Origin of the sequence: Lentzea sp. NBRC 105346, assembly GCF_030269605.1 — a bacterium.
GTDB lineage: Bacteria > Actinomycetota > Actinomycetes > Mycobacteriales > Pseudonocardiaceae > Lentzea.
Genome location: NZ_BSTQ01000003.1, coordinates 230,687 through 345,146 on the forward strand (window position 1 = coordinate 230,687; position 114,460 = coordinate 345,146).

At 68.9% G+C, this 114,460-nt stretch carries 101 protein-coding genes, 1 tRNA gene, 2 pseudogenes and 2 riboswitches (2 of these 106 cut by a window edge); of the genes and pseudogenes, 34 read left to right on the forward strand and 70 right to left on the reverse strand.

Going from position 1 to position 114,460, the window contains the following annotated elements; genetic code table 11:
* Positions 1-379: the end of an NACHT domain-containing protein gene (locus tag QSK35_RS08540; RefSeq protein WP_285743978.1), read on the forward strand. It extends 1,658 nt beyond the left edge of the window; 379 of the gene's 2,037 nt are visible here — the last part of the coding sequence; the start codon falls outside the window, past its left edge; its stop codon occupies positions 377-379.
* A gap of 747 nt (positions 380-1,126) precedes the next feature.
* Positions 1,127-1,375: pseudogene (locus QSK35_RS42820) on the forward strand (hypothetical protein); the annotation flags it as partial.
* Positions 1,376-1,637: 262 nt separating this feature from the next.
* Here the strand turns inward: QSK35_RS42820 and QSK35_RS08550 are convergent.
* Genes QSK35_RS08550 through QSK35_RS08560 form a run of 3 tightly spaced genes read right to left on the reverse strand, consistent with a single transcriptional unit; the run spans position 1,638 to position 6,563 of the window.
* On the reverse strand, positions 1,638-2,867 hold the full coding sequence (locus QSK35_RS08550; RefSeq protein ID WP_285743980.1) for a protein NO VEIN domain-containing protein: 1,230 nt from the start codon (positions 2,865-2,867) through the stop codon (positions 1,638-1,640).
* On the reverse strand, positions 2,867-4,684 hold the full coding sequence (gene recQ / locus QSK35_RS08555; RefSeq protein WP_285743982.1) for a DNA helicase RecQ: 1,818 nt from the start codon (positions 4,682-4,684) through the stop codon (positions 2,867-2,869). The genes QSK35_RS08550 and recQ overlap by 1 nt, the downstream gene beginning before the upstream one ends.
* 31 nt (positions 4,685-4,715) lie before the next feature.
* Positions 4,716-6,563, reverse strand: coding sequence for a Xaa-Pro dipeptidyl-peptidase (locus QSK35_RS08560; RefSeq protein ID WP_285743984.1), 1,848 nt, complete (start codon positions 6,561-6,563; stop codon positions 4,716-4,718).
* Positions 6,564-6,651: 88 nt separating this feature from the next.
* On the opposite strand from QSK35_RS08560, the gene QSK35_RS08565 reads away from it, so the two are divergent.
* Entirely contained in the window at positions 6,652-7,587 is a 936-nt protein-coding gene (locus QSK35_RS08565) for a maleylacetate reductase (protein ID WP_285743986.1), read from the forward strand.
* Here the strand turns inward: QSK35_RS08565 and QSK35_RS08570 are convergent.
* Positions 7,577-8,758, reverse strand: a complete 1,182-nt coding sequence (locus tag QSK35_RS08570) for a cytochrome P450 family protein (RefSeq protein WP_285743988.1) — start codon at positions 8,756-8,758, stop codon at positions 7,577-7,579. The two genes, QSK35_RS08565 and QSK35_RS08570, sit on opposite strands and share 11 nt — an antisense overlap.
* A gap of 111 nt (positions 8,759-8,869) precedes the next feature.
* On the opposite strand from QSK35_RS08570, the gene QSK35_RS08575 reads away from it, so the two are divergent.
* Genes QSK35_RS08575 through QSK35_RS08590 form a run of 4 tightly spaced genes read left to right on the forward strand, consistent with a single transcriptional unit; the run spans position 8,870 to position 13,713 of the window.
* On the forward strand, positions 8,870-10,162 hold the full coding sequence (locus QSK35_RS08575; protein ID WP_285743990.1) for an alpha/beta hydrolase: 1,293 nt from the start codon (positions 8,870-8,872) through the stop codon (positions 10,160-10,162).
* A 29-nt stretch (positions 10,163-10,191) separates the two neighbouring features.
* Complete coding sequence (locus QSK35_RS08580; RefSeq protein WP_285743992.1) at positions 10,192-12,609, forward strand: bifunctional lysylphosphatidylglycerol flippase/synthetase MprF; 2,418 nt, start codon at positions 10,192-10,194, stop codon at positions 12,607-12,609.
* Positions 12,610-12,642: 33 nt separating this feature from the next.
* Positions 12,643-12,927, forward strand: a complete 285-nt coding sequence (locus QSK35_RS08585; protein ID WP_285743994.1) for a hypothetical protein — start codon at positions 12,643-12,645, stop codon at positions 12,925-12,927.
* Positions 12,928-12,960: 33 nt separating this feature from the next.
* A complete protein-coding gene (locus QSK35_RS08590) occupies positions 12,961-13,713 on the forward strand; it encodes a polyketide synthase dehydratase domain-containing protein (protein WP_285743996.1) in 753 nt (250 codons plus the stop codon).
* A gap of 21 nt (positions 13,714-13,734) precedes the next feature.
* Here the strand turns inward: QSK35_RS08590 and QSK35_RS08595 are convergent.
* Positions 13,735-14,454 (reverse strand): annotated as a pseudogene (locus tag QSK35_RS08595) (helix-turn-helix domain-containing protein); the annotation flags it as partial.
* 69 nt (positions 14,455-14,523) lie between these two features.
* Between QSK35_RS08595 and QSK35_RS08600 the strand changes: the two are divergent.
* Entirely contained in the window at positions 14,524-15,243 is a 720-nt protein-coding gene (locus QSK35_RS08600) for a phytanoyl-CoA dioxygenase family protein (RefSeq protein WP_285743999.1), read from the forward strand.
* A 139-nt stretch (positions 15,244-15,382) separates the two neighbouring features.
* On the opposite strand, the gene QSK35_RS08605 is transcribed toward QSK35_RS08600, so the two are convergent.
* From QSK35_RS08605 to QSK35_RS08615, 3 genes are all read right to left on the reverse strand, one after another.
* Positions 15,383-16,303, reverse strand: a complete 921-nt coding sequence (locus QSK35_RS08605; protein WP_285744000.1) for a hypothetical protein — start codon at positions 16,301-16,303, stop codon at positions 15,383-15,385.
* 138 nt (positions 16,304-16,441) lie between these two features.
* On the reverse strand, positions 16,442-19,189 hold the full coding sequence (locus tag QSK35_RS08610) for a helix-turn-helix transcriptional regulator (protein ID WP_285744002.1): 2,748 nt from the start codon (positions 19,187-19,189) through the stop codon (positions 16,442-16,444).
* Entirely contained in the window at positions 19,186-19,815 is a 630-nt protein-coding gene (locus QSK35_RS08615; protein ID WP_285744004.1) for an MBL fold metallo-hydrolase, read from the reverse strand. Before QSK35_RS08615 ends, QSK35_RS08610 begins: the two co-directional genes overlap by 4 nt.
* Positions 19,816-19,890: 75 nt before the next feature.
* Between QSK35_RS08615 and QSK35_RS08620 the strand changes: the two genes are divergently transcribed.
* A complete protein-coding gene (locus QSK35_RS08620; protein ID WP_285744006.1) occupies positions 19,891-20,340 on the forward strand; it encodes a hypothetical protein in 450 nt (149 codons plus the stop codon).
* A gap of 86 nt (positions 20,341-20,426) precedes the next feature.
* The gene (locus QSK35_RS08625) at positions 20,427-22,346 is read left to right on the forward strand and encodes a DUF8189 domain-containing protein (protein WP_285744008.1); all 1,920 of its coding nucleotides are present in this window, start codon (positions 20,427-20,429) and stop codon (positions 22,344-22,346) included.
* Between the two features lie 45 nt (positions 22,347-22,391).
* Here QSK35_RS08625 and QSK35_RS08630 read toward each other — a convergent pair whose 3' ends face one another.
* Both QSK35_RS08630 and QSK35_RS08635 read right to left on the reverse strand, forming a co-directional pair.
* On the reverse strand, positions 22,392-23,000 hold the full coding sequence (locus QSK35_RS08630; protein ID WP_285744010.1) for a LysE family translocator: 609 nt from the start codon (positions 22,998-23,000) through the stop codon (positions 22,392-22,394).
* Positions 23,001-23,092: 92 nt separating this feature from the next.
* Complete coding sequence (locus QSK35_RS08635) at positions 23,093-23,899, reverse strand: SGNH/GDSL hydrolase family protein (protein WP_285744012.1); 807 nt, start codon at positions 23,897-23,899, stop codon at positions 23,093-23,095.
* Positions 23,900-24,010: 111 nt separating this feature from the next.
* Between QSK35_RS08635 and mtnA the strand changes: the two genes are divergently transcribed.
* Both mtnA and QSK35_RS08645 read left to right on the forward strand, forming a co-directional pair.
* Positions 24,011-24,952, forward strand: a complete 942-nt coding sequence (gene mtnA / locus QSK35_RS08640) for an S-methyl-5-thioribose-1-phosphate isomerase (RefSeq protein ID WP_285744014.1) — start codon at positions 24,011-24,013, stop codon at positions 24,950-24,952.
* Positions 24,933-26,849 carry a bifunctional aldolase/short-chain dehydrogenase gene (locus tag QSK35_RS08645; protein WP_285744016.1) on the forward strand — a complete coding sequence of 639 codons (1,917 nt, stop codon included), beginning with the start codon at positions 24,933-24,935 and terminating at the stop codon, positions 26,847-26,849. The genes mtnA and QSK35_RS08645 overlap by 20 nt, the downstream gene beginning before the upstream one ends.
* A gap of 47 nt (positions 26,850-26,896) precedes the next feature.
* On the opposite strand, the gene argJ is transcribed toward QSK35_RS08645, so the two are convergent.
* The 3 genes from argJ to QSK35_RS08660 form a co-directional block, all read right to left on the reverse strand.
* On the reverse strand, positions 26,897-28,042 hold the full coding sequence (gene argJ / locus QSK35_RS08650; RefSeq protein ID WP_285744018.1) for a bifunctional glutamate N-acetyltransferase/amino-acid acetyltransferase ArgJ: 1,146 nt from the start codon (positions 28,040-28,042) through the stop codon (positions 26,897-26,899).
* A gap of 193 nt (positions 28,043-28,235) precedes the next feature.
* Entirely contained in the window at positions 28,236-29,234 is a 999-nt protein-coding gene (locus tag QSK35_RS08655; RefSeq protein ID WP_285744020.1) for a methyltransferase, read from the reverse strand.
* Complete coding sequence (locus tag QSK35_RS08660; protein WP_285744022.1) at positions 29,234-30,382, reverse strand: acyl-CoA dehydrogenase family protein; 1,149 nt, start codon at positions 30,380-30,382, stop codon at positions 29,234-29,236. Before QSK35_RS08660 ends, QSK35_RS08655 begins: the two co-directional genes overlap by 1 nt.
* A 118-nt stretch (positions 30,383-30,500) precedes the next feature.
* Between QSK35_RS08660 and QSK35_RS08665 the strand changes: the two genes are divergently transcribed.
* Entirely contained in the window at positions 30,501-30,782 is a 282-nt protein-coding gene (locus QSK35_RS08665) for a helix-turn-helix domain-containing protein (protein WP_285744024.1), read from the forward strand.
* Here QSK35_RS08665 and QSK35_RS08670 read toward each other — a convergent pair whose 3' ends face one another.
* The 4 genes from QSK35_RS08670 to QSK35_RS08685 all read right to left on the reverse strand — a co-directional run bounded on the left by QSK35_RS08670 (position 30,783) and on the right by QSK35_RS08685 (position 32,617).
* Positions 30,783-31,373, reverse strand: a complete 591-nt coding sequence (locus QSK35_RS08670; protein WP_285744026.1) for a ClpP family protease — start codon at positions 31,371-31,373, stop codon at positions 30,783-30,785.
* A complete protein-coding gene (locus QSK35_RS08675) occupies positions 31,370-31,975 on the reverse strand; it encodes a ClpP family protease (RefSeq protein ID WP_285744029.1) in 606 nt (201 codons plus the stop codon). Before QSK35_RS08675 ends, QSK35_RS08670 begins: the two co-directional genes overlap by 4 nt.
* Before the next feature lie 236 nt (positions 31,976-32,211).
* Positions 32,212-32,285: transfer RNA gene (locus QSK35_RS08680), tRNA-Leu, on the reverse strand.
* A 50-nt stretch (positions 32,286-32,335) separates the two neighbouring features.
* Positions 32,336-32,617: a metal-sensitive transcriptional regulator gene (locus tag QSK35_RS08685; RefSeq protein ID WP_285744031.1), complete on the reverse strand. Its 282-nt coding sequence runs from the start codon at positions 32,615-32,617 to the stop codon at positions 32,336-32,338.
* Between the two features lie 376 nt (positions 32,618-32,993).
* On the opposite strand from QSK35_RS08685, the gene QSK35_RS08690 reads away from it, so the two are divergent.
* Entirely contained in the window at positions 32,994-33,335 is a 342-nt protein-coding gene (locus QSK35_RS08690; protein WP_285744033.1) for a histone-like nucleoid-structuring protein Lsr2, read from the forward strand.
* 27 nt (positions 33,336-33,362) lie between these two features.
* Here the strand turns inward: QSK35_RS08690 and pabB are convergent, their stop codons facing one another.
* From pabB to QSK35_RS08710, 4 genes are read right to left on the reverse strand one after another with little or no spacing between them, the layout of a single operon-like run.
* Complete coding sequence (gene pabB, locus QSK35_RS08695) at positions 33,363-35,360, reverse strand: aminodeoxychorismate synthase component I (protein WP_285744035.1); 1,998 nt, start codon at positions 35,358-35,360, stop codon at positions 33,363-33,365.
* 27 nt (positions 35,361-35,387) lie between these two features.
* Complete coding sequence (locus QSK35_RS08700; RefSeq protein ID WP_285744037.1) at positions 35,388-36,185, reverse strand: hypothetical protein; 798 nt, start codon at positions 36,183-36,185, stop codon at positions 35,388-35,390.
* Complete coding sequence (locus tag QSK35_RS08705) at positions 36,182-36,676, reverse strand: SigE family RNA polymerase sigma factor (RefSeq protein WP_285744039.1); 495 nt, start codon at positions 36,674-36,676, stop codon at positions 36,182-36,184. The genes QSK35_RS08700 and QSK35_RS08705 overlap by 4 nt, the downstream gene beginning before the upstream one ends.
* A gap of 41 nt (positions 36,677-36,717) precedes the next feature.
* Positions 36,718-38,535 (reverse strand): glycoside hydrolase family 97 protein, encoded by a 1,818-nt coding sequence (locus tag QSK35_RS08710; protein WP_285744040.1) that lies wholly within the window; start codon positions 38,533-38,535, stop codon positions 36,718-36,720.
* A 50-nt stretch (positions 38,536-38,585) separates the two neighbouring features.
* On the opposite strand from QSK35_RS08710, the gene QSK35_RS08715 reads away from it, so the two are divergent.
* The 4 genes from QSK35_RS08715 to QSK35_RS08730 all read left to right on the forward strand — a co-directional run bounded on the left by QSK35_RS08715 (position 38,586) and on the right by QSK35_RS08730 (position 42,273).
* Positions 38,586-39,740 (forward strand): metallophosphoesterase, encoded by a 1,155-nt coding sequence (locus QSK35_RS08715; RefSeq protein WP_352243499.1) that lies wholly within the window; start codon positions 38,586-38,588, stop codon positions 39,738-39,740.
* A 100-nt stretch (positions 39,741-39,840) separates the two neighbouring features.
* On the forward strand, positions 39,841-41,007 hold the full coding sequence (locus tag QSK35_RS08720; RefSeq protein ID WP_285744041.1) for a type III PLP-dependent enzyme: 1,167 nt from the start codon (positions 39,841-39,843) through the stop codon (positions 41,005-41,007).
* 31 nt (positions 41,008-41,038) lie between these two features.
* A complete protein-coding gene (gene speD / locus QSK35_RS08725) occupies positions 41,039-41,434 on the forward strand; it encodes an adenosylmethionine decarboxylase (protein WP_285744044.1) in 396 nt (131 codons plus the stop codon).
* Positions 41,431-42,273 carry a spermidine synthase gene (locus QSK35_RS08730; protein WP_285744046.1) on the forward strand — a complete coding sequence of 281 codons (843 nt, stop codon included), beginning with the start codon at positions 41,431-41,433 and terminating at the stop codon, positions 42,271-42,273. The genes speD and QSK35_RS08730 overlap by 4 nt, the downstream gene beginning before the upstream one ends.
* 64 nt (positions 42,274-42,337) lie before the next feature.
* On the opposite strand, the gene QSK35_RS08735 is transcribed toward QSK35_RS08730, so the two are convergent.
* From QSK35_RS08735 to QSK35_RS08745, 3 genes are read right to left on the reverse strand one after another with little or no spacing between them, the layout of a single operon-like run.
* On the reverse strand, positions 42,338-44,392 hold the full coding sequence (locus QSK35_RS08735; RefSeq protein ID WP_285744048.1) for a S9 family peptidase: 2,055 nt from the start codon (positions 44,390-44,392) through the stop codon (positions 42,338-42,340).
* Between the two features lie 10 nt (positions 44,393-44,402).
* Positions 44,403-45,179 carry a DUF1295 domain-containing protein gene (locus tag QSK35_RS08740; protein ID WP_285744050.1) on the reverse strand — a complete coding sequence of 259 codons (777 nt, stop codon included), beginning with the start codon at positions 45,177-45,179 and terminating at the stop codon, positions 44,403-44,405.
* A complete protein-coding gene (locus tag QSK35_RS08745) occupies positions 45,176-46,429 on the reverse strand; it encodes an SAM-dependent methyltransferase (RefSeq protein WP_285744052.1) in 1,254 nt (417 codons plus the stop codon). The genes QSK35_RS08740 and QSK35_RS08745 overlap by 4 nt, the downstream gene beginning before the upstream one ends.
* A gap of 120 nt (positions 46,430-46,549) precedes the next feature.
* Here QSK35_RS08745 and QSK35_RS08750 point away from each other — a divergent pair, with 120 nt between their 5' ends.
* Positions 46,550-47,206: a COG4315 family predicted lipoprotein gene (locus QSK35_RS08750; protein WP_285744053.1), complete on the forward strand. Its 657-nt coding sequence runs from the start codon at positions 46,550-46,552 to the stop codon at positions 47,204-47,206.
* A gap of 161 nt (positions 47,207-47,367) precedes the next feature.
* Here the strand turns inward: QSK35_RS08750 and glyA are convergent, their stop codons facing one another.
* From glyA to QSK35_RS08790, 8 genes are all read right to left on the reverse strand, one after another.
* Positions 47,368-48,633, reverse strand: coding sequence for a serine hydroxymethyltransferase (gene glyA / locus QSK35_RS08755; RefSeq protein ID WP_285744055.1), 1,266 nt, complete (start codon positions 48,631-48,633; stop codon positions 47,368-47,370).
* A gap of 11 nt (positions 48,634-48,644) precedes the next feature.
* Positions 48,645-49,742 (reverse strand): glycine cleavage system aminomethyltransferase GcvT, encoded by a 1,098-nt coding sequence (gcvT, locus tag QSK35_RS08760; protein WP_285744056.1) that lies wholly within the window; start codon positions 49,740-49,742, stop codon positions 48,645-48,647.
* Positions 49,743-49,858: 116 nt separating this feature from the next.
* A riboswitch (glycine riboswitch) is annotated at positions 49,859-49,943 on the reverse strand.
* A gap of 1 nt (position 49,944) precedes the next feature.
* A riboswitch (glycine riboswitch) is annotated at positions 49,945-50,038 on the reverse strand.
* A gap of 57 nt (positions 50,039-50,095) precedes the next feature.
* On the reverse strand, positions 50,096-50,398 hold the full coding sequence (locus QSK35_RS08765) for a DUF3817 domain-containing protein (protein WP_285744477.1): 303 nt from the start codon (positions 50,396-50,398) through the stop codon (positions 50,096-50,098).
* Between the two features lie 11 nt (positions 50,399-50,409).
* Complete coding sequence (locus QSK35_RS08770; protein ID WP_285744057.1) at positions 50,410-50,772, reverse strand: hypothetical protein; 363 nt, start codon at positions 50,770-50,772, stop codon at positions 50,410-50,412.
* A gap of 103 nt (positions 50,773-50,875) precedes the next feature.
* Positions 50,876-51,373 carry a helix-turn-helix transcriptional regulator gene (locus QSK35_RS08775; RefSeq protein WP_285744479.1) on the reverse strand — a complete coding sequence of 166 codons (498 nt, stop codon included), beginning with the start codon at positions 51,371-51,373 and terminating at the stop codon, positions 50,876-50,878.
* Positions 51,374-51,543: 170 nt separating this feature from the next.
* Complete coding sequence (locus QSK35_RS08780; protein WP_285744059.1) at positions 51,544-51,705, reverse strand: hypothetical protein; 162 nt, start codon at positions 51,703-51,705, stop codon at positions 51,544-51,546.
* Between the two features lie 322 nt (positions 51,706-52,027).
* Positions 52,028-53,149, reverse strand: coding sequence for a CaiB/BaiF CoA transferase family protein (locus QSK35_RS08785; protein WP_285744061.1), 1,122 nt, complete (start codon positions 53,147-53,149; stop codon positions 52,028-52,030).
* Positions 53,150-54,286 carry an acyl-CoA dehydrogenase family protein gene (locus QSK35_RS08790; protein WP_285744063.1) on the reverse strand — a complete coding sequence of 379 codons (1,137 nt, stop codon included), beginning with the start codon at positions 54,284-54,286 and terminating at the stop codon, positions 53,150-53,152.
* Positions 54,287-54,501: 215 nt separating this feature from the next.
* Between QSK35_RS08790 and QSK35_RS08795 the strand changes: the two genes are divergently transcribed.
* From QSK35_RS08795 to QSK35_RS08805, 3 genes are all read left to right on the forward strand, one after another.
* Positions 54,502-55,704 (forward strand): acetyl-CoA C-acetyltransferase, encoded by a 1,203-nt coding sequence (locus QSK35_RS08795; protein WP_285744065.1) that lies wholly within the window; start codon positions 54,502-54,504, stop codon positions 55,702-55,704.
* 5 nt (positions 55,705-55,709) lie between these two features.
* A complete protein-coding gene (locus QSK35_RS08800; protein WP_285744067.1) occupies positions 55,710-57,755 on the forward strand; it encodes a 3-hydroxyacyl-CoA dehydrogenase NAD-binding domain-containing protein in 2,046 nt (681 codons plus the stop codon).
* Positions 57,756-57,888: 133 nt separating this feature from the next.
* On the forward strand, positions 57,889-59,868 hold the full coding sequence (locus QSK35_RS08805; protein WP_285744069.1) for a tetratricopeptide repeat protein: 1,980 nt from the start codon (positions 57,889-57,891) through the stop codon (positions 59,866-59,868).
* Here QSK35_RS08805 and QSK35_RS08810 read toward each other — a convergent pair.
* Both QSK35_RS08810 and QSK35_RS08815 read right to left on the reverse strand, forming a co-directional pair.
* Positions 59,862-60,809 carry an AraC family transcriptional regulator gene (locus QSK35_RS08810; protein ID WP_285744071.1) on the reverse strand — a complete coding sequence of 316 codons (948 nt, stop codon included), beginning with the start codon at positions 60,807-60,809 and terminating at the stop codon, positions 59,862-59,864. The genes QSK35_RS08805 and QSK35_RS08810 overlap by 7 nt on opposite strands.
* 215 nt (positions 60,810-61,024) lie before the next feature.
* Positions 61,025-61,531, reverse strand: a complete 507-nt coding sequence (locus tag QSK35_RS08815; protein ID WP_285744073.1) for a DM13 domain-containing protein — start codon at positions 61,529-61,531, stop codon at positions 61,025-61,027.
* A gap of 60 nt (positions 61,532-61,591) precedes the next feature.
* Here QSK35_RS08815 and QSK35_RS08820 point away from each other — a divergent pair, with 60 nt between their 5' ends.
* Complete coding sequence (locus tag QSK35_RS08820) at positions 61,592-61,933, forward strand: hypothetical protein (RefSeq protein WP_285744076.1); 342 nt, start codon at positions 61,592-61,594, stop codon at positions 61,931-61,933.
* 133 nt (positions 61,934-62,066) lie between these two features.
* On the forward strand, positions 62,067-62,459 hold the full coding sequence (locus QSK35_RS08825) for a hypothetical protein (protein WP_285744078.1): 393 nt from the start codon (positions 62,067-62,069) through the stop codon (positions 62,457-62,459).
* A 118-nt stretch (positions 62,460-62,577) separates the two neighbouring features.
* Here QSK35_RS08825 and QSK35_RS08830 read toward each other — a convergent pair whose 3' ends face one another.
* Positions 62,578-63,744, reverse strand: coding sequence for an IS110 family RNA-guided transposase (locus tag QSK35_RS08830; protein ID WP_285744080.1), 1,167 nt, complete (start codon positions 63,742-63,744; stop codon positions 62,578-62,580).
* 367 nt (positions 63,745-64,111) lie between these two features.
* Here QSK35_RS08830 and QSK35_RS08835 point away from each other — a divergent pair, with 367 nt between their 5' ends.
* Both QSK35_RS08835 and QSK35_RS08840 read left to right on the forward strand, forming a co-directional pair.
* Positions 64,112-65,161, forward strand: coding sequence for a GNAT family N-acetyltransferase (locus QSK35_RS08835; RefSeq protein ID WP_285744081.1), 1,050 nt, complete (start codon positions 64,112-64,114; stop codon positions 65,159-65,161).
* An 81-nt stretch (positions 65,162-65,242) separates the two neighbouring features.
* Positions 65,243-66,262 (forward strand): LacI family DNA-binding transcriptional regulator, encoded by a 1,020-nt coding sequence (locus tag QSK35_RS08840; RefSeq protein WP_285744082.1) that lies wholly within the window; start codon positions 65,243-65,245, stop codon positions 66,260-66,262.
* 95 nt (positions 66,263-66,357) lie between these two features.
* On the opposite strand, the gene QSK35_RS08845 is transcribed toward QSK35_RS08840, so the two are convergent.
* The 10 genes from QSK35_RS08845 to QSK35_RS08890 all read right to left on the reverse strand — a co-directional run bounded on the left by QSK35_RS08845 (position 66,358) and on the right by QSK35_RS08890 (position 82,830).
* Positions 66,358-67,782: a GH1 family beta-glucosidase gene (locus QSK35_RS08845; RefSeq protein WP_285744084.1), complete on the reverse strand. Its 1,425-nt coding sequence runs from the start codon at positions 67,780-67,782 to the stop codon at positions 66,358-66,360.
* A gap of 4 nt (positions 67,783-67,786) precedes the next feature.
* The gene (locus QSK35_RS08850; RefSeq protein ID WP_285744086.1) at positions 67,787-68,605 is read right to left on the reverse strand and encodes a carbohydrate ABC transporter permease; all 819 of its coding nucleotides are present in this window, start codon (positions 68,603-68,605) and stop codon (positions 67,787-67,789) included.
* A 6-nt stretch (positions 68,606-68,611) separates the two neighbouring features.
* Positions 68,612-69,508 carry a carbohydrate ABC transporter permease gene (locus tag QSK35_RS08855; RefSeq protein WP_352243575.1) on the reverse strand — a complete coding sequence of 299 codons (897 nt, stop codon included), beginning with the start codon at positions 69,506-69,508 and terminating at the stop codon, positions 68,612-68,614.
* 71 nt (positions 69,509-69,579) lie between these two features.
* The gene (locus QSK35_RS08860) at positions 69,580-70,854 is read right to left on the reverse strand and encodes an ABC transporter substrate-binding protein (RefSeq protein WP_285744088.1); all 1,275 of its coding nucleotides are present in this window, start codon (positions 70,852-70,854) and stop codon (positions 69,580-69,582) included.
* Between the two features lie 261 nt (positions 70,855-71,115).
* A complete protein-coding gene (locus QSK35_RS08865; protein ID WP_285744090.1) occupies positions 71,116-73,620 on the reverse strand; it encodes an ABC transporter permease in 2,505 nt (834 codons plus the stop codon).
* Positions 73,620-74,372, reverse strand: coding sequence for an ABC transporter ATP-binding protein (locus QSK35_RS08870; protein ID WP_285744092.1), 753 nt, complete (start codon positions 74,370-74,372; stop codon positions 73,620-73,622). The genes QSK35_RS08865 and QSK35_RS08870 overlap by 1 nt, the downstream gene beginning before the upstream one ends.
* Before the next feature lie 287 nt (positions 74,373-74,659).
* On the reverse strand, positions 74,660-77,629 hold the full coding sequence (locus QSK35_RS08875; protein WP_285744094.1) for a helix-turn-helix transcriptional regulator: 2,970 nt from the start codon (positions 77,627-77,629) through the stop codon (positions 74,660-74,662).
* 257 nt (positions 77,630-77,886) lie between these two features.
* Complete coding sequence (locus QSK35_RS08880) at positions 77,887-80,730, reverse strand: AfsR/SARP family transcriptional regulator (protein WP_285744096.1); 2,844 nt, start codon at positions 80,728-80,730, stop codon at positions 77,887-77,889.
* A 1,038-nt stretch (positions 80,731-81,768) separates the two neighbouring features.
* A complete protein-coding gene (locus QSK35_RS08885) occupies positions 81,769-81,963 on the reverse strand; it encodes a DUF397 domain-containing protein (RefSeq protein WP_285744097.1) in 195 nt (64 codons plus the stop codon).
* Positions 81,964-81,969: 6 nt separating this feature from the next.
* Positions 81,970-82,830, reverse strand: a complete 861-nt coding sequence (locus QSK35_RS08890; RefSeq protein WP_285744098.1) for a helix-turn-helix domain-containing protein — start codon at positions 82,828-82,830, stop codon at positions 81,970-81,972.
* A 148-nt stretch (positions 82,831-82,978) separates the two neighbouring features.
* Here QSK35_RS08890 and QSK35_RS08895 point away from each other — a divergent pair, with 148 nt between their 5' ends.
* Positions 82,979-83,311 carry a hypothetical protein gene (locus tag QSK35_RS08895; RefSeq protein ID WP_285744100.1) on the forward strand — a complete coding sequence of 111 codons (333 nt, stop codon included), beginning with the start codon at positions 82,979-82,981 and terminating at the stop codon, positions 83,309-83,311.
* 235 nt (positions 83,312-83,546) lie between these two features.
* Positions 83,547-85,769 carry a SulP family inorganic anion transporter gene (locus QSK35_RS08900; RefSeq protein ID WP_285744102.1) on the forward strand — a complete coding sequence of 741 codons (2,223 nt, stop codon included), beginning with the start codon at positions 83,547-83,549 and terminating at the stop codon, positions 85,767-85,769.
* Positions 85,770-85,826: 57 nt separating this feature from the next.
* Here QSK35_RS08900 and dacB read toward each other — a convergent pair whose 3' ends face one another.
* Both dacB and gnd read right to left on the reverse strand, forming a co-directional pair.
* Positions 85,827-87,308 (reverse strand): D-alanyl-D-alanine carboxypeptidase/D-alanyl-D-alanine endopeptidase, encoded by a 1,482-nt coding sequence (gene dacB, locus QSK35_RS08905; RefSeq protein WP_285744104.1) that lies wholly within the window; start codon positions 87,306-87,308, stop codon positions 85,827-85,829.
* Entirely contained in the window at positions 87,305-88,735 is a 1,431-nt protein-coding gene (gene gnd / locus QSK35_RS08910) for an NADP-dependent phosphogluconate dehydrogenase (protein WP_285744106.1), read from the reverse strand. The genes dacB and gnd overlap by 4 nt, the downstream gene beginning before the upstream one ends.
* A gap of 81 nt (positions 88,736-88,816) precedes the next feature.
* Between gnd and QSK35_RS08915 the strand changes: the two genes are divergently transcribed.
* A complete protein-coding gene (locus tag QSK35_RS08915) occupies positions 88,817-89,107 on the forward strand; it encodes a DUF2218 domain-containing protein (RefSeq protein ID WP_285744108.1) in 291 nt (96 codons plus the stop codon).
* On the opposite strand, the gene QSK35_RS08920 is transcribed toward QSK35_RS08915, so the two are convergent.
* A complete protein-coding gene (locus QSK35_RS08920; RefSeq protein WP_285744110.1) occupies positions 89,104-89,700 on the reverse strand; it encodes a LysE family translocator in 597 nt (198 codons plus the stop codon). The two genes, QSK35_RS08915 and QSK35_RS08920, sit on opposite strands and share 4 nt — an antisense overlap.
* Positions 89,701-89,758: 58 nt before the next feature.
* Here QSK35_RS08920 and QSK35_RS08925 point away from each other — a divergent pair, with 58 nt between their 5' ends.
* Entirely contained in the window at positions 89,759-90,271 is a 513-nt protein-coding gene (locus QSK35_RS08925) for an Lrp/AsnC family transcriptional regulator (RefSeq protein ID WP_285744112.1), read from the forward strand.
* A 60-nt stretch (positions 90,272-90,331) separates the two neighbouring features.
* Here QSK35_RS08925 and QSK35_RS08930 read toward each other — a convergent pair whose 3' ends face one another.
* The 4 genes from QSK35_RS08930 to QSK35_RS08945 form a co-directional block, all read right to left on the reverse strand.
* A complete protein-coding gene (locus tag QSK35_RS08930) occupies positions 90,332-91,372 on the reverse strand; it encodes a glycosyltransferase (protein WP_285744115.1) in 1,041 nt (346 codons plus the stop codon).
* 42 nt (positions 91,373-91,414) lie between these two features.
* A complete protein-coding gene (gene tesB, locus QSK35_RS08935; RefSeq protein WP_285744117.1) occupies positions 91,415-92,320 on the reverse strand; it encodes an acyl-CoA thioesterase II in 906 nt (301 codons plus the stop codon).
* 8 nt (positions 92,321-92,328) lie between these two features.
* The gene (pyk, locus tag QSK35_RS08940; RefSeq protein WP_285744119.1) at positions 92,329-93,753 is read right to left on the reverse strand and encodes a pyruvate kinase; all 1,425 of its coding nucleotides are present in this window, start codon (positions 93,751-93,753) and stop codon (positions 92,329-92,331) included.
* A gap of 119 nt (positions 93,754-93,872) precedes the next feature.
* Entirely contained in the window at positions 93,873-94,523 is a 651-nt protein-coding gene (locus QSK35_RS08945; protein ID WP_285744120.1) for a DUF2461 domain-containing protein, read from the reverse strand.
* 86 nt (positions 94,524-94,609) lie between these two features.
* Here QSK35_RS08945 and QSK35_RS08950 point away from each other — a divergent pair, with 86 nt between their 5' ends.
* Positions 94,610-96,544 carry a helicase-associated domain-containing protein gene (locus QSK35_RS08950; RefSeq protein ID WP_285744122.1) on the forward strand — a complete coding sequence of 645 codons (1,935 nt, stop codon included), beginning with the start codon at positions 94,610-94,612 and terminating at the stop codon, positions 96,542-96,544.
* 49 nt (positions 96,545-96,593) lie between these two features.
* Here QSK35_RS08950 and QSK35_RS08955 read toward each other — a convergent pair whose 3' ends face one another.
* The 10 genes from QSK35_RS08955 to QSK35_RS09000 all read right to left on the reverse strand — a co-directional run bounded on the left by QSK35_RS08955 (position 96,594) and on the right by QSK35_RS09000 (position 103,477).
* A complete protein-coding gene (locus QSK35_RS08955; RefSeq protein ID WP_285744125.1) occupies positions 96,594-97,418 on the reverse strand; it encodes a DNA/RNA non-specific endonuclease in 825 nt (274 codons plus the stop codon).
* Positions 97,419-97,468: 50 nt separating this feature from the next.
* Positions 97,469-97,828: a hypothetical protein gene (locus QSK35_RS08960; RefSeq protein WP_285744127.1), complete on the reverse strand. Its 360-nt coding sequence runs from the start codon at positions 97,826-97,828 to the stop codon at positions 97,469-97,471.
* Entirely contained in the window at positions 97,828-98,256 is a 429-nt protein-coding gene (locus tag QSK35_RS08965) for a hypothetical protein (protein WP_352243514.1), read from the reverse strand. Before QSK35_RS08965 ends, QSK35_RS08960 begins: the two co-directional genes overlap by 1 nt.
* Positions 98,257-98,295: 39 nt before the next feature.
* Complete coding sequence (locus tag QSK35_RS08970) at positions 98,296-99,246, reverse strand: helix-turn-helix domain-containing protein (protein WP_285744129.1); 951 nt, start codon at positions 99,244-99,246, stop codon at positions 98,296-98,298.
* Positions 99,247-99,466: 220 nt separating this feature from the next.
* A complete protein-coding gene (frdD, locus tag QSK35_RS08975; RefSeq protein WP_285744131.1) occupies positions 99,467-99,814 on the reverse strand; it encodes a fumarate reductase subunit FrdD in 348 nt (115 codons plus the stop codon).
* A complete protein-coding gene (locus QSK35_RS08980; RefSeq protein ID WP_285744133.1) occupies positions 99,811-100,176 on the reverse strand; it encodes a succinate dehydrogenase/fumarate reductase transmembrane subunit in 366 nt (121 codons plus the stop codon). The genes frdD and QSK35_RS08980 overlap by 4 nt, the downstream gene beginning before the upstream one ends.
* Positions 100,173-100,907 (reverse strand): succinate dehydrogenase/fumarate reductase iron-sulfur subunit, encoded by a 735-nt coding sequence (locus QSK35_RS08985; RefSeq protein ID WP_285744134.1) that lies wholly within the window; start codon positions 100,905-100,907, stop codon positions 100,173-100,175. Before QSK35_RS08985 ends, QSK35_RS08980 begins: the two co-directional genes overlap by 4 nt.
* Positions 100,908-100,910: 3 nt before the next feature.
* Positions 100,911-102,653 (reverse strand): fumarate reductase (quinol) flavoprotein subunit, encoded by a 1,743-nt coding sequence (gene frdA, locus QSK35_RS08990; RefSeq protein ID WP_285744136.1) that lies wholly within the window; start codon positions 102,651-102,653, stop codon positions 100,911-100,913.
* Between the two features lie 4 nt (positions 102,654-102,657).
* Positions 102,658-102,891, reverse strand: a complete 234-nt coding sequence (locus tag QSK35_RS08995) for a hypothetical protein (RefSeq protein WP_285744139.1) — start codon at positions 102,889-102,891, stop codon at positions 102,658-102,660.
* Between the two features lie 10 nt (positions 102,892-102,901).
* Positions 102,902-103,477: a DUF8737 domain-containing protein gene (locus QSK35_RS09000; protein WP_285744141.1), complete on the reverse strand. Its 576-nt coding sequence runs from the start codon at positions 103,475-103,477 to the stop codon at positions 102,902-102,904.
* Between the two features lie 64 nt (positions 103,478-103,541).
* Here QSK35_RS09000 and QSK35_RS09005 point away from each other — a divergent pair, with 64 nt between their 5' ends.
* Entirely contained in the window at positions 103,542-103,868 is a 327-nt protein-coding gene (locus QSK35_RS09005) for a winged helix-turn-helix transcriptional regulator (RefSeq protein WP_285744143.1), read from the forward strand.
* Here the strand turns inward: QSK35_RS09005 and QSK35_RS09010 are convergent.
* Complete coding sequence (locus QSK35_RS09010; RefSeq protein WP_285744145.1) at positions 103,858-104,808, reverse strand: phosphotransferase enzyme family protein; 951 nt, start codon at positions 104,806-104,808, stop codon at positions 103,858-103,860. The genes QSK35_RS09005 and QSK35_RS09010 overlap by 11 nt on opposite strands.
* Positions 104,809-104,827: 19 nt before the next feature.
* Positions 104,828-105,274, reverse strand: coding sequence for a COG4315 family predicted lipoprotein (locus tag QSK35_RS09015; protein ID WP_285744147.1), 447 nt, complete (start codon positions 105,272-105,274; stop codon positions 104,828-104,830).
* A gap of 150 nt (positions 105,275-105,424) precedes the next feature.
* Here QSK35_RS09015 and QSK35_RS09020 point away from each other — a divergent pair, with 150 nt between their 5' ends.
* Entirely contained in the window at positions 105,425-106,666 is a 1,242-nt protein-coding gene (locus QSK35_RS09020; RefSeq protein ID WP_285744149.1) for a CHRD domain-containing protein, read from the forward strand.
* Between the two features lie 51 nt (positions 106,667-106,717).
* Here the strand turns inward: QSK35_RS09020 and QSK35_RS09025 are convergent, their stop codons facing one another.
* The 4 genes from QSK35_RS09025 to QSK35_RS09040 form a co-directional block, all read right to left on the reverse strand.
* Positions 106,718-106,876 carry a hypothetical protein gene (locus QSK35_RS09025; protein WP_285744151.1) on the reverse strand — a complete coding sequence of 53 codons (159 nt, stop codon included), beginning with the start codon at positions 106,874-106,876 and terminating at the stop codon, positions 106,718-106,720.
* 50 nt (positions 106,877-106,926) lie between these two features.
* A complete protein-coding gene (locus QSK35_RS09030) occupies positions 106,927-108,102 on the reverse strand; it encodes a phthiocerol/phthiodiolone dimycocerosyl transferase family protein (protein WP_285744153.1) in 1,176 nt (391 codons plus the stop codon).
* A 91-nt stretch (positions 108,103-108,193) separates the two neighbouring features.
* Positions 108,194-108,616: a nucleoside deaminase gene (locus QSK35_RS09035; RefSeq protein ID WP_285744155.1), complete on the reverse strand. Its 423-nt coding sequence runs from the start codon at positions 108,614-108,616 to the stop codon at positions 108,194-108,196.
* Positions 108,613-109,362, reverse strand: a complete 750-nt coding sequence (locus QSK35_RS09040; RefSeq protein WP_285744157.1) for an LLM class flavin-dependent oxidoreductase — start codon at positions 109,360-109,362, stop codon at positions 108,613-108,615. The genes QSK35_RS09035 and QSK35_RS09040 overlap by 4 nt, the downstream gene beginning before the upstream one ends.
* Before the next feature lie 93 nt (positions 109,363-109,455).
* On the opposite strand from QSK35_RS09040, the gene QSK35_RS09045 reads away from it, so the two are divergent.
* Positions 109,456-109,920: an Lrp/AsnC family transcriptional regulator gene (locus QSK35_RS09045; RefSeq protein WP_285744159.1), complete on the forward strand. Its 465-nt coding sequence runs from the start codon at positions 109,456-109,458 to the stop codon at positions 109,918-109,920.
* A 37-nt stretch (positions 109,921-109,957) separates the two neighbouring features.
* On the opposite strand, the gene QSK35_RS09050 is transcribed toward QSK35_RS09045, so the two are convergent.
* Both QSK35_RS09050 and gltB read right to left on the reverse strand, forming a co-directional pair.
* Positions 109,958-111,463: a glutamate synthase subunit beta gene (locus QSK35_RS09050; protein ID WP_285744161.1), complete on the reverse strand. Its 1,506-nt coding sequence runs from the start codon at positions 111,461-111,463 to the stop codon at positions 109,958-109,960.
* Positions 111,456-114,460 carry the 3' portion of a glutamate synthase large subunit gene (gene gltB, locus QSK35_RS09055; RefSeq protein WP_285744163.1) on the reverse strand. The gene runs 1,519 nt beyond the window's last position, so 3,005 of the gene's 4,524 nt are visible here — the last part of the coding sequence; its start codon lies beyond the right edge, outside the window; the stop codon is at positions 111,456-111,458. The genes QSK35_RS09050 and gltB overlap by 8 nt, the downstream gene beginning before the upstream one ends.

The window sequence follows — 114,460 nt, forward strand, 5'->3', positions numbered from 1 at the left end:
TGTTGTGACGCGGCCTTGGTGGGTGCAGCCGCTGGTGCCCCTGTTCGGTCTCGCCTGCCTGGTCGGTCTGCCTCGTTTGGACGGTTGGCTGGCTCCTTCTTTGGGCCTGCTGGCCGGGTTGATGATCACTCCTACTGCGGCTCGCGACTATGTCTGGCCGTTCGATTCGTTGGCCGAGTTCTCGGCCGAGCTGCTGTCACGGCCGCTCGTGGTGGGTGAGTTGTCCTTGCGGCGCAGGGCTTTGCTGCACCTGGCGTCCGACCGGTTGCTACTGTCTCATGTGGACGGTGAGTACCGGTTCCCGCACTCCGTGCTGCGCGACCACCTGGCTTCGTGCGACCCGATCGCCCTGTCGGGTGAAGTGCGCCGCCGTTCCTGATTTGCCCCTGGTTTTGAACCGACCTTCGTCGCAGGCCGTACGGCCTGACATGAAGAGACGAAGGGAAGTGAGTGGATGAGACTACCCAAGGGCTGGGCCATACCGGCGGGTTTGTTCACGCTGGTCATCCTCGGTGGCGGCACCACTTTCGCGCTCGCCGGCTCCTCGTCGGCTGTCTGCGAGGGCCAGAACCTGACGTTCTCGGCCGAGGGCGGTGCGCCAGGGGTGACCAGCAACCAGTTCCCGGTCGGCACCCAGCTCCGGATCACCAACCTCGACAACAACAAGTCCACCACCGTGCCGGTCGTCGGCGTGTCCGGCAGCTGTGCGTTGCTGAATGCCGCGGCGATGGACCAGGTCCGTGAGCCTGGCAAGAACGTCATCCGTCGCAACCGGGTGGAGAAGGTCTCGGGTCCTGCGGCTGCTCCCGCAGCTCCCGCTGCTCCGGCCGCTTCGGGTCGGGAGGTTTGTCAGGGTCAGGCCCTGACGTTCTCAGCTGACGGTGGCGCTCCCGGCGTCACCAGCAACCAGTTTCCCGTCGGGACGACGTTGCGCATCACCAACCTCGACAACAACAAGTCCACGACAGTGCCCGTGACCGGCGTCTCCGGCAGCTGTGCCCTGTTGAATTCCGCGGCCATGGAGCAGGTCCGCGAACCCGGCAAGAACCTGATCCGGCGCAACCGGGTCGAGCTCGTCTCCGGGAAGCCTGCTGCTCCCCCAGTTCCCCAGAGTTCCCCCGCCGGCGGCCAAGTCGTGTGCGCGGGGTCCACGGTGACGCTCTCCGGCGAGGGCGGTGCACCCGCGGCGTCCAGCAACCAGTTCCCGGCCGGGACCAAGCTCCGGATCACCAACCTGGACAACAACAAGTCCACCACGGTGTCCGTGACCGGCGTCTCCGGCAGCTGTGCGCTGCTCAACAACGCGGCCTTCGAACAGGTCCGCGAGCCCCGCAAGTTCCTCATCCGCCGGGCGCGGATCGAGAAGGTCGGCTGAGCCTGCGGCGGCGGAGCCTCACGCGCCGAGGCTCCGCCGCCGCAGACCACTTCGGACCGGTCGTCTCGAGGCCTCGCCGCCGCAGCCCACTCGGACTGACTGACCCCAGGGTCGGCTGCCGTTTCGTACGTAGTCCGCCGCTTGCCCCCGCGCGCTTCCTTATGCGCTCAAAGCGTACCGCGGGGGTCTGACAATTTCGCCGCTCCGCCCCAGGTCGCCGGTTTATCGGTGTTCTGCACTTTCGGGTACATCAGCAACACAGCTATGGCAGTTGGTACCGGTACTCCGTCGGCGTGAGATGTTCCTCCTCGGCCTGCCACGGCCGGTACTCGCGCAAGTCCCCACCCGTAGCGCTCTTGTTCACGTAGTCCACCTCGATCCGAGACACCACGAAGAGCGCATGCTCGGCTTCGCAGGTCTCGGGATGATCCACCTCTTGCCTAGTCAGTGTCACGTGTTCCCGCGCGGTGCGGGTTCCCTTGACCTCCACGTGCAGGTCCTTGAGCTCGGTGTGCACGCAGTCCAGGTCGTAGCCGAGCTTGAGCGCACCTACGCGTTCGACCTGATAGCCGAGTTTTTCCAGCTTCTCCGCTGCAACGTCCTCGGCTCGCACCTCGATGGCCCGGTTCACGACCGGGTCCGGCGGCACCCTCCGGCGCGACTCGGCGACCTCCCGGCTCAGGCTGGACTCCAGTGGGCTGTCCACATCGGACCTCTCGTCGCCGCACAGGTCGGCCAGGAAGACCATCGCATCAGTGAGATCGCGCAGGAGGTCTGCATCCACCAGGTCGCCGGCGTACGTCCACGACCTGATGGCCGCGCCGTCCTGCCTGACCTCCAACGCGACCTGTGAGCGCACCAGGTACGCGAGCGAGTAGCGCGCATCAGGCCGAACGTGCACCTCGTCGGCGTGCGCGGTGATCTCAAGTACGCCGAGCCCCAGCCGCGAGGCTTCAGGCCCGACGATCGGGCGCAGCCGGTCCGCGACCGCGGCCGGGTCTCGGCGGCGGAGCGCCTCGGCGAGCCCGAGATCCGCGCGGCCGGCAAGATCGTCCTCGAGGCGCTTGGCGTCCTGCGGCCCGTAGCCGGGCACCTCCAGCCGCAGCCGGATCTTCTTGGTGGCGTTGCTCGCCTTCGGTGCACCCGGCTGCTGCCCGACTCGCCCTGCCCGCTCGCCGATCTGCTTGCGCAGGCGGTCCATGTCGCCGTGGTCGACGAGCCGCAATGGCTCGGTGAGCAACGCGCGCTGCGCCGATGTCAGCTTCAGCTTGTTGATCGCATGATCGGAGTCGACAAACCCCTCGGTGATCACCGCATTGCGATCCCGCAGCCGGGTGAGCAGCACGGTCAACGCCTTGCGGTAGTCCGGATTCGTTGCCGGTCTTGAGCCGTGAATGCCGGAGAAGCTCTCCATGATCAGCGCGAGCTGACCGCCGTCCGCCACCACCGTGTACTGGGCCAGCAGCTCGCGGCCCCCATCGAACGCATGCATCAGCCGGCCAGCACCTCGAGGATCTGTTCGCCGTACTTGGCCAGCTTGTTCTCACCAACCCCGCTGACCTGCCCCAACTCGTCCAACGACCCCGGCGCCGACGTGGCGATCGCGCGCAACGTCGCATCGTGGAAGATCACGTACGCGGGCACGCCCTGCTCCCGGGCCGCAGCCGCCCGCCAGGCCCGCAACTGCTCGAACACCGGCTCGGCCTCAGGCGAAAGCTCCACAACAGCAGCCTTGGGCTTCTTCGACGAAGAGGAAGACGCAGCCTTAGCCGCCCGAACCTCACGGCGCAACATAACGGAACGCTTGCGCCCCAAGACATCCGAGGCAGCCGGGGTCAGCACAAGAGTCGAATACTCACCCTCGACAGCCAACAACCCCTGAGCCAGCAACTGCCGGACAACCCCACGCCACTCACTCTCGTTGAGGTCCGACCCGATCCCGAACACGGACAACGAATCGTGGTCGAACTGAATGACCTTGGCCGTCTTCCGCCCCAACAGAATGTCGATGGCCTGACCAGCCCCGAACTTCTGCCCCCGCTCGTTCTTCAACCGCCACACGGTGGACAACAACTTCTGGGCAACAACAGTCCCATCCCAGGACTCAGGCGGCATCAGACACGTATCGCAGTTCCCACAAGAGGAAGCAGACTCCCCGAAGTACCCGAGCAACTGGGCCCGCCGGCAGGACACCGACTCGCACAGAGCGAGCATCGCATCGAGGTGCAAAGACTGCCGACGGCGATGCGCGAGATCCCCCTCCGAAGACTCGATCATCTTGCGCTGCTGCACCACATCCTGCAGCCCATAAGCCAACCAAGCGGTGGACGGCAACCCATCACGCCCAGCGCGACCCGTCTCCTGGTAGTACCCCTCGACCGACTTGGGCAGGTCGAGGTGAGCCACAAAGCGGACGTCCGGCTTGTCGATACCCATCCCGAAAGCGATGGTCGCAACCATCACCAGCCCATCCTCACGCAGGAACCGAGCCTGGTTGCGAGAACGCACAGACGAATCCAGCCCAGCGTGGTACGGCAAAGCCGGAATCCCGTTCTCCACCAAGAAGGACGCGTACTTCTCAGTCGACGCACGGGACAGGCAGTACACGATCCCGGAGTCACCGGCGTGCTCACCGCGCAGCAACTCCAGCAGCTGCTTCTTGGGCTCCTTCTTCGACACGATCCGGTACTGGATGTTCGGCCGGTCGAACGACGCCACGAAGTGGCGGCCGGACTCCAGGGACAACCGGGAAGCGATCTCCTTGCGCGTCGCCTCGGTGGCCGTGGCCGTCAGGGCGATGCGCGGCACCGAGGGCCACTGTTCGTGCAGCGAGGCCAGCGACAGGTAGTCCGGGCGGAAATCGTGGCCCCACTGCGACACGCAGTGCGCCTCGTCGATCGCGAACAGGGCGATCTCGCCCTTGTCGAGCAGGCGCAGGGTGGACTCCGAGCGCAGGCGTTCCGGCGCCAGGTACAGCAGGTCCAGCTCACCCGCCACGTACTCGGCCTCGACCAGGGCTCGCTCGTCCGGGTACTGCGTCGAGTTGAGGAAACCGGCTCGCACGCCCAGGTCACGCAGCGCGTCGACCTGGTCCTGCATCAGGGCGATCAGGGGCGAGATGACCACGCCCGTGCCGCGGCGCACCAGGGACGGGACCTGGTAGCACAGCGACTTTCCGCCGCCGGTCGGCATCAGGACCAGCGCGTCACCACCGGCGATGACGTGCTCGACGATCTCCTTCTGCTCGCCTCGGAACGAGTCGTATCCGAAGACGCGCCGCAACGCGTCTTCGGAGTCTGCGAAGTCCATGGCTCGGGATCGTACTGACGGACCCCGACAATCAGCGGAGCGTGCCCGTGACCTCCACCGGCACCCTCGAAGCGGTCACAGGCGCGGCCGACCCGACAATCCCGGCTCCTACCAGCGGAATTCGGACCGACGTGCCGGACAGGTCGACTGTAAGAGAAGGCAGCTGCGACGGACGACTGATCGCCGATGAGTCCGTGCCGCCGATGATCAACGCCAGGCGGTGGCCGGCGGGAACGATGTGGTCGGCGGTCGACAGGCGGAACGTCATCGAGTACCTGGTGCCGGGCACCAGCGTCCGCGGCTGCGACAACGACGCGTAGTTCGCCAGGTCCGCCCAGCCGCGCGCGACGACCTGGGCGTCCACCGAAGCCGACGTCGTTCGGGTGTCGAAGTAGCAGGCGTCGTCACCCGGACGGTTCTCGCCCCAGCACGACTCCGTCGACAACGTCTCGATGCCCTCACCCGACCGCGTGACAGCCGATCCGTAGTCCACCAGCAGCGCCGTCAGGTGGGCGGTCGGCGTGGACGACGACACCGACACCGTTATCGAGGACGTTCCGGCGATGCGCAGGTCCGACCCCAGCACTGCGGTCGCGTACTGCACCCGTCCGGCCGCACTAGAAACCCACTTAGAAGGCGTCCCACTGCCGTTGTCCGTGAAAGAAGCCGTACCGGACCCGGCCACGGTTCCGAGCCCCGAAGTCGACGGATAGAACGTCTGCAGTCCGGTGCCCGCCGGCGGCCACGTGGCATAACGCGCCCACACGTCCGGCGACCGCTCGACGTCGAGCGCGGGCTCGTTCTCGATGCCGTTCGGCACGTCCAGCAGCCAGCGGTCGAACCAGCGGTTCAGCGTCTTCACCCACTCCGCGCGCCGGAAGTCGAACGGGTCGACGTGCGCGGTCTGCGACAACCAGACCTTGCGCGGCACGGAAGCGGGAATCGCCGCCAGGAACTGGCCGTAGTTCAGCGGCTTCACGTTCTGGTCGTGCTGCCCGTGCACGACGAACACCGACGCACGGACATTCGAAGCCTTGCGCACGAAGTCGCGTTCCTGCCACATCGGCGTGTAATCGCCGTTCGCCGGCGCGCCGGACGTCATTTGCTGCCGCACGGCGCCGCACCGCGACTGGGCGTTGGAGTTCTCGAACCCGGAGCCCAGCGAGGTCGGCGTGCCGAAACCGCGGAACGCCACGCCGTCCGAGCGGAACCAGTCGTACCAGGAGCTGATGCCCGCGATGGGCACGATCGTCTTCAAACCGGCGATGCCCGTGGCGGCCACACCCTCGGTGACCGTTCCGTCCCACGACTTGCCGATCATGCCGACCGCACCGGTCGACCACGAGGCCGAACGAACCGAGCCGCCGGTCACCGCCGAGTAGCCGGTCCGGCGGCCGTTCAGCCAGTCGATCACCGCGGTGCCCGAGCTGATCTCCGCCTTGCCGCCGACGTCCACGCAGCCGCGGGAGCGCGACGTGCCCGCGAAGTCGACCAGCACCACCGCGTACCCGCGCGGCACGAAGTAGTTGTCGTAGAACAGCGGGAACTTCACCGGCACACCGGCCGAGTCGTACGTCTTCTTCTCGCCCTCGTTGCCGCGGCCCGCCGTCGTGTAGTACGGCGACGCGTCCATGATCACCGGGACCTTCGAGGACACGGCGGGCCGAACGATGTCCGCCGCCACGCGGTCACCGGCGCCGTCGCCGTCCAGGTCAAGACCGGTGTCGACCCAGACCGTCTCACGCACAGCGTCAGCCAACGAATGGATGGGCTGGGTTACGCCGTTCGCCAGCTTGAACGCCGGTGTGGCGGCCGAAACGGGAACCGGGATCACCAGCAGGGTGCCCACCAACGCCAGCAGAACGCGAAGACGCTTCATGGAAATTCACGCTACGGAGACGATCTTTCACCCATCAGGGCCGAAAGTCGGATTCCCATAACGCGAGAGACAGACGGAAAATGCCGCGATGACGTTCACCTACGAGGCCCCGCCCACCCGGATCGTGTTCGGCCGGGGCACCGTCGCCCAGGTCCGCGGTGAGGTGGAACGTCTGCACGGCACCCGCGTCCTGCTCCTCGCCCGGCACGCGGGCGCCGACCGGATCGCCGCCGAACTGGAGGACATCCCGACCACGAGGTTCGGCGGGGCGGCCATGCACACGCCGGTCGAGGTCACCGAGCGGGCGCTGACGATCCTGAAGGAGCACGGCGCGGACTGCGTCGTCGCCCTCGGCGGCGGCTCCACGACGGGCCTGGCCAAGGCGCTGGCCGCGCGCACGGGCGTGCCGCAGCTGATCCTGCCGACGACCTATGCGGGCTCGGAGGTCACGCCGGTGCTGGGCGAGACCGAGCACGGCGTCAAGAAGACCCGCTCCGGCAAGGAGATCCAGCCCGAGACGGTCATCTACGACGTCGACCTCACCCTCGACCTGCCGATCGACGTCACGGTCACCAGCGCGATCAACGCCCTCGCGCACGCCGTGGAAGCCCGCAACGCCAACCCGTACGTCGACGCGATCGCCCACCGGGCCATCCACGGCATCGTGCACGCACTGAGCGGCAATCCGTCCACTGTGGACGCACGAACCGAGCTGCTGCAGAGCGCGTGGCTCGCCGGAACGTGCCTGAGCGTCGGAATGGGGTTGCACCACAAGCTGTGCCACGTCCTGGGCGGCACGTTCGGCCTGCCGCACGCCGCGACGCACACCGTGGTGCTGCCGCACGTGATCGCGCCCGAACCGCTGGCGACCACGATCCACGAGATCGCGCGACGCTTCGGCGTGCCCACCTCGCTCCGGGAGCTCGGCATGGCCGAACAGGACCTGCCGAAGGCCGCCGAACAGGTCCAGCACGACCGCGCGCTGGACATCCTGACCAGGGCCTGGCGCGGCGTCACACCCTGACGACGATCCGTTCGTAGCTGCGGAACAACGGGTTGTTGCGCCAGTCGGACACCGAGACCAGCTCGACGTCCCGCGCCACCAGGGCACCGATCGCGATCTGCCCGGTCAACCGGGCCAGCGGCGCGCCGAGGCAGTGGTGGATGCCGTGCCCGAACGCGATGTGCCCGGCGGCTTCGCGCGTGATGTCGAAGGAATGCGGTGAAGGGAACCGCGCACCGTCGCGGTTGGCCGCTCCCAACGGCACCAGCACGAACTCCTCGGCCGGAATCGTCACTCCCCCAACGGAAACCGGCTCCAGCGTGAACCGCAGCGTCGCCGTCCCCGCCGGTCCCTCGAACCGCAGCAGCTCCTCGATCGCGCGCGGCAGCAACGACGGGTCCGCCCGCAACTCCGCCAACGACGCCGGGTGCTGCAACAAGGTCACAACACCGTTGCCGATGAGGTGCACGGTAGTTTCGAAACCCGCCGTGAGCAACAGGAACACCATCGACACCAGCTCGTCCTCGTCGAGCCGGTCGTCCACGTCACGGGCCTGCACCAGCGCGCTCACCAGGTCGTCGCCAGGCGCGGAACGCTTGCGCGCCACCAGGTCCGTGAGGTAGTCGGCCATCACGGCGAACGCCTGACCGACCGCCTCCGGTGAGGCACCCTGCGTGATCGACTGGGACATCGAACGGAACCGGTCGCGTTCCGGCACAGGTACCCCGAAGAGCTCGCCCGCCATCGTGCCGACGACCGGAAAGGCGTAGTCCTCCACCAGGTCGACCTCACCGGACAAACCGGACAGCAGCTCGGAAACGATCTCCTCGAGCCGCGGCCGCAGCAGCTCCACGCGCCGCAACGTGAACGCCGCGCCGACCAGTCGCCGCAACCGCGTGTGGTCCGGCGGGTCGAGGTTGAGCATGTGGTCGCGCAGCAGCTTCGAGATGAAAGTGCGCCGCACGCCTTCCTCGCGTGCGATCTTCTCGTACAACGGCGTCGCGCGCCGCGAGTCCTTGCTCAGCGCGGGATGCGCGAGCAACGCGCGGGCGTCGTCGTACCGCGTCGCCAGCCACACCCGTTGCCCGTTGGGCAGCCGCACCGGGCAAACCGGACTCTCCACCCGCATCCGGTCGAACCACTCGTGTCGGCGCTGGCAGAACTCTCCGTCGAGAATCGGCTCATCCCCCATGCTGACCAGCATAGACACGCAAAGTCGGATGGGTTGTACGACTTGGGGATGATGTTTCTCCAGACTGTCGGCAGATGTGCGAACCTGTCGGCGAGCTGAAGACTGCTTGACATGACGAGCCCGTTGGAGCTCTCCCTGATCAACGGGCCGGTTCCCGCGATGATCACTGCCGGGGGCGCGGTCGCACTGGTCTTTCTCGCCGTCACGCGGCGCCGCACGTGGTGGACCCGCGTGCTGCCGATCGTGGTGGCGGCGTGCGCGCTGTTCACCGCCGCGCTGTGGTTCTTCGTGAACCGCGTGTGGCGCCCGTTCCCCGAACCGGTGCCGGCGCTGGTGATCGGCTGGCTCGGCATCGCGGTGCTCGGGCCGGCGCTCGGCGTGGCGCGGTTCTGGCACACCCGCTGGTGGATGCGGATCCTCGTCACCCTGGCCGCGGTCGTCGTGCTGGTCAGCGGGCTGTCCGGCGTGAACCAGTTCTTCGGCCAGTACCCGACGGCCCGCGCCGCGCTGGGGCCGTTGCTCGGCGAGACGACCGACCTCGAGGAGGCGGCCAAGCCGGCGACGGACCTGGTCACCGGCAAGCTCGCGGACACGTGGAAGGCACCGAAAGACCTCCCCGAGAAGGGCACGGTCTCGGAGGCGCCGATCCCGTCGACCACGAACTTCAAGCCGCGCAACGCATGGATCTACCTGCCGCCCGCGTACCACGTCAGCCCGAGGCCGAAGCTGCCCGTGCTGGTGCTGCTCGCCGGGCAGCCGGGCACGCCGCGCGACTGGTTCGACGCCGGTCAGCTCACCCAGCACTTCGACGCGTTCGCCAAGCAGCACAACGGACTCGCGCCGATCGTCATCGTGCCGGACCAGCTCGGCTCGATGACGGCCAACCCGATCTGCGTCGACTCGCACCTCGGCCACGTCGAGACGTACCTCGCGAAAGACGTGCCGCACTGGGTGAAGACCCGGCTGCAGGTCGACGACCAGCGTTCGGCGTGGACGATCGCGGGACTGTCGCAGGGCGGCACGTGCGCACTGCAACTGGCCGTGCGCGCACCCGAGGTGTACGCGAACTTCATCGACATCTCCGGGCAGCGCGAACCGACGGTGATCAACACCGCCGAGACCATCCGGATCGTGTTCAACGGTGACGCCGCCGCGTACCACCGCGTGAACCCGATCGACATCTTGCAGACCAAGAAGTTTCCCCAGAGCGCGGGGGTGATCGTCGCGGGCGCGCGCGATCCCTACTACCGCAACGAGGACCGAGAGGTGTTTGAGGCATGTCAGCGAGCGGGCATGGACATGCGCTGGACGGAGTTACCGGGCGGACACGACTGGAACGTGTGGCGCCCTGGGCTCTACGAATCGCTCCCGTGGCTGGCGCAGCGCACCGGATTGGTCGCTTAGGCCGCCGGGCTCCGTTCACCGCGGGCGCGGTGCTGACGCTGTGGATCGTCGGCGCCGCAACGGGATCGCTCTTCGACGGTCCGTCCGAAGAGCTGATGGCCGGCATCGGGTTCGGCATCTCGTCTCCACTGTGGACGGCTGTCACGTCGATGCTGTGGTGCGGCAACTTCGCCGGCTACCTCGGCACCACGGCGTTGCTGGTGCTGTTCGGCCCGGTCGCGGAACGGGAGCTCGGCACCGCGCGGGCGATCGCGTTCTTCCTGGTGAGCCAGGTCTTCGGCGTCTTCACGGGTGCCGGGGTGGCGCGGCTGGGTGAGCTGATCGGCTGGCAGTGGCTGTCGTCGATGAACTTCGAGCTGGCCGTGATGCCGTCGGCCGGTGTCGTGGGCATGGCGCTGGCGACGAGCTTCCGGCTGCCCGAACTGTGGCGCAGGCGCGTGCGGCTACTGCTGATCATCGCGTTGCTGGTGCTCGCGCTGTACTCCGGCTACTTCGAGGACGTGCTGCGGCTGTGCGGCGGCCTGGTGGGCCTGCTCGCCGGCGCGCTGGTCGTGCGCACGCGGACCCGGCCGTCCCCGCCGTCGCACGAGGAGACCCGCGTGCTGGTGGCGTTGCTGATCGCGGCATCGGCGCTCGGCCCGGTCGTGGCGATGCTGTCGCCGTTCCCCAACGGCCCGCTGGCGTGGTACAGCGAACTCGTCGCGATGCCGCAGCCGGACATGGACCAGATCATCACGTTCTGCGCGGATCCCACTACGCAGGACCAGTGCCGGACCATGACCGCGCAGGCGGCATACGGCCGGTTCCCGGCGATGATCATGTCGGTCATGCCCGCACTGCTGATGCTGGTGCTCGCCGAGGGCGTGCGCCGCGGCCGCCGGTTCGCGTGGTGGGGCGCGCTCGCACTGAACATCGGGCTCACCGGACTGACCATCTGGTACGTCGTCGAGGCGCTGCAGTACGTGGACCACGTCACGCCCGGCGTACTGCTCGAGTACAGCATCCCGGTACTGCTGTACGTGGCGATCGCCGTCGTGCTGCTGGTGCTGCGCAAGCACTTCCCGTTGCCCACACAGGTGCGCCGGTTCTGGCGGCTGGTGGTCACCGGTTTCATGATCTTGAGCGGGCTGTACATCTTCGGCGGGTTCCTGGCCCGCGACCAGTTCACGCCCGAACCCGGTTTCCTCGAACTGGTGGCGGACCTGCCGTCCCGCTTCCTGCCGCCCGGCTATCTCGGGCTGCTGCCCGCGCGGTTCAGCGCGGACGACATGATCGCGAAGCTGCTCTTCGAGTACACCGGTGTCTTCTTCTGGCTGATCGTGTTCGGCGGCGTGCTGCGGGCGTCGTGGCGCGCCCGGCCGTCGTGCACCGAAAGCGCGGCACAGCAGGCGCGCGAGCTGATGGTGCGTCACGGCGGATCCTCGTTGTCCTACATGACGACCTGGGACGGCAACCACTATTGGTTCACGCCGGACGGCCGCGCAGCCGTGGCCTACCGCGTGGTCGCCACGATCGCGCTGACCGTCGGCGACCCGGTCGGTGAACCGGACGCGCGCAAGGCCGCGGTGCGCGGTTTCGCCGAGTTCTGCGCGCACGAGGGGTGGACGCCATGCCTGTACAGCATCAGCGCCGAGCTGCGTGACTCGGTCCGGGCGCACGGCTGGCAGACCGTCCAGGTCGCCGAGGACACCGTGATCCCGTTGCCGGCACTGGCTTTCACCGGCAAGAAGTGGCAGGACGTGCGGACCGCGTTGAACAAGGCCTCGAAGGAGGGCATCACCGCGGAGTGGTGGCGCTGGGCCGACCTGCCGCTCGCGTTGAGCGACCAGATCCGCTCGATCTCCGACGAGTGGGTGGCGGACAAGGGCCTGCCGGAGATGGGGTTCACGCTCGGTGGTCTCCCGGAGCTCGCCGGTGACGGGGTGCGGCTGCTGCTCGCGGTAGACGCCGACCGGACCGTGCACGGCATCACGTCGTGGCTGCCCGTGCATGTGGACGGTGCGGTGGTCGGCTGGACGCTGGACTTCATGCGCCGCAGGGCGTGCGGGTTCCGGGGCTCGATGGAGTTCCTGATCGCCTCGGCGGCGCTGACGTTGCGCAAGGAGGGCGCCGAGTTCCTCAGCCTGTCCGGCGCTCCGCTGGCGCGACTGGATCGAGGCGAGCAGCCGCGGGCGTTGCAACGCGTGCTGGACCTGACGGGTCAGGTGCTGGAACCGGTGTACGGCTTCCGTTCTCTGTTTGCCTTCAAAGCAAAGTTCCAGCCCGTGTACCGCCCGATGTACATGGCGTACCCGGACTCGGCGGCGCTGCCGCGCATCGCCAACGCGATCGGCCGCGCCTACCTTCCGCACATGAGCGCGCGGCAGGGCTTTCGTTTGGCGTCGAAGGTGATTCTCGCGAAACGCGTCATCCGTAACAGTCCGACTCCGTTGCACACCAAAGCTTGACAGCCATTCGAACACGTGTGCGACAGTGGACGGGTGAGGTACGAGGACGAGGTGCACGAGCTGCGGCGGCTGGTAGCCGCACTGCCGATCTGGCGGACCGAAGTCCGCAGTGGACAGACCGTGGTGATCGACGCGCGCAGCAACGACGTGATGCTGCGCGTCGAGGGCGAGTGGACTTCGCATCTCGTCCGGTTTTTCGACGCGTTCGACCGCTACAGCCTCTTGCATCTCGTTACGCTGCTCGACACTCTTCCGGAGCCACCCGAGGCGCGAACCTTCTTGGCCTCATTGCGTAACACTGCGCATTTTCCTGTTTGACCCCAAGCATTTTCGGCCGACAGCATCGGTTGCGTGCTCGACGTCCACGTCTCGTCCCACCCGTACCTTGCCGACCACTCCATCGAAGGCACACCCGTGGTGCCGGTCGTCATGGCACTGGAGTGGTTCACAGCCACGGTCGCCCGCTGGACCGGACCGTTGAACTCACTGACGCTGCACGGGGTCGACGTCCTGCGCAAGATCACCCTGCCCGGCTTCCACTCCGCGGGTGATCAGTTCATGGTCCGCTGCCGCATCGAGGAGTCGCAGATCGACCTGCGACTCCTCGGTCTGGGCGGGGTGCCGCACTACCGGGCCGCGGTCCAGCCGAGCACGTCGTACAGTCCTGACTGGACTCTTCCCGGCGACCTGCGTCCCCAGCCGATCGACTACGCGGGCAGCGTGTTGTTCCACGGCCCCGCTTTCCAGGCGCTGCACCGCATCGACGGCATCACCCGCGATGGCGCGGCGGGCGCGGTGGTCGGCGCGAGCAAGCTCGGGTGGCCCGGCCGCGACAACTGGCACTGCGACCCGGCCGCGCTGGACGGCGGACTGCAGCTCGCCGGGCTGTGGATCGCCGAGCAGATCGGCTGCCGCTCACTGCCCATGTCGGTCGGCGAGTTCCGCCTGCACCGCACCGGACTGCTCACCGAGCCGATCCGCTGCGTGGTCCGGCACCGCACGACCGACGACACGTTCACCTTCTGCGACATCGGTTTCCTCGACGACTCCGGGCCACGATGGGAACTGATCAACACCCGCTTCATCCTCGACCCGAACCGCTGACGCCCGAACCCGGTGAAACTGCGCGTAGCTGCCGAACCCGGCTTCGAGTGCCGCCGACATCGCCGTGGCGCCGCCGTCGTGCAGCAGCCGGAACCGGTGCAGCCGCTGCTGGTTGCGGTACCGCGTCAGTGAGATCCCGGTCTGTGCCTTGAAAAGCCGGCTCAGGTAGGTGGGACTCAACCCCACTGAGCGGGCGAGCTCCCCGAGCCCGCCCGCGTGTGGATCGGTGCGCAACGCGTGCGCGACCGCGCGGACCGCGGGGTGCACGTCCGTGCTGTCGACCACCTCGTCGCTGTCGAGGAACGCCCGCCACGCCACCGCCAGCAGGTAGCCCAGCCCGGCGTTGATCACCAACGGATCCCGCGCAGTCCGCAGGTCGGCGAAGAGCCGCGACAACGCCCGCACCGCGCGCGGCCCGAGGTGCCGGGAGAACGAGCCGGGCGGGTCCTCGCCGACGAGTGCGGGCACCGTGCGGGCGACCACGTCCGGGGTGAAGACCGCCCACCACAGCTCGTGGTCGGCGGACCGGTCGACCAGCAGGTGGTCCTGTCCGGGGAAGAGCCAGGTCAGCGCGCCGGGTGCGAGCTCGTACCGGCGGTCGCCGAGCAGGTACGTGGCCGTGCCGTGGACGACGAGGTTGACCTCGAGCTCGACGTGCCGATGCCGCCGCACCCGGACGTCGCCCCGGTGCCGCATCACCAGCCCGTCGAGTCCGGCGGGCAGTCGCAGGTCTTCGAGCATCGCAAGAAATGATAGGTACGGGTCGAGGAACGAGAAGACCGCGTCGCGTCCGGACTCGATCCTCGAACCATGGATCTCCTCAGCCCCCAGCACATCCGGCAGTTCCACGACGACGGCTTCTTCGTGCTGCCGAACGCTCTGCCACCACAGGATCTGCAAGACCTCCGCGGCGAGTGCCGGCGGTTCGTCGAGCAGCGCGACGCCGAGATGGACGCGCTCGGCGTCGACCAGCTCGACCTCGACCGCCGCGGCAGCCGCTACTTCGTGCACGCCTACGACCAGAGCACGGTGGCGCGCCGGTTCCTGTTGTCCGGGTTGATGGCGGGGATCGCGCGGGCCGTGCTGGGTGACGAGGCCCATCTGTTCAACGAGCAGTACGTCGTGAAGGCCGCCGAGCAGGGCATGAAGTTCGGCTGGCACCAGGACTCCGGGTTCGTCGACTACCCGCACCGGCCGTACCTGACGTGCTGGGTCGCGCTCGACGACGTCACCGAGGAGAACGGCACCGTGTACCTGCTGCCCTATCCGCGGGCCGGCACCCGTGAGGTCGTGCCGCACACGGTCGAGGCGGGGACGAACGACCGGATCGGTTACACCGGCGACGATCCCGGTGACGCTGTCGTGGTGCCCGCGGGCAGCATCGCGTGCTTCTCCAGCACGGTCCTGCACCGCAGCGGGCCGAACACCACGCCTCACGTGCGGCGGGTCTACCTGGCCCAGTACTCCGCGGGCCCGATCCTGGACGCCACCGGCACCGCCCCACGCCACCTGGCCATCCCGCTCCCCTGAATGCGATGAGGGGACCCTTCATGGCGGTCAGCGCTTGCAAAGCTCCCCTCATGTCACTCTCCCACTCCCCTGAACGACCGTTATGGCCACCATCACGGACCTGAGGTCCGCGAAGGTGGCCATAACGGCACTAGGCGGGTCAGCCCACCGGCGGGGCCATGTCGAACCAGTTGAAGGTCTCCACGAACTGGCGCGTGGTGCCCTGGTAGCGCGCACCAGTCAGCTCCCAGCGCGTCACGTACTTGTAGGTGCCCGGCTCGAGGCTCTCGTCCACGTCGGTGTTCGGGTCGTCGGACACCGGGCTGTACTGCAGGATGTTCTTGCGCTCCAACGTGACGTCGAGCGACTCGTAGGCGGACTGGGTGTTCAGGTAACCGGGGTCGCCGTGGTCGAGAGCACGGCCGGGGTCGGCCAGCTTCAGCGTCATCGTGCTGCCGTTGAACGTGCCGTTGGCCGCGACGACCGTGACGATGTGGCCACCGCCGCGCTGCAGGCTGCCCGCCGCCGGGCCGGCCGAGTAGCGGCCGTACACCATCTGCACGGGCCCTCTGGCCAGCTTCTTGGCCAGGTCACCCGCGAAGTCCGTGGCGGTCTTCGAGTCGATGTTGCCGACCGCGGTGGCCCAGCCCGCGTCACGGGCGGGCTTGGTGGCGATGTTCCACGCGGTCTGCAGGTTGCTCATCTTGGTGCCGCCGCTGTACTTGGCGTCCACGCCGATGCGCCAGATCGAGTTGGTGACGACGTTGTAGTCGGCGGGGTCCTGGGGGTCGAGGTCCTTGGTCTTCGTGGACAACCAGCCGACCGGCGCGTTCTTCTCGTGGCCCCAGTAGTGCAGGACGTTGTACAGCGAGGCCGGGCCGCAGTAGGCGTTGCCGTTGTTCTCCAGACCCGCGCGGAACTGGTCCACGTCGCTGACCCCGCACTGCTTGACCTCGAAGACCGGGCCCACGAGGTCGGTCACGCGAGTGCAGGGCGCGGGCTGGGCGATGTCGGCGGAGGCGACGCCCGGCAACGCGATGGTGGAGAGAGCGGCGGCGGCGAACAGAGCCTTGCGGATCATTTTCTTTCCCCTTACCTGTGGTGTTCCTTCCGTGAAACAAGATTCGCGGAGCGGAACCCCCAAAGGCATGAGGGACGATCCCTCAACCCTCAAAGGCGAAAGTTGGGTGTATCAGGCCATCCCCCACCCGACTCTGTCTCAGGCAAGAACGCGGGCCAGGTCGCGCCGGCCGCTGATCCCGAGCTTGGTGTAAATGCGCCCGAGGTGGTTCTCCACCGTCTTCGGGGTCACGAACAACTCCTGCGCGATCTCCCGGTTCGCCCGGCCCAGCGCGGCCAGGTCCGCGACCCGGCGTTCCGAGGCGGTCAACGACTCCAGCCCCACGAACGTCTCGCGCCGCGGCCGATCCCCCAACGCCTCCAGCGCCTCGACCGCGCGGGCGCGCAACACGGACGACCCGCAGTCCGACGCCAGCTTGATGCCCCGGTGCAACGGGTCGCGGGCGTCGGACCGGCGGCGCGCCACCCGCAGCGCCTCACCGAGATCGACCAGCGACCGGGCCAGCTGCAGCCGGGCCGGGGACGCGGACAGCACCGACACGGACTCGGTGAGCAGCTCGAGCCGCCGGTCGGGACACGCATACGCGAGCAGGCGCAGCGCGACGCCGATCTCGGTCGCCGCACCCCATTTGCGCGCGATGGCGAGCTGTTCCTCGGCAAGGGGAACAGCGTCCTCACCGAGCAGCATCAACGCCCGGACCGCCGGTTCACGCCACGGGATGGTCGGCGGATCGACCCCGGCGGCGGCCATCAGGTCGCGCTGCCGGTACGCCTCGGACAGCGCCCGCGAGGGATCACCCTGGGCCAGCGCGACCAGGGCCCGCGGTTCGTGCAGCCACATCGTCGGGATCATCGGCGGCCCGTCGAACGCCGCGAGCACCGAGAAGGCCGCGTCCACGTCCCCGCGTTCCAGGGCCGCATAGGCCGCGAAGTGGGTGGCCGTCGCGCGCAACGCCACGACGTGCTGCGACGCGTCGAAGTCCCGGACGGCCTCGAGCACGCCCTCGGACTCGGCGTCGATGAACTTGACGTTGCCCAGCCGCCAGTTCAGGAACATGGCCGCGTTGGACACCATGGCGAACTCGACCGGTGAGCCGTGCGCCCGCACCCGCAGCCGGGCGCGGTCGATCTCCCGGCCCGCCTCGTCGACGCCATCTGTCGACACCAGCGCGAGCACGGCGACCACCCACGCCACCATCGCGTCGGTGCTGCCGGTCGCGTCGTCGAGGTAGGCGCCGTTGGCGAGCGCCCGCACCGCCGTCGCCCGCACCTCGTCGGCGGGCCACACCTCGTAACGGCCCATCTGCGCGAACAGCCCGAGCAGGGTGCGCTCGTCGGGCGTGCCGCCGCTCAGGCCAGAAAAGGAGCTCAGGTGTTCGGACGCGATGTGCCGCTGGTCCGGCAGGAACGACCGGATCACCGCGAGCCGGGCCTCCAGGTGCAGCCGGCCGTCGCCGTCGGGGCGCGTGCGGATCGCCTCGGACAGCTCGGCGATCGCGGCCTGCGGCCCGGAGACCAGCGCGGTGGCCGACGCGGCCGCGGCCACGAGCTCGGCGTCCGGCACGCCGCCGGCCGCGGCCCTGAGCTGGCGTTGCGCACCCAGCGCGTCGCCGGCGCGCAGCAACGCCCGGCCCAGCTCGGCCCGCAGGCCGGCGTCGTCGGGGTCCTCGTCGACGGCACGGGTCAGGTGCGCGGCGGCCGTCGTGGCGTCACCCGCGGCGAGCAGTGAGGACGCGGCCTTGCGCAGCACCTCGGCGGCGTTCGGCAGGGTGCCCTTGGGGGCTTGGACGAGGTGCGCCGCGACCCGGTCGTACGGCGCGTTCGCGGCGAGCAACGTGGTGGCGGCGCGCGCGTGCAGGCCGGCCCGCGCGACCGGGCCGAGGTCGGTGAGCACGGCCTCGCGCACGACGGGATGCACGAACACCAGGTGGTCGCCGTCGCTGGTCAGCACGTTCGCGGCGGTCAGCTCCTCGACCGGGCCCGGCAGGTCGGCGAGTTCGGCCAGCTCGGCGGCCTGCCACGGGTCGCTGCCCATCCCGAGCACCGCGACCGCGCCCGCGAGCCGCACCGCCTCGGGTGACACGCGGCCGAGCGCCGCACGGAACACCGTGCTCGGTCCGAGCTTGCCGACCCGTGCCGCCGTGTCCGGCGAGTCGAGCGGCAGTCCCAGCGCGTCGAGTTCGTCGACCAGCACCTTCGCGAGGAACGGGTTGCCGCCGCTGGCGTCGTGCAACGCGGCTACGACCTCGCGTGACGGTGAGGTGATCAGCTTGCCGAGTGCCTCGGGCGTGAGCGGGCGCGGCAGCAGCCGTTCCGCCTGCCGCGACACGCTGAGCTGGGCGAGCGGACCGGTGTTCTCCGCGGGCGGGCGGGTGGCCACGACCAGCGCGATCGGCAGGTCGGCGATGCGCCGCGAGAGGTAGACCAGGAACTGCAGGGACGACCGGTCCGCCCAGTGCGCGTCGTCCACGGTGATCAGCAACGGCCGGGTCGACGACAGGTCGACGGCCACCCACCACAGCGAGTGCAGCGTGCGGGCCAGTTCGGCCTCGCCTGGGTCGGCGGCGGCCTGGTTCAGGGCGTCGAGTGCCGCGCCGGACGGCCCGGCGAGGATCTTCTCCCGGATCTCGCCGCTGTACCGGGAGACGGACCGCTCGACCATCTGCCGGACGACGCCCCACGCCATCGCGCTCTCCAGCGCGTCGCCGACCGCTTGCAGGCGCCCGAACCCACGGGCCTTCGCGAGGTCCCGCGTCTCCTGAACCAGCTTGGTCTTGCCGATGCCCGCCCGGCCCTCGATGACGACGACACGGCCCTCGCCGCGGGTCGCCGACTCCAGCGCCGCGGTGATTCCGGCGAGCTCGGAGTCCCGTTCGAGGGCGGTCATCCGACGAGTCTCTTCAGCCGGTCGGGGTCGCGCAGCGGCCTGCCGTGTCCGAAGAGGACGAGCTTGGGCCGCAGTTCGGCGAGCCGCCGCATCGACTCGCGGTTGCGCTCGTGGTCCCAGGTCAGCAGCTTCGGGGGCGCGGCCGGGCGGAACACGTTGAAGAACACGTCACCGCAGATCAGCACGCCGTCGTGGTCACGCCACAGCGCGATGTGCCCCGGCGAGTGGCCGGGCACGTCCAGCACGGTGAACCCGGCGATCTCGTCGCCCTCGACCAGTCCACGCGCGACCGGGTGCGGCGGTGGCATCTTCATCTTCCCGAGCAACGCGGGCAGGCGGCCGGGCGCGGGCACGGGCCGGGCGTGCTCGATCGCCTCGACGTCGCGCCGACCGGCCCAGAGCGGAACGTCGCGCGCCTCGCACACGGCGTGGCTGGAACCGAAGTGGTCGGGGTGCGCGTGCGTGACGACGTGCGCGCTCAGCCTGCGCCCGTCGAGCTGGCGCATGATGCGCCGCCGCGCGGCGGGCGTGCCCGCGTCGACCAGGACGTCCTCCACCAGGTAGGCGTTGATCGTGTGGGGCGGCCTGCCGAGCAGCTGGTGGACCCCTGGGGCGAGCTGACGCACGCGCGTGATCGTATCGGTGACCGTTCTATCAGGCGATTAGCCGAGGATTAACCGTTCGAACGGACGATCGCGAGCATGACTCGTCTTCGCAAAGCTGTTGCGTCGGCCGCTGTCCTCGTGGGGACCGCGGTCGTCTCGATCGTCCTGCCCGGCCACGCCAACGCCGCCGAGTACGGCTGCTCCGGCGCGCTGATCGACACCTGGCCGGTGAAGTCTCCGTGGAACACGATCAGCCACATCCGGCTCTACTACAACTCCAGCAACGGCTGGAACTGCGCGGTCAACGTGAAGACCGCGTACTACTCGCAGTTCAAGCACGATGCGTCGATCTCGATGTACAACGAGGACTTCCGCGAGGACGACAACAACCGACCCGGCTACAACAACGACTTCGACAGCGGCAAGTTCCAGTACTACGCGGGCCCCGTGAAGGTGTACGGCAAGGGCAAGTGCGTCGTGATCAACGCCGACACGTGGTACTACGACGAGCACGCCCACAAGAACACCGGCGCTGTGCACTGCTGAGTGGTCTGAACCTCGAAAGCAACCTCCCCCGGAGCAGCACGTCTTGTGAGGTGGCAACACACAACAGAATCTGGGGGATTCTCGTCATGACCCACGTCAGCCGACGTACCGTGCTGGCGGCGGGTGCCACCGCTGCTGCCGCGACCGCGATCGCCAACTCGGGCATCGCGTTCGCCGCAGGGGCGGGGGCCCGCAGCCTGCCCACCGGGGGAAGTTTCGTCAACATCGTCGCGCACACGGACGACGACCTGTTGTTCCTCAACCCCGACATGCAGCCGTCCATCCTTTCCGGACAGCCTTTTAGGACGATCGTCCTCGGGGCCGACGAATGGAACGGCTCCAACGGGATGACCCGCGAGCAGCTCGCGGCGAGCGTGCAGGAGGGGTCACGCGCCGCCTACGCGAAGCTCGCGGGACAGCCGAACAACTGGGTGCGCGACACCAAGGAAGTCGCGACGATGATCGTCGAGATCGACACGCTCGTCGGCGCGCCGAACGTGCAGTTGATCTACCTGAGCCTGCCGGACGGCCTCGACGACAACCACCTCGACGCGCTCTCCAAGCTCTGGGAGGACCCGAACTACGTCACGCCCACGATCCTGCCGGAGGGCAGCCCGGTCGGGCAGGTCCAGTGGTACAACCAGGCCGACCTGAACAACGTGCTCCTCGCGTTGCTCGACGAGTTCCAGCCGACCGTGATCCGTACTCAGGACCCGTTCCCGAACGCGGCGCTCAACCCGGAGCACCACGAGCACGACGACCACGTCGCGGCGGCGAAGTTCGCCACCAAGGCGGCCAAGGCCTACGAGGGGCCAACCGGGCGCGGTTTCGCGCTGCTCACCCGTTATCGTTGCTACAACACGGAAGTGTCGCCCGCGAACGTGCCGGACGCGCTGCTCGGACCGAAGACCGCGGGCTACCGCGCGTACGGCGAGCACGACCCGGAGACCGGGAACTCGTTCGACATCAACCTCGCCCGCAACTACCACCGCTGGCCGGTCGCGGCGCCGTGGGCGATCGTCGACAGCACCGGCACGCTGCACGCGTTCGTCGCCGCCGGTGACTCGATCATGTGGTGGCACCAGGCCAACGGCGGTGCCTGGATCGGGCCGGAGAACCTGCGCTCGGGCACGTTCGCGCCGGGTGTCGCGGTGGCGTTGAAGGGCGACGGCAAGCTGCAGATCGCGGCGCTGAACCTCGACAACGGGTCGATCGTCACCGCGGGCCAGACCGCGCCGGGCGGCGGCTTCGGCAACTGGATCGAGGTCGGCAACCCGGACGGCGCCGGCCCCGCCTACGGCACGCCGTGCTTCGGGGTGAACGCCGAGGGGCTGCTGGAGCTGTACGCGGTCAACGCGAACGGCGGCCTGAGCAACGCCTGGCAGGAGGGCGCCGGCTTCAGCGGCTGGGTGCCGGTGACCGGCGGCAACCTTTCGCTCCTGTCGCCACCGGTCGCGTTCACGTCGTCCACCGGCCGGTTGCACGTGTTCGTAGACGGCAACGGCACTTTGCGGCATTGGCACCAGAACCCTGCCAGCAGCACGGAATACAAGCCGATCACCGCCGTGGAGTGCACGCACGCGCCCGGTGTCGCCATGGACGGCGACAAGGTGCGCGCACTGGTCCGCGAGCACACCGACGGCGCCGTCGGCACGATCGCCGAGGGCTCACGCAACGGCACGTTCGGCGGGCTCGCCCACCTCGGTGGCCAGGGCGGTGTCGGGCCGGTCGCGGCCGTGACGTCCGGTGGCGCTTCGGGGAAGGTGCTGGCGTTCGCGCGCAACGACAACTACGGCATCAGCGTGGCGCGGCAGACCGACGGCAACACGTTCTCGCCGTGGGAGGACCTCGGCGGCTACGCGGAGGTCGGCCCGGCGGCGGTGCGCGACGCGATGGGCAACGTGCGGGTGCTGATCGTCGGCGGGGACGCGAAGCTCTACGAGCGCAAGCAGACCACGCCCGGCGCGGGGAGTGCGTTCACCGACTGGCAGCCGGCCGGGAACTAATCGTGAGTGGTTTGCGTCGCCATAACGACGGAAACCACTCACGACTCAGCGGTCACTCAACGCGATCTTCACGCCGAGTCCGATCAGGACGGACGCGGTGATCCGGTCGAACCAGACCTTCACCCGTTCCCTGAGCAGGACTCGGCGTGCCCGGTCGGCCGTCCACGCCACGGCGGGCAGCCAGATCAGCCCGATCGCCAGGTGGATGCCGACCAGCAGCACACCCCACGCCGCCGTGGCCGACGCCGGGAGGAACTGCGGCAGCAGGCTGAGGTAGAACACGCCGGGCTTGGGGTTCAACAGGTTCGTCGTCAGGCCCATCCGCATCGCCGACCGCACGCTCGTCGGCGGCCGTGGTTCCGCCGCGGGCTTGGATTTCCGCAGCGCCGTGACACCGAGGTACACCAGGTAGATCGCACCGAGGACGCGGACCACGTCGTAGGCGAACTTGGAAGTGGCGAGCAGTGCCGTGAGACCGATGAGGCCCGCGGTCGCCCACACGAGGCAGCCGAGCGTGGACCCGAACACCACGGCCACCCCGGCCCGGCGTCCGCTGAGTAACGAGGTTCGCACCACGAGCAGCGTTTCCAGGCCGGGCGTGACCACGGTCAGCACGGCGACGATCGTGAAGCTGAGCAAGGCGCCCCAGGTCATGGGCGCACTCTAGGCCGCCGCGAACGTCACGCGGGAGCCCCACGATGCACGTCACGCATCGTGGGGCTCCCGCGTGACGGAAAACGAGGGGGTCAGACTGAGGCCGCGACCGCGGCGCCGTAAGCCGCGAGGCCCTCGGCGGTCGGGTGCAGCGGAACGGTCGGCTGGACCGGCACCAGGCCCTCGATGTAGCGGTGGCCGATCGGCGCACACGTGTCGTACCCGACGGTCACGGGTGCCAGGTCGACGAACTTCGCGTTGTGCGCCAATGCCTGCGTGCGCATCGCGGCGCTCAGCTCGTCCACCATCGCCTGCATGAAGTTCGCGTCCCGCGCCCAGATCGGCTGCACCGGCCAGCACCCGTTGTGCCGGATGTACGTGCCGTACCCGGCGACGATCACCTCGGCGTCCGGCGAGCGGCGGTGGATCTCCTCCAGCGCGATGCCGAGCTTCGGCGCCCACGCCTGGATGGCCAGCGAGACGGAGTTGCCCAGCCGGTCCGCGCACGAGACGCCGACCGGTTCGGGCAGGGCATTCACGCAGCCCAGCGCGGTGCTGACGAGGCTGACGTCGTTGCCGCCGATGGTCAGCGTGACCAGGTCCGTGTCCGGGCGCAGCGCGTCGTACTGCGGCGGCACGAAGCCGAACTGCTTGGCGGAGAAGTCGTTCACCGTCGCCCCGCCGCAGCTGACGTCCGTGAGCTTGGCGTTCAGTTTGCTCGCGACCACCGCGGGCCAGTTGCGGTTGGACCGCGTGCAGACCAGGTCGACCTGGATCGGCACACCGCTGCCGGACACCGACGAGTCGCCGAGCGCCACGTAGTTCAACTCGGCCGCTGACGCCGGTGAGGCCAGACCCATGAGGGTCAGTGCTGCGACCACCGCGTACCTGATCCGCATCGCTCCTCCTTGAGCTACCCGTGGGTAACCCGATGATGGCCTAGATCGGTGACCGATGGAACCAGCGGAAAGTCGGGTAGCGACCACGACCGATCAAGTAGAAAGGGAGTCATGCGGACGATCGACTGGGGGAACGGCCGGATCATCGCGATCGAGCAGACGCTGCTGCCGGGCGAGCTGACGACGCTGGAGATCGACACGGTCGACCAGCTGATCGACGCGATCGGGCGCCTGGCGATCCGGGGCGCGCCCGCGCTGGGCGTGGCCGGTGCACTCGGGGTCGCGCTCGCCGCGGTTCGCGGCGGGGATGTGCGGGCGGAGGCGCTTCGGTTGCGCGCCGCCCGGCCGACCGCGGTCAACCTCGCGTGGGGCGTGGACCGCGTGCTCGCGGTCGCCGACCAGGGCGTGGACGCGATGGTGGCCCTGGCCGTGGAGATCCTGGAGGACGACGTCCGGCGCAACCGCGACCTCGGGTTGCGCGGCGCGAAGTGGCTGCTCGAACGCCTCGACGGACCGGTGAACGTGCAGACGCACTGCAACGCCGGCGCGCTGGCGTGCGTCGAGTGGGGCACCGCGCTCGGCGTGGTCCGGGCGTTGCACGAGGCCGGGTCGCTCGGGCACGTGTACGTCGACGAGACCCGGCCGTTGCTGCAGGGCGCGCGGCTGACCGCGTGGGAGCTCGCACAGCTGGGCGTCGAGCACACCGTCGTGGTCGACTCGGCGGGCCCTTCCGTGATCGCGCGCGGACTCGCGGACGTCGTCATCGTCGGCGCCGACCGGATCGCCGCCAACGGCGACGTGGTCAACAAGATCGGCACCTACCCGCTGGCGCTGGCCGCCGCGCGCGCCGGGATCCCGTTCGTCGTCGCCGCGCCCGAGTCGACCGTCGATCTCGCCACCTCCACGGGCGCGGACGTGGAGATCGAGATCCGGTCCCCGGCCGAGGTCGGCGTGCCGAACGCCCTGAACTACGCCTTCGACGTCACGCCGGCCGACCTGGTCACGGCGATCATCACCGACGAACGGGTGGTCCATGGAAAACCGCTGGGCTGACACGATCTCCGATCCGCTCGACGCGTGCGTGTACGCCTCGCGGCTGCTCGGGTCCGAGCCCGACCTCGTCCTGCACGGCGGTGGCAACACGTCGGTCAAGATGTCCGTTCCCGACATCACCGGTGCCGCTACCGATGTCCTGTACGTCAAGGGCAGCGGCTGGGACCTGGCGTCGATCGAACGTGCCGGGTTCGCGCCGCTCCGGTTGGATCGCCTGCGTGCGCTGCTGACCGTCGAAAGCCTGCCCGACAGCGCGATGATGAACGAGCTGCGCTGCGCGTTGCTCGACGCGAGCGCTCCGGACCCGAGCGTCGAGACGCTGCTGCACGCCCTGTTGCCACATCCGGTCGTGCTGCACAGCCACGCCGACGCCGTGATCACCCTGACGAACCTGGAGAAGCCGCTCGTCGAGGAGGTCTTCGGCGACCGCGTCGTCGTGATTCCGTACGTGATGCCGGGGTTCGACCTGGCGAAGACGTGCGCAACCCTGTTCCCTCAGCTGGTCACGTCGCGGACCATCGGCATGGTCCTGATGAACCACGGCCTGTTCACGTTCGGCGCGGACGCCCGTGAGGCCTACGACCGGCACATCGAGCTGGTCACGTTGGCCGAGGCGCGGCTGTCGCCGTTGGAGTTCGAACCGCAGTTCATCCCCACGGTGGATCCGGTCGACCTCGCGGCGCTGCGCAAGGAGATCTCCGCCGCGGCGGGCGCTCCGATGATCGTCAGCCGGCACACGGACAAGGCCTCGATGGCGTTCACCGACCGCCGCGACCTCGCCGACGTCGCCACCCGCGGCCCCGCGACCCCGGACCACGTGATCCGCACCAAGCGAATCCCGTTGGTGGGCAGGGACATCGCCGGTTATGTCGCCGACTATCGACGTTACTTCGAGGAGCACGCCCGTCCGGGCCTGACGATGCTCGACCCGGCACCGCGGATCGTGCTGGACAACCTGCTGGGCATGCTGTCGATCGGCCGGCGCGCCAAGGACGCGGACATCGCGCACGACATCTACGTCCATACGATCCGCATCATCGAACGGGCCGAGGCACTGGGCGGCTACCGCGCGCTGCCGGCGAGCGACCTGTTCGACATGGAGTACTGGGAGCTCGAACAGGCCAAGCTGCGCCTGGCCGGCGCCCCGGCCGAGTTCACCGGCGAGGTCGCACTGGTCACCGGCGCCGCCTCCGGTATCGGCCGCGCGTGCGCCGACGCGTTGCGCGCTCGCGGGGCGAGCGTGATCGGCGTCGACCTCACGCATACCAAGTCCACTTCGGACTATCTCGGTGTCCGCGGCGACGTGACCAATCCCGAGGACCTCGAGGATGCGATCCGCCTTGGCGTGGAACGGTTCGGCGGCATCGACATGGTCGTGGCGTCGGCGGGCGTCTTCCCCGGCAACACCCCGATCGTGTCGTTGCGTGAGGCGGAGTGGGCGCGGGCGATGGATGTGAACGCCTCCTCGGTGGCCTCATTGTTCAGCCAGGTGCATCCGGTGCTGCGCCTGTCCCCGCGCGGCGGCCGGGTCGTGGTGGTCGCGTCGAAGAACGTGCCCGCACCGGGACCGGGCGCCGCGGCCTACTCGGCGTCGAAGGCCGCTGTCACCCAGCTGGCCCGCGTGGCGGCTTTGGAGTGGGCGGCGGACGGGATTCGCGTCAACGTCGTGCACCCGGACGCCGTGTTCGACACCGGGTTGTGGACGCCCGAGGTGCTCGCGCAACGTGCCGCCCACTACGGGATGACCGTCGAGGAGTACAAGCGCCGCAACCTGTTGGGCACCGAGGTCACCAGCGCGACGGTCGGCAAGCTGGTCGCGTCACTGTGCTCGGACGCGTTCGCGTGCACGACCGGCGCGCAGGTGCCGGTGGACGGCGGGAACGAGCGGGTGATCTGAGGTCGTGAGTGGTTTCCGTTGCCAGAGCGACGGAAACCACTCACGACTCAGGTCGTGTAGTCCGCGTTGATCCTGATGTATCCGTCGGTCAGATCGCAGCCATACACGGTGAACTGACCCGAACCGATGCCCAGCTCGATGGTGATCACGACCTCGTCGCCGCGCATATGCTCCGCGGCAGCGGCGAGGACCTCGTCGGTCGAGGGCGCCGGGTAGGTCTCCACGTCGCCGAACCGGATGACCACGTTCGCCGGGTCGATGTCGAGCTCGTCCTCGCACTTGCCGATGGCCATCGCGACCCGGCCCCAGTTCGGGTCCGCGCCGTGCACGGCGGTCTTGACCAGCGGCGAGTTGACGACGACCTTGCCGACCCGCTTGGCCTGCGCGTCGTCGCGCGCGCCGAGCACCCGCACCTCGATCAGCTTGCTCGCACCCTCGCCGTCCGACGCGATCTGCCGGACCAGCCGCAGCGCGACGTCGTAGAGCACGGTCTCGAACGCGGCCTCGTCCACCGGGCCCGCGAGGCCGTTGGCGAAGACCGCCGCGGTGTCGCTGGTCGAGGTGTCCGTGTCGATGCTGAGCGCGTTGAACGTCTTGTCGACCACGCGGCGGAACACCCGGTCGAGCACCGGCTGCTCCAGCTCGGCGTCGGTGAAGAAGAACGTCAGCAGCGTCGCCATGTTCGGCTCGATCATGCCGACGCCCTTGGCGATGCCGGTGATCGTAGCGTCACCGCACGGCAGCGTCACGTGCTTGGCGACCGTGTCCGTGGTCATGATCGCGGTGGCCGCGGCGGCGAAGTCGGCCTCCGGCGCCGGCCACGGAAGCGCCTCCAGCCCGGCACGCACATCGTCCATCGGGTACTGACGGCCGATGACGCCGGTCGAGGCGATCAGCAGCTCCTCGGGGTTCAGCCCGGCCGCCTTGGCGACGATCTCGCGCACCTCGCGCGCGTTCTGCATGCCCTCCGCGCCGGTGGCCACGTTGGCGTTCTTGGAGATCACGACGACACCGCGGGCGGCACCTCCCGCTGCGGACTCACGGCTGAGGACCACGCTCGGCCCGGCGAATCGTGAGCGGGTGAAGACCGCCGATACCGCCGCGGGCACCTCGGACACGACGAACGCGAAGTCGTCGCCGCCCTCCTTCATGCCCAGTCCGGTGGTCCAGCCGCGGAAGCCGTGCGGATGCATGGCGCCGTCCTCTCCAAATGAATAGTCATGCAGTCTAGCCGATGAGGATACCGGCCCTGCGCCCATGCGGCAGCATTTGCAACTAGGGAATGCACCTTAATTACCGCACGATTCCCACCCTGTGACCGAGGTCACGTCTACCAACTGGCGGTGAATATACATCCAGGCTCATGCATGGATCTTGAGCTTGGCCTTAGACGCACTCGATGACGCTGGCCGCGGTGGACGTGGCCAGCACGCGACGCACGGTCAGGCCCGCCTGGGCCAGCAGTTCGCGGTACTCCGCGGCGGTGCGTTCACGTCCACCGGTCACGGTCAGCATGATCAGGTCGAGCAGCCGGCTCAGATGCGGCTCGTCGCCGTCCGGCAGGATCTTCTCCACGATCAGCAGCCGGCTGCCGGGTTTCATCGCCTCGGTGCACCGCCGCAGAATCCGCAGGCACGTCTCGTCGTCCCAGTCGTGCAGGATCCGGGACAGCACATAGGCATCCGCTCCAGCCGGAACCGCTTCGAGGAAGTCCCCGCCGACGACCGTGCACCGGTCGGCCATGCCACTGGCCTCGATATGCGCCCGCGCGTCCTCGACGACATCGGGCCGGTCGAACACCACACCGCTCAGTTCCGGGTTGCGCTGCAGCATGGCAATTAATCGCGTGCCGACCCCGCCGCCCACGTCGACCACTCGTTCGGCCCACGAGAGGTCGTACGCTTCGGCGACCGCCGTGGGTTCGTCGCCCTGGGTCGCGATCATCATGCGATTGAACGACGTCACCGCGTCGGGATCGCGGCTCAGCACGTCGAAGAACGGGGCGCCGTAAGCGATCTCGGGTCCCGTGCGGCCGGTCGCGACCCGTTCGGGCAGCACGGCCAGACTGTCCCAGAACATCGGCCCCTGCATGGTCAGCACCATGTCACGCGTGCCGGTCGGATGTCCGCTTTGCAGGGTCTGCCCGGTCTCGGTCAGCGAGTAGCGCTGATCATCGCTCCGCAGCAGTCCGGTGCCGGCCACCGCGCGCAACACCTGGCGCAGCGGAATCGGTGCCACGCCTAGTTTTTCGGCGAGCTCGTCGCTCGACTGTGGACGGTCGGCCAGCAGGTCGGCGATACCGAGGTCGGCCACGACGTACAGCGCGCGGGCGAGGAACACCGCGTGCATCGTCGACAGCACCGCCTGCGGCGCACCACCGTTCATCAGATCAGGCCGGTGATGTTGGGCTCCACGCCGAGCAGTGCCCGGCCGAACGCCTCGGCGTTCATCGCCGGGCTGATCATCGCGTGGCGCAGGGCGGTCTGCATGTCGCGCAGGTAGATGTTGAGCGGACTGGACTCCGACACGGCGGACGCGCCGTGCGCCGACACGAGCACGTCCACCGCGTCACCGCACTGCTTCACAGCATGTGCCGCGTGCAGCCGGAGACGTGCCCGCTTCAGATAGTCCGGATAGGTCCCTTCGACCGCGTGACCGTCCACGACGTCCGCGCAGGAGTACGCGAGCATCCGCGCGACGTCGATCTTCGCGGAGGCGTCGGCGACCGCGAGCTGGAACGCCGCGGAGTCGCTCTGCCGCCGGTAGCTGGTGAACGAGACGCCCCGCGTTCCCGCCAGCCCCACCACGTGCTCCAGCGCGGCTTCCGCGGTCCCCAGGTAGGTCGAGATCATGTACGTGAGCAGCGTCGGCACGAACGCCGAGCGGTAGCGCCCGGCCTCCTGGCCCAGGTCACCCGCGATGGCCTCGCGCATGCGCAGCACCCGGTGCTCGGGCACGAACACGTCCTGCCCGATCAGCAGGTTGCTGCCGGTGCCGCGCATCCCGACGGTGAACCAGGTGTCCTTGACGCGCAGCTCGCTGACCGGCACGACAGCCAGCCCGTTCTCCTGCTCGCCGAACGGGAACCCCAGCAGCGCCCACTTCGCGTACAGACAGCCGGACGACGGGAACCACTCGCCGGTGAGCCGCCACCCACCGTCCACTTGCTGCGCCTTGGAGCGCGGCGTCAGCACCGTGCACACGTGCGTGTCCGGCCCGTCGGCGTAGACCTCGCGCTGAACCTCTTCGGGGTACAGGCCGACCAGCCAGTCGCCCGCGCCGAGGATCATCACCAGCCAGCTGGCCGACGGATCCCCTTTGGCCACCTCGGCAGTCGCATCGACAGCCGTGCGCATCCCAAGTTCCATGCCGCCCAACGCGTTCGGCACGAACATCCGGAACAACCCCGCGTCCGCCAGCGCCGCCATCGCCTCGTCGGTGAGCCGGCGTTCCCGGTCACCGGCCGCCTGGTTCGCCTCGAGGACCGGCCGCAGCGCAGCCGCCCGTTCGACAAGCTCAGTGGATTCCCGCACAGTCCCCCGCTTCCGTCCCTGCCTCCACCCTATTCCTCGTCAAGATCGAATGCCGGGGAATAGTCCGCTGGGAGCTGAACGACTGCTCCGGGCGTTCGGCCGGTGCCACCATGCCCCTATGGCCGAAATCCTTCAGTTCCCGACCCCGGAGCCGCTCTGGCGTGAGGCACTGGGCCGGAGCCTGCGCGAGACCAGAGAGGACCGCGGCGACCGCCTGGCCGACGTGGCGGAACGCGCCGGCATCTCGCCGCAGTACCTGTCCGAGATCGAACGCGGCCGCAAGGAACCGTCGAGCGAGATGATCGCCGCGGTCACCGGCGCGCTGGGCGTCTCCCTGGCCGACCTGCTCATCGACATCGCCCACGACGTCCGCCGCGGTCCCGTGCTGATGGCCGCCTGATCAGGCCCGATGCTCGATGACGCGGTCCGCGAGCCCGTAACCGACGGCCCCCGCCGCGTCGAACACGCGGTCCCGGTCGGTGTCGTGCCGCAACTCCGCCACGTCACGCCCGGTGTGTTTGGAGAGGATCTCCTCCAACTGTGCCCGCACCCGAACCACCTCGTCGGCCTGCAGGATGAGGTCCGGAATAGCGCCACGCCCCTGTGCCGCGGGCTGGTGCAACACCACCCTGGTGTGCCGCAACACGGCACGCCGCCCGGCCTCACCGGCGGCGAGCAGGACGGCCCCGGCCGCCACCGCCTGCCCAACGCACGTGGTGGCCACCGGCGCCTTGATGTAGCGCATGGTGTCGTACAACGCGAGCATCGCGGACGGATCCCCGCCCTCACAGTTGATGTAGAGGTTGATCTCGTCCTCGGGGTTGTCGGACTCCAGGTGCAACAGCTGCGCGATCAACGTGTTCGCCACCCCGGAGTCGATCGCCGTACCCAGGTAGACGATCCGCGCACTCAGCAGGTGCGAGTAGACGTCCATAACGCGCTCGCCGCGCGCGTCCCGCGTGATGACGTTGGGAATGGTGTAGGTGCTCATGCGCGCACTCCCATCTTCGTCCGCACCGGTACGACCTGGCCGAGGTCGCCGACAACGTGGTCGATGAAGCCGTACTCGAGTGCCTGCTCGGTGGTGAACCACCGGTCGTGCAACGAGTCGGCGAAGATCCGGTCGAACGGCTGCCCGGTGTCCTCGGCGATGATCCCCAGCACCGTGTCCCTGGTGTGCCGCAGGTCGTCCGCCTGCACCTCCACCTCGACGGCCGATCCACCGATCCCCGCCGACCCCTGATGCATCAGGATCCGCGCGTGCGGCAACGCGAACCGCTTGCCCGGCGTGCCCGCCGACAACAGGAACTGCCCCGCGCTGCACGCCAGCCCCAGCGCGAGCGTGGCCACGTCGCACGGCACCAGGCGCATCACGTCACGAATGGCCAGCATCGCGGGCACCGAGCCGCCCGGCGAGTGGATCCACAACGCGATGTCCTTACCCGGATCCTCACTCGCGAGGGACAGCAGCTGCGTGGCGAGCACCGTCCCGTTGTCGTCGTCGAGCACGCCGTCGAGGACCAGAACCCGTTGACCGAAGAACCGTTCCCGGAGCCGATGGTCGAACAGCGGCTGCTTCTCGTTGTTCGTCATGGCCCCGACGATGCCGCCGCCGCGAGTCCTTTCGCCGCTTTCTCTGCTGTGGGCAGATCAGCCCCAAGCGGACGAGAAGGGCGACCAGCTTCCCGCTTTCCCGATCAATACCGACGCCCACGCGCGGGGTCCGGGGGCGCAGCCCCCGGCTGGGGTCTGGGGGCTAGGCCCCCAGAAAACACCACGGGCGAGGTGCCGGTTCGCGCTTTCCGCGAACACACCTCGCCCGAGATCCGTGCCCCCGGTGCGACTCGAACGCACACTGGACGGATTTTGAGTCCGCTGCCTCTGCCGATTGGGCTACGGGGGCCTGGCGGGCAAGACTCTATCGGATCAACCTGACGAAGACGCGGGCGACCCTCACGACTTGACCAAGCGACCGATCGCCGCCGACGCCTCGGCGAGCTTTTCGTCCGCGACCGGCCCACCTTCAGCGACGGCCTGCGCGACACAGTGCTTGAGGTGTTCGTCGAGCAACCCAAGTGACACGGCCTGTAGTGCCTTGGTGGCCGCCGAGATCTGGGTCAGCACGTCGATGCAGTAGTCGTCGTTCTCGACCATGCGCTGCAGTCCCCGGATCTGACCTTCGATGCGCCGCAGTCGCTTGAGGTATGCGTCCTTGTCCGAGGTGTAGCCGTGCATCTCTCCCGACCTTCCTTACCCTGGGCGGGTATGCCCCAACGATACGCGTGTCAGCAGGCTGTGACACTGGACTGGCGAGATAACCCACACGAGTGAACACATTCCCAGGTAGCCATTTCCGGCAACCGGCGCAACAGAGCGTCCACCGGCGAGGCGAACCGAGACGCGGCTCACCGGGACAATACGCCAGGTCACCAGGGCCGGTGTCCACATTTTTGGACCCATAACACCAGGAAAATGCCCCCCAACGGGGGTGAACAGTCACATTTTAGCGGCGAAACGTTAGCTGATAAACGGATCGTGGACTATGGTGATGTCGAAGCACGTGGTTACGTCGAGGACACCGCGGGCTATGTGAGTACACAACGGAGGAACAGTGGCACAGCAGACCGTCGTCCAACTCATCGACGACCTCGACGGCGGAGAAGCCGACGAGACCGTGACCTTCGCTCTCGACGGAGTCGAGTACGCCATCGACCTGTCGAAGGAAAATGCGGAGCGGCTTCGCGAGTCGCTGGCGGACTTCGTCGCCAAGGCTCGTCGTGCGGGTGGCCGCAAGCAGCGCAAGGGCAGCGGCAAGAGCAGCGTGAAGGCCACTGACAAGGCCGAGGCACAGCGGATTCGTGACTGGGCGCGTGCACAGGGGCACCAGATCTCGGACCGTGGTCGCATTCCGCAGAACCTGGTCGTGCAGTTCCAGGAAGCGCACGCCTCCTGAGCTGGGCGGTTTCACACGTCGGCCGGGTCAGCCGGCCGACGTGTTAACCCGACCGGGAAAAGTAGCACCGATCAGACGAAGGACCGGCGTTGCCTTGACCGCCGTCTCCTCGAATTCCTCGGCCGGGTCCGACAGGGCTACGACAGCTCCGCCCACGCCGAAACTCACCTTGTCGCCGTCCGCGACGAGCGTCCGGATCACGATGCTGAAGTCGGCAGTTCCGCTCAGCGAGAAGTATCCGAGCGCTCCTGAGTAGACACCGCGTGGCCCCGCTTCCAGGCCATCGAGAATCTGCATCGTACGAACCTTCGGCGCTCCGGTCATCGATCCACCGGGGAACGCCGCGCGTACACAACGCACCGCGGAACTGTCCGGTCTCAAGCGCGCGCGTACGGTGCTCACAAGTTGATGAACAGTCGCATACGACTCGACATCGAAAATCTTCGGTACCTCGACCGAGCCGACTACCGCGCACGTACCGAGGTCGTTGCGGACGAGGTCCACGATCATCAGGTTCTCGGCCCGGTCCTTCACCGACGAAGCCAGTGATTCCCGCAACCGCTCATCCAGCGAATCAGAAGCCCCGCGCGGCCGCGTGCCCTTGATCGGGGAGGACTCCACCACACCGTCTCGGGAGACCCGGAGAAAACGTTCCGGTGAGGTGCTCAGGACCGACAACTGGCCGAACCGTAACAACGCCCCGAACGGCGCCGGGTTCTCCGCCCGCAGCACCCGATAGGCCTCCCACGGATCCAGCTCGCCGCGCCACGACAACGTGTTCGTCAGGCACACCTCATAGGTCTCCCCCGCGGTGATGGCCTCCATGCACGCGTCGATGAGCTTCGCGTAATGCGCCCGGCCGTGCCGCAGCTGCACCTCGACCGGCCCCGCCGGACGTACCGGTGAACCAAGTGGAACGGCCGAAACGTCAAGCGACAGCCACGGGTCGTCCGGTGTCAACGACAACAGATAAACGCAATGTTCCAGATGGTCGAAGACGACTGCTCGATCCACGAACATCATCGAGGCGTCCGGTTGCTCGGACCGATGCGTCAGCTCACCGCCACATTCCGCCTTCAGCTCATAACCGAGATAGCCGACCCACCCCAGGGCGAAGTCGAACGGCACGTCGGGCTGCACCACGCGATGGGCCGCGATGTCGGCGTCCAGCCATTCGAAGAACGACGCGCAGGGCGTGTCCACCCCGTTGACCGTCAACCGGCCTTCCCACACGTCATAGGACGCCACACGGGCCAGCGGGCCGCTCGCGTCACCCATGAACGAGAACCGGCCGTCCCGGCCGCTGTCGAGCCAGAAAGCCGTGGCAGAGGACCCGTACCAGGACGCGAACAGCTCCTCGGGGTCCGGAAACGCGTCCACGCGCCGGACGTGCACCTGCCGCTCGGTAACGACATAAGGAAATACCGGCTCGGGCGTCACGCCACGCACACCGGGCGTCAGCCGCGCGAAGTTCGAGAGCAGTTCATAGCCGTGCGAGGTGCAGATCGACTCGGGGTGGAACTGCACACCCCACGCCGGCCGCGACACGTGCCGCACGGCCATCAGCACGTCGTCGTCCAGCGACCACGCGATCGGTTCCAGCGACGACGGCAGGTCCGTGACGGCCAGCGAGTGGTAGCGCACCACGGCTAGCGGTGACGGCAATCCGTCGAAGAGATCGACTCCGGTGTGCCGGACCAGGGACACCAGCCCGTGCCGCGGCGTCGGCGCGGGGCCTACCGAAGCACCCGCCAGCAGGCACAAACCCTGATGCCCCAGGCACACCCCGAGCAGCGGGATGTCCGCGTGCTCGATCACCGCTCGGCAGATACCGAAGTCGGCGCGGTTCTGCGGGCGGCCGGGGCCGGGTGAGATCACCACGTTGTCGAACGCCCGCAACGACGACAGCCGCCAGCGCGGGTCGTCGTTGCGGACGACCACGGGCTCGGTTCCGTTCACCTCGGCCAGGTACTGGTAGAGGTTGAACGTGAACGAGTCGTAGTTGTCGATCAGGAGAGTGCGCATTGCGAAGCGCACTCTACCTGCACAAACTCAGCTCAGGTGGAACCTCTGGTCGGTGGCCAGCGAGGCCAGTTTCTCGGTTGTGAAGACCTGTGCGCCGAGCTCGGGCCGTCGACTGCCGTAGAAACCCTTGTTCTGCCCGAGGAAGACGACCGTGCCGTCGGGATGCCGGTAGGCCGCCCACTGCTCGAACGTGTCGTCGCGCCCACTCGTGTTCTTGGTCACCAGGCCGACCTTCTTGCCCGCGACGTCGACCACCTGGCACTCGCCGTCCATGCCCCAGAACGTCTGGGCCAGCGCACACGGCTCGGATGGGAGCTTGTTGCCCACGGCGTGCACCTCGGTGATCAGCTTGCCCACCCCGCCGTCCTTCTGCACCGGCGTGATGACCATGTACTCCCAGGCTTCGTCACCCTTCTGCGCCTGGTGGGTCTGCATGTCGCTGCCGTTGTACGAGGGGTCCTGGTACTGCATCTGCTCGGTCTTGTACCCGTCGGGCACCATCGCGATCAGGTCGTTCAGCAGTTCCTTGCCCTTGTCGGCCTGCGGACCGTTGACCTGCGTGCGGCCGTTGTTCTCCGTCGGCCCGCTCGACGAGCCGTTGCTGCCGAACTGCAGGCCGGGCACCGACACACCGTTGGCCACCAGCGCGGTCCCGACGCCGACGCCGGCCACGAGCACCATCACCGCGGCGCCGGTCCACACGGCCATCCGGCGTGAACGGGCCTGCCGGCCACTGCGCAACACGGCGGACGGGTCCATCGAGGGTGGCGGGCTGCTCGCCACCATCACGTCGTGGAACGCCCGCCTGAGGTCCTGTTCGTTCATCGAACCCTCTCTTCTGCGAGCAGACCGCGCAGCGTCTGCAGCCCCCGCGCGGCCTGGCTCTTCACGGTTCCTTCCGAGATACCGAGGAGCTCGGCCGTGTACTCGACCGAGGCGTCCTCCCAGTACCGCAGGACGAGCACGGCTCGCTGTTTCGGAGGCACCTTCGCCAATGCCCCGAGCAACACCAGCCGTTCTTCGGGCAGGCCCGACGGGGTCACGGGCACCTCGGTAGGTGGCTCACCCACCGACTCGTGCCGGAACCAGCCCCGGCGCCGCTCGGACAGGAACGTGCGCACCAGCGTCTGCCTGGTGTACGCGTCCATCGCCTCGTGCCGCTGAATCCGACGCCACGCCAGGTAGATCTTCGTGAACGTCTGCTGCACCAGGTCCTCCGCGCGATGCCAGTCACCGCACAGCAGGTATGCCGTGCCGCGCATGGCGTCGGAACGCGCCGCGAAGTAGGCCTGGAACGCGGCGTCCCGATCACTCATGAAGTTCCTCCCCGTCCTGCGATACGGGTTAGACACGCCCCCTACGGCTGAGTGGGTTGCATCTTCGGGCCGGGTTGCACGAACCGCACCGTGAATCCGCCGTCGGGTTGCACCGGCAGGGACAGGGTCTCACCGGCGGTGACGGTGCGCGTGCTGAACGTGAGCTTGCGGTAGGTGTTGTCGTTGTAGATCTCCGCCCGCCACGTGCCCGAGCCGAGGAACGCGAGCGGCACGTCGATCGTGCGCCCCGCGCCGGCGACGTTCGTGGCGACGTACCACTCGTTGCCGTTGCGCCGGGCGAACACGGCCAGCTTGCCGGGGTCACCGGCGAGCAGGCGGGTGTCGTCCCACACTGCCGGCACGGTCTTCAGCAGCTGTTCCGCGATCGGGTAGTTCGGGTAGTTCGCGATCCGGTCGGCGAAGTTCTGCAGCCCCGACTCGAAGATCACCGACAGCGCCAGCTCGGCCGCGTCGCTGTTCCTGCGCACCGCGCTGAACGTCACCGGCGTGAAGTCCATCGAACCCGCGAGGTTCCGCGTGAACGGCAGCGTCAGGTAATGCGAAATCGGATAGGGCTGCTTACCGGGCTTGGGCTTGATGCCCTCGGCGCCGCGCACGGCCTCGTAGCTCATCACGTGCGGCCACGTGCGTTCGGTGCCGCGCGGGACGGTCGAACCGTGGAAGTTGACCAGCAGCTTGTTCTTCGCCGTCGCCGCCAGGATGGCGTCGTACCAGCGCATCCGCGCCTGCGAGTCCGAGTTCATGAAGTCGATCTTCAACCCGGCCACGCCCCACGAGTGCCACAACGGCAGCTTCGAGTCGCGTTCGGACGCCGTGTCGAGGTCGGTGTAGTGCACCCACAGGATCACGCCGACCTTGCGCGCCGCGCCGTACCGCACGAGCTCCTGCACCTGCCCGGACGACCAGGTCTTCCAGCCCGAGTCGACGAGGACGTACTCCCAGGTCTCCTTGGCGGCGTAGTCGACGTAACGCTTCTGCAGGGCCAGGTCGCCCGTGCCGTCGCCCCACCACGACCACGCCGAGATGCCCGGCTTGATCCACGACAGGTCGCCGGTCTTGTTGGGACTCGACAAGTCCGTCGACAGGTCGCTCTCCACGACGGTCGCAAGATCGCCGATGATCATCGTGCGCCACGGCGTGGTGCCGTTGCTCTGGGTCTGCGCGTCCGGCAGCGTCACGCCGAACTTCCCGTTGTTCAACGTGATCCGCGACGCGCCGTAGTTGCCGGACATGTCCGACTCGGTCACGAGCAGCCAGGTTCCGTCCACTTGGAACAGTGACGGGTAGCCGTACGCGGCCGGCTGCGCGGCCGCGACCGTGGTGTGCAGGTGGATGTTCTCGTAGTCCTGCCTGCCGTTGTCCCACGGCAGGAGCACGGCCCTCGCCGACGCGGGCACGGCGTACTCGGACGCCTCGGTCGTCACGGTCGCGGGCTTCCCGAGCACGTAGCGGTAGCCGAGGCCGTCGGCGGACACGCGGAACACCACGTCGAGCTGGTCGGCGCCCTTGGTGAACCGCAGGGTCGTCTCGTTCGCGTCCACCTGGTGCTGGCGGCGGCGACCGGTGGCCGTGACGTAGGACTCCTGCACGCGCCGGTCGGACCGGCCGGCGAACTTCAGGCCCGTGCTCAGGTCCGCGGTCGTGGTGCGGATGCCGAGCGCGGACGGGTTGAGCACGGTCGTCGATCCCTTGGCGACAGTGATCGACAACGTGCCGTTGTCGGCCAACGCGACGGTCGCCGACACGTCCGAATTGGTGAGCTTCCAGGATTGGGCGGCCTGTGCGGGCGGTGTCAGGCCGAACACGAGCAGTACCGAAACAAGCAACGCGGACCTCATCTGGTCCCTCCAGCGATCAAGCCCGCGGCAACGAAAAGGATACTGGTGTTGTGATTTTCCTGTTCCTCCTCGCCGTGCCCCTCGGACTCGCCCATCTGTACGTGTGGCGCCGGTTCGTGGTGAACACGACCGAGCCCGGCCGCGCGCGCCTGATTGGTACGTACACCGTCGCGGGCGGGTTCCTGCTGTTGATCAGCACGCTGGTCGTGACCAGGCGCGTTGGCCCGGAGATCGGGATGTTCTTCGCCTGGCCGGGCTACATCTGGCTGGCTTTGGTCTTCTACGCGGCGCTGCTGCTCGGCGTGGCCGAGATTCCCCGGCGCATCCTGATGCGGCGGGCCGTGCGGGTGCCGGCGGGCGGGCCCGAGGAGGAGCTGCCCGACGAGGGCCGCCGCCGGTTCATCGCGAAGTCGTTCGCGATCGGCACCGGCCTCGCGGCGGGTGGTGTCGTCGGCTACGGCATGACGCAGGCGCTCGGCGACCCGGTGATCAAGCGGGTGCCGGTGACGCTGGGCAAGCTCGACCCGAGCCTGTCCGGGTTCCGCATCGCGGTGGTGAGCGACATCCACCTCGGGCCGCTGCTCGGCCGGTCGCACACCGAGAACATCGTGCGGCTGATCAACGAGCAGAACGCCGATCTCGTCGCGATCGTCGGCGACCTCGTCGACGGCACGGTCGAGGAGCTGGGTTCGGCGGCCGAACCGTTGCAGGACCTGGTGAGCAAGCACGGCAGCTTCTTCGTGACGGGAAACCACGAGTACTACTCGGGTTATGAGCCGTGGCTGCGCGAGGTCGCGCGGCGCGAGGTGACGCCGTTGCGCAATGAACGGCTGACGATCGCCGGCGGCATCGAGCTCGCCGGTGTCAACGACGTGAACGGCCGCGCCTATGGAGACGCACCGGACTTCGATCGCGCGCTGGACGGTCGCGACGTGACGAAGCCGTTGGTGCTGCTGGCACACCAGCCGGTTCAGGTGGCCGAGGCGTCGAAGCGCGGCGTGGACCTGCAGTTGTCCGGTCATACGCATGGTGGACAGATGTTCCCGTTCCATTTGGCGGTTCCGGTGCAGCAGCCCGCGACCGCCGGACTGTCAAAAGTGGATGACACATGGCTCTATGTCAGCCGTGGCGCGGGGTTCTGGGGCCCGCCCGTACGCGTGGGAGCGCCGCCGGACATCACGGTCGTCGAACTCCGGTCCAGCTAGATCCATCACATGTTCGGCTGTCCGATGCGGCGTTTTCAACCAACAGGCCTTAGAGTGGACGGCCGTGCCCGCGTACGGATGAAGGGGGACCCCAAGGGAAATGGCCGAGAGCTTCGCCGTTGAACGGCGTGTTGCGACCGAGGCTCGTATTCGGCGTTTCCTGGAGCGGGAGAAACCTCAGACCCCCTGCCTGGTCATCGACCTGGAGACCGTGCGGCAGCACCACGCGGACATCGCGTCCGCGTTACCCCGCGTCGACATCTTCTACGCGGTGAAGTCCAACCCGGCGCCCGAGGTCGTGGCGCTGCTGGCCGCGGCGGGTTCCAGCTTCGACGTGGCGTCGCCCGCCGAGATCGATCTCTGTCTCGAGCAGGGCGCGGCGCCGTCGGTGATCTCGTACAGCAACCCCATCAAGAAGGCCGCGGACATCGCGTACGCGTACTCGAAGGGTGTGCGGCTGTTCGTGTCGGACAGCGAACAGGACGTCCGCGCGGTCGCCGCGCACGCGCCCGGTTCGTCCGTGCTGCTGCGAATCCTGGTGCACAGCAAGGGATCCACGTATCCGTTCGGCCGGAAGTTCGGTTGCGATCCGGAGATGGCGACGGACCTCTTACGGCTGGCGCACGAGTTGGGACTCGTTCCTCTCGGTGTCGCTTTCCACGCGGGCTCGCAACAGCTCGACGTGAACGCCTGGGACGGTGGCATCGCCGACGCCGCGCTGATCGCGGCGAAGCTGCGCGCCGAGGGCATCGAGATCTCCACGGTCAACCTGGGCGGCGGGCTGCCCGCGGTCTACCAGGCGTCCACGCCGACGTTGCCCGAGTTCGCTCTCGGCATCGAGGCCTCGCTCTCACGCCACTTCGGTGCCGCCCGGCCGCGCGTGATGATCGAACCGGGCCGCGCGATCTCCGCCGAGGCGGGCCTGATCCGCTCGTCGGTCGTGCTCGTCTCACGAAGGTCCTATTCGGACGAACGCCGCTGGGTTTACCTCGACATCGGCCGCTACCAAGGCCTGGCCGAGACCGAGGGCGAGGCGATCGCGTACTCGTTGCGGACGTCACGTGATGGTTCGCCGGTGGGACCGGTCGTCATCGCCGGCCCGACGTGCGACGCCGACGACGTCATCTACCAGCACACCAGGTACGACCTGCCGCTGGATCTGGAGGCGGGCGACTTCGTGGACATCCTGTGCGCGGGCGCCTACACCTCGTCCTATTCGTCCGTGTGCTTCAACGGTTTCCCGCCGTTGGCAACGGTCTGCATCTGATCCGGTTATTTCACATAGTTTGGAGTGATTGATGTCCGAAGCGCCCTGTCAGGTCGACCAGGAAGTCGGCCTGTTCGCGGGACAGCACGTACTGGCAGAGCTCTCAGGCGTGAGCGCGGAGCTGCTCGACGACGAGCGGTTCCTCCGGCACGCACTTGGTGAAGTGCTCACTCAGGCCGACGCGACGGTGCTGGAGGTGATCTCCAAGAAGTTCGAACCTCAGGGGGTGACGGTCCTGGCGTTGCTGTCAGAGTCGCACGCCTCGATACACACCTATCCCGAAGTCGGCTCGGTCTTCGTGGATGTCTTCACCTGCGGCACCCGTGCCAAGCCCGAGTTGGCCGTGCGGTTGTTGTCCGACGCTCTGGGCGCTACTCACACGAGCACGGACGTCGTTACTCGGGGCATTAAGGAGCATGTGGCGTGAACACCATCCACGAGCCGCTCGGCGCGGGCCTGACCCGCGAGTGGCGGCTGGAGGAGGTGCTGGTCGACACCAAGACGGACTTCCAGCACCTGGTGATCGCTCGGACCGCGCAGGGCGTCTCGCTGTTCTGCGACGACGACCGGCAGAGCACGGACTTCAGCCAGCTGACGTACCACGAGGCGCTCATGGTGCCCGCACTGCTGCTGGCCGACCAGGTTTCTCGCGTGCTGGTGATCGGGTCGAGCGAGGGCGTCGTGTGCCAGATGGCCGTGCAGCACGGCGCGTCGGTCGTCGACCACATCGACATCGACTCGCAGGCGGTCAAGCTGTGCGCCGAGCACCTGCCCTACGGCTACTCGCTTTCCGAGTTGGCCGACGCCGAGGCCGGCAACGGTCCGATCCGCGTGCAGTACATCGACGGGTACGAGTACATCCGCACCACCTCCGAGCGCTACGACATCGTCCTGGTGGACCTGCCGGACGAGCGTGAGGAGGCGGCGCAGCACAACCGCCTGTACGGCGCGGAGTTCCTGGCGATGTGCAAGAACCTGCTCACGCCGGGCGGTGTCGTCGTGTCGCAGGCCGGCTGCCAGACCATGTGGCGCAACACCACGTTGAAGCGCATGTGGCAGCGGTTCAACGAGGTGTTCGACACGGTGGCCTACTACGGCTCCGACGAGCACGAGTGGGCGTACCTGTTCGGGCGCGCCGACGTCGTCGAGGACCCCACCCAGCTGATGATCTCGCGGCTGCCCGCCGCGGGGTACCAGCCGGAGACGATCGACGACCTGGCGCTGCTGGGCAACAGCATCCCGCCGTACCAGGTGCGCAACGCCTGACGGTAAGACTCACGGGGCCGGAGGGTAAGACTCGCGCGAGTTTTACGCTCCGGCCCCTTGAGTTTTACGAAAGTGACCGCTTCAGGAAGTCGACCTGCAGCAGCAGGAGGTTCTCCGCGACCTGCTCCTGCGGCGTCATGTGCGTGACCCCGGCCAGCGGCAGGAACGTGTGCGGCCGCCCCGCCGCCAGCAGCGCGCTCGACAGCCGCAGCGCGTGCGCCGCCACCACGTTGTCGTCCGCCAGCCCGTGGATGATCATCAACGGCCGGGCGAGCTTGTCCGCGTCGTCGATCAGCGAGTTGGCGTCGTAGACCTCGGGCCGCTCGTCGGGGTGGCCCAGGTAGCGCTCGGTGTAGTGCGTGTCGTAGAGCCGCCAGTCCGTCACCGGCGCTCCGGCGATGCCCGCGTGGAAGACGTCCGGGCGCCGCAGCACGGCCAGCGCCGCCAGGTAGCCGCCGTAGGACCAGCCGCGGATCGCGACCCGCGACAGGTCTAGATCAGGCTCGATCGACGCGGCCGCCTGCAGGGCGTCGACCTGGTCCTCCAGCGTGGCGCCCGCGAAGTCGAAGGCGATCTCCCGCTCCCACGCCGGGCCGCGACCGGGCGTGCCGCGACCGTCGACCACCAGCACCGCGAAGCCCTGGTCCGCGAGCCACTGCGACGTCAGGTGGGCGTTGCGGGCGGACACCGCGCGCTGGGCGTGCGGACCGCCGTACGGGTCGAGCAGCACGGGCAGCTTCGTGCCGGGCACGTGGCCGCTCGGCAGCATCAGGGCGCCGCGCAGGCCGCGTTCGCCGAGCGTGACCATGCGCACCGACGGCGTGATCACCGGCGTCTCGGCGTGCGAGACGATCTCGTGGCCGGCGACGGTCACCCGTGCGCCGAAGCGGTCCAAAGTAGACGTTGCCAGCAGAACCGTGTCGCCGCCCCGAACCGCCGAGGACACACCGTCCTCTTCGGAGAGACGGGTACAGGTCGCGCCGACCGAGTACACGTGGATCACGGTCGAGTCGGACTCCGAACCGGTGATCAGCACGGAGTCGTCGGCGACGTCCAGCACCGCGCGGACCTGGATCCCCGAAGGCGAAACGACCTCGTCACCGACGGACAGGCGGTACTCGTCGGCCACCATCACGATCCGCACGAGCCGCCCGTCGGGCGTCCATGCCGGCACGCCGGAGGCGACCTCGAGCCAATGCGGGTCGGTCTCCTCCGCCAACGAAGAAACCTCACCCGAGGCGACATCAAGCGCGAGAACGCGCACGGTCCGCTGGTCCCGCGTCTGCACGGTGATCAGCGGGTCGCCGCCGGACGACCAGTGCACCGAGTTGAGGTAGTCGAACTCGGCCGCGACCGGCACCGCCGAGCCGTCCAGACCGAGTACCGACAACGTCACCAGCGCGTTGGGCGTGCCCGCGGCCGGGTAGGCGATCTCGTGGGCGGGCGTCGCCGGGTTGGCCGGGTCCGCGATGTACCAGCGGTGCACCGGGCTGTTGTCGACGCGCGCGGCGAGCAGGCGGGTGCCGTCCGGCGACCACCAGTAGCCGCGGTAGCGCGACATCTCCTCGGCCGCGATGAACTCGGCCAGGCCCCACGTGACGTCGTCGCCGTCCGGCCGTCCCACGACGGTGTCCGCGCCCGACTCGAGGTCCACGACGTGCAGCGCGCCGCCGGTGACGTACGCCACGCGCGTACCGGTCGGGTCGACGCGCGGGTCGATCACGCCGCCCTCGGTGGGCAGCTCATGGGTCTCGGCCGTGCGCAGGTCCGTGACGAAAAGCCTGCCGGACAACGCGAACGACGCGCGCGCCCCCTCCCGGTCCGTCGCGTAGCCGACGATGCCCGCCGCCTGCTCACGGCTGCGCTCGCGGCGCGCCTTCTCCTCGGGCGGCAGGTCCTCCTCCCCCGATGTCAGCAGCACCGCCGGGTCGGCGAGCAGCCGCTCCGTCCCGGTCTTCGGGTCCAGCTCCCACAGCCCGTTCGCCTTGCCGGTGGGCGTGGCGACACGGAGGAAGAACACACGGGAACCGTCGGGTGTGACGGTGAAGGTCCTCGGTGCGCCGAGGGTGAACCGCTGGGTGCGCGCGTGCTGGCGCGGGAAGGAGATCTCGTTGCCCACGCCTTGCACCCTAACCCGCCGGCGTGACCTTCTTCGGTGGCATGGGGATGAAACTAGACGTTCGTCGCACATACTCCGCGTAGCCGGGCCGTCGCTGGCCGATGTCCTTCTCCAGCAATGGTTTACCGGTCCCCTTGGCCAGCAGGAACGTCATCACAAGTGGACTGACAACGGTCAACAACGCGGCCCACGTGTGCAACGCGAAGAGGAACAGCCCCCACCACACCACGGCGTCGCCGAAGTAGTTGGGATGCCTGGTGTAGCGCCACAGGCCGCGGTCCATCACCGCGCCCTTGCTGGCGGGATCCGCCTTGAACTGCGCGAGCTGCCAGTCGCCGACCGACTCGAACGTGAAGCCCACCAACCAGATCACGATCGCGAGCACGTCGAGCACGTTCATCGGCGCGTCGAGGTGCAGCGCGACCTGCACCGGCAGCGATACCACCCACATGATCGCGGCCTGGATCAGGTACACGCGGTACATGTGCAGCCGCGGATTTCCCTTGGCACGCCTCATGATGTCGACGTATCGCTGATCTTCACTCTTCTTGCGGTTGCGCGCGAAGATGTACGCGCCCAGCCGCAGGCCCCACACCGCGGTGAGCACGGTGACGTGCCACTGCCGGGTCGGGTCTCCGTCCGCGAGCAGCGCGGTGACGATCGCGATCACCGCGAAACCGGGGCCCCACAACGAGTCGATCAGGTCGTAGCGCTTCACTCGGTCGGCGTACAGGAACAGCGCGGTGACCAAGCCCACCGCGACGAGGGCGCTGACGAGGAAGGTCATCGCGACACCAACTCCCGCCGCGTCCGCGGCATACCGCTGCGACCGCTCACGGTCGCGCGCACCGCCAGGATCTGGTCGACACCCATCCGGCCCTCCTCGAAGGTCAACGCACCGCCGGCGAGGTACAGCCGCCACACCCGTGCCTGGCCTTCGCCGACCAGCGCGACGACCTCGTCCCAGCGCCGCTCCAGTGTCTCGGCCCAGGCGCGCACGGTCCAGACGTAGTGTTCCCGCAACGACTGGACGTCGCGAATCTCCAGGCCCGCACCCTCCAGATGAGACAGAGTGCGGCTGACGGGCCGCATGTGCATGTCCGGCGCCACATAGGATTCGATGAACGCACCGCCGCCGGGTGCGTTCGCGCCCCGCGACATCTGTTGCAGCAACAAGCGTCCTTCGGGCTTGAGCAACCGGTGCAGCGTCGCGGCGTACTCGGGATAGTTCTCCTCGCCGACGTGCTCGCCCATCTCGATCGTGGAGATCGCGTCGAACCCGTCACCCGTGATCTCCCGGTAGTCCTGCAGCCGCACCTCGGCCGTGACACCTTCTTCCGAGATGCGCCGCGCGATGTGCTCCCGCTGTTGGGCGGAGATCGTCACGCCCACCGCGTGCACGCCGTAGTGCTTCGCCGCGTGAATGATCATCGAGCCCCAGCCGCAGCCGACGTCGAGCAAGCGCATTCCGGGTTCGAGGCCGAGCTTGCGGCACACCAGGTCGAGCTTGTTGCGCTGGGCGGTCTCCAGGTCGTCGGTTTCATCGGTGAAGTAAGCACACGAGTACGCCATGCTCGGGTCGAGCACGAGTTCGTAGAACGCGTTGCTCAGGTCGTAGTGGTGCGAGATCGCGTCGCGGTCGCGTTGCTTCGTGTGCCTCCTCCCGTTGAGCCTGGCCTCCTCGGCCGGCGGCTCCGGGTTCGGCCCGAACAGCCTGAGGTTCCACGCGGCCCTGAGCACCTCACCGATCTTCGGCCTCTTGGTGGTCCCCCGCCGGACGAGCGCCCAGATGCGCGCGAGCCCCTCGGTGAGATCCCCTTCGACGTCCAGTTCCCCGCTCACGTACGCGCGCGCGAGCCCCAACTCCCCCGGCGCCCACACGAGCCGGCGCAGCGCGTCCCGTGATCGGACGACCAGCACCGGCCCGTTCATCGGACCTGCCGTGCTGCCGTCCCACGCCCGAATTCCGATCGGCAACGGTGCCCCGAGCACCTTCTCCCCCAGCGCGGCGAGCTGACCTGCGACGATCACCGGCACCTCCTGCGGTTGCGCTCCCTGCCGGACGTTCGAGTCAGCATCGCATTCGGTTCGTTTCTGAACCGAGACGTGAACCAGTCCGTAAGGCCTCGATAGAGCGAACGGACGGACAAGGAGGACATGAGTGTGATCCGACGTAACCGCATCGCCATCGGGCTTGCCGCAGGGCTGGCAGTCGTGCTGGGTCTGGGTGTGTGGAGCGCCACGAGCAACGGCGCGAACTCGAAACCGGTGGCTCAGACCGAAACCGACCTCGGCGTTCTCGGTGACTACGGGGACACGGGTCAGGCCCCGGTGCTCCAGGAGCCTGCACAGGCCCCGACCACGGACACCCAACCGCCGCAGGCTCAGACCCAGGCGCCCGCCACGCAGGCGCCAGTCAGTAGCATCAAGATCGTGGGCAAGGACGTCGCCAAGATGGGCAGGGTCGTCCAGGACGGCGACGGTCGCACGCTCTACCGGTTCGAGAAGGACACTCCGAAGCCCGACACGAAGTCGAACTGCAACGACGCGTGCGCGACCACGTGGCCGCCGCTGCTGTCGGAGACCGTGCCCCAGATCGAGGGCGTCGACCCGGCGATCGTCAAGCTGATCACCCGTGCGGACGGCAAGAAGCAGGTCGCCATCGGCAACTGGCCCGTCTACACCTACTCCAAGGACGAGAAGCCCGGCCAGTGGAAGGGCCAGGGTGTGGGCAACACCTGGTTCGTCATCCAGCCGGACGGCAAGCGCAACATCGAGTGCTTGCCCGCGGGCACGGTCGTCCCCCAGACCTGATCAGTCCGAGGAGGACTGTCTATTTGAGAGACACAACACCCTGAACGGGACACCCCCGGCCCTGGGGAAGGGGCCGGGGGTTCCGCCTATCCGTCGTTCGCTCACCAGGTCGTGAGTGGTTTCCGTCGCTATGGCAACGGAAACCACTCACGACCTTTCGCTCAGAGGGTCGAGTAGAGCGGGTGCTTCGCCGCCAGCACCTCGACCCGGCCGCGCAGCTCGTCCAGGTTCGCGCCCGGCTTCAAAGCCTCGGCGATCACGTCCGCGACCTCGGTGAAGTCGACCTCACCGAACCCGCGCGTCGCGAGAGCGGGCGTGCCGATCCGCAGACCCGAGGTGACCATCGGCGGCCGCGGGTCGTTGGGCACCGCGTTGCGGTTGACCGTGATCCCGATCTGGTGCAGCACGTCCTCCGCCTGCTTCCCGTCGAGCTCCGACGAGACCAGGTCGACGAGCACCAGGTGCACGTCGGTGCCACCGGTCAGGACCTTCACACCAGCGGAAGCGACGTCCGGCTGCGAGAGCCGGTCCGCCAGGATCCGGGCGCCTTCGAGAGTCCGGCGCTGGCGGTCGGCGAACTCGGGCGAGGCGGCGTGCTTGAACGCCACGGCCTTGGCGGCGATCACGTGCTCCAGCGGACCGCCCTGCTGGCCCGGGAACACCGCGGAGTTGATCTTCTTGGCGATGTCCGCGTCGTTGGACAGGATCACGCCGCCGCGCGGGCCGCCGAGGGTCTTGTGCGTCGTGGTCGTCGTGACGTGGGCATGTGGCACCGGCGACGGGTGCAGGCCCGCGGCGACCAGGCCCGCGAAGTGCGCCATGTCGACCATCAGGTAGGCCTCGACCGAGTCCGCGATGCGGCGGAACTCGGCGAAGTCCAGCTGACGCGGGTACGCCGACCACCCGGCGACGATCAGCTTGGGGCGGTGTTCCTCAGCGAGCCGCTCGACCTCGGCCATGTCCACGCGACCATCGGAGTCCGACACGTGGTACGGGATGACGTTGTAGAGCTTGCCCGAGAAGTTGATCCGCATGCCGTGCGTCAGGTGACCGCCGTGCGCGAGGTCCAGGCCGAGGATCGTGTCGCCCGGCTGCAGCAGCGCGAACATCGCGGCCGCGTTCGCCTGGGCGCCCGAGTGCGGCTGGACGTTCGCGAAGCCGGCGCCGAACAGTTCCTTGATCCGGGCGATGGCCAGGCGCTCGACGACGTCGACGTGCTCGCAGCCGCCGTAGTAGCGGCGGCCGGGGTAGCCCTCCGCGTACTTGTTCGTCAGGACCGAACCCTGCGCCTGCAGCACCGCGACCGGGGTGAAGTTCTCCGAGGCGATCATCTCGAGCGTGCCCTGCTGGCGCGCCAGCTCGGCCGCGACGGCTTCCGCCACCTCCGGGTCGAACTCCGCGAGGGAGGCGTTGAACTGCTCGGACATGAATTCTCCCTTTACTTGGCGCGCTTGTAGAACGGCAGTGCGACGACCTCCACGGGCTGCTGCTTGCCCCGGACGTCGACGACGAGCTGAGTACCCGGCGACGCGAACTCCTTGGCCACGTAGGCCATGGCGATCGAGTACCCGAGGGTCGGCGACAACGCGCCGCTGGTCACCTCACCGATGACATCGGTTCCGGACAGGACCGCGTAACCGTGGCGCGGCGCCCGGCGCTCGGCCGTCTTCAGGCCGACCAGCACCGAGTCCACCCCGGACTCCGCGACCTTCGCCAACGCGTCACGGCCCACGAAGTCGCCTGGCTTGTCGAGCTTCACGACGCGGCCGAGGTTCGCGTTGAACGGGGTCAGCGACGTCGAAAGCTCGTTGCCGTACAACGGCATGCCGGCTTCCAGGCGCAACGTGTCGCGGCAGCCCAGGCCGGCGGGCTTCAGGTCGTGCGGCTTGCCCGCCTCCAGCAGCGCCTGCCACAGCTGCGGCGCGTACTCCGGCGAGACGAACAGCTCGAAGCCGTCCTCACCCGTGTAGCCGGTGCGCGCGAGCAGGACCGGCACGCCCGCGACCGTGGTCGGGTAGGACGCGTAGTACTTGACCGTCGCGAGGTCGGTCGAGGTCAGGGTGCCGAGGATCGTGGTCGACGCCGGGCCCTGCACGGCGATCAACGCGTACTCGGTCGACTTGTCGGTCACGACCGTGTCGAACCCGGCGGCCCGCTCGACCAGAGCCTCATGAACCACCGCGGCGTTCGACGCGTTGGCGACGACCAGGTACTCCTCGTCGCCGAGCCGGTAGACGATCAGGTCGTCCAGCACGCCGCCGTCGGCCTGGGTGATCATCGTGTAGCGGGCCTTGCCGACGGCGAGCGCCGAGATGTGCCCGACGAGCGCGAAGTCGAGGGCCGCACCGGCGTCCGGGCCGGTCAGGACGATCTCGCCCATGTGCGTGAGGTCGAACAACCCGGCCGTCTTGCGCACGGCGTGGTGCTCGGCGAGCTCGCTGTCGTAGCGCAGCGGCATCTTCCAGCCCGCGAAGTCGGTGAAGTGCGCGCCCAAAGCCTCGTGCTCTGCGTGCAACGGCGTGAGGCGGGATTCCATCCGGTCAGACCTCCTGGTGCGGGCGCGCTTGTAGGCCGGGCTGCACTGGAGCAGTCGGCCGACACGCCTGAAGGATTACACGGTCCACTAGGAGACTCCTCGTAGGTGAGTGAGCCTCCCCCTCTGTCATGAGCCTGAGAGCTTCGCCGCTCAAGAGCGACTTGCACCGTGGGCGAGGCGTGCGCCTGCTTTCCAGAGTTGCCTTCGTCGGGCGGTAGCTTTGCCTGAGAGATTCCGGGGAGGGGTTGCTCCTTCGGCGCCCAGTCCAAGTGCTGGGACTCTCCCGCGCGACATCGACGGCCGTGTTCAGTTGATACCGCCGGACGATAGCAGGTTCACCGGGCCGAAAAGGTTCACAAGGGCAGCCCAGCCTGCATCTTCTCGTGGACCCGGCGCTCCGCGTAGAACGACAGGAACGGGACCATGCCGGCGACGAGCACCAGGGCCGTGCCCTTCATGCTCCACCGGGCCTTGATCGCCAGATCGATCGAGACCACCAGGTAGACGGCGTAGAGGAAGCCGTGGCCGGGGCCGACGATCCGCATCATCGTGGGCGCGTCACCGAGGTACTTCAACCCGAGCGCGACACAGAGCACCAGCAAGGCGACACCGACCACGTAGGCCAGCACCCTGAACCGCTTGAGCTCCTTCTCCATCGACCCAGCCCTCACGCTCGCTCGTCCCGCGCGTTCAGCTCGGCGAGCATGCGGTTGTAGGCCGCAAGCTCGTCGTCATCGTCGCCACAAGAATCATCGACGTGCGCGGGTTTGACGGGCTCAACCCTAGTAACCGGGGGTGGAGGTGCTTCAACCGGCTTGGCCTTGCGCTCGCGGTCGAGCTTGCGGATGCGCCACACCATGAACGCCGGGAACAGACCGAACAGCGGCCACTGCAGCACGTATCCCAGGTTCTGGAACGTGCCGCTCGCGGACTCGAAGCGCGTCCACTGCCAGTAGGCGAGCCCGCAGCACGCCACGAGCGCCACCAGGCACAGCAGCCCGATGAGCAGTCGCTGGGGGGTGAGACGCACGACGTCAGACTACGTCAGCTCAGCGAAGAGGCTCCCGGACGGGAGCCTTGACTTCGGCGGCAACTAAATCAGGGCCTCCCGATCCCGGGAGGCCGTCCACTACCTACGCAACGCCGTCACGGCGCTGACGCTGCAAACGTGCAACACACCAGGCCGCGGCGGAACCACGGCGAAGGTGCTGGAGAACCGTCATCGGTCCCAGCCTGCGGCCCAGGTCTGCGGGCGTGAGCCCGGCGGCCCGGTAGTCGAGCGCGCGCTGGTCGAGCGGGCTGATCCCCGCGTCCCACCACTGCTCTGCCTCCGCGATGTCACCCACCAGCTGCCAGTAGCTCGCTGCGGCAGCGAGCAGAGCCTCTGGTGCCTCCGGCGCGCGCTTCCGCATAGCGGCGACGTAGGCGGGGTCGGCTGAGTCCACCTTGACCAAGCCACGCGACGACCCACCCCTGGAACCCCGCTGCATCGGGATGCCAGGCGTCGACGAGGGGGGAGCCTCGGCGAGCCACGCGTTCTTGATCCGGTTCACCTCCTGCATCTCAGCGTCGTCAGACCGTTCAGCTGCCCACTGCTGCAACAGCTCGTGGACCCCGGAGTCCTCGACCATCCAGTGCCTCCTCGTCGGTCGGGGATCGGCCATTGCAGCGCACCGTATTTGAGGGGTCCGACAACCGCTAGACCTTGATTCGAGAGAACACCCGTTACCAGTGCGTGATAGCCCTCATTCCACCCGTTAGGTCCAACGGTCGGCGCAGAATGTGACGTTGAGTGACCGCCCTACGCGAAGAGGCTCTTGATGAAGGTGATGATCGACTCCGCACCCTGCCGCAGCCACCCGAGCACGGTCTGCACGGCCTGTGCGGACTGCTCAGGCTGGGTGATCAGGAGGAACAGCACCAGCGCCACCGCCGCCAGCACTAGCACCTTCTTGAGGTTCACAGATCCCTCTCCGTCCGTTCGTCCACGTGGGGGCGACTGATCGCCCGGTTCACCCGACATGGTCCCTCATTCACCCTGGTGATGAACATCGACCACGCCCGGATGGTCCTAAGATCAGCCGGTTCGGCACGCGTGCACGCTACCGAACATCACCCGAATGGCGGCTAAAGAGGGCCCTGCCCTGCGCCGATGTCCTGTGTGCGAGGCCAGAACCGCCTTCCTCGCGCCCCCCAGACAGCCCCGAAGTGGGCTCACCCATACGCCAAGGCAGGACAACACGCAGCGTTACCGCGTGCTGTCCTTATTTATATGTGCGCCACACTCATGCAATAACGCCGGACCGCCGCAGTTCCGTAATTTGTTCGGGCGCCACACCTATGTCCTCGAGTACTTCGTTCGTGTGCATTCCGATCGTCGGCGGCGTGGCGGGAACCTCCGCCGGCGTGCGCGAGAACCGGGGTGCCGGAGCGGGCTGGACGCGCCCGTCGACCGAGACGAACGCGCCGCGCGCGGCGTTGTGCGGGTGCGCGGGCGCCTCGCCGGGGTCGAGCACCGGCGCCAGGCACGCGTCCGTCCCCGAAGCGAGCTCCGACCACTCGTCGCGGGTGCGGCTCTTCACCGCCGCGGCGATCCGCTCCCGCAGCTCGGGCCAGTTCACCGGGTCGTCACGCGAGGGCGCGTCCTCGATCCCCAGGACGCGCACGAGCTCGGCGTAGAACTTCTCCTCCAACGCCCCGACGCTCACGTGCCGGCCGTCCGCGGCCTCATAGACGTCGTAGAACGGCACGCCACCGTCGAGCATGTTGGTGCCGCGCGGCCCGCGCCACATGCCCGCCGACCGCATGCTGTGCAGGAACGTCGTCAGCAGCGCCGAGCCGTCCACCATGGCGGCGTCCACGACCTGGCCCCGCCCGGACCGCTCCCGCTCGTACAACGCGGCGAGCACGCCGAGGGCGAGCAGCAGGCCGCCGCCGGCGAAGTCGCCGAGGATGTTGATCGGGAACGACGGCGGCCCGCCGTGCCGTCCGAGCGGCTCCAGCGCGCCCGCGATGGAGATGTAGTTGATGTCGTGCCCGGCGCGGTCGGCGAGCGGCCCGTCCTGGCCCCAGCCGGTGAGGCGGCCGTAGATCAGCCGCGGGTTGCGGGCGAGCGCCTGCGCGGGCCCGAAGCCGAGCCGTTCGGTCACGCCCGGCCGGAAGCCCTCGACGAGGACGTCCGCCTCCTCCAGCAGTTTGAGCACGAGCTCGGCGCCCTCGGGAGTGCGCGTGTCGACTGCGATCGAGCGGCGGCCGCGCCCGAGGAAGTCCCCCGGCACCGCGGGCACGGCCGCGGGCCGGTCGACCCGGATCACGTCCGCGCCGAGGTCGGCCAGCACCATGCAGCCGAACGGCCCCGGCGCCAGCCCGGCGAGCTCGACGACCTTGAGTCCAGCGAGCGGCCCCATCTAGAGCGACCTCGCGATGATTTCCTTCATGATCTCGTTCGTACCACCGTAGATGCGCTGCACGCGGGCATCGGCCCAGGCGCGGGCGATCGGGTACTCGGTCATGTACCCGTAGCCGCCGAACAGCTGGACGCACTCGTCCACGACACGGCACAGCCGGTCGGTCGACCACCACTTCGCCATCGCGGCGGTCGGCACGTCCAACGAGCCGGTCAGGTGCTTTTCGATGCACTCGTCGACGAAAGCCCTGGTCACAGCGGCCTCGGTGGCGCACTCGGCCAGCTTGAACCGCGTGTTCTGGAACTTGAACAGCTCCTTGCCGAACGCCGTGCGGTCCTTCGTGTACTCGAGCGTCACCTCGACCGCGCGCTCGATGCCCGCGACGGACGCGACGGCGATGAGCAGCCGTTCTTGGGGCAGCTGCTGCATGAGCTGGACGAACCCCTGGCCCTCCTGCCCACCGAGCAGGTGCGACACGGGCACGCGGACGTCGTCGAAGAACAGCTCGGCGGTGTCCTGGCCCTTCAGCCCGACCTTCTCCAGCACGCGGCCGCGCCGGATGTCGTTCTCGACGACCAGCAGCGAGATACCCGCGGCGCCCTCGGACGGGTCGGTCTTGGCCACCACGATGACCAGATCGGCCTGGCTGCCGTTGGTGATGAACGTCTTGGACCCGTTGATGACGTACTCGTCGCCCTCGCGCAACGCGCGCGTGCGGATGCCCTGCAGGTCGGAGCCGGCACCGGGTTCGGACATCGCGATCGCGCCGACGTACTCCCCCGACGCGAGCTTGGGCAGCCAGCGCCGCTTCTGCTCCTCGGTCCCATAAGACAAGAGGTAGTGGGCGACGATCCCGCTGTGCACGCTGTTGCCCCACGAGCTGTCGCCGACGCGGGCCTGTTCCTCGATCAGCACGGCCTCGTGCGCGAACGTCCCGCCCCCGCCGCCGTACTCCTCGGGGATCGACAGGCACAGCAGGCCCACGTCGCCCGCGCGGCGCCAGAGGTCGCGGTCCACCTGCTTCTGCGCGGCGAACCGCTCCTGGTGCGGCGCGACCTCCTTCTCCAGGAACGTGCGGGCCAGCTGGCGCAGCTGGTCGAGGTCTTCGTCCATCCACGGCGATCGACGGTGTGCCATGGCACCACGAAACCACCGCGAGGGACCTCCCGCCATGACCGCCGCGCGTCACGGCCGGGCGAAAACCTGAGCGAAAAGATCAGGCCATCCGCCAGACTCCGGGTCCGGAGTGGCGCGTGTGACCTCAAGGTCGGTCTGCCCGGTGGCCCCGATGAGCTAAACGGTCACCCACGCCGGTCATGGCGACGCACCCCGGCCGTGCCTACGGTGGGGACATGAGCGAAGCCCTGATCTTCGACGCGGTCCGCACGCCGCGTGGCAAGGGGAAGCGCGGTTCGCTGCACAGCGTCAAGCCCGTGGCCCTGGCCGCGGGCGTGCTGCGCGCGCTGGCCGACCGCAACGACCTCGACACCTCGGCCGTCGACGACGTCGTGCTCGGCGTGGTCACGCCGATCGGCGAGCAAGGCGGTGACATCGCCCGCAGCGCGGTCCTCGTCGCCGGCTACGACGAACGGCCTGCGGGCGTGCAGCTCAACCGCTTCTGCGCCTCCGGCCTGGAGGCGGTGAACCTGGCGGCGGCGAAGGTCGCGTCGGGCTTCGAGGACCTCGTCATCGCCGGTGGCGTCGAGTCGATGTCGCGCGTGCCGATGGGGTCGGACGGCGGCGCCTGGGTCGCGGACCCCGCGACCGGGTTCGACACGTCGTTCGTGCCGCAGGGCGTGAGCGCGGACCTCATCGCGACGCTGGAGGGCTACAGCCGCGAGGACGTGGACGCGTGGGCGGCCCGGTCGCACCAGCGCGCGTACGTCGCGCAGCAGAAGGGCTGGTTCGAGCGGTCGATCGTGCCGGTCGTCGACCAGAACGGCACGGTCGTGCTCAAGGAGGACGAGACGATCCGTCCCGAGTCCACTGTGGAATCGCTCGGCAAGCTCAAGCCGAGCTTCCAGTTCCACGGCGACCTCGGCTACGACGCGGTCGCGATCGACAAGTACCCGTCGGTCGAGCGCATCAGCCACGTCCACACGCCCGGCAACTCGTCGCAGATCGTCGACGGCGCCGCCGCGATGCTGATCGGTTCCGCCAGGGCCGGCGCGGACCTCGGCCTGACGCCACGCGCCCGCATCGTGTCCGTCGCGGTCACCGGCACCGAGCCGACGATCATGCTCACCGGCCCCGCCCCGGCCGCGCGCAAGGCGCTGGACCGGGCGGGTCTGTCCATTGAGGACATGGACCTGGTGGAGATCAACGAGGCGTTCTCGTCCGTGGTGCTGAAGTTCCTGCGCGACATGGACCTGCCCGAGGAGAAGGTCAACGTCAACGGCGGCGCGATCGCGCTGGGCCACCCGCTGGGCGCGACCGGCTGCATGATCGTGGGCACGCTGCTCGACGAGCTGGAGCGCCGGGACCTGCGCCGAGGTCTGGCCACGCTGTGCGTCGGCGGCGGCATGGGCATCGCGACGATCATCGAGAGGGTCTGACACACATGCCGTTCCACTACGAAAAGGACAGCGACGGCATCGTCACCCTGACGATGGACATGTCCGGCACGGCCAACGTGATGAACGCCGAGTACGCGTCGCTCATGGGCGACGCCGTGACCCGGCTGGAGCAGGACGAGCTGACCGGCGTGATCATCACGTCCGCCAAGAAGACGTTCTTCGCCGGCGGCGACCTCAACATGCTCATCCAGATCACGCCGGAGAACGCGGCCGAGGCGCTGGTGGGTGTCGAGGAGATCAAGGCGCAGCTACGGCGCCTGGAGAAGCTCGGCAAGCCGGTCGTGGCCGCGATCAACGGCGCCGCGCTCGGCGGTGGCCTGGAGATCACGCTGGCGTGCCATCACCGCGTCGTGCTGGACGACGACTCGATCAAGCTCGGCCTGCCCGAGGCCACGCTGGGCCTGCTGCCGGGCAGCGGCGGCGTGACGCGCATGGTGCGGCTGCTGGGCGTGCAGGCGGCGTTGCCGTTGCTGATGGAGGGCAAGCAACTCCGGCCGCAGCGCGCGTTGCAGGCCGGGATCGTGCACGCGCTGGCGTCGTCGCGTGAGGACCTGTTCGAGCAGGCGCGCGCGTGGATTCGCGCCAACCCCGAGGCGAAGCAGCCGTGGGACGTGCCCGGCTTCACCCTGCCGGACCTGAAGTTCGCCGACCCGAACAGCTACGGCCTGCTGGCCGCCGCGCCCGCCGTGCTGCGCAAGAAGACCCACGGCACCTTGCCGGCACCGGAGAAGATCCTCGCCGCGGCCATCGAGGGCGCGTTCGTCGACATCGACACGGCGTTGAAGATCGAGGGCCGCTACTTCCTCGAGCTGGCCTCGGGCCAGGTCGCGAAGAACATGATCAACGCGTTCTGGTTCCAGCTCAACGAGATCAACGCGCGCGGCTCCGCGGGCCGCAACAAGGTCTCGAAGCTCGGCGTGCTCGGCGCGGGCATGATGGGCGCGGGCATCGCCGAGGTGAGCGCCAAGGCGGGCATCCCGGTCGTGCTCAAGGACGTCACGCTGGAGGCGGCTTCTCGCGGGGCACAGGACCTGCCCGGCATCACGCCGACCGACTCCGACGCGGATCTGGCCGGCTGCGACCTGGTCATCGAGGCGGTGTTCGAGAACCGCGAGCTGAAGAACAAGGTGCTGCCCGCGGCCGAGTCCGCCGCGCTGCCGTCCGCGGTGATCGCGTCGAACACCTCGACGTTGCCGATCACCGGGCTGGCCTCCTCGGTCAGCACGCCGGAGAAGTTCATCGGCCTGCACTTCTTCTCGCCGGTGCAGAAGATGCGCCTGGTGGAGGTGATCCGCGGCGAGAAGACGTCCGAGGAGACGCTGGAACGCGCGCTGGACTACGTGCGCCAGATCGGCAAGACCCCGATCGTCGTCAACGACAGCCGCGGTTTCTACACCTCGCGCACGTTCGGCACGTACCCGATCGAGGCGATCACGATGCTCGCCGAGGGCGTGCACCCGGCGTTGATCGAGAACGTGGCCCGCAAGGCCGGCATGGCGGTCGGCCCGCTGGCGGTGTCCGACGAGGTGACGCTCACACTGCAGCTGAAGATCCGCGACCAGACGCTGGCCGACGACCCGGCCGCGGCGGGCCTGCGCGAGCACCCCGCGTTCGGCGTGCTGCAACAGCTCGTGGATCTCGGCCGCACCGGCAAGTCGGGCGGTGCGGGGTTCTACGAATACCCTTCGGAGGGAAAGAAGTTCCTCTGGCCCGAGCTGGTCACGCGGTACACCAAGCCCGACGCGGGAGTGTCCGAACAGGACGTTCGCGACCGGCTGCTGTACATCCAGTCGCTGGAGACGATCCGGTGCCTGGACGAGAACGTGCTGACGTCGGTCGCCGACGCGAACATCGGCAGCATCTTCGGCTTCGGCTTCGCGCCGTGGACGGGCGGCACGCTGCAGTTCGTCAACTCGACCGGGCTCGCCGCGTTCGTCGATCGGGCCGACTACCTGGCCGACACCTACGGCGAACGCTTCCGCCCGCCGGCCTCGTTGCGCGACCGCGCCACCCGCAACCAGCCCTACTAACCGCGAGTCTTACCGTCCGGCCCCCTGTGTCTTACCGTCCGGAACCCGTCCGGGTGCGGGAACGTAAGACACGGGGGGCCGGAGCGTAAGACACGCGCGGCTGGATGGACGCACGTCGTGGTACCAATTCGGGATGAGCAAGCGCGGATGGCTGCTGGCCGGACTGATCATCGTCGCCGGTGCCACGTCCGCTGTCATGGCCGCTCTCGGCGTCAAGCAGTGGTGGGTGCTCGCCATCGGCGCGGTCGTCGGTGCGGTCGCGGTGTTCTTCAGCGAGTACCCGAAGGAGTTCCTCAAGCGGGGAGCGCAGCGACGCGAGGAGACCGGCTTCGCCCTGACCAGGGGCGCGGTGTCCGGCAAGGTCCTTGACCTGGACGACCCGATCCGGCTCGGCGTGCACAAGGCGGCGAAGGGCGTGCCGCCCTACATCCGGCGCGACGTCTACGACGAGGTCGTCTCCCACCTGCGGCCGGGCGGCTTCGTCGTGCTGGTCGGCGACTCGACGGCGGGTAAGTCCCGCACCGCGTACGAGGCGGTCCGGGCGACTCTGCCCAAGCACCACCTGATGGCGCCGGAACGCCGGGACCTCGTGGACGCGGCCGTCGACGACCTGGCGCGCAGGCCGAAGTGCGTCCTGTGGCTGGACGACCTGGAGAAGTTCGTCGGCACCGGAGGTCTCACCGTCGCAGGCGTCGACCGCCTCCGCCACGGCACGATCATCGCGACGCTGCGCCGTGAGGAGCTGAACCAGTTGACCGGCGGCGACGACCACCGGCTGAGCGACGAGGCCCGCCGGGTACTGGACCAGGCCCATCAGGTGCAGCTGGACCGCCACTTCACCCCGGCCGAGCTGGAGCGGGCCGAGGAGTACCGGTCCGACGCCCAGATCGGGGACGCGCTGCGCAACTCCGGCGAGTACGGCCTGGCCGAGTACCTCGCGGCCGGTCCCACGCTGCTCGCCCACTGGACCAACGCCAAGGCACCGAACGCGCATCCGCGCGGCGCGGCACTCGTGACCGCTGCCATCGACTGCCGCCGCGCGGGCTTCCACGCCCCGCTGCCGAAAGCCCTGCTGGACGAGGTGCACGATCACTACCTCGGCAACCGCGTCCGCCCCGAGTCACTCAACGAGGCGTGGAAGTGGGCGACAGAACCGCCGCGCGGCACCACGACCGCCTTGCTCGAACAGGGCGGCGACCACGTCCAGGTTTTCGACTACCTGGTCGACCACGTGCAGAGCATGCACGCGCCCGGTGACCACGTGCCCAGCGACATCGTCCTCGCCGCGATTCGACACGCCGATGCGTCAACCGCATACGCGATTGGACAAACGGCGTATGACAACGGCAGGTACGCGCTCGCGAAATCAGCTTTCGAACACGCCTTACGCCTCGACGAGGCCGAGCAAGGCCCCGAACACCTCGATACCGTCCGCAGCCGCCACTACCTCGCCATGGTGTTGCGCGCCCAGGGCGACCTCACCACCGCCGCCACGGAATACCGCGCCGTACTCAACATCTACACCCGCACCCTCGGACCCGAACACCCCGACACCCTCAGTAGCCGCAACAACCTCGCCAACGTGCTGTACGACCAGGGCGACCTCACTGCCGCCGCGACCGAATACCGCGCCGTACTCAACATCCGCACCCGCACCCTCGGACCCGAACACCCCCACACCCTCACCAGCCGCAACAACCTCGCCCTCGTGCTGCGCGCCCAGGGCGACCTCACTGCCGCCGCCACCGAACACCGCGCCGTACACGACATCCGCACCCGCACCCTCGGACCCGAACACCCCCACACCCTCACCAGCCGCAACAACCTCGCCAACGTGCTGTACGACCAGGGCGACCTCACTGCCGCCGCCACCGAACACCGCGCCGTACACGACATCCGCACCCGCACCCTCGGACCCGAACACCCCCACACCCTCCGCAGCCGCGACAACCTCGCCCTCGTGCTGCGCGCCCAGGGCGACCTCACCACCGCCGCCACCGAACACCGCGCCGTACTCAACATCCGCACCCGCACCCTCGGACCCGAACACCCCCACACCCTCACCAGCCGCAACAACCTGGCCGAGGTCGAGAAGCGGCTTCGGGGTCAGTGACCGCCGCGGTAGGCGCCGGGTGAGGAGCCCGTCCAGCGTTTGAACGCACGGTGGAAGGCGCTCGCCTCCGAGAACCCCAGCCGCAGCGCCAGTTCCTCCACCGACTCACCGCCGCGCACCAAAGACGCCACCGCCTGGTCGCGCAACAGCTGTTCGCGCACCTCGCGGAACGACGTCCCCTCGGCGGCCAGCCTGCGCCGCAACGTCGGCGCGGACACCCCGAGCCGCTGTGCGACGGCTTCCAGGCCCGACTCCCCCGCCCCGAGCAGCCGGCGCACGTGCGCGGACGTGTCGGCGCCGTGGTCGCGGCGCGACAACAGCTCCGCGGGAGAGTTGCGCAGGAACCGGCGCAACGCGGCCTCGTCCTGCACCACGGGCATCCGCAGGAACTTCGGGTCGAAGAACATCGCGGTGACGGGCGCGGAGAACTCGAGCGGGCAGCCGAAGATCAGGTGGTACTCGGCGGCGTGCGGCGGTTCGGGGTAGTCGAAGGACGCGCGCCGCAACGGGATCCGGCGCCCGACGAGCCACGACGAGAAGCGGTGCCACAGCACGAGCAGCGACTCGGTCAGGAAGTGGTCCGGGTCGTCAACGAGCGCCATGTCGAGCGAGAAACGCCCGTCCACCAACGACATGGCGGGCGCGGTGTCGAACAGGCCGTAGAACGCGAGGCCGCGTCGCAACGCCGAGCCGAGGTCCGGGCAGTGCACGGCGAGCAGGCACATCGTCGGGAACGTGCCCCGTTTGGACGGACGCGGGCCGAAGCCCATGAACTCGTCGTCGAGCTGCTCCCACAACGCCTGGATGAGGCGGGTGAACTGCTCGGGCGTCACGCGGGCGCGGTCGTCGTCGAGCAACGAGGGGCTGATGCCCGCGGCGGCCAGGACCGGTTCCGGCGCCGGGCATTCGCGCAGCGCGGCGCGCACATAGTGGATCGCCACGGTCCTGGTGTGCACAGCTGAGGTTAACGCCGACGGTGGCGCGACGTGTGCCGCGCCACCGTCTGCGCAGGGCCCACCCGGTGAGCCGTGCTCCTCGCCGATGGGGCATCCGCCCGCCCATCGACAAGGGACGTTGTGTTGTGTCCCACACCACGGTAGAAGGTCTAGACCAGCACCGTCAATAGGGCCGAAAGGCTATATGTGGACCAGACCATTCAAGACGCCAATGGCGCCACCCCGAAGCCGGCCGAGAACCGCTTACACCAGATCACCACGGATCGGACGGACGAGAGGTTCACCTCGGCGGGAATCTCGTAGACCTGGTCGCCGCGGTTGCCCTTCAGCTTGCCCAGCGAGGTGAAGCCGGTGCCGAACTCCTTCTCCGCCGCGGTGGACTCCTTGTCGGACAGGTAGACGTAGAGGTCCGGCCCGTCACTGGTGTTCAGCCCGGCGAACTGGACCGAGTGCCGCCCGTCCGGGAGCCGCACGAGCGTCGCGGTGCCGGTGGTCTCGTGCTCCAGCGAGCGGAACATGCCGGACGCCACGGCCACCGGGCCGGCGGGAGCCTGCGCCGAGGACGAGGTGGAGGTCGAACTGACGGTGGGCACGAGCAAGGTCTCGGCCGTCGTGCGGTTGGTCAGGAGCCGCCACGGTTGGAAGAAGTAGAGCCCAACCCCGAGCACGACCACGAGACCGAGCAGCAGGAATCGACGTGTGGACATATCGGAAATACTGACGCAGATCCGGCCGAGAAGATCTTACGTAGTTGTTAGGGTCCGTCCGTGGAACGAGTCGGGCAGGCGGTTCTCGGCGTGCTGATGGTCGGCTGCGCGCTGTTCGGCCCGTTCCCGAGGCCGGTGCCGCTGTTGTTCGCCATCGCCGCGGTCGGCACCGCGAACGCCGCGTTCCCGATGATGCGCGTGTTCGGCTCCGCACTCCTGGGCGGGGTGGCGGCGTCGAGCATCGCGCTCAGCTCGGTCCCGTTCGTCACGTGCTCCACATCGAAGTTCACCGACGTGTTCACCTGTACGGGTGATGCTCCGGTGTGGCATCTGACCGGAACCGTGCTCGTCGCAGGCCTTTCCGGAGCCAGCCTGGTGCTGGCCCGGATAACGAATCAGTGACGGCGATCACTCAACCGAGCGGCTTCAGCGACCGATAACGCATCCAGGTGAGCGATGTCCTGCGTTCGGGCTACCGGTATGGTCGCCGACGGGGATGATCTCACCTCTCTTTCCAAACCAGCGAGGAGGAACTTTGCGCGCACTGTGGGCCGCATCCGGCTCTGCCGTGCTCGGTTCCGCGCTGCTGGGCGTACTGGTGGGAGTCGTGATGGGTGGCGCGGACGAGGATCCGTTGAGCAGAACACCCGCGTCCACCTGGATCAGCAGCACACCGAGCGCCAGCAGGTCGACGTCGTCCAGCGCCCCATCCAGCAGCGTTGTTTCGACGAGCCCTTCGTCGGCGGCCGTCCAGGCCCCGAAGGCCACGCAGAACCAGACGTCCGCGCCGCCGCCCCCGCCGCCGCCTGCGGAGACCAAGCCGCCCGCGCCGACGACGACGGCGACGCCCTCCGGCTGGCCGTGCAGCCCGCTGAACCCGCTGCCACCGCCGCAGTGCAAGAACATGGAGAACAAGGGCAAGGGCTGACCCCGGCGAGTCCCACGCTCGCGCCATTGGGCTGCGCCCCCCGGTATCCAGCGTATCGGCCAGGTCTGACAATCCCGCGTGTCGTACGTTCCTGCCCCCTGTGAAGCTCCTATGGTTGTCAAGCTGCTTGCAGCGCTTGAAGGTCGGCCATGAGGCGGGGGTAGATTTCGCGGGCGAGGTAGCGCTTGAGGCATCTGATGAGGTGTTTCTTGGTCATTTTGGTGCCGGGGCGGAGCCGTTCGCGCATGTAGGTGCGGGTGGGTTCGTGGGTGGCCAGCCGGGTGATGATGATCCGGTAGAGGGCGGCGTTGGCGTGGCGGTCGCCGGCGCGGGAGAGCCGGTGGTGTTCGTGTTTGCCGCTGCTGGCGTCCTGGGGTGCGACGCCGGTGAGGGTGGCGAAGGCGGTCTCGCTGTGCAGCCGGTCGGGGTGATCGCCTGCGGTGACCAGGAGTTGCCCGGTGGTGTGGGTGCCCAGGCCGTGCAGGGCCATGGTGCGGGGTGCGATGCGGTGCAGCAGGGCGTCCAGTGTGGAGTCCAGGTCGTGGATGCGGCTGGTGTGGAAGGTGATCTGCCCGGCGAGCTCGCTTAGTGCGGCGCGGACCGCTGTGCCGGAGTCGAGCAGGGTCTGGGCGAGGGCGGCGGCGGAGACGGTGCGGGTTTTGCTGCCGGTGCGGGGTGTGGGCAGGGGGTCGGCGGCGAGGGTGGCGCAGCGCCGGAGCAGGGCGGTGGTGGACAGGCCGTGCAGGGCCTCGCGGAGTTCGGCGGGTGTGGTGATGAGCAGGGCTTTGAGTGCGTTGAGCGCCGCGGTGCGGGCGGTGATGTGCTGGTCGCGGGCGATGCGCAGCACCCGCACCGATTCCACCGGGCCGGTGCGTGGTTTCGGGGTGGCGGTGGCCTCGCCGGACTGGGCTGCCGCGGCGGCGTTGATCGCGTCCTGCGGGTCGGACTTGCCGCGTAGCCGGCGTTTCTGCCGGTTCGGCCGGTTGACCTCGACCACCCGCACTCCCCGTGCGGTGAGGAAGGTGGTCAGGCCGGCGCCGTAGCAGCCGGTGCCCTCCACACCGGCCAGGGTGGTCGGGCCGAAGTCGGTCAGCCAGGCCCACAGCTGGGCGAACCCGGCGCGGGTGGCGGGGAATTTCAGTGTGCCCAGGGTGCGGCCGAGGGCGTCTTTGGCGGCGGCGACGTGAAACTCGAGGTGAGTGTCGATCCCGGCGGTGATCTCGCCGACCGGGTCGATCGGGCAGGCCGGGGTGGTGCGGGTGGACTTCGTGCGGGTCTTTGCCATGCTGGTGAGGCCATCCTGTTCGCGGCTACGGGCGGGTGGCATGCACCGGGCCCGGCGGGCGGACAGGACAGTGATGGGGCGCCTGCGGCAACAGGCTCCTATGAGGTCACGGTCGCCGGGGCTGGTGCGCACCGGTGGTCCTCACCAGCCCGGACGTCAGATCTCACGAAAGGCACGAAACCGGTCATACGTCGAGACAGACCAGACCGGCGAGGACCACCAGCAGCATCCTCACGGACGCAACCCCATCCTCACTGTCGTACGTTCCCGGCCTCCGAACCGTACGTTCGCGGCCAGCGGGGCCGGGTCCTCCAGGACTTAACAGCGGTGTAGCGCCGACACAACAGGCCATGGCAACCCTGGAGTCATGAACTCCACCTGGCGCCTGCGTGTGGAACTCGCCGACAGCCCCGGAGCGCTAGCGCGCGTGACGATCCGGCTGGCGGACGCCGACTGCAACGTCCTCGCGCTGTCCGTCATCCCGGTGCCGGGCGGCGTGCTGGACGAGCTGGTCGTACAGACCGGCCCCGGCGTGCTGCCCGCGGACCTGGTGGCGGCGGTGCGCAGCGAAGGCGGCCGGTGCGTCGGCATCACGCCCGCGAACCTGCGCGACCTCGTCGACAGCCCCACGGCCGCCCTCCGCGCGGCGGCGAACGCGATGCAGGACGGCAACGTCACCGACGCGCTGCGCAAAGTCCTGGCGGCGGACTCGGTCGTCGTGTCGCCGGACGAACCCACCGACGAGCCCGGACACCACATCCGGATGACCGCGCCCGACGGCACCGTCGTCGAGGCAAGGCGGGGCTGGTCGCCGTTCACCCAGGTCGAACTGGCCCGCGGAAAGGCGTTGCTCGACCTGTTGTCGGTGCCGCCGCCACGGATTCGCGCGGCGATGAGCGACGACGGGATGGCATTGGTGCTGCGGCCCGGCCTGCCGTCGGACGAGAACGCGGTCGCGGACCTGCACACGCGCTGCTCGCTGCGGACGATGTTCAGCCGCTACCACGCGGGCATGCGCTCGGTGCCGCGCCGCTGGCTGCACCGGCTGCTCAGCCCGCCACGCGGCAGCACGATCCTCGTGCAGTGCGCGGACCGGGTGATCGCGCTCGGTCAGCTCATCCGGATGTCCACTCCGGAATGCGCGGAGGTCTCGCTGCTCGTCGAGGACGCGTGGCAGCACCGCGGCGTCGGCACGGCGTTGCTCTCGGCGCTGGCGGACACCGCCCGCGCGGCCGGCTACCGCGAGCTCGTCGCGTGGTGCCTGCCGTCCGAGGACGGCCTGCGGCGCACGGCCGAACGCGCAGGGTTGCCTTCGTCCGTTCGGCGGGAGGACGGGTTGTTACGCGTTACGCTCCACCCGCACGCGGGCACGATTCAGCGCCCAATTGCGACACTTTCTCTCGACAATTCGCGTTGAGCAGCGCGGAAACCCTCCCGGGAGATCTCTTCGGGCTAAGCTGAGCCCGATTGGGATCGTTTTCATAGGGAGTGGTGCTGGGTGTCGATCCACGCGCGTCCGACGCTGGAGGACGTGGCCGCCAGGGCCGGGGTTTCCCGCGCGACGGCGTCACGCGTGCTGAACTCCTCCCCGCGGGTCAGCCCCGAGGCGCTGGAGGCGGTCACGGCGGCCGTGTCCGAACTCGGTTATCAACCGAACCGCGCGGCACGGGCGCTGGTTACCCGACGCACGGGCGCGGTCGCGGTCGTATTCTCCGAGCCGGAACCGAAAATCTTCGACGACCCGCATTTCGCGCGGTTGATCCGGGCCGGCGCACGCGCGCTGGCGGACGTCGATGTGCAGATGGTTTTGATGCTCGTGCACTCCCCGGACGACCAGGCGCGCGCGCACCGGTTCCTGGCGGGCGGTCACGTGGACGGCGCGCTGGTGTTCGCACCGCACCAGAACGATCAGCTGGTGTCGATCGTGAAGAAGCTCCCGCTGCCGGTCGTCTACGCCGGTAAGCCGTGGGGTCCGCTGCGTGGCCTGCACCTGGTCGACAACGACAACGAGGGCGGCGCCGTCCTGGCCACCGAGCACCTCAGGTCGTTGGGCCGCAAGAAGATCGTGCACGTCACGGGCCCGCTGGACGAGCTGTCCGCGATCGACCGCCTGTCGGGCTTCAAGTCCGCCATGGGCATCGACGACAAGGCCGTCGCGAAGCTCACCGCCGACGGTGGGTTCACCAAGCAGGGCGGCCGCAAGGCCATGACCGAGCTGATGGCCAAGGTGCCGGACCTCGACGCGGTGTTCGTCGCGTCCGACCTCATGGCCGCGGGCGCGCTGGAAGCCCTGCAGGAGGCCGGGAAGCGCATCCCGGAGGACGTCGCCGTCGTCGGGTTCGACGACCACGTGGCGATCGCCGAGCACACCGAGCCGCCGCTGACCTCCGTGCGGCAGGACTCCGACCAGCAGGTCAAGCACATGGTCGCGCACCTGATGAAGCTCGTGCGCGAGGAGCCGGTGAAGCAGAAGCGCGAGATGCTTCCCACCACGCTGGTCCGCCGCGAGTCCGCCTGACCCGTCGAGTGAACCATGGGGGGAGCCTTCATGGACCTCAAGTCCATGAAGGCTCCCCCCATACCAACCCAGCGAGGGTGAGAGCGCTCTCAGAGTCAAATGTCGTAACCGGTGGGTGGCAGGCCGTTGTCGCGGATGATCCGGGACAACGTCGCCGCCGACTCCTTGACCGTGCGGCGCTGCGTCTCGTAGTCGACGTGCACGATGCCGAACCGCTGGCTGTACCCGGCCGCCCACTCGAAGTTGTCGAGCAGCGACCACGCCAGGTACCCGCGCACGTCGGCGCCCTGAGCGATGGCCCGGTGCACGGCCCGCACATGATCCACGAGATAACGCGTCCGTTCGACGTCAACGACGCGGCCCAGCCCGTCGACCGTGTCGGGGAACGCCGAACCGTTCTCGGTGACCACCAACGGCAGGCCGGCGGAATCCCGTGACAGCCGGACCAGCAGCTCGGTGAAGGCGTCGGCGTTCTGCTCCCACCCGAACCCGGTGAGCTCACCGCGCGGCGGCAGCAGCTCGACTCCGCGCAGCCCCGCGAACGGGCCCGGCGTCACCACGTCCCCGTCCGCGGGCGCGACGCGGGCGGGTGCGTAGTAGTTGACGCCGAGCCAGTCCAGCGGCGCCTCGATGATCTCGAGGTCTCCGTCGCGGATCACCCGCGTCCAGTCCCCCAGCCAGGCCGTCTCCAGCAGGACGTCCTCGGGGTAGCCGCGGCCGGTGATCGGGTCGAGCAGGATGCGGTTCTGCAGCCCGTCGACCTTCCGCACGGCCGTCAGGTGCTCCTCGGACGCGCCGTCCGCCCACACCGTGCTGAAGTTCAGCACGATCGACAGGCGGTGGTCCGCCGGTGCCAGTGACCGCAGCGCCGCCGTGGCCAGGCCGTGGCCGAGCAGCAGGTGGTGGGCGGCCTCCAGCGCCGCGCGCGGGTCCGCGATGCCCGGCGCGTGAATTCCGTTGCCATAGCCCAGAAACGCCGAGCACCACGGCTCGTTGAGGGTCGTCCACGCCTTGACGCGGTCGCCCAGCCGGCCGTGCACGATCGTGGCGTACTCGGCGAACCGGTACGCGGTGTCGCGGTTGCGCCAGCCGCCCGCGTCCTCCAGGGCCTGCGGCAGGTCCCAGTGGTACAGCGTCACCAGCGGCTGGATCCCGCTGGCCAGCAACGAGTCCACCAGCCGGTCGTAGAAGTCGAGCCCGCGCGTCTCGACGGCACCCGACCCGAGCGGCTGGATCCGCGGCCACGCCACCGAGAAGCGGTACGCCGCCAAGCCCAGCGAGGACATGAGCTCGACGTCGTTCTCGTACCGGTGGTAGTGGTCGCAGGCGGGGTCGCCGGTGTCGCCTCCCAGCACCTTTCCCGGTGTCGCCGCGAACGTGTCCCAGATCGATGTGCCGCGACCGTCCACTGTGGTCGCACCTTCGATCTGGAACGACGCGGTCGCGGCGCCCCACAGGAAGTCCGGCGGGAATTGCAGCAGTTCCCGCCCGACCTCGACATCCGGGTCGGTCGTCGTCATGAAGTCACCCCTTTACCGCGCCCTGCATGATCCCGCCGACGATCTGGCGGGACAGCAGGACGAACAGCCCGATCACCGGCAGCACCGCGATGGAGGCGCCGGCGAGCATCAACGAGTAGTCGGTGTAGTAACCACTGGCCAGCGCGGACAACGCGACCTGCACGGTCGGGCTGTCGTTGGGGTCCAGCACGATCAGCGGCCAGAAGAAGTCGTTCCAGGCGGTCATGAACGTGAACATGCCCATGACTGCAGCCTGTGGCCGTACCGCGGGGAAAGCCACGTGCCAAAAGGTGCGCAACACCGAGCACCCGTCCACCCGCGCCGCCTCGATCAGCTCGTGCGGCACGGTCTCCTCACACGCCTGGCGCATCCAGAAGACCGCGAACGAACCGATCAGCGCGGGCACGATGACCGCCTGCAGCGTGCCGTACCAGTCGAGGTCCGACATCAGCATGTAGAGCGGGATGACACCGAGCTGCGTCGGCACCATCGAGGTGCCGACGACGATCAGGAACAACGCGTCGCGGCCTTTGAACCGCAGGCGCGCGAAGGCGAACCCGGCCAGCGAGCCGAGCACGACGTTGGACACCGCGACGGTCGTCGACACGATCAGCGAGTTCTGCATCGCCAGCCAGAAGTCGACCGTGTCGAAGACGCGGGTGATGTTCTCCACCAGGTTCCCGCCGGGAACCAGCGGCGGCGTCGCGTCGCCGAGGACCGAGTTGTCCTGCGACGCCACGATGAACGAGTAGTACAGCGGGAAGACCGACGCCGCGAGGATCGCGGCGAGCAACCCGTAGACAAGGGGTCCGGGTTTCCGCATGGACACTCACCCCTTGGACGCGATGCGGCGCGTCAGCCGGAAGTTGAGCACGGCGATGACCGCGATGAGCAGGAACAGCATCCACGCGATCGCCGCGGAGTAGCCCGCGTCGAAGAGCCGGAAACCCTTCTCGTACAGGTACATCACGAGCGTCTGGAACTGCCGGTCCGAGCCGCCCGTGCCGAGCGCCGTGCCGCCTGGGTCGAACAGCTGCGGCTCCGCGAACAGCTGCAGGCCGAAGATCGTCGACGTGACGACCGTGAACATGATCGTCGGCCGGATCGACGGCACGGTGATGGACCAGAACGTCCGCCACCGCGAGGCGCCGTCGAGCATCGCCGACTCGTACATGTCCTTCGGCACGGACTGCATCGCGGCCAGGTACAACAGCGCGTTGTACCCGGTCCACCGCCACATCACCATCGAGCTGATCGCGAGGTGCGAGGCCCACGTCTCGGCGCGCCAGTCGATCGGGCTGACCCCTACCAGTCCGAGCAAGTGGTTCACGATGCCGAAGTCGCGGCCGTACAGCTGCGCGAACACGAGCGCCACCGCCGCCACCGAGATGACGTTCGGCAGCAACACGCCCGCGCGCCAGAACGCGCGGGCGCGCAACCCCCGGTCGAGCAGTGCGGCCAAACCCAGTGCCGCCAGCAGCTGCGGCACCGTCGACAGCACGAACAGGCTGATCGTGTTTCCGAGCGCGTTCCAGAACTTGCTGTCGGACAACAGTTCCGTGTAGTTCCCGAGCCCCAGGAACCCCTGGTCGCCGTCGACGAGGTGCCACTCGTGCAGCGACACCCACGCGGTGAACAGCAACGGGTAGAGCCCGAAGATCCCGAACACCACGAAGAACGGCGCGATGATCAGGTACGGCGTGTACTTGCCGTCCCACCGTGCCAAGCGGTTCTGGTGCCGTGGCGCGGCCGAGGCGACCGCCGGAGCGGCCGCCTCGGCGCGGTCTCGCGTGACCGTCACTTGACGGCGTCCTGCGCTTCCTTCAGCGCCTGCGCGTACGCCTCAGCCGCGGGCTGTTTGCCCTGCTCGACGCGTTGCAGCGCGGTGTTGAACACCGGCGTCACCTTCGAGTCCTTCGAGCCGCGGTAGGTCGGCTTCAGGCTGTCCGCCGAGGTGCCGAAGATCTGCCCGACGGGTGCCTTGTTGAAGTACTCATTGGTGGTCGCCGTGACCTCGGTGTCCTTGTAGACCTGAGGCTGGCTGGGCAGGTTGCCGGTCTCCTTGAAGATCCGCTTCTGCGACTCCGGGGAGGTCAGGAACTTCGCGAGCTCGTAGGCCTCCTTGGCGTGCGCGCCCTGCTTGGGCACGGCGAGGAACGAGCCGCCCCAGTTGCCGCCACCACCGGGCGCCGTCGTCACGTCCCACTTCCCGGCGGCCGCGTCGCCAGCCCCCGCCTTGATCAGGGCGAGGGACCACGCCGGGCAGGTGGTCGTGGCGAAGGAACCCTGCTTGAGGGCGACGTTCCAGTCCTGGCTGAACGGTTCGAGCGCGGCGGTCTGCTTCTTGGTGCCGAGCTCGGCCGCCTGGTCGAACGCCTGCTTCACCTTGTCGTTCTTGTCCGCGATGAACGCGTCGTCGGCCTTGGCGAAGTAGCCCTCCTCGGTCTGGTCGAGGATCGCCTTGTAGACGTTGCGAGCCGTGTCGACGAACTTCACGTTCGGCGTCTTCTGCGTGAACTGGTCGGAGACCTTCGCGTAGTCCGCCCACGTGGGCCACAGCTTCGCGACCTCGGCGCGATCCGTCGGCAGCCCGGCCGCCTCGAACAGGTCGCGGCGGTAGCACACGCCGAGGCTGCCCATGTCCGTACCGAGCCCCAGGACGAAGTCGCCGTTGTCCGTGGTGCCCTGGTTCCACTTCCACGCGGCCCACTGGCTCTTCAGGTCCTTGGCCCCGAAGTCCGCGAGGTTCACGAACTTGTCCTTCGAGGCGCGGAACTGCGCGATGTTGCCCTCTTCGATCGCCACGATGTCCGCGGCACCCCGGCCACCCGCGAGCTGCGTCGCGAGCTGCGTGTGGTGCTGCTCCATCTTCACCTTGCGCTGCTCGATCTCGATGTTCTGGTGCGACGCCTGATACTCCTTGATCAGGTTGTCGTACCCGAAGTCGGAGAACAGGCCGATCGACAGCTTGATCTTGCCGTCGCTCGAGGCGCTGCTCCCGCCACCGCATCCAGCCGCGGCCAGTACCACCACAAGGGTCGCAGCGGCGCTGCAGACCAGCCTTCTCCTCATCCGTCCTCCTCGGCGAAGCTCGATGAGAGCGCTCTCACACTCAACGCACGGCCTCTGCCTGTCAAGCCGTCGACATCGTTCCGTAACTTTGGCCGGTCCGCAGAAACACGAAAAAGAGGGGTGGCCCGGCCCTCGCTCGGGCCACCCCTCACCTCCATAGAGGGAGCATCACGACAAACGTGACGCGCCGCCCCACAGAAAAATGGGGCCGCTCTCCCCCCCGACAAGGAGAGCGGCCCCGACTATCGCCGGGCTCCCTCTTTAGGCCTCAGCCATCCCGGCGACGACTGACGTCCGAGCCGCCCGGCGAGCGGGCAGCGCGGCGGCGACGATCGCGGCCACCACGGCGGCGGCGAGCATCGCCCCGATGGACCCGTAGGGCACCGCGAACGTGAGCGAGAACTTGTCCGTGGACATCGCGGTGGTGAGGATCCAGCCGAACCCGACGCCCAGCGCGAGACCGATGGTGGCGCCGATGAGCGCCATCAGGATCGACTCGACGACTAGCATCTGCCGCAACTGCCCCTTGGTGAGGCCGAGCGCCCGCAGCAGCGCCGACTCGCGGGTGCGCTCCAGCACGGAGAGCGTCAGCGTGTTGGCGATGCCGAACAGCGCGATCACCACGGCCAGGCCGACCAGCGCCCAGATGAACAGCAGCACCTGGTCGATCTGCTGGTTGATCTCCTTCTTGGCCTCCGCGGCGCTGTTCAGCGTTGCGACCGGGGACGTGGCGATCACGGACTCCAGCGCGGTGCGCGCGGCGGCCAGGTCGGTGCCCGGCTTGAGCTTGACCAGCAGGGTCGTGTAGCCCTTGATCGGTTCCTCGCTGAGCTTGCGGGCCGTGTTCATCGAGACCAGGCCCTCGCCGAGCTCACGCCCCTTGTAGATCGCGACCACCTTCAGGGACTCCGCCCCGGCCTTGAGCGTGGAGCCGACCGCGAGGGCGCTCTCCTTGGCGGTGTCCTCGGACAGGGCGATCTCGCCGTCCTTCAGGCCACCGTTGAGCTGCCCCGACGCGAGGTCGGGCCGCACCAGCGTGCCGACCGCGTCGCCCGGCAGGCCGCGCAGGTACAGACCGCCGTACGGCACGCCGTCGGCCTTGACCCCGACGTTGACCTCCGGCGCGACCTTCTCGACCTGCGCCACCTGGCCGATCTTGGTGGCGAACTCCTCGGTCAGCGGCTGGTCGTACACCGACGAGGTGATCGTGTAGTCGGTCGGGAAACGCTTGTCGACCTGGGCGGTCGCGGTCTCGCGGCCGCTGTTGCCGACGACGCCGACCATGCTGACGATCGTCACGCCGATCATCAGGGCGGCGGTCGTCGCGGCGGTGCGCTTGGGGTTGCGGCCGGCGTTCAGCGACGCGAGCTTGCCGGGCACGCCCCGCAGCGCCCGCCCGAACAGGCGGTTCACCGGACCGACCAGGATCGGGCCGAGCATCAGGACCGCGAGCAGCACGACCATCGTGCCGCCGCCGGTCACGAAGACCGCGGCCTCCTGCTTCAACCGCATGCCCAGGCCGATGGCACCCGCGCCGACCAGCGCGACCAGGATGGCGAGGATGATCCGCAGCTTGCCGGTGCGGGCGACCTCGTCGTGGCTGTCCGGCAGCGACCGCAGCGCGGCGACCGGCGCGACCGTGGTGGCGCGGCGGGCGGGCAGCAGTGCAGCGAGGACGGTGACGACCACGCCAACGCCGAAGCCGGCGAGCACGGTCGTGAGGGTCATCGGCAGGCGGACCGTGACGTCGCCGCCCGAGGAACCAATCGAGCCGATCGCCCACTGCAGGCCGGCCGAGACACCGAGGCCGCCGAGGAGGCCGAGCACCGACGCGGCGAGGCCCATGAACAGCGCTTCGACGAGCACGCTGCGGAACACCTGGCCTCGGGCCGCGCCGACGCAGCGGAGCAGCGCGAGCTCCCTGGTGCGCTGGGCGATGAGGATCGTGAACGTGTTGTAGATGACCATCGCGGCCACCACCAGCGAGATGAGCGCGAACGCGAGCAGAAACAACTTGATCTCGCCGGCCTGACCGGCGACCTGCTCCAGCGTTTTCTTCGTCAACTCCTCTCCGGTCATGACGGTGACCTTGTCACCCAGCGAGGCCTTGAGGTTGTCGACGAGCTGCTGCTGCGACACGCCGGGCGCGGCCACGGCCGCCACCTCGTACACACTCGCCTTCGGCGCGATCGCGCGCATGCCCTCCGGCGACAGCACCACGTGGTCGGAGCCGGTGATGGACGCGCTGTTCACGCCCTGCTGGTAGGCGCCGACGAGGGTGAACTCGTGCTCCTTGCCGTCGGAGTCCATCAGCTTGATCTTGTCGCCGAGCTTCAGCTTGGCGGTCTCGAAGGTCTTCCTGTCGACGGCCGCCTCGGTGGCAGAGTTGGGGAACCGGCCGTCCTTGAGGTCGAAGTCGCGCAGCTTCTCCGTCGTCGGCAACGGACTGACCAGCGCGTTGCGCGCCTTGCCGCCGTTGCCCGGCACGAACGCCGCGCCCTGGAACTCGCGGCCGTCCGCTCCCTCGACGCCCTTCGTCTGGCGGATCTTGGCGACCATGGCCTCGTCGATCCGGTCGTCCTTGGCCTGCACGACGGCGTCGACGTTGCGCGCACTGCGAGCGAACTCGTCGCGCGTCTGCGCCTCGATGGCGTCACCGAGGACGAGGGTGCCCGTCACAAAGGCGACGCCGAGCGCGATCGCCACCGAGGACAGGATCAGCCTCGCCGTGCGGGCTTTGAGGCCCGCGAGGATCGTCTTCAGCATCACGCCCCCAGGTGCGTGAGCGCGTTGACGACGGACTGAGCGGTCGGCTCGTGGATCTCACCGGCGAGCCGGCCGTCGGCGAGCAGCACCACGCGGTCGGCGTAGGACGCGGCCACCGGGTCGTGCGTCACCATGATCACGGTCTGGCCGAGCTTGCGCACGGACATGCGCAGGAAGTCCAGAACCTCGGCGCCAGAACGCGAGTCCAGGTTGCCGGTCGGCTCGTCGGCGAAGATCACCTCGGGCCGCGCGACCAGCGCACGGGCGCAGGCGACGCGCTGCTGCTGGCCGCCGGACAGCTCGGTGGGCCGGTGGCTGAGGCGGTCGCGCAGGCCCAGCACGTCGACGATCGTGTTGAACCACTGCTTGTCCGGCTTGCGGCCGGCGAGCTCGAGGCCCAGCAGGATGTTCTGCTCGGCGGTCAGCGTGGGCAGCAGGTTGAACGCCTGGAAGACGAACCCGATGCGGTCGCGGCGCAGCTTGGTGAGGTCGCGGTCGTTCAGCCGCGTGATCTCGGTCTGTCCGATGTGGACGGATCCGGCGTCGACGTTGTCCAGACCCGCGAGGCAGTGCATGAGCGTCGACTTGCCGGAGCCCGACGGACCCATGATCGCGGTGAACCTGCCTGCCTGGAACGCGACGTTCACACCGTCGAGCGCCCGCACCGCGGTGTCGCCCTTGCCGTACACCTTCACCAGGTTGTTGGCCGCCGCGGCCGTCCGGGTGCCGACCTCGGATACCAATGCAGACATGTCCAGCCCTTCTCCGTCTCGTGTCCTGACGAGGAGAAAGGTATGGATCAGCCGCCTACGCGGACATCAACTCCGTGGCTCCTTCGGCATCAGCCTGAGGGATGACCTCGAATCGTCCTGAGGTTCGAGCAACCCGCGCGCCGCCTGTCGCGCGCTTTCGCTGGCGTACCCCCGCCTGGGGGTCCCCCTGCTTTCGATTCTTCCAGACAGCACCGACAGTTCGGGGGCGTCGAGCCGCCGGCTGTGGACAACTCGCCGCTTGTGGACAACTCCGGTGGCACCGCCCGCTACGGCTCGAGCAACCCGCGGTCGTACGCGATCGCCACGGCCTCAGCCCGCCGGCTCGCCCCCAGCTTCGCCATGATCCGCGTCAGGTGCACGCTCACGGTCTTCTCGCTGATGTAAAGCTCCTCGCCGACCTCACGGTTGGTCCGCCCCGCCGCCACCAGCCCGAGCACCGCCCGCTCCCGCGGCGTGAACAGGTCGAGGTGCTCCCGAGGCGCCGGAGCGTCGGACTTCAACGCGATGCGTGCCCGTTTCGCGGTCTGCTCGACGGCCGACGCAAGCGGTTGCGCCCCCAATCGCACAGCCACGTCCTCGGCGAGACGCAGCTGCTCGGCGGCCTCGTCCCGGCGGTCGGCACCGAGCAACGCCTCCGCGAGGCGCCACCGGCACACGGCCTGCTCGTACACGAAGCCGAACCCGAACTCGTCGACGGCCCGCTGCCACAACTCGACGGAGCCACTGCCGGAAAGCCGCGACTCCTCGGCCACGGCCCGCGCGAGCCAGCCGCGGCCCTCGGGCCCCAGCGAACCCAGGCGCGGCGTGCCCTTCTCCGCGACCGTGCGGACGTACTCCGCCAACCGCCGGCCGGCGGAGACCGCCTCCTCCTCGGCCTGCGCATCACGCTTGCGGCGGGCCTTCGCGGCGATCTCGGAGTACCCGGCGGCGCCGACCGCGCCGATGCGGATGCCCGCGAGGAACCACTCGCCGCCGAGCCTGCGCGCCCATTCCAGTGCGTCCGCGACGCGTTCCACGGCCAGTTCCGGACGCCCGCGCCACAGCGCCAGCTCCGCGCCCGAGCCGCCGGTGATCAGCGCGATCTGGATGTCGCGGTGCCAGTCGCTGCGCAGTTTGGTGATCATCCGCTCCGCCTCGGCGAACTCGCCCCGGCTGATCGCCAGGTGCGTGCCGGCGGCGGCCAGCCGGGCCTGCACGGTGCTCGACACCTGCATCCCGGGCGGCGTCGCGGCCCACGCGGCGTAGTCCCAGTCGCCCGCGTAGTAGTGCACCAGCACCCCGAGCACCCGGATCTCCAGGCCGAACGTGCTCCACTCGAGGCCGTAGTCACGGGCCCGCTCGCCCGCCTCCTTGAAGACCTTCGACGCCTCGTCGAGCACGCCCTGCTCGTAGTAGTCGAGACCGAGGTAGTAGTACGCGCGCAGCGCGGTGCTGACCGCTTCGACCGGCGTGGCGACATCGATCGCCAGCCGGAAGTTCGCTCGCGCGCGTTCGACGTCGCCGAGCCGGCCCTGGACGATCCCCAGTGACGTCAACGCGTCGGCCTCGGCGCCCTTGGTGCCGAGCACGCGCGCGTCCTCGACGGCCTCCTGGGCGAACGTCAGCGCCTCCTCCAGCCGGCCCTGGTAACGCCGCGCCGACGACAGGCCGCTCAGCACGCGCGACCTGGTCGGACCGGCCGGGCGGTCGCGCATGATCTCCCACGCACGCTCGATGACCTCGTAGTGCTCCTCCTCGGTCCCGTCGACCGTGGACAACGCCTGGGCCAGCCGCTTGAGCATCTCGGCGGCCTCTTCGGGGTCCTTCGCCGGGTCCGCGATCTTCGCGCCGCTGCGGGCGAACGCGATCGCGCGCTCGGGCTGGCCCGCCGTGCCCGCGACCCACGACGCGCGGCGCAGCAGCACCATTTCGTCCACATCGGACGGACGATCGGCCTCGGGCACGGCGTCCCAGAGTTTCAGCGCCTGTTCCAGGTAGCGCAACGACTCCGCGGGTGCGCCCGCCCGTTCGGACTCCTTCGCCGCCTTGATCGACGCGTCCAGCGCGAGCGCCAGGTCGTGGCTCTCCAGGCTGTGGTGCGCGAGCGCCGCGGCGGCACCGCGCAGGTCCTGGTGTTCCTTGAGGTGCTTGGCGTACGCGGCGTGCAGGCGCACCCGTTCACCGGGCAGCAGATCGCCGTAGACGGCCTCGCGCAGCAGGGCGTGGCGGAACGAGTAGACCTCGTTGTCCTCCACCACCAGGATGTGCTGCTCGACCGCCTGGCGGATCGCGCCGTCGAGGGTGAGGTCGTCGAGGTTCGTGACGGCCTTGAGCCGTTCGTGCCGGACCCGCCGTCCCCGCACGCTCGCGACGCGCACGACGTGCTGCGCCTCGGGGCTGAGGCGTTCCATCCGGCTGAGCAGGACGTCGGCGAGGGCGCTCGGCATGCCGTCCGGCGCACACGTCGCGACGGCGATCAGTTCCTCGGCGAAGAAGGCGTTGCCCTCGGAGCGTTCGGCGACCTGCCGCACGACGTCCTCGGGCAGGTCGTCGGTGAGCTGGCGGACGAACTCGGTGGCGTCCGCGGCGTTGAACGGCGACAGGTCCAGGCGGTCGACGGCCGGCAGCCGGACCAGCTCGCTGAGCAGCGGGCGCAGCGGGTGGCTGCGGTGCAGGTCGTCGCTGCGGTACGTGCCGACGACGAGGAGCCGCTGGTTGCGCAGACGGGACAACAGGAACGAGAAGAGGTAGCGCGTCGAGGCGTCCGCCCAGTGCAGGTCCTCGACGACCAGCAGGACCGTCCGGTCCTGGGAGAGTTCGGTGAGCAGCCCGTGCACCGCGTCGAACAGCTGCAGCTGGCCGACGTCCTGCTCGGGCCTGCGGCCGGGGATGAGCGACGGCGGCACGCCCTCGCTGCTCTCCCGCTCCTCGGGCAGCGCGAGTCCCGGCATCAGCATCGCCAGCGCGGGCCGCTTGGCGAGGTCGGAGTTCGTCTGGCTCAACGCCTCGGCGAACGGCAGGTACGGCAGTCCGGTCTCGCCGACGTCCAGGCACCGTCCCGTGAGGACGATCTTGTCCTCCGCGCACTTCGCGAGCTCCTCGACGATGCGCGTCTTACCGACTCCGGCGTCTCCCGCGAGCAGCACGGCACCCGCCGTGCCCCGATCGGCATGATCAAGGGCGGCACGCAGCCGGTTCAGCTCCCGGCCACGTGCCACCAGCGGAATTCCGGACCCCAGGCGCGCCACAGGTGGCATGTTTCCACACCTCAGGCGGCGTCGCGGTCTGCTTTTCGAGGCTCCGGGATGCGGTGCGTCACTCGGTGCCACCAGCTGGGCTGACGGCTTGACCGAAGACTCGTGTACCCGCGGTGACGCAGCGCGTCCTCACGGCGGTAGTCGATCTCTGCCTTGATCGCTTCGGGCGTCCACTCGTTCATGACGATGACAGTCGTCCTGAGGGGACACCCCTTACATCAGACGGTCACGCACTCCGCCCTCGCCGGATCCCTTACTCAGCCCACCGCCGTGCTGGACACCGACCGCGCACGGGCCAGCCGACCCCTTACCTCGTCCGCCTCGGGCGCGTTGAGCTCGCTGAACAACGCCAGCGCGCGCTGCCAGTGCGCCACCGCGCCGGCCGCGCCGAGCCGGTCGAACACCATCGCGAGCCGGTCGTGCGCCAGGGCCTGGTGGTAGGGCGAGACGGCGTCGCACGCGACGGCGAGCGCGGTGCGGGCGCTGCTCAGCGCCTCGTCGTACTCGCCGGTCTCCAGCAGCGCCGTGGCGAGGTCGACGTGGCACGCCGACTCACCGCATTGCTCCCCCACCTCGTGGTACATCCGCAGCGCGACGCGGAACCACGGCTTGGCGTCGGCGTACCGCGACGTCGCGAGGTACAGCAGGCCGAGGTGGTGGTGCGCGTTCGCCTCGGCCCACTTCGACCCGGCGGCGCGGCTGACCTCCATCGCCTCGCGGTAGTGCGACTCGGCCTCCTCGCTGCGGCCGAGGTCCTGCAGCGTGTTCGCGACCGTCGTGAGCGCGCGGGCCTGCTGGTGAACGTCCCCTTTGGACCGGGCGACCTCCAGCGCTTCCCGGTGTGAGGAAAGGGCTTCCTCGAACCGTTCGAACTGCAGCAGCGCCACGCCGAGGTTGAACAACATGACGAACCGCGCGTCCGAGTCACCGAGTCTCGTCGCGGCCTGCAACGCGGACTCCGTGCTGCGCAACCAGGTCTCGCGTTCCGTGCGCAGCCAGAAGAACCGGCTCAGCGTGTACGGCAGTTGCCAGGCATGCACGAGCCAGTCCTGCGCGTACGCCAGCTCGGCGGCCGCGATCAGGTTGCCGCGCTCGGCGTCGAACCAGGCCATCGCGTCCGCCGCGCCGCTCAGCGTCGGCACGTGCCGCGGGCGGTGCTTCGGTTCGATGTGGACACTGCCGCGGTTGAGCGGCAGCAGTTCGTCGGCGATGTCGGCGCAGTGCAGGTAGTAGTCGAGCATCCGGCCGGTCGCCTCGTGCCGTTCGTGCTCGGTCAGCTCGTCGGCGAGCGTCTTGGTGTAGACGCGGATCAGGTCGTGCGCGACGTAGCGGCCCGGTTCGGCGACGGTCAGCAGGTTCGCGGTCGTCAACGCGTCGAGGGAGCGTTGTGCCTCGACGAGCCCGACCTCGCCCATCGCGGCGACCACGTGCGGCGTGAGTGCGGGACCGGGGTGCAGCCCGACGACCGCGAGCAACCGGGCCGGGGTCGGCGACAGCGCGCGCCGGGACGCGTCCAATGCCGCGCGAACCGTGCCCTCACCGTCCTCCAGGCCCAGCGCGGCGAGCCGGCCATGCTCGTCCTGCAGCTCCGCGACCAGCTCGGCCACCCGCAGCTTCGGCGACACGGCGAGCCGCGCGGCCGCGATGCGCAACGCGAGCGGCAGGCCGTCGCACAGCTCCGCCAGCGAGTGCAGCGCGGGCATCTCCTGGTCCGACAGCCGCCCGGCGATGCGCCCGAGCACCTCGACCGCGGCGTCGCGATGCAGCATGTCCAGCTCGATGAGCCGCGCCTCGACCTGCGCGACGAGCCCGACGAGCCGCCGTCGTGACGTGACGATCACGCAGCTCGGCGCGCCGGGCAGCAACGGCAACAGGTCGGCGCTGCCCCGGACGTTGTCCAGCATCACGAGCATCCGCCGGTCGGCGAGCATCGTGCGCAGCAACGCCGACCGGTCGTCGATGCTCACCGGCATCTCCGCCGCGGGCACGCCGAGGCCGCGCAGAAACCCGTTGAGCACCTCGCCGATCTCCAGCGGCTCACGGTTCGGGTCGTACCCGTGCAGGTCGGCGTAGAGCTGCCCGTCGGGGAACTCCTCGCGCACGCGATGCGCCCAGTGCGAGGCGAGCGCGGTCTTGCCGACGCCCGCGGGCCCGGTGACCACGAGGACCAGTCCGGGATGACTGCGCAGCAGCGCGTTCATGTGCTCCAGCTCGTCGTCGCGCCCGATCAACGTGCCCGGCGCGCGCGGCAGCTGAGCCGGAATCGTCACCGGCGCCTGCTGCGGTTCCGCGGCCGGCGCGATCTTCAACGCGGGCCGCTCGGGCTCCGGGCTGTCCCCGGCGAGCACGGCCTGGTGCACACGCCGCAACTCCGGCCCCGGCTCCACGCCGAGCTCGTCGATCAACACGCGCCGCGCCTCGCGGTACGCCGCCAATGCCTCGGCCTGCCGCCCCGCCTGGCAGAGGGCCCGCATGAGCAGCCCGTGCCCGCGTTCCCTCAGTGGATGCTCGGCGACGACCCCACTGAGCTGGCTGATCAGCTCGGCTCCCTGCCCGATCGCGAGCCCCAACTCGGCCCGCTCCTCGAGCACGGCGAGCCGCCGCTCGATCAACCGCCCACGCTCGACGTCCGCGAACAGCCCGTTCAACCCGCCCAGCGGCTCGGCCCGCCACAACGCCAGCGCCTCGTCGAGCTCGACCGCCGCCTGCTGCAGGTCTCCGGCGGCCCTCAGCCGGTGCGCCACGGCCACCTGCTGCTCGAACACGTCGAGGTCGAGCGCCCCCGGTTCGACCCGCAACAGGTACCCGTCGCCGACGCTGGTGAGGGTCTCGGCCGGAGCACGTCTTGCCCGGCTGGGCTCCAGTACGCGTCTCAATCCGGCGACGTAGGTCTGGACCAGGTTCACGGCGGAGCTGGGCTCGTTGTCACCCCAGACCGCCTCGATGATCTGGCCACGACTAACCGGGGTGTTGCGCGCCAGCAGCAGCACCGCCAGTACCGCGCGCTGCTTCGCCGCCCCCAGATCAACCTCGTGACCAGCACGAACGACCCGGAGAAGGCCCAGAACCTCGAACCGCAGGGGTTCCTCGCCGTGCGTCACCGACCATTCCTTCGCCGCAGGGGCCGACCTCGCCGGAAGATCACTTCAGTCCGGCTCCAGTCGTGCTGTAGAACGCATTCTTACGCTAAGCGTGTCCAACCAACCACAGACGGCGAGATCGACGGAAAACCTGAGATCATCCGGACCTGGAGGGTTGGGCCAGACGGGCGAACACCGCTCGTCTCCATGATCGACGTGGGTCGGCCGGCGTGCAAGGGGCATCCAGCCCGCGGCGGCGGAACGCCGGCCGGCTCACGTCCCCCTGTCGAAGGCCCCGCCCCTCCCACCGGGCGGGGCCTTCGTCTTGTCTTGCTTTCTGTCTTGCTTTGTCTTTGCTCGGCTGCCGGTTGCGTGGTCTTTGGCTGCCGGTTTCGTGCGTGGTCGCCTTTTGTCGGCTGCCGGTGTCGTGAGGCGCTGCGTCTTCCGGGACGCGCTTCGCGCGTGCGATTGGGGCTTGACTTGGGGCCCCTCGCGGCGTGGTGGGCCGGCTCCGCCGGCAGATGCACGATCTGCCGGCCCAACAAGGGCTACCACACCGCACCCCAAGTCAAGCCCCAATCGCTTCCGTACGTGCCCACCAGACGCGCCCCACTCTGGGTGCGTGGTCGCCTTCGGTGCGGTCGCAACACGCGATGCGAAGCGAGCGCCCCACCCGCGCGCGCCAGCGCGCACAACCACCAGGTGGTGGGCCCCTCCCGTCGCATCGCAGGCGAAGCCCTGCCGCATCCGAGACCCCAGGTCAAGCACGCTTTTCGCTTGACCTGGGGTCTCGGATGCGGCTGCCTCAGGTGCGATGCGACGGGAGGGGCACACCACCCCAACGCAACCCACTACGAAACGACACCACGGCCGGGCCCCTCTTTGAGCTGAGCCGGGGTCCGGGGCGGAGCCCCGCGCACGAAAGCCGCCGCGTCACCCAACGCAACCCACCACAAAAGCCGCCGCGTCAACACAAACGCAAGCCGACCAGCAACGAGCAAAGCCTCGCGACACCCGAGAACGGCGTCGCGAGGCCTCACCCCTGCCCCGCAAAGAAGCTCAACGCGCCGAGAACCCCCCAGCCTTGGCAGCCGCGAGGAACCCAACCCACCCGGATGTGCCGAACCGCAACCGGTCCCCACAAGCGTTCTTCGAGTCACGAACCGCAGCACCCTCACCAACGAGGGCGACCTCAACACAGTCAGGCCCAGCTGCCGACGAACGCGAACTCTTCCGCCAGTTCAGGCTTTCCACGTGCTTTCACTCCCGGTTCCGCGCGAGAGTGCGAGCGGCTTCGGTGATCAGGACGGCCGAATCCTCGGGACCCAACGCGGTCGTCACAAGGCGCTCGAACATCTCGACGTACGTATGGACGTCCGATGGATGCTCCAAATAGACGCCACTCCTAGTGCTTTCGATGTATACCACGTCCGGATCCAGGTTCTCGGGGAAGCTCAGGATCACGAACGGGCCGTCCATCGCGGCGTGGCCGCCGACGCTGAACGGGACGATCTGCAGGGTGACGTTGGGCAGGGCACCGACGTCCAGCAGCCGTTGCAGCTGCCGGCGCATCACGGGGGCGCCACCGACCAGGCGGCGCAGGGCCGCCTCGTCGATGACCACGTGCAGGCGCAGGGGGTCTTCCTCGTAGAGCAACGCCTGGCGCGCCGTGCGCAGGGCTACTCGGCGGTCGATCTCGGACGGGGTGGCCGAGGGCATCACTTCGGAGATCAGGGAGCGGGTGTACTCCTCGCACTGGAGCAGGCCCGGGATCATCAGGCCCTGGTACTGACGCAGGGCTTCGGCGTCGGCTTCGAAGCCGACATAGCGGCCCGGCACGATGTCGCCGAACTCGTCCCACCACGCTTTGCGGCGGGCCTCCCTGGCCAGTTGGACCAGTTCTTCGAGAACGTCCGAAGAAGCGCCGTAGGCGGTCAGCATGTCGCGGACGTCGCGCGGGGTCACGCCCACGCGGCCCGTTTCGATTCGGCTGATTTTCGAGGCCGAGCACTCCAGGCGTTCGCCCACCTCCTCGATCGTCAGCTGCGCCGCCTCACGCAGCCGGCGCAGTTCGCTGACCAACCGGCGCTTGCGCAGGGTTGGGCTGCTGCCCCGTGGCATCCGGAACCTCCCACTGATCCGTTGGCCAGTTTTGTGGTTGCGGCAGACGGGGCAAAGCGAAGTCATCCATTCGTGTAGTGCAACTTGCAGTTGACCTCTCGCGGGCAGCACGCTGCCAGAGGCAAACCCTGCGAGGAGGCGAGACGCCATGGAGAGCGGCGAGCATCCGGTGACCGTTTTCCGTCAGCTCGACCGGTCGTTGCGCGACCACCTCTCCACACTCGAGAGCCTCGCCCAACGCGGTGACGACCAGACCGCGATCGCCCTCGCCCGCAACGAGCTGCCGCGCATCGTCGCGGTCGTTCGCGCGCTGCTCGACCAGCACCAGCCCGACGAGAACGGGCGGTGCCCCACGTGTCGTCGCGGACGGTGGTCGCGGCGCGCTCCCGCACCCTGTCGCGCGTACATCGGCGCCCAGTTGTGTCTGATGCTCGGCGAGCAGGAGTCACGGCACGGCAAGCATCTGCGCAGTGTCGGTTAACCAGGCGTGACGATCGGGTTCAAGATCACCCCGGTCGGCTGACATTTGTGCGTTCGGCCCGATTTGCCCGTCATGATGTCAACGGCGACGCGGCCACGTATCTCAACCGACACGGAGGTGTTCCCGTGCCGAACCGCGCCTTATTAGCGCCTTAACGAGCGCAAGCACTCCCTCACCCCGGCACGCCCTGCACTCCTGCAGGGCGTTGTCGCGTACCCCGAGAAAGGCATCAGGCATGAACAACCCGCATCCGAACAGGTCCCACGCGCACGAGCACACCACTGCGGGACCACCGGCGAGAACACTCCTGAAGCACGACCTGCCCGCGTCGTTCGTGATCTTCCTGATCTCCATCCCGCTCTCGCTCGGCATCGCGGTCGCCACCGGTGCGCCGCTCATCGCCGGCATCGTCTCGGCCGTCATCGGCGGCGTCGTGGTCGGCGCACTCAGCGGGGCACCGCTGCAGGTCAGCGGACCGGCCACCGGACTCGTCGTGATCGTCGGCGGCCTCGTCGCCGAGTACGGCTGGCCCGCCACCGCGGCCATCACCCTCGCCGCCGGGCTGCTGCAGCTCGCGCTGGGGCTCACCGGCATCGGACGGCTCGCGCTGTCCCTCTCCCCCGCCGTCGTGCACGGCATGCTCGCCGGCATCGGCATCTCCATCGCGATCGGGCAGCTCGTCGTCGTGCTCGGCGGCACGGCGTCCAGCTCGGTGCTGGAGAACCTGCGGCGCCTGCCCGCCGAGCTCGGCAGCACGCACATCGGATCGGTGGTCGCCGGAACCATCACCATCGCGGTGATGCTGTTGTGGCCACGGATTCCGCGCTCGTCGCTCATCCCGGCGCCGCTGGTCGCGGTCGGCGCGGGCACGGTGGTCAGCGCGCTGCTCGCCCTCGACCTGGCGCGCGTGCACCTGCCCGGCCACCCGCTCAGCCTGATCGTCCTGCCCCAGATGCCGAGCGGCAGCGTCGGCGGCGTCATCGCGGCCGTCGTCACCGTGGCGCTCGTCGCGAGCGTGGAGTCGCTGCTGTCCGCCGTCGCCGTCGACAAGCTGCACGACGGGCCGCGCGCGAAGCTCGACCGCGAGCTGATCGCGCAGGGCGCGGGCAACGCCATCGCGGGCGCCCTGGGCGGGTTGCCGATCAGCGGTGGCATCACGCGCAGCTCGACGAACGTCGCCGCGGGCGCGAAGACCCGGTATTCCACAGTGCTGCACGGGATCTGGATCGCGGTGTTCGTGATCGCGCTCGGCGGTGTGCTGGAACTCATCCCGCTCGCCGCGCTGGCGGGTGTGCTGATCGTCGTCGGTGTGCGGCTCGTGTCCGTCGACCACATGAGGACCCTGTTGCGGCACAGGGAGTTCATCGTCTACGTCGCGACCGTGCTCGGCGTCGTCTTCTTCGGACTGCTCGAAGGCGTCGTGGTCGGGCTCGCGATCGCGTTGCTGCGCGCGCTGTTCCGGCTCACGCACTGCTCGGTGCGCGTCGATGGCGACCGCGTGTGCGTCCGCGGCTCCCTGGTGTTCCTGGGCGTCGGCCGGTTGGTGCGCGAGCTGCGGCGCATCCCGCTGGGCCGCCGGGTCGTGTTGGAACTGCACGTCGACTACCTGGACCACGCCTCGTACGAGGCGATCAACGACTGGCGCGAGGGCTACGAGCGCCTCGGCGGCCGGGTGGAGGTCGACGAGGTGCACGACACCTGGTACGACCGCGCACACCAGGGCAAGCCGGGACGGCGCAAGACGTTGCCCGGACCGCTGCCGCGTTGGTTCGCGCCGTGGTCGCATTGGCAGGGAACGACTCTCACGCTGCCCGCACAGCGGTCCGAGAGCGACCCGATGCTCGTCGGTATGCACGAGTTCGAACGCCGGTCGGCACCACTGGTGCGCCCGTTCCTCGCCGAGCTCGCCGCGCGGGGCCAACGGCCGCAGCAGCTGTTCGTCACGTGCGCCGACTCACGCGTGGTGCCGAACCTGATCACCACGTCCGGTCCGGGTGACCTGTTCTGCGTGCGCAACATCGGCAACCTCGTGCCCACGCACTCCTCCGACGACCGGTCGGTCGGCGCCGCGATCGAGTACGCGGTCGAGGTACTGGGCGTCTCGTCGATCGTCGTGTGTGGACACTCCGACTGCGGCGCGATGAAGGCGCTGGTGCAGGGATCCGCCGGACGCGGGTCGCACCTGCACTCGTGGCTGCGCAACGCCGAGCCGTCGCTGATCCGGTTCCACGAGCCGTCGGCGCCGGGCTGCGCGGACCTGCCCGTCGCGGACCGGTTGTCGGTCGCCAACGTGGCGCAGCAGCTGGACAACCTGCTCGGTTACCCGAGCGTCCGGGAGGCGATCGCCGCGGGCTCACTCACCCTTGTCGGGATGTACTTCGACATTTCCCAGGCGCGGGTCTACCTGGTGAACCCGGACCGCAACGGCCTGGAGCCGGTCCCGGAACCCGCCCACTGACGCTATGGGGGGAGCTTTCCAAGCACTGACCGCTTGGAAAGCTCCCCCCATAGCAACTCAGCAGGCCTGGATCCAGGTGCACTCGACGTCGGTGCGCTGGGACGCGGGCGGTGGCGCGACCATGGTCGTCATCACCTGTTGCCCCTTCACGTCCGACGCCAAGCGGATCGCCACGCGATCCTCCAGATCCTTCGGTGCGTTACCGATGAAATTGTTCTGCACCAAGGAGAACACGAACTGGCGACCGTCCGCGGAAGTGACGTAGCCGGAGAGCGCCGTCACGCCGGTCATCGAACCGGTCTTGGCGTGCACGTTGCCCTCGGCCGGAGTGCTCTTCATGCGGTTGACGAGCGTGCCGTCGCGTCCGGCGATCGGGAACGCCTCGTACCACGTGGAGAACCACGGCTTCGACCGTGCCGCGACGAGCAGCGACGCCAGCTGGTCCGGCGAGATCTGGTCCATTCTGGACAGACCCGAACCGTCCTCGACGTACAGCTCGGCGGGGTTGATCCCGAGCGCGGCGAGCTTCGGCCGCAACGCCGCGAGACCGCCGTGCCACGACTTGCCCGCGGTCTTCACCAGCACCTCGGTCAGCATGTTGTTGCTGGCCTTGAGCAACGGCACGATCAGCTCGCGCAACGGCATCGAGTCGCGGTGCGCCGCCTGCACGGCCGACGCCGGCGTAGCCCCGGCAACAGTGCCACCCTGCACAGCGACACCGTTGGCGGCCAACGCCTTGCGGAACACGTTGGCGACGAGCCCGCTCGGGTCGTGCACGGTAGCCAGCACGTCGCGGCCACCGGAGGTCGCGCCGCTGACGCGGATCACGTTCGTCCCGTGGTCGCGCAGCACGCTGACCGACCCCGGCCCGGTGACCGCCGTGTTCACCACCTGCACGTGCGTGTTGGGCGGGTCCAGCTCGACCCGGACCGGTTGCCCGGCAACGGAAGGCCGCACCTTCACCAGGATCGTGCCCGCGCTGAACGCCGCGTCCGGCGACAGCGTCAACGCCGATGTCTCCGCGTTGTACGCATAGGGTTCGTCGTCCCACGCCCAGCCGAGCGCGTACGGCACCTGGTCGAACGCCGTGTCGTCGACGACCAGCGAACCGGTCACGACGCGGATTCCACCGGCCGCCAGCATGACCGCGAGATCCTGGTAGTGCTTGGCGGCCATCGTCGGGTCACCGGTTCCGCGCAGGTACACGTTGCCTTGCAACGTATCCCCAGCGCGCGAACCGTCGGTCAGCACGTCGGTGCGCCAGCGGAAATCCGGCCCCAGCGTCTCCAGCGCCAGGGCCGTCGTGAGCATCTTGAGGTTGGACGCGGGCTGCATGCGGCGCCCGCTCGAACTGCTGAACACGACCTCCCCCGACGTCGCGTCCCGGACGACGAGCCCGGCCTGCGCGTTCTTCAGCCGGGTGTCGGCGAGGATCGCGGAGAGGTCCTGCCCCAGCGGGTCGCCGTCCTGGGCGACGGCACCGCCGCCGCCCGGGACGAGCAGAAGACCTGCGAGAGCGAGGAGTAAGCCTCGTCTCACGCCTCGATCTCCGAGCGGTCACCGGACCACAGCGTGTGGAAGCTGCCCGGCTTGTCCACGCGGCGGTAGGTGTGCGCACCGAAGAAGTCGCGCAGCCCCTGCACCAGCGACGCGGGCAGGCGCTCGGACCGCAGACCGTCGTAGTAGGCGAGCGCGGACACGAAGCCCGGCGTCGGCACCCCAGCCTCGACCGCGCGCACCACCACGCGGCGCCACGCCTCCTCCGCCGCCTTGACCGCGTCGCGGAAGTACCCGTCGACGAGCAGCGACGGCAGGTCGGCGTTCGCGTCGTACGCCTCGCGGATCCGGTTCAGGAACCGCGCGCGGATGATGCAGCCGCCACGCCAGATCGTCGCCATGGCACCGAGGTCGATGTTCCAGTCGTAGTTCTTCGACGCCTCGCGGATCATGTCGAAGCCCTGCGCGTACGCGACGACCTTGGACGCGTACAGCGCCTGCCGCACGTCCTCGACGAGCTGCTCGTCGGGCTTCGCGACGACCTCGGACGCGCCGAACGCGTCCCGCACGGCCTTGCGCTGGTCGGTGTGGCCGGACAGCGACCGCGCGAAGACGGCCTCGGCGATGCCGGTGACCGGCACACCCAGCTCGAGCGCCTCCTGGACGGTCCAGCGGCCGGTGCCCTTCTGCTCGGCCGCGTCCTCGATGACGTCGACCAGCGGCCGGTCGCCGGAGTTGTGCGCGAGCACCTCGGCGGTGATCTCCACGAGGTACGACTCGAGGTCGCCGGTGTTCCACTGCTTGAAGACCTCGGCGATCTGCGCCGGCGACTGCCCGCCGACCCGGTTGAGCAGGTCGTAGGCCTCGGCGATGAGCTGCATGTCGGCGTACTCGATGCCGTTGTGCACCATCTTCACGAAGTGGCCCGCGCCGTCCGGCCCGACGTGCACGCAGCACGGCTGCCCATCGACCTTCGCGGCGATCTCCTCGAACACCGGGCCGACGTGCACGTACGACTCGGCGGGTCCGCCCGGCATGATGCTCGGCCCGTTCAGCGCGCCCTCTTCACCACCGGAGATGCCCGCACCGACGAAGTGCAGGCCCTTCTCGCGCAGCGCCTTCTCGCGGCGGCGCGTGTCCGCGTAGTGCGCGTTGCCGCCGTCGATGATCATGTCGCCCGGCTCCAGCGCCGCGGCCAGCTCGTCGATGACGGCGTCCGTCGGCCCTCCCGCCTTGACCATGATGATGATCTGGCGTGGCTTCTGCAGGCTCGCGACGAGCTCCTCGACCGTCTCCGCCGCGACGAAGTCACCCTCGTGCCCGTGCTCTTCGATCAACGCCTTCGTGCGCGTTGGGGTCCGGTTGTGGACGGCCACCCGGAACCCGTGCCGCGCGAGGTTGCGCGCCAGGTTGCTGCCCATCGTGGCGAGTCCGGTAACGGCGATGCGCGCCGTGCCTTCCGTAGTCATGCGGCACAGCTTGCCGCGCCCGGTGTGAGTTCGCGAGAAGTCACAGGGAGTTCTTAGGCACGATCGAGTTAGGGTTGCCTTATGAGCACCTTCACCAGCACCGGGTCCGCCGCCACCGACCGGCCCGAGCGCTACGGATCTCAGCTGGTCAAGCACTTCACGGCCAAGGATCGGCCGGGAGGGTGGGAGGACGGCAAGGGCTACGTCGAGTTCACCGCGGGAACGGCCGAGTTCTCGGTTGAACCGGGTGCGCTCGGCCTGCGTGTGACCGCGGCCGACCAGGACTCTCTGGCGCAGTTGCGCGACGTTGTCGAACGCCACCTCGTGCGGTTCGGCACCCGCGACGAGCTCACTGTCGTCTGGTCGGCTTAGGCGGCCATCACCGAGGCGGCCATGCCGATGAGAGCGGTCCCGCAGACCCGCTCGAACACCTTGCGCGCCTTCGGCCTGGCCAGCAGCACGCTGAGCTGACGCGCCAGCGGCACGACGATCACCCAGAAGAGCGCGAAGACACCGACCGTGACGCCACTGAGGAGCGCCGCCTGCGGCAACGGGCTCGCGTTCGGGTCCATCGCCTGCGGGATGAGGCTGAGGAACGTCAGCATCACCTTGGGGTTCAACAGGTCGCACAGCACGCCGCGCAGGAAGACACCACGTTCGGTGTGTTCAACCGTCTGCTGTGGACCCTTGGCGGCCTTCAGCGTCATCACGCCGAGATATCCAAGGTAGATGGCGCCGACCGCCTTCACCGCGAACAGCGCCGCCGGCACGGCCACAACGAGTGCTGAGAGGCCGATCGTCGCGAGCGTGGCGTGCACCAGCAGACCGGTCACGACGCCGAGCGCGGCGAGTGTGCCGAGGCGCAGGCTTTTGACGGCATTGCCCGTGATCAGCACGAAGTCGGGACCGGGCACGATCGTGATTACCACGAGCGCGAGCAGGAAGGACGTCCAGGCGATGTGCACGCGCTGATGATCTGCTGTTGTTCGGCGCGATTCCACGTCGCCGGTACGATGTTCGGTTGTGAAAGAAGTAGCCGAACTGGATTCGGTCGACTGGCACATCCTGGAGGAGTTGCAGAACGACGCGACGATCCCGAACCGGACCCTCGCGGAGATCGTCGGCCTGGCACCTTCGACGTGTCTGCAACGGGTGCGCCGGCTGCGTGAGCTGGGCGTGATCACCGGGTGCCACGCGGTGGTCGACCCGGCCACGACGGGCCTGCCGCTGGAGGCCGTCGTGAGCGTCAACGTGCGGCCGCACAACCGGCCCGTGACCACGGCTTTCCGCGCGTTCGTGATGGCGCAGCCGGAGACTCGGTCGATCTTTCACGTGAGCGGGAACGCGGACTTCCTGATCCACATCGCGGTGGCCGACTCGGCGCACCTGCAGGCGTTCCTGGTGGACAAGCTGGCCTCGCGGACCGAGGTGCGAAACCTGACTTCGGCGGTGGTTCTGGAGCGCGTCGAGACTCGGGCGCTGACGCCACCGGCAAACCTGCGCCCCACCCACCGCCGCCGCCGTGTCGACTCCTGAGGTGCCGTTATGGCCACCTTTACGGACCTGAGGTCCGTAAAGGTGGCCATAACGGCACTCCTAGGCGTATTCGGGGAGGCGGGCCGCCAGGTCGTCGGGTGAGGGCATGTCCGAGACCTCCTGCGCCATGCAGCGCGCGGCCGCCTCCACGGCCTCGTCGGCCAGCAGCCGCGCGGCCGCGGAGTACACGGCGTCGGCGGTGATCTCCTCGGACAGCAGCCGCTCCCCCGCCCCGGCCACGAGCACGGCCTCGGCGTTGGCGAAGTGGTCGGCGTCCAGAGGCAGCACCAGTTGCGGCACACCGGCGGCGAAAGCGCCGAGCGTGCTCGCGGAACCCCCGTGGTGCACGACGAGATCGGCGTGCTGCAGCAGCTCGGCCTGCGGCACCCACGACTCCAGACGCACGTTCGAAGGCACGGCACCCACATCGTCGACGTGTCCGGCCGCGACGAGCACCTGCAGCGGCAGCCGGGACAGCCCGTCGATGGCCGAACGCAGCAGAGAAACGGACCCGAGGGTCAGATAAACGAGCGGCAACCGCAGCGGCGGCAGCCCGCCCGGCTCGGCCCACGCGACGGGACGCAGCGGCACGCGGTGGGTGGCCGCCTTGAAGCCGGGATCCTGCACCGATGCCGGGCAGATGTCGATGAACGCATCACCGACCGAAGACGCACCGTCGAACGCCAACCCCAACGACGCCGCATAAGACGACTGCAGCGAAGTGATCGACGAAGTCTGCGGCACGCGGCCGAAACCGTGCGCCAGCACCGGAATCCCGGCGAGCCGCGCGGCGAACGCGCCGCCGGGGTTGGCGACGTCGCAGATGACGAGCTCCGGTTTGACCGACGCCAGCACCGGTTCCAGGTCGGCCACCACCCGTTGTGGCAGTAGCGAACCGAACACATCGGCAGCTGAACCGGCAAGGGAACCGGACGGCACGCCGGCGATGGCCACGGAGAGACCCGACGAACGCAGCCGCGGCAGGTGGTCCGCCGTGGTCGCGAACGTCACCTCGTGCCCGGCGCGGAGCGCGGCGACGGCGAGCGGCAGCAGCGGGTTGATGTGCCCGTGCCTGCCCAGTGCCGTGAAAAGAATGCGCACGACCCGAAAGTACTGAGCCAGCAGGGAAAAAGCGCTGTGATCTCAGTTCGGCCGCAGCACCCGGACGAGTCCCTCCTGCACGACCGTCGCGACGAGACGGCCGTCGCGCGAGAAGAACCGGCCGGTCGCGAGACCGCGGTTGCCCGAAGCCGATGGGGACTCGCAGTCGTAGAGGAACCATTCGTCGGCACGGAACCGGCGGTGGAACCACATCGCGTGGTCCAGCGACGCGCCGAGCACCTTGTCCAGGCCCCAGTACACGCCGTGCCGCACGAGCACCGCGTCGAGCAGCGTCAGGTCGGACGCGTAGGCGAGCACGCACACGTGCAGCAGCTCGTCGGACGGCAGCAGGCCGTCGGCGCGCATCCACACCTGCGAGCGCGCGGGCGAGGGGCCGTCCTCGCGCAGCGTCCACGGTGGCTGGGTCACGTACCGGACGTCGATCGGGCGCGGGAAGCGGGACGAGACGAGCTTGTCCGTGTACCCGACGAGCGACTCGCCCCACGTCGGCAGTGTCTCGGGATCGGGCACGTCAGGCATCTCGTCGGCGTGCTCGATGCCCTCCTCGTCGACCTGGAACGAGGCCGACAGAGCGAAGATCGCCTTGCCGTGCTGGACCGCCACGACGCGGCGCGTGGTGAACGAGCGGCCGTCGCGGATGCGGTCCACCTCGTACACGATCGGCACGCGCGGGTCGCCGCCGCGGATGAAGTACGAGTGCAGCGAGTGGACCCGGCGCTCCGGCGGGACGGTCCGTCCCGCCGCCACGAGCGCCTGGCCCGCGACCTGCCCGCCGAAGACGCGCACCGGCGACTCGGCGGGGCTCACGCCGCGGAAGATGTTCTCCTCGATCTTCTCGAGGTCCAACAGGGCGACCAGGTCGTTCAACGCGGGCTGGCCGTTCAGTCCACTCGGAACCGACGCAGCCGCACGGGCCACCTCTGTCACGGGTACTCCTATGCGTGGTCTTCCTCGCCGAGCCGGTGGACCCGGATGAGGTTCGTCGAACCGATGGTGCCAGGCGGTGAGCCTGCCACGACCACCATCAGATCACCCGCCTGGTAGCGCCCGATCGCCAGCATGGACGAGTCCACCTGGCGGACCATCTCGTCGGTCGAGTTGACCCTCGGCACGAGGAACGTCTCGGTGCCCCACGTCAGCGCCAGCTGAGACCGCACGCTCGGCTCCGGCGTGAACGCCAGCAGCGGCAGGTGCGTGTGGAGGCGGGCGAGGCGACGGACCGTGTCGCCGGACTGCGTGAACGCCACCAGGGCCTTGGCGTTCAGCCGCTCACCGATGTCGCGGGCCGCGTAGGAGATCACGCCGCGCTTGGTGCGCGGGACGTGCGTCAGCGGCGGGACCACAGTGGACTCGGTCTCGACGGCCTCGATGATCCGGCCCATCGTCTGGACGGACTCGATCGCGTACCGGCCGACGGACGTCTCACCGGACAGCATCAGCGCGTCCGCGCCGTCCAGCACCGCGTTCGCCACGTCGGACGTCTCGGCGCGGGTCGGCCGCGAGTTGACGATCATCGAGTCGAGCATCTGCGTCGCGACGATGACCGGCTTGGCGTTCTCGCGGGCGATCTGGATCGCGCGCTTCTGCACCAGCGGCACGTGCTCCAGCGGCAGCTCGACGCCCAGGTCACCGCGGGCGACCATCACGCCGTCGAACGCCAGCACGATCGCCTCGAGGTTGTCGACCGCCTCCGGCTTCTCGATCTTGGCGATGACCGGCAGGCGGCCCCGGCCCACGCGGTCCATCACCTGGTGCACCAGGTCGATGTCCGCGGGCGAGCGCACGAAGGACAGGGCGATGAAGTCCACGCCGAGGTGGAGCGCGAACTCCAGGTCCTCGATGTCCTTCTCGCTGAGCGCCGGCACGGACACGTCCATGCCGGGCAGGCTGAGGCCCTTGTTGTTGCTGACCGGGCCACCCTCGGTGACCTCTGCGACCACGTCGGAGCCCTCGACGTCGATGACGACCAGACCGACCTTGCCGTCGTCCACGAGGAGCCGGTCGCCGACCTTGGCGTCCTTCGCGAGCTCCTTGTACGTCGTCGACACGCGGTCGTGCGTGCCCTCGACGTCCTCGACGGTGATCCGGACGATGTCACCGGTGTTCCAGTCGACAGGACCCGCGGCGAACCGCCCGAGGCGGATCTTCGGCCCCTGCAGGTCGGCCAGGATGCCCACCGCGCGGCCCGACTCGTCCGCTGCCGCGCGGACCATGTCGTAGACCTGCTTGTGGTCAGCGTGGCTGCCGTGACTGAAGTTCATCCGGGCGACGTCCATACCGGCCGCTACCAGGTCACGCACCTTTTCCGGGGTGCCCGTGGCCGGCCCGAGGGTACAGACGATCTTTGCGCGTCGACTCACGTCTGCAGAGACTAGTCCCCGTTGCTGGACCGATCCCGAACTACCCGGCGGTAATCTTCGAACATTCGGGCGAGGTCGCGGAGAATCCTTCGGTTAGTGGCCGGAGTGTCGCTCAGCGTTCACCATTTGCCCTCGGACACGCCCACGTGATCGGCGCACCACTCGTTGAAGTCCCGCACCTGCCGCCACGCCTTGCGCACCCGGTCGATGCACTTGCGCTCGTGCAGAGCGTCATCGGGCGGCCACGTACGGTGAACGTAGATGGACTTGTGCCGGAGCAGATCGATCCGCGGGTGGTCCGCGTCGAACCCACGGGGCTTCGACTTCAGCTGCTCCCCCGCCAGAGTCCACCCCGCCTTGACGAGCTTGGCGATGATCTTGCGCAACGCCTCTCCGTGGATCTCCTCGGCGACCGCCGTCCGGTACCTGGCGACCTGATCGGACGCCATCGCGAAGGACCCGCCACCGACGAGCATCCCGGCCGGACCGACCTGGACGTAGTACGCGCCACCACCGCGCCCGGCCTCGACCACGCCACCACAGTGGTTCTTGTACGGCGTCTTGTCCTTGCTGAACCGGACGTCCCGGTAGGGCCGGAACACCTTGCCCGGCCCGAACTCGTCGGCCAGGTCCGCCAGCAGAGCCTCCATGGGCGCCCGAACGTCCCGCTGGTAGGTCTCCTTGTTGTCGTCCCAGTACGCCTTGGAGTTGTCCTGTTCCAAGCCGTCGAAGAAGTCGATGGCGTACTCGCCGAAGCCCGTGAACGTCACCCACAAAGCCTACGAGCACGGATGGCCTTCACCCATCGGGTGGACATCGTGTCTTCGGAAAGATCGTTTGGCCATACTCGGATGACATGGGACGCCGGAAAACCACGCTCGCGACCTGGCTGCTCCGTCTCGAACCCGATGAGGTCACCGCACTCCTGCTGCACCGGCGCGACGTCGCGGACCGGTATCTGAGGTCGTTGAAGGACCTCGCCGAAGAGCTCACCGCCCCGGACTCCGTCCGCGCCGCCGTCGCCACCCTCGACCAGGGCGCGCTGGACGTGCTCGGCGCCGTCGTGAGCCTCGGCGAGCACGCCGCACAGGACACCGTGTGCCGGATGCTGGACTGCCCGGCCGAGGAGTTCGAGCGCGCGCTGGCGGAGCTGAGCGCGCGGGCGCTCGTGTGGCCGGACGACGGCACGTTGCGGATGGTCAACTCGCTCAAGGCGGAAGGCGCCGCGAAGGGGCGGATCACGCCCCGCCCGCCGAAGCCGGAACTGAAGGACGACGAGCATGCGAGCGGCGTCGCCGCCGCACTGTCCACAGTGGATGGTGTGACGCGGCTGGTGGAGCACTGCGTCGCCGAGCCGTTCGGTGCCCGCCGGTACAGCGGTGGCGTGGGGACGCGCGAGGTGCGCCGGGCCGCCACCGCGATGCAGGCGAGTGAGACCGAGATCCGGTTCTGGCTAGAGCTCGCGGTCGAGGCGCAGCTGCTGGGCATCGCGAGCCACCAGGACCGGTTACTGCCGACCGCCAAGGGCGACGAGTGGCGCCAAGCGCATCCCGGACGCCGGCTCGCGGCGCTCGTCCCGGCGTGGCGGCGGATGAACTGGCAGCCCGCGACGGACAAACCGCGGTCGGCGTTGCTCGACCACCCCGGCGACCAGGGTGCGTTGATCCGCAGGGCGGTCGTCGAGCGGTTCGCCGGGATCCCGGACGGACAGGCCGCGGCGGACACCCGTGAGGTGACCGAGGAGCTCACGTGGCTGCGGCCCGCGCTGCACGACGGGCTCGCCACCGCGGCGGCCATCGCGGAGGCCGAGTCGCTGGGACTGATCGCCCGTGGTGCGCTGACCGAGCTCGGGAAAGCCACCGATGAGGAGCTCGGCGACCTCGCGGAGCGCCTCTTCCCGGAGGCGAGCCGCACGGCCAAGTTCCAGGCGGACCTCACGGCCGTGGTGAACGGGGTGCCGGCCGCGGAGCTCAGCGCGTTGCTCGATCTCGTTGCGGACGCCGAGAAACGCGACATCGCGTCGATCTGGCGGTTCTCTCCGGCGAGCGTGCGGCGGGCGCTGGACATCGGCATGACGGCGGACGAGGTGCTGGCCGACCTCGGCGACGTCGGCGAGGTTCCGCAACCGCTGGCGCACCTCGTGCGCGACGTCGCGCGGCGGCACGGTCAGCTGACCGTGACCGCGGTCGGCTGCTGTGTGCGCGGCGAGGACCCGTTGCTGGCCGAGATCACCCGCCATCGTTCGCTGCAGACACTGGGGTTGCGCTTCCTCTCGCCGACCGTGCTGGCGTCGGCGAAACCCGTGCCGGACACGCTCGCCGCACTGCGCGCGGCGGGATACGCGCCAACGAACGTCGACGCGCAGGGTCAGTCCATTGTGGAGCGAGTCGAGCCGGAACGGGCGAGCGGGCGCGGACCGCGGCCCAGCGGCGACCGGTCGTGGCACCGGGAGCTGACCGACGAGGAGATCACCAAGCTCGCGACGCGGCTCGTCGAGCAGGAACGCCCTCCGCCGGCCACACGCGAGTCGCCCCGGCTGAGCAACGCCCGGCTGTTGCGCGACCAGTCGATCTTCCTGGCGGACGCCGAGGTGCTGCTGCTGGCCGAGGCGCTCGTGACGTCTTCGAGAGTGGAGATCCGCTACGCCAACGGGCCGCGCCGGACGGTCCAGCACGTGATCACGCCGGTCACGCACGCCGCGGGCAACCTCACCGCCCAGATCGAACCCGGCGGCGACGCACGGGACTTCCTCGTCAGTCACATCCGGAAGGTGAGCGTCCCGGCCGAATAGCTATGGGGGGAGCTTTCCAAGCGGTCAGCGCTTGGAAAGCTCCCCCATGTCACCAGCGGATGTCGGACAGGCTGTCCAGCGGCTGCCGCTCGACCTGTTCGAGGAGCTGAACGCCGACGGTGTCCGCGGCCTTCAGCGCGTCCGGGAAGGTGAACCCGGTCCGGGCCTCGATCTCGGTCAGCGCCACCTGGAACGTGCGGAACTCGTCGAGGTCGAGCGCCTCGGCGAGCACCAGGTTCTGGGTCAGCAGGAACGCGCTGGCGTGCAGCCGGTCGTCGACCACGAACGCGATGACCTTCCAGAACTCGCGCGGGATCGCGACCCCGCGGAACACCCGGTCGTCGGCGTTGAACACCGGGCCGCCGTAGACGCTGATCTTCAGGTCGTCCACGTCGACGTCCGCCAGCACCGCGTCCTCGAGCCGCCCCCACAGGCCCTGCTTGGTGCTCTGGTTGAAGTCGTCCATCTGCGGCGTGATGTTGGTGAAGAAGAACGAGTCCCGGTTCGCCTTCTTCGCCTGCGCCGCCGCACCCCAGCACAGGTCCGCGCGCCGCGCGATGTGCCCGCGGTCGAGCCGGTTGTCGCGGTACAGCTCGTCACCGACCTGGAACTCGTCCGGCACCCGCGGGTCCTTGACGAACGGGATGTTGCTGCGGCTCAACGCCTTGAGCGCGCCCCCGTCGACGTTCCACGCCACCCAGATCGCGAACTTGCGCGTCCGGCTCAGGGTGAGCGAGAAGTGGGTGTAGTCGATCACTTCGCTGCCGTCGACGACGACCGCGTCGGCCTTCTTGGCGGCGGAGAGCTCCGGGATTCCGGTGGTGGTACCGAGGAACTCGCTGTCGAATCCGGTTTTCAACACAGTGCTGGTCATGGTCGCCCCCTTGGCTGTCACCCTGAGGGTCGGCCGTTCGAGCGAACCCGTTAGCCGCCTACACCCGTTCGGCCCATTGGCCGGATGCCGAACTTCTCCATGACGAAGCGCCAGAACAGCCCAACGATGCGCTCCGGGTCGGCGTCGATCTGCTCCCGCCGGCCCGTCGTGCTCAGGTGGTGGATGCGCACGAGATCGGGGAGCAGGTGCACCTGCACGACGCCCGCACCGGTCCAGTTCTCGGGCTCACGGTCCGCCACGAGCAGGTCGTGCATGGACGTGTTGACGAACAACAGGTCCGCGACGCCGCTGTCCAGCACGCTGTCGCACAAATGCGCCATCGGCAGCCGCCGCGAGTCCGTCTCCGCGATCTCCCACATCCACGTGCGGACCTCCCCCCAGGTCCGCATCAGCTCGCCTGCCCCAGAAGTCTGCGCGCGTGCGCCATCCGGATCAGCTGCGCCCGCGGGCAGGGCTCGCGTACGACGAGCCGCCACCGCACGTGGTCCAGCGACGTGCCGGGCACCAGGTCCGAGCGCAGCAGAACGACCTCGTCCGGGCCCTGGGGATCCCAGCCGAGCTCGGCGAGGCTGCAGAACATGCCGTTCGACACCTCGCCGCGGTACTTCCGCCTGCGCATCTTCTTTCCGTTGGGCAGCAATGAGCCGGGTGGCGCGAACGGCACAACGTCGTTCACCGCCACGATGGGCGGGCCGCCGAACACCACCTGGACCGGTTCCTCCCGGCCCCAGTCGACGTCAGCGATCCACACTCGCTCAGCATTCGGGTGGGAGCGAACCCAAACGACCCTCGCCGCCACGACTCCACGAGTCCGCACGGGAACAGAGAGTAGGCCACTCGAATGGAGTAGCGCTAGCTACAATCTTCCGGCACCCGCCCACAACGTCTCAAATGCCTCCTCGACGCGCCCCAGTTGCGCCCGGCTGACCAGCATGTCGGCGTTGGATTCGTTGTTGGGGCGCACGACATAACCGAGCCGCCCCTCTTCGTCGACATAGCTCGAGAACTGCTCATAAAGCATGGGTTCCTGGGCGTTGAGACCCTCGAGGTCCAACCGGTAGATCGCGGCACCTGCCAGCACCGGTTGGTCCGTTCGCCGGAAAACACAGTTCTGCCGAACGTAGTCGCGGCCGATGCGCTTGCTGAGCAGCGACTCGAAGCGATTGACGACATCGGTGTGCTCACCCGGCCGTCCGGGCAACAGGAAGCGGTACGTGCACCCTTTTCCCAGGTTCTCCGCGACCACTTGGAGGAATTGGCCGGGCGCCGCGTCGCCGTCGTCCATGCTGATCACGTTGAACGCCAGGTTGAGCGGCATGATGTCGGCGTGCACGCAGTGGCGTTCCAGCCGCTGGATCTCGTCGTCGAGCACGAGCCCCGCCCCCGCGGACGTCTCGAGCCTGGTAGCGGTGGCGTCGATGCCTTCCGCCAGCAGCCTGCCGAGCCGCGCGACGAGGTCGGAGTGCCTGCTCGCCTTGGCCTGGATGTCGTTGAGCGCGTGTTCGACGTACCGCGCCAGCGGGCCGTGGTCCACCGCGGTACCCGTGGGTTCGCCGTAGACCAGGTAGTCCAGCGTCACGTTGAAGAACGCGGCGAGCGCGACGAGGTTCTGCAGGCTCGGCCGGGATTGGTCGCGCGTGTACTGCGACAGGGCGGCCGGACTGATGCCCAGCGCGTCGAGGATCGGTCGTCGATTTCTGCTGTAACCCTCACGCTCGATGAGGTAGGAGAGGGTGTCGCCCAGCTTTATTTCGTGGCCTTTCACTTCAGCCTCCCGCACCTGCAGGTCGCGACCGGCGGTATCCACTCCAGACCGCGTAAAGCACAGCTTAACGACTGAATAGCGCTGCTGAAAGGCACTCTTGACTGGTCGTGCAGGGTCCGCATACTGAACGTGCACAACGTGATTTCAACCCCGGCAAATGTGCGCTCGAACTGTTCCGTGCGGCCGAGCACTGCGGAACGGCGTCGGCTGACGCGGCATGCCGCGGCCCCACAGCAGGAGGAGTTGTGGGGCCGCAGGGGGGTTATACGGAAAGTAGAACGATCGCCGAGGCGACCGAGCCCACGACGGCCGCGCCGTAGCAGACCGCCGCGATCAGCACCGCGAACCGCTTGAGCTTCAGCCCGTCGTAGAGCGTGTAGCGGAACCGGTGGGCGAAGTGGAACAGCCCGAGCGCGCAGAGCCCGAACAGCACCAGTTTCGTGATCGGGTGCCGCACCAGGGCGACGAGGTGCTCCTCCGACGGCGGTTCGATCCACCCGAGCGGGAACGCCAGGCCGAACAGGAACAGCAGCACCGGCACCAGCAGCGCCGCGGCCATCCCGCCGCCGCTGAACGCCAGCCACACCAGGGGTTCCGGCGAGCGCTTCATCGCAGCAACACCACCCAGGCCACGCCGGCCGAGAGCACGATCCACGCCAGGTAGTGCGCGACGAGCACCACCCACGGCGGCACGTGCGGCACCACCATCGCCCGCGGCGCCAGCGCGAACCACGTGACGGCGTGCAGCAGCAGGAACGCCAGCGCCACGACGTTGAGCACGAGCACCCAGCCGTGCCCGCTCCACGCCTGGAAGTCCGCATACGTGCCGTCGCCGATCGCGGACACCAGCATCAGCAGATACACCACGAACCACGCCACGAAGACGCTGGACAGCTCGCGCAGCACGAACACGAGGTAGGACCACTGGCGCAGCCACCAGAACAACGGGATGTGCTGCCGGTACGCGGTCATCGCCGGGCTCCTCGCGGCATCAGGAAGTCCTTCATCGCGGCGACCGCGGCGGTCAGCTTGTACCGCTGGATCGCGCCCGCCGGGTCGACGCCCTTGGGGCACGCGGTGCTGCACTCGCCGACGAACGTGCACGCCCACGCGCCCTCAGCCGACGCCAGCACGTCACGGCGGTCCTCGGCGCCGTGGTCGCGCGAGTCGAGGTTGTACCGCTGCCCCAGGGCGATCGCGGCCGGCCCGAGGAACTCCGGCTCCAGCGCGTAGACCGGGCAGGCGGAGTAGCACAGCATGCAGTTGATGCACATGCTGTACTTCTTGTACTCGTCCATCTCCTCGGGCGTCTGCAGGAACTCCCCCTCCTCCGGCGGATCGGCGATGAGCCACGGCTTGACCCGCGGCAGCTTCTCCATGAAGTCGCTGATGTCCACGACGAGGTCGCGGATCACCGGGAAGTTGCGCAGCGGCTCGACGCGCACCGGGCCCGGCGCGTAGTCGACGAGGAAGCTGGCGCACGATAGGACCGGCCTGCCGTTGACCGTCATGCCGCAGCTGCCGCAGATGCCCATCCGGCACGACCAGCGGTACGACAGCGTGCCGTCGAGGTGGTCCTTGATGTGGTTGAGGCCGTCGAGGACCGCCCACTCCTTGCGCAGCGGCACCTCGTACGACTGCACGGTCGGCTCGGAGTCCTCCCCCGGCCGATAACGCGTGACCTCCATGGTGATGGTGCTCATGGACTACCTCCCGTACACGCGTTCGCCGGGCGGCCAGCGGGTGATCGTCACCGGCAGGTAGCCGACGCGGCCGGACCCGTCCGGCTGCCGGTGCACCAGCGAGTGCGCGAGGAACTTCTCGTCGTCGCGCATCGGATGGTCGGTGCGCTGGTGTGCGCCACGGGACTCGGTGCGCTGCAAGGCACACGCCACGATGCTCTGCGCTACGTCGAGCATGCACGACAGCTCCAGCATGGCGACGATCTCGGTGTTGAACGTGCTGCTGTGGTCGTCGATCGCCGCGCGCTCGAACCGTTCGCGCAGCTCGTGCAGCTTCACCGCGGCCTTCTCCAGCGAGTTCCCGTCGCGGTAGATGCCGGCGCCTTCCTCCATTGTGGACTGCATCTCGGTGCGGATGTCCGCGATCCGCTCGGTGCCGTCGTCATGCCTGCCCAGCTCGTGCCGCAGGCGGCGTTCCTCGTCGTCACCCTGCTTGTAGACGACGGAACGTGGCCCGGTCTGCAGCGACTGCACGTACTCCGCGGCCGCTTTCCCCGCCCTGGCACCGAAGACGAGCAGCTCGGGCAGCGAGTTGGAGCCCAGCCGGTTGGCGCCGTTGATCGACACGCACGCGACTTCCCCTGCGGCGTAAAGACCTTCGAGCGGGGTGGCGCCGTCGATGTCGGTGTGGATGCCGCCCATCATGTAGTGCACGACCGGGCGGACCGGGATGAGCTCCTTGACCGGGTCGATGTTCTGGTACTTCGAGCACAGCTCGCGCACGAACGGCAGCTTCGAGTCGATCACGCTCGCGCCGAGGTGCCGCAGGTCGAGGTGCACGATCGGGCCGTACGGCGTCTCGATGGTGCGGCCCTTGGCGTGTTCGTGCATGAACGCCTGGGAGAGCCGGTCGCGCGGCCCGAGCTCCATGCTGCGCAGCACGGGTTCGGGCGTGGGCTTGCCGAGATCGTAGTCCTGCAGGTAGCGGTAGCCGTCCTTGTTCAGCAGCCAGCCGCCCTCGGCGCGGGTGGCCTCGGTGATCAGGATGCCGGTGAACGGCAGGCCGGTCGGGTGGTACTGGACGAACTCCATGTCCTTGAGCGGCGCGCCCGCCTGGTACGCGAGCGCCATGCCGTCGCCGGTCTTGATGTTCGCGTTGGTGGTGAACGGGAACACCCGCCCGCAGCCGCCGCTGCACACGATGACGGCGTTCGCGATGATCGTCTCGATCCGGCCGGTGGCCAGCTCGATCGCCACGACGCCGTGCACGCGCCCGTCGTCCACGAGCAGCTTGGTCACGAACCACTCGTCGTACCGGACGATGTCCGGATAGGACAGTGCGCTCTGGAACAGCGTGTGCAGCAGGTGGAACCCGGTCTTGTCGGCGGCGAACCAGGTCCGCTTCTTCTTCATGCCGCCGAACGCCCGGACGGCGATGTGCCCGTCGGGTTTGCGGCTCCACGGGCAGCCCTGGTGCTCCAGGCGGAGCAGCTCGCGCGGCGCCTCCTGGACGAACGCCTCGACGGCGTCCTGCTCGACGAGCCAGTCGCCGCCGGACACCGTGTCGTAGGCGTGCTCGTCGAGACTGTCGTCCTCGGCGATGACGGCGGCCGCGCCACCTTCGGCCGACACGGTGTGGCTGCGCATCGGATAGACCTTCGACACGATCGCGACGCTCAGCAGCGGGTTCGCCTCCGCGACGGCGACGGCGGCGCGCAGTCCCGCACCACCGCCGCCGACGATCACGACGTTGTGGAACTGGGCCATGGCGTCAAGCCTCGTGATCGCCGCTGTGCTCGTCGGCGAGGATCTTGCCGTCGTGCCGGACGGTCTGGACCCGCATGCTCCCGTCGTGGAAGGCGTGCCGGATCTGGCGGCAGCCGCAGTCCCAGATCAGGTCGTCGACCACGAACCCCGCGTCGTCGTCATCGCGGTGGTGGTCCCCTTCGGCCTGCCGCCCGCATGGCGCGATGTGCTTCGAGAAATGCGTCTTCGTACCGACCATGGCCGGCCTCCTAGACAGTTGTGACGCAGCTCACATCGAGCATATCGCTCTTGGCCGTTCGCGCCGTGCGAAGTGACAGCAGATGGACCACGAGGAGGAATGGCACGCCGAACGTCGGGATCAGGCTGAGCGGCAAACGGCTCACGATCGCCATCGCCGGGTCCGTGAGGCCGTGCGCGATGCCGAGGCTCACGGCGGTGACCAGATCGAGGATCCCGAGGGCCGTCCAGAGCGTGAAGATCCTGCCGGTCGGCGCGTACTTCGCCACGAACGGCGCCGTCGTCGCGATCGCCACGTCCCCGATTCCCGCAGGCAGGGCGAACCCGGCGGGCAGCAGCCCCTGCGCCCACAGCGCGACGAAGACGAACCCGCCGATCCGCCACGCCTGAAGGTTGATCAACAGGCCGTGGTCACGCGTGCCGACCCATTGGTTGAAGCGCGGCGACCACCGCAACGCGGCCAGCACGGCCAGCGGCGGCAGGCCCGCGGCGACCCCGAGCACGATCGGCGGCTCGGTCCCCTCGGTCTGGAACCAGCCGAGCGCCCCGGCGACGAAGGCGGCGATGAACCACAGTCCAGCGATCATGACGCACCCCTCACTTGTCGATTGCAAGTGACAAGTTATGCCCGTCACTTGTAACATGCAAGTCGTGCGTTCGGACTGCGCGGTGGCGAACACGTTGGACATCGTCGGAGACAAGTGGTCGTTGCTGATCGTGCGCGATCTGCTGGCCGCTCCCGAGCTGCGCTACGGCGACTTCCTGAGCAGCGGCGAGCACATCCCGACCAACACCCTGGCCGACCGGCTCAAGAAGCTGGAACAGGCGGGCATCGTGGAACGCGAGCTGTACAGCGAGCACCCGCCGCGGGCCGTCTACCGGCTCACGCGGGCGGGCCGCGAGCTCGGCCGGGTCGTGGACGCGATGGCGGACTGGGGCGTCAAGCACCTGCCGGGCACGCGCCGGATCACGCCGTAGCGAGCTTCTTCAGGCACCACTCCAGCTCGTCGGACCACTTCGAGCGGAACATCGGCTCGTCGCGGTGCTCGACCATGTAGAGCGCCAGCTGCAGACGCCGCAACATGATCAGGTCCTCGATCGCCTCGTCCGGCGGCAGCGGGCGAACGGACCGGTAGCCGGCGCGCACCGCGTCCTGCAGCTTCTCCCGGTCCCGCAGCCCGGAACCGCTGCGCAGTTCGAAGATCGTGACCGCGAGGTCGTAGGCGAAGTGGGCGTAGCCGCAGTCGTCGAAGTCGATCGCCCGCGCCTCCGCGCCGTGGAAGAGGAAGTTCTCGTAGTGCAGGTCGGCGTGGATGAGCCCGTACGCGTCCGGGCCGGTGCCGAGTGCCTCCTTGGTGCGGGCGATCCGCGCCATCGCGGTGGCGACGAGCTTGGCGCCCTCCGCGGAGTGCGCCGCACGCACCAGTTCCGCGGCCCGCTCGGTGAGGAAGTCGGGCGCCGGGCGTGCGAGGGGCGCCATCGTGGCGCCGTGCTCCTGCAGCCGGGCCATCAGCACGCCGACCTCGTACAGGTGGGCCGGCGTCAGTGAGCGGTCGAGGAACCGGCCCTCGACCCACCGGTACAGCACGCAGCCGCGTTCACCGGGCACGAGCGGGTCACCGGCGACCGCGACCAGGTCGCCGTCCCTCGTGGGCACCGGATCGGGCACCCCGAGGTCGGTGTCGTGGCGCAACCGTCTCAGCCAGGTCATCTCCGACCTGAGCTGCTCCGGCGTGGCGCCGTCCTCGCGTTGCACGCGCATGACGTAGCGCTCGCCCGCATCGACGCGAAATGTCGTGTTCCAGCCGCCGCCCATGGGGGTCAGCCGGGTCACGGGCAGGTCGTACTGGACCAACGCGCCGAGCACGAGCCGCCGCATCCGCCGGGTCTGCCCGGCCTGAGTCAGTTCGCTGAACATCAGGCCAGGCTAGAACCGGTCACGCGGATTTCTTCACGAGTTTTCCATCGGGGGCGACGAGGAACCACTCCTCGTCCACGCCCTGGCCGTTGATGTCGCCCGCGACCGCGTCGCCGACGTAGTAGTACAGCGGCCACTTCCCGTACACCGCCTGCGAGCTGCCCTCGGCCTGCTTCACCAGGTTCGGGTCCACGCCGTCACCACTGACCACTTTGGACTTGCTGGTGAGCGCCGGCCAGACCGCGATGCAGTCGGCGTCGCACGCGCTGGACTTGTTCTCGTCCTTGGTGAACGCGTACAGGGTGCGGCCGGCCTGGTCGACGAGGACCGGCCCGAGGTCGGTCTGCGCGACCTTCACGGTGGCCTGTTGTTCTGGTTGTGCCTGCGGCTGCTGTTCCGTTTGCCCGCCACCACACGCGGCGAGCAGCAGTAACGGTGCGGCGAGCAGTCCCATCCGTGTACGCATGTTCCATCCCTTCGCGGACCTGTTCCGAGGACAACACGTTCGCAGAGGTCATTAGGTTCGATAAAAAGTTTGTTGAACCGGACCACCGGTTCGTTGCGTGTATGGGGCGTCGGTCCGCCACTCGATGACTAGCTCCTGGAGCTGAAACCCATGCCAGCCAACAAGGTGGTCCTCACCACCGTCCTCGGCGCCGCGTTCGCGCTCCTCGTTCCCGCGACGAGTGCCGTGGCGCAGCCGAAGCCCGAGCCCGTGACCGTCACCATCAAGCAGAACGGCGACTACACCGCGACGCTGTGCGCCGCGGACACCCTCGAAGGCCGCTGCCTCGACGGCGCCAAGAAGGGTGACACGAAGACATTCACGGTACGACCACAGAAGGGCACACCGATCGAGGTGCGCGTGGTCGTCGACAAGGGAGGGTCGGCGTTCCAGAACTTCACCGCCGACGGTCCCACGTTGAACATCGAAACCGGTGGCAACGCCAAGAACCCCACCGCCACCAAGGCGGCCGGCGGCGGTCACGGTGACCACGGTGGTACGCAGCCGCCGACCCAGCCGACCCAGCCGGAGAAGCCGAAGCCGGCGCCGGCGAAGGGTCAGCCGGTGTACCTGGAGGCCGCGCTCGACGGCAAGCAGGAGGTGCCGGCCCCGAATGGCGCGCCGGTCGGTGACAAGGACGCCTCCGCCCGCGCGCTCGTCGAGGTGAAGGGCGACCGGATCACGTTCTCCGCCGCCTGGAAGAACACCTCGCAGCTCACGCTCGGCCACATCCACCAGGGTGCGGCGGGCCAGAACGGCCCGGTGAAGGTCACGTTCTTCGGCACCCCGATGCCCGAGACCGTCACCTCCGCCGCCGGCCAGGTGATCGTGGACGCGGCGCTCGCGCAGGAGATCGTCAAGAACCCGGCCGGGTTCTACGTGAACCTGCACAGCACCGAGTTCGGCGGCGGCGCGGTCCGCGGCCAGCTGAAGAAGCTGGGCAACCGCGTCAACCCGCTCGACATCATCAAGGGCGGCCGCCTGCGTGCGTTCTCCAACGGCGCGCAGGAGGTCCCGGCCCCCAACGGCCCGAAGGTCGGTGACCCCGACGGTCAGGCCATCACGTTCGTGCAGCCCAACGGTTCCGCGGTCGACTTCTCCCTGGCGTGGGTGAACATCGAGGCGCCCACCCTGGGCCACGTGCACCAGGGTGCCGCCGGCCAGAACGGCCCGGTGAAGATCACCTTCTTCGGCACGGCCGTCCCGGAGACCGTCTTCGCGGTCGCGGGCACCGTGTCCAATGTGGACAAGGCGGTCGTCAACGACCTGAAGGCCAACCCGCAGAACTTCTACTCGAACCTGCACACCGCGACGTTCGGCGGTGGCGCGGTCCGGGGTCAGTTCCTCAACTGACGGATCTGAAAGAGGCTCCGCGACCGGGCTCGCCCCGGTCGCGGAGCCGTCTCATGCGGCCAGTTCGGTGAGCGTCGCCGCGACATGGTCGAGCATGCGCCGCACCTGCCGATACCCGAAACAGTCCGGCCGGTGCAGAATCCCGACGTGCAGCCGACCGTCGAACGTCAACACGTTCGCGGACAACGGCCCCGTCCACAGGTCGGTCATCTCCAACCCGGCTCGACAGCCTCGGGGCTCGCCCCGGTCGCGGAGCCGTCTCATCCGGCCAGTTCAGTGAGCGTCGCCGCGACATGGTCGAGCATGCGCCGCACCTGCCGATACCCGAAACAGTCCGGCCGGTGCAGAATCCCGACGTGCAGCCGACCGTCGAACGTCAACGCGTTCGCCGAGAACGGCCCGTGCTCGACCGGTGGCCGCGGCCGGTCCGGCACCACCATCCCCGTCCACAGGTCGGTCATCTCCAGCCCGGCCGGCAGCCTCGGCGGCGTCACCACGCCGATGTTGCTGGTGATCAACGTGACGCCGCGGACGTAACCGGGGTCGACGAGCGTCTCGGCGAACCCCCGCAGCTCCAGCTCCGGCACGCCCTCGTCGACGGCAGCCCGCAGCCGCCGCGTGATGCCGTCCGCGAGCCGGAGCGGATCGCCGGCCCGCTCGACCGCGATGGTGTCGACGAACCAGCCACCGTTGTTGACCACCGCGTTCGCGGGGAGTGCGAGCCGGGTACGCAGGTCCACACCGGTGAACAGTCCGAGCGGCATTGCTCCGGTGGCGGGCATCTCGGCGCGGGCGGCGAGCAGCAAAGCCGCCGCGATCACGCCGTGCATCGTGACGCCCTCGGCTTTGGCGCGGGCCGCCAGCAGGCCGGTGGTCCGCTCGTCGAGCCGCGTCCGGGACAGCTCGGTCCGCGAACCGGTCTCGGGTGCGAACGGGACGTGCGCGACGTCCACCGCCGACGCCCGTCGCTTCGCCACGTACGCTTCGTCCACAGTAGAAAGAAGGTCGAGCGGTGAGACCAGTGCCGCCTCGGGCGGCACCGGCGCCGGACACCCCTCGGCCAGCGCGGTGTAGGCCTCCCAGATCCAGTTCAGCACCATGAACGCGGAGCGGCCGTCGGCGACGAGGTGCTCGATGCCGAGCACGAACACGTCCTCGTCACCGCTGGTGCACAGTGCCGCGCGCACCAGCGGTCCGTCGAACGCGGTCGCCGCCTCCTCCTGCGGCGACACGCCGGAGACCTCCAGCCGCGGTGGTTCGGCGCCCACGAACAGGTGGTCCCGGCCGGACAGCCGCGTGCGCAGCACCGGCTGCGTCGCCACGACGTGGTCGAACGCCGTGGCCAGCAGGTCGCGGTCGACACCTCCCCGGAGGTGGCACGCCCAGTTGACCCTGGTGAACGGCATGCCGCGCTCGAACGGCCGGAGCTGTCGCATGCGCGGATTCAACCGACGTGATCCGCGCAGCCGCAACGAAACGGCCGAGAACCACGGTCTCGAATGGAGTCGTGGTGTTACGTCACGCCGTTCAGTAGTACCCGTCGATCGGCACGCGGGCCTCGTCCAGCAGGGCGGGGCCCTCCTGCCGTGGTTCCGGAAATCCCTGGAACCCGGTGAGCTCCACGAACTGTTCGGCGGACAGCGCGTACACGACCCGGCCGAGCCCGGACCGGGCGAGCCCACCGGCGCACATCGCGCACGGCTGCGTGCTGGTGTACATCGTGGTCTTCGCCGCGGTCTCGGCGTCCAGCTCACGCGCCGCCCAGCGGGCCATCTTCAGCTCGGGGTGCGCGCTGATGTCCTTGTCCCCCAGCACGGTGTTCCACGCTTCGGCGAGAACCTGCCCGTCCGGCCCGACCAGCAGCGAGCCGAACGGCGCCTCGCCCGTTTCCCGTCCGTGCTTCGCCAGCTCGATGGCGCGGCGCAGAAACCGCTCGTCCTCCGGTGTCATGACTTCCTCCCCAGGTGTTCCGCGATCGTCTCGATGTCGGAGAAGTCGACCGGGTCGAGCACGACGGTCTCCGCGCCCAGCCGCCCCAGTTCGTTCAGGTCGTCCAGCACTTCTTCGATCGTTCCTTCGCCGGCCTGCTCGCGCTTTCCGTTGAGCCGCAACTTGATCCGCGGCACGAACGGTCCGCCGTCCAGCCTTTCCTCGAGCCACGGCATGGTGAAGTGCAACGGGTGCCACGCGTCGCCGATCCGGCGCGCCCTGGCGATGGCGGCGTCGCTGTTGCCGCCGACCCAGATCGGGATGTGCCCGGCCCGGTAACCCTCGTCCTGCCAGGCCTTCCTGATCTCGCCGAGGTGGTCGTCGGTGATCCTTCCCCTGCGCTCGAAGGGAATCCCCAGCGCCTCGAACTCCTGCCGGGCCCACCCGACGCCGACGCCGAGCACGAGTCGCCCGCCGCTGAGGTCGTTGAGGTTCGCCGCCATCCGCGCGGTCAGCAGCGGGTGCCGGTACGGCACGATGAGCACGGTCGTGCCGAGCTGGATGCGCTCGGTCATGCCCGCCACGTACGCGAGCGTCGTGAACGGCTCGTAGAACGGTGCCGGGTACTGCGCGGCGACGTCCGGCGTCACCACGACGTGGTCGGACATCATCAACAGGTCGAAGCCGAGCCCCTCGACGGCCTGCGCCTGGTCGCGCAGCCGACCGGGGTCGGTGTCGAAGTTCGGAATGTTCACGCCTATTCGCACAGCTCAAGGCTATTGCGGCGGGCTATGTGGACTGAAGGGATTCCTCACGGCGTTCAAGCCTCGGCACCGCGAATCTCCCGGTAGTTTGGCCGCATGGCCGAGAATCTCGACGCGACCGACTGGGCGATCCTGATCGAGCTGCAGAACGACGGCCGGGTCGCCATGACCGAGCTGGCGAAGCGGGTCAACCTGAGCGCGTCGGCGACGACCGAACGCGTCCGGCGCCTGGAGTCGTGCGGCGTGATCAAGGGCTACCGGGCCGATGTGGACCTCGCCGCCGCGGGGTACACCGTGCTCGCGGTCGTGCGGCTGAAGTACCCGGGATACCAGCACGAGCCGTTGCACAAGCTGCTGGACGAACGGCCGGAGATCCTCGAGTGCCTGCGCACGACCGGCGACGACTGTTACGTGCTGAAGATCGCGGCCACGTCGATGGCACACCTCGAACGGCTGGCGGACGAGCTGAACGCGTTCGGCAGCACCACCACGAACCTGGTGTACAGCGAAACCCTCTCCTACCGGGGACCCCGCCCGGTATGGAAGGTCAGCGAGGCGTAGAGCCCGCTCCCCGACGCCGTTGTCGGGGAACGGGAAGTCACACCACCGCGAGCGGCAGCAGGTTCGGGATCACCGGCGACGGCAGGTTCGACGACCCCGTGAGGAACTTGTCGACCGCGTTGGCCACCGAACGGCCCTCCGCGATCGCCCACACCACAAGGGAAGCGCCGCGGTGTGCGTCACCGCACACGAACACGCCCGGCGCGGACGTCTGCCAGTCCGAGCCACACGCGATGGTGCCGCGCGCGGTCAGCGGGATGCCGAAGTCGTCCAGCAGGCGCATGTGCTCGACACCCTCGAAGCCGATCGCCAGCAGCACCATGTCCGCGGGCAAGGTCTCGACCTCGTCGGACAGCGGGACAACCTTGCGGCGACCGGTGGAGTCCTTCTCGACCCGCACCTTCTGCAGCTCGATCGCCTTGAGGTTGCTGTGCTCGTCGCCGACGAACCGCTTGACGGCGACGGCGAACTTGCGCTCGCCCGCCTCCTCGTGCGCCGGGTAGGTGCGCAGGATCCACGGCCACACGGGCCACGGCGAACGCTCGTCGTCGCGCACGGTCGGCGGCTGCGGGTACTGGTCCAGCTGCGTCACCGACAGCGCGCCCTGGCGGGTCGCGGTGCCGTAGCAGTCGGCACCCGTGTCACCACCGCCGATGATGATGACGTGCTTGCCCTCAGCCGACAGCGACGAAGGCCCGTCCCCCTCGCAGGCGCGGTTCGCGGGCACCAGGTGATCCATCGCCAGGTGAATGCCCTTGAGCTCGCGGCCCGGCGTGGAGCGGTCGTCGCGGCCGCGCAGGGCACCGACGGCCAGGACCACGGCGTCGAACTGGGCGCGGAGCTGTTCGACCGTGATGTCGACGCCGACCTCGCAGCCGGTGACGAACTTCGTGCCTTCGCGACGCAGCTGCGCGAGGCGGCGGTCGAGGACCTTCTTCTCCATCTTGAACTCGGGGATGCCGTACCGCAGCAGGCCGCCGAGGCGGTCATCCCGTTCGTACACCACGACTTCGTGGCCGGCGCGGGTCAGCTGCTGCGCGGCGGCGAGACCCGCGGGGCCGGAGCCGACGACGGCGACGCGCTTGCCGGACGACACGGTCGCCTGCGACGGCTGGACATAGCCGTTCTCCCACGAGACGTCGGCGATGGTCTCCTCGACGCGCTTGATCGCGACGGCACCGCCGGCGTCGGGCGAGATCGCCAGCACGCACGCGGCCTCGCAGGGCGCGGGGCACAGGCGGCCGGTGAACTCCGGGAAGTTGTTCGTCGCGTGTAGACGGTCGGACGCCAGCTCCCAGTCGCCGCGGCGGACCAGGTCGTTCCACTCGGGGATGAGGTTTCCGAGCGGACAGCCCGCGGTTCCGCTGTGGCAGAACGGGATTCCGCAGTCCATGCAGCGCGTCGCCTGCGTGCGGACCTGCTTGTCCCGTTCCTTCGGGTTCTGCTCGACGTAGACCTCGCGCCAGTCGGCGAGGCGGTCCGGCTTCGGGCGCTTCGGAGCGTCCTGCCGGGTGAACTTCATGAAGCCCTGGGGGTCAGCCACGGGACGCCTCCATAACCGCCTGGTCGATGTCCCGGCCCTCGGCGCGCGCGAGTCGCATCGCGTCCAGCACGCGCTGGTAGTCGCTGGGCATGACCTTCGTGAACGCACCGGCTCGCCGGGTCCAGTCGCCGAGCAGTGACGCGGCCACAGCCGACCCGGTCAGCTTGTGGTGCCTCGCGACGACGGGCTTGAGCCACCGCAGATCCTCGGCGTTGAGGCGCTGCAACTGCACCATCTCCTGGTTCACCGACAGGGGATCCAGGTCGAGCACGTACGCGATGCCGCCGGACATGCCGGCCGCGGCGTTGCGGCCGGTCGGTCCGAGGACGACCGCGCGTCCGCCGGTCATGTACTCGAACGCGTGGTCGCCCACGCCCTCCGCGACCAGCAGCGCACCGGAGTTGCGCACGCCGAAGCGCACACCCACCCGGCCGCGCAGGAAGATCTCGCCGCTCGTCGCGCCGTAGCCGATCACGTTGCCCGCGATCACCTGCTCCTCGGCGACGAACGGGGCGTCGTCGTGCGGGCGCACGACGATCCGGCCGCCGGACAGGCCCTTGCCGACGTAGTCGTTGGCGTCGCCGACCATCTCCAGCGTGATGCCGTGCGGCAGGAACGCGCCGAGCGACTGGCCCGCGGAACCCGTGAGCTTCACGTGGATGGTGTCGTCGGGCAGGCCCTCACCGCCGTAGCGGCGCGTGACCTCGGCGCCGAGCAGCGTGCCGACCGTGCGGTTGACGTTGCGCACCGGCAGTTCGAGCTTCAACGGGTGCGCGTCCTCCAGCGCGGCCTCGGCGAGCTGGATCAGCGTGCGGTCCAGCGCGTGCGCCAGGCCGTGGTCCTGCTCGCGGACCTTGCGCTTGGCCGTCTGGTACGGCGTCTCGGGCACCTCGAAGATCGGCTTGAGGTCGAGCCCGTCGGCCTTCCAGTGCTCGATCGCCTCGTCGGCGTCCAGCAGCTCGGCGTGGCCGACCGCCTCGTCGATCGTGCGGAAACCCAGCTCCGCCAGCAGTTCCCGGACCTCCTGCGCGACGAACTCGAAGAAGTTCACCACGTGCTCGGCCTGACCGGTGTAGCGGGCGCGCAGGTCCGGGTTCTGCGTGGCGACGCCGACCGGGCACGTGTCCAGGTGGCAGACGCGCATCATGACGCAGCCCGCGACGATCAGCGGCGCGGTCGCGAAACCGAACTCCTCGGCGCCGAGCAGCGCGGCGACCACGACGTCGCGGCCGGTGCGCATCGCGCCGTCGACCTGGACCGTGATCCGGTCGCGCAAACCGTTGAGCAGCAACGTCTGCTGGGTCTCGGCGAGACCGATCTCCCACGGCGTGCCCGCGTGCTTCAACGAGTTCAGCGGCGACGCGCCGGTGCCGCCGTCGTGCCCGGAGATCAGCACGACGTCCGCGTGGGCCTTCGCGACACCCGCGGCGACCGTGCCGACACCGATGGAGCTGACCAGCTTCACGTGGATGCGGGCCTGCTCGTTGGCGTTCTTCAGGTCGTGGATGAGCTGCGCGAGGTCCTCGATCGAGTAGATGTCGTGGTGCGGCGGCGGCGAGATCAGGCCGACGCCCGGCGTGGAATGCCGGGTGCGCGCGATCCACGGGTACACCTTGAAGCCGGGCAGCTGCCCGCCCTCGCCGGGCTTCGCGCCCTGCGCCATCTTGATCTGGATGTCCGTGGCGTTCACCAGGTACTCGCTGGTGACGCCGAACCGTCCACTCGCGACCTGCTTGACCCGCGAGCGGCGCTCGGGGTCGTACAGGCGCTCGCGGTCCTCGCCGCCCTCGCCGCTGTTCGACCGGCCGCCGAGCCGGTTCATCGCGATGGCCAGGGTTTCGTGCGCCTCGGCGGAGATCGAGCCGTAGGACATGGCGCCGGTGTTGAAACGCTTGACGATCGAGCTGACCGGCTCGACCTCGTCGATCGGGATCGGCGTGCGGCCCTCGCTGCGGAACTTGAACAGGCCACGCAGCGTGCCGCCCTGGCGGGCGAGGCGCTCGACCTCGTCGGTGTACCGCTTGTACACCTCCTGCTTGCGCGTCTTCGCCGCGTGCTGCAACAGGAAGACCGTCTCCGGCGTGAACAGGTGCAGCTCGCCCTCGCGGCGGTAGGAGTACTCGCCGCCGACCTCCAGTCGCCGGTGCACGCGGTCCGTCGGGTTCTCCGGGTGCGCACGGCGGTGACGCAGCGCGACCTCCTCGGCGAGCACGTCGAGTCCGACGCCGCCGAGCTTGGAGACCGTGCCGGTGAAGTACTCCTCGAGCAGCTCGTTCGACAGGCCGACGGCCTCGAAGATCTGCGCCGCGGTGTACGCGCCGACGGTCGAGATGCCCATCTTCGACATGATCTTCAGGACACCCTTGACGAGCGCCTTGACGTAGTTGCGGATCGCCTTGTGCGCCTCGATGCCGGTGATCGCGCCCTGGCTGATCAGGTCCTCGATCGTCTCGAACGCGAGGTACGGGTTGACCGCGGCGGCGCCGTAGCTGAGCAGCGCGGCGATGTGGTGCACCTCGCGGGCGTCGCCGGTCTCGACGACGAGCGCGACGCGCAGGCGTTCCTTGGTGCGCACCAGGTGGTGGTGCACCGCGGAGACGAGCAGCAACGACGGGATCGGCGCCATCCGGTGGTCGGAGTCGCGGTCGCTCAGCACGAGCGTGCGGGCACCGTTCGCGATCGCCTCGGACGCCTCCCGCCGCACGCGCTCGATCGCGGCGCGCAGCGCCTCACCGCCACCATCCACTTCGTACAGTCCGGACAGGACGGTGCACGCGTAGCCGGGCAGGTCGCCGTCGTCGTTGATGTGGATGAGCTTGGCCAGCTCGTCGTTGTCGATCACCGGGTACGAGAGCGTGACGTGCCGGCACGACACCGGGCCGGGCTTGAGCAGGTTCTGCTCCGGGCCCATGACCCGCGACACGGACGTGACGATCTCCTCGCGGATCGCGTCCAGCGGCGGGTTGGTGACCTGGGCGAAGTTCTGCACGAAGTAGT

What these genes read in the sequence shown, in the direction of transcription:
- frdD (WP_285744131.1), bottom strand. Translation starts at nt 99,814, where the DNA reads ATGAAGCGCTCGCCGGAACCCCTGGTGTGGCTGGCGTTCAGCGGCGGC.
- QSK35_RS08625 (WP_285744008.1), top strand. Translation starts at nt 20,427, where the DNA reads ATGACCCACGTCAGCCGACGTACCGTGCTGGCGGCGGGTGCCACCGCT.
- QSK35_RS08835 (WP_285744081.1), top strand. Translation starts at nt 64,112, where the DNA reads ATGAACTCCACCTGGCGCCTGCGTGTGGAACTCGCCGACAGCCCCGGA.
- QSK35_RS08795 (WP_285744065.1), top strand. Translation starts at nt 54,502, where the DNA reads ATGAGCGAAGCCCTGATCTTCGACGCGGTCCGCACGCCGCGTGGCAAG.
- QSK35_RS08790 (WP_285744063.1), bottom strand. Translation starts at nt 54,286, where the DNA reads ATGGCACACCGTCGATCGCCGTGGATGGACGAAGACCTCGACCAGCTG.
- QSK35_RS08785 (WP_285744061.1), bottom strand. Translation starts at nt 53,149, where the DNA reads ATGGGGCCGCTCGCTGGACTCAAGGTCGTCGAGCTCGCCGGGCTGGCG.
- QSK35_RS08955 (WP_285744125.1), bottom strand. Translation starts at nt 97,418, where the DNA reads ATGACCAGCACTGTGTTGAAAACCGGATTCGACAGCGAGTTCCTCGGT.
- QSK35_RS09015 (WP_285744147.1), bottom strand. Translation starts at nt 105,274, where the DNA reads ATGCGTACACGGATGGGACTGCTCGCCGCACCGTTACTGCTGCTCGCC.
- QSK35_RS08635 (WP_285744012.1), bottom strand. Translation starts at nt 23,899, where the DNA reads ATGCGGATCAGGTACGCGGTGGTCGCAGCACTGACCCTCATGGGTCTG.
- QSK35_RS08560 (WP_285743984.1), bottom strand. Translation starts at nt 6,563, where the DNA reads ATGAAGCGTCTTCGCGTTCTGCTGGCGTTGGTGGGCACCCTGCTGGTG.
- QSK35_RS08710 (WP_285744040.1), bottom strand. Translation starts at nt 38,535, where the DNA reads ATGAGGTCCGCGTTGCTTGTTTCGGTACTGCTCGTGTTCGGCCTGACA.
- pabB (WP_285744035.1), bottom strand. Translation starts at nt 35,360, where the DNA reads ATGCGCACTCTCCTGATCGACAACTACGACTCGTTCACGTTCAACCTC.
- QSK35_RS08665 (WP_285744024.1), top strand. Translation starts at nt 30,501, where the DNA reads ATGGCCGAAATCCTTCAGTTCCCGACCCCGGAGCCGCTCTGGCGTGAG.
- QSK35_RS08985 (WP_285744134.1), bottom strand. Translation starts at nt 100,907, where the DNA reads ATGAGCACCATCACCATGGAGGTCACGCGTTATCGGCCGGGGGAGGAC.
- glyA (WP_285744055.1), bottom strand. Translation starts at nt 48,633, where the DNA reads ATGTCCGAGCAGTTCAACGCCTCCCTCGCGGAGTTCGACCCGGAGGTG.
- QSK35_RS08845 (WP_285744084.1), bottom strand. Translation starts at nt 67,782, where the DNA reads ATGACGACGACCGACCCGGATGTCGAGGTCGGGCGGGAACTGCTGCAA.
- QSK35_RS08670 (WP_285744026.1), bottom strand. Translation starts at nt 31,373, where the DNA reads ATGAGCACCTACACCATTCCCAACGTCATCACGCGGGACGCGCGCGGC.
- QSK35_RS09025 (WP_285744151.1), bottom strand. Translation starts at nt 106,876, where the DNA reads ATGACCGACCTGTGGACGGGGCCGTTGTCCGCGAACGTGTTGACGTTC.
- QSK35_RS08870 (WP_285744092.1), bottom strand. Translation starts at nt 74,372, where the DNA reads ATGTCTGCATTGGTATCCGAGGTCGGCACCCGGACGGCCGCGGCGGCC.
- QSK35_RS09035 (WP_285744155.1), bottom strand. Translation starts at nt 108,616, where the DNA reads ATGACACCGGAGGACGAGCGGTTTCTGCGCCGCGCCATCGAGCTGGCG.
- QSK35_RS08980 (WP_285744133.1), bottom strand. Translation starts at nt 100,176, where the DNA reads ATGACCGCGTACCGGCAGCACATCCCGTTGTTCTGGTGGCTGCGCCAG.
- QSK35_RS09045 (WP_285744159.1), top strand. Translation starts at nt 109,456, where the DNA reads ATGGCCGAGAATCTCGACGCGACCGACTGGGCGATCCTGATCGAGCTG.
- QSK35_RS08805 (WP_285744069.1), top strand. Translation starts at nt 57,889, where the DNA reads ATGAGCAAGCGCGGATGGCTGCTGGCCGGACTGATCATCGTCGCCGGT.
- recQ (WP_285743982.1), bottom strand. Translation starts at nt 4,684, where the DNA reads ATGGACTTCGCAGACTCCGAAGACGCGTTGCGGCGCGTCTTCGGATAC.
- QSK35_RS08740 (WP_285744050.1), bottom strand. Translation starts at nt 45,179, where the DNA reads ATGACCTTCCTCGTCAGCGCCCTCGTCGCGGTGGGCTTGGTCACCGCG.
- gnd (WP_285744106.1), bottom strand. Translation starts at nt 88,735, where the DNA reads ATGACTACGGAAGGCACGGCGCGCATCGCCGTTACCGGACTCGCCACG.
- QSK35_RS08960 (WP_285744127.1), bottom strand. Translation starts at nt 97,828, where the DNA reads ATGCGGACCTGGGGGGAGGTCCGCACGTGGATGTGGGAGATCGCGGAG.
- QSK35_RS08800 (WP_285744067.1), top strand. Translation starts at nt 55,710, where the DNA reads ATGCCGTTCCACTACGAAAAGGACAGCGACGGCATCGTCACCCTGACG.
- QSK35_RS08995 (WP_285744139.1), bottom strand. Translation starts at nt 102,891, where the DNA reads ATGGTCGGTACGAAGACGCATTTCTCGAAGCACATCGCGCCATGCGGG.
- QSK35_RS08860 (WP_285744088.1), bottom strand. Translation starts at nt 70,854, where the DNA reads ATGAGGAGAAGGCTGGTCTGCAGCGCCGCTGCGACCCTTGTGGTGGTA.
- argJ (WP_285744018.1), bottom strand. Translation starts at nt 28,042, where the DNA reads ATGCATCCGCACGGCTTCCGCGGCTGGACCACCGGACTGGGCATGAAG.
- QSK35_RS08575 (WP_285743990.1), top strand. Translation starts at nt 8,870, where the DNA reads ATGACGAGCCCGTTGGAGCTCTCCCTGATCAACGGGCCGGTTCCCGCG.
- QSK35_RS08620 (WP_285744006.1), top strand. Translation starts at nt 19,891, where the DNA reads ATGACTCGTCTTCGCAAAGCTGTTGCGTCGGCCGCTGTCCTCGTGGGG.
- QSK35_RS08765 (WP_285744477.1), bottom strand. Translation starts at nt 50,398, where the DNA reads ATGGAGAAGGAGCTCAAGCGGTTCAGGGTGCTGGCCTACGTGGTCGGT.
- QSK35_RS08600 (WP_285743999.1), top strand. Translation starts at nt 14,524, where the DNA reads ATGGATCTCCTCAGCCCCCAGCACATCCGGCAGTTCCACGACGACGGC.
- QSK35_RS08890 (WP_285744098.1), bottom strand. Translation starts at nt 82,830, where the DNA reads ATGCCACGGGGCAGCAGCCCAACCCTGCGCAAGCGCCGGTTGGTCAGC.
- QSK35_RS08630 (WP_285744010.1), bottom strand. Translation starts at nt 23,000, where the DNA reads ATGACCTGGGGCGCCTTGCTCAGCTTCACGATCGTCGCCGTGCTGACC.
- QSK35_RS08610 (WP_285744002.1), bottom strand. Translation starts at nt 19,189, where the DNA reads ATGACCGCCCTCGAACGGGACTCCGAGCTCGCCGGAATCACCGCGGCG.
- gcvT (WP_285744056.1), bottom strand. Translation starts at nt 49,742, where the DNA reads ATGGAATCCCGCCTCACGCCGTTGCACGCAGAGCACGAGGCTTTGGGC.
- QSK35_RS08605 (WP_285744000.1), bottom strand. Translation starts at nt 16,303, where the DNA reads ATGATCCGCAAGGCTCTGTTCGCCGCCGCCGCTCTCTCCACCATCGCG.
- mtnA (WP_285744014.1), top strand. Translation starts at nt 24,011, where the DNA reads ATGCGGACGATCGACTGGGGGAACGGCCGGATCATCGCGATCGAGCAG.
- QSK35_RS08875 (WP_285744094.1), bottom strand. Translation starts at nt 77,629, where the DNA reads ATGCCACCTGTGGCGCGCCTGGGGTCCGGAATTCCGCTGGTGGCACGT.
- QSK35_RS08700 (WP_285744037.1), bottom strand. Translation starts at nt 36,185, where the DNA reads ATGAACGAACAGGACCTCAGGCGGGCGTTCCACGACGTGATGGTGGCG.
- QSK35_RS08675 (WP_285744029.1), bottom strand. Translation starts at nt 31,975, where the DNA reads ATGACGAACAACGAGAAGCAGCCGCTGTTCGACCATCGGCTCCGGGAA.
- QSK35_RS08850 (WP_285744086.1), bottom strand. Translation starts at nt 68,605, where the DNA reads ATGCGGAAACCCGGACCCCTTGTCTACGGGTTGCTCGCCGCGATCCTC.
- QSK35_RS08655 (WP_285744020.1), bottom strand. Translation starts at nt 29,234, where the DNA reads ATGAACGGTGGTGCGCCGCAGGCGGTGCTGTCGACGATGCACGCGGTG.
- QSK35_RS08750 (WP_285744053.1), top strand. Translation starts at nt 46,550, where the DNA reads ATGAGTGTGATCCGACGTAACCGCATCGCCATCGGGCTTGCCGCAGGG.
- QSK35_RS08570 (WP_285743988.1), bottom strand. Translation starts at nt 8,758, where the DNA reads ATGGGGGATGAGCCGATTCTCGACGGAGAGTTCTGCCAGCGCCGACAC.
- QSK35_RS09010 (WP_285744145.1), bottom strand. Translation starts at nt 104,808, where the DNA reads ATGTTCAGCGAACTGACTCAGGCCGGGCAGACCCGGCGGATGCGGCGG.
- QSK35_RS08915 (WP_285744108.1), top strand. Translation starts at nt 88,817, where the DNA reads ATGAGCACCTTCACCAGCACCGGGTCCGCCGCCACCGACCGGCCCGAG.
- QSK35_RS08830 (WP_285744080.1), bottom strand. Translation starts at nt 63,744, where the DNA reads ATGGCAAAGACCCGCACGAAGTCCACCCGCACCACCCCGGCCTGCCCG.
- QSK35_RS09020 (WP_285744149.1), top strand. Translation starts at nt 105,425, where the DNA reads ATGCCAGCCAACAAGGTGGTCCTCACCACCGTCCTCGGCGCCGCGTTC.
- QSK35_RS08950 (WP_285744122.1), top strand. Translation starts at nt 94,610, where the DNA reads ATGGGACGCCGGAAAACCACGCTCGCGACCTGGCTGCTCCGTCTCGAA.
- QSK35_RS08895 (WP_285744100.1), top strand. Translation starts at nt 82,979, where the DNA reads ATGGAGAGCGGCGAGCATCCGGTGACCGTTTTCCGTCAGCTCGACCGG.
- QSK35_RS08645 (WP_285744016.1), top strand. Translation starts at nt 24,933, where the DNA reads ATGGAAAACCGCTGGGCTGACACGATCTCCGATCCGCTCGACGCGTGC.
- QSK35_RS08550 (WP_285743980.1), bottom strand. Translation starts at nt 2,867, where the DNA reads ATGCATGCGTTCGATGGGGGCCGCGAGCTGCTGGCCCAGTACACGGTG.
- QSK35_RS09000 (WP_285744141.1), bottom strand. Translation starts at nt 103,477, where the DNA reads ATGATCGCTGGACTGTGGTTCATCGCCGCCTTCGTCGCCGGGGCGCTC.
- QSK35_RS08705 (WP_285744039.1), bottom strand. Translation starts at nt 36,676, where the DNA reads ATGAGTGATCGGGACGCCGCGTTCCAGGCCTACTTCGCGGCGCGTTCC.
- QSK35_RS08775 (WP_285744479.1), bottom strand. Translation starts at nt 51,373, where the DNA reads ATGGTCGAGGACTCCGGGGTCCACGAGCTGTTGCAGCAGTGGGCAGCT.
- QSK35_RS09030 (WP_285744153.1), bottom strand. Translation starts at nt 108,102, where the DNA reads ATGCGACAGCTCCGGCCGTTCGAGCGCGGCATGCCGTTCACCAGGGTC.
- QSK35_RS08565 (WP_285743986.1), top strand. Translation starts at nt 6,652, where the DNA reads ATGACGTTCACCTACGAGGCCCCGCCCACCCGGATCGTGTTCGGCCGG.
- QSK35_RS08685 (WP_285744031.1), bottom strand. Translation starts at nt 32,617, where the DNA reads ATGCACGGCTACACCTCGGACAAGGACGCATACCTCAAGCGACTGCGG.
- QSK35_RS08865 (WP_285744090.1), bottom strand. Translation starts at nt 73,620, where the DNA reads ATGCTGAAGACGATCCTCGCGGGCCTCAAAGCCCGCACGGCGAGGCTG.
- speD (WP_285744044.1), top strand. Translation starts at nt 41,039, where the DNA reads ATGTCCGAAGCGCCCTGTCAGGTCGACCAGGAAGTCGGCCTGTTCGCG.
- QSK35_RS08900 (WP_285744102.1), top strand. Translation starts at nt 83,547, where the DNA reads ATGAACAACCCGCATCCGAACAGGTCCCACGCGCACGAGCACACCACT.
- QSK35_RS08720 (WP_285744041.1), top strand. Translation starts at nt 39,841, where the DNA reads ATGGCCGAGAGCTTCGCCGTTGAACGGCGTGTTGCGACCGAGGCTCGT.
- frdA (WP_285744136.1), bottom strand. Translation starts at nt 102,653, where the DNA reads ATGGCCCAGTTCCACAACGTCGTGATCGTCGGCGGCGGTGGTGCGGGA.
- QSK35_RS08815 (WP_285744073.1), bottom strand. Translation starts at nt 61,531, where the DNA reads ATGTCCACACGTCGATTCCTGCTGCTCGGTCTCGTGGTCGTGCTCGGG.